Annotated in this window: 102 protein-coding genes, 1 tRNA gene and 2 pseudogenes (1 of these 105 running past the window's edge); 43 read left to right on the plus strand and 62 right to left on the minus strand. The window is 55.4% G+C overall.

The window, feature by feature from the left end:
- Both ACR0AW_RS11620 and ACR0AW_RS11625 read left to right on the plus strand, forming a co-directional pair.
- A partial coding sequence (locus ACR0AW_RS11620; RefSeq protein ID WP_211330766.1) for an EF-Tu C-terminal domain-related protein occupies positions 1–90 on the plus strand: 90 nt, incomplete at its 5' end.
- A 270-nt stretch (positions 91–360) separates the two neighbouring features.
- A complete protein-coding gene (locus tag ACR0AW_RS11625; protein ID WP_170420395.1) occupies positions 361–582 on the plus strand; it encodes a hypothetical protein in 222 nt (73 codons plus the stop codon).
- Between the two features lie 34 nt (positions 583–616).
- On the opposite strand, the gene ACR0AW_RS11630 is transcribed toward ACR0AW_RS11625, so the two are convergent.
- Positions 617–1321: a DUF374 domain-containing protein gene (locus tag ACR0AW_RS11630; protein WP_170402235.1), complete on the minus strand. Its 705-nt coding sequence runs from the start codon at positions 1319–1321 to the stop codon at positions 617–619.
- Positions 1322–1463: 142 nt separating this feature from the next.
- On the opposite strand from ACR0AW_RS11630, the gene ACR0AW_RS11635 reads away from it, so the two are divergent.
- The 8 genes from ACR0AW_RS11635 (at position 1464) to lptF (ending at position 14164) form a co-directional block, all read left to right on the plus strand.
- Positions 1464–1539, plus strand: a tRNA-Trp gene (locus ACR0AW_RS11635).
- A 228-nt stretch (positions 1540–1767) separates the two neighbouring features.
- Positions 1768–5073 (plus strand): adenylate/guanylate cyclase domain-containing protein, encoded by a 3306-nt coding sequence (locus ACR0AW_RS11640; RefSeq protein ID WP_170733098.1) that lies wholly within the window; start codon positions 1768–1770, stop codon positions 5071–5073.
- Positions 5074–5193: 120 nt separating this feature from the next.
- Positions 5194–6759 (plus strand): FAD-binding oxidoreductase, encoded by a 1566-nt coding sequence (locus ACR0AW_RS11645; RefSeq protein ID WP_170733097.1) that lies wholly within the window; start codon positions 5194–5196, stop codon positions 6757–6759.
- A gap of 39 nt (positions 6760–6798) precedes the next feature.
- Entirely contained in the window at positions 6799–8472 is a 1674-nt protein-coding gene (locus ACR0AW_RS11650) for a hypothetical protein (protein ID WP_170733096.1), read from the plus strand.
- Positions 8465–10225, plus strand: coding sequence for a ferritin-like domain-containing protein (locus tag ACR0AW_RS11655; protein WP_170733095.1), 1761 nt, complete (start codon positions 8465–8467; stop codon positions 10223–10225). Before ACR0AW_RS11650 ends, ACR0AW_RS11655 begins: the two co-directional genes overlap by 8 nt.
- On the plus strand, positions 10222–11532 hold the full coding sequence (locus tag ACR0AW_RS11660; protein ID WP_170733094.1) for a radical SAM/SPASM domain-containing protein: 1311 nt from the start codon (positions 10222–10224) through the stop codon (positions 11530–11532). The genes ACR0AW_RS11655 and ACR0AW_RS11660 overlap by 4 nt, the downstream gene beginning before the upstream one ends.
- A gap of 4 nt (positions 11533–11536) precedes the next feature.
- A complete protein-coding gene (gene qhpG, locus ACR0AW_RS11665; protein WP_170733093.1) occupies positions 11537–12952 on the plus strand; it encodes a flavin-dependent monooxygenase QhpG in 1416 nt (471 codons plus the stop codon).
- Between the two features lie 72 nt (positions 12953–13024).
- Positions 13025–14164 carry an LPS export ABC transporter permease LptF gene (gene lptF / locus ACR0AW_RS11670; protein WP_170392575.1) on the plus strand — a complete coding sequence of 380 codons (1140 nt, stop codon included), beginning with the start codon at positions 13025–13027 and terminating at the stop codon, positions 14162–14164.
- 2 nt (positions 14165–14166) lie between these two features.
- On the opposite strand, the gene ACR0AW_RS11675 is transcribed toward lptF, so the two are convergent.
- Positions 14167–15000 (minus strand): LysR family transcriptional regulator, encoded by an 834-nt coding sequence (locus ACR0AW_RS11675; RefSeq protein WP_170733092.1) that lies wholly within the window; start codon positions 14998–15000, stop codon positions 14167–14169.
- A 102-nt stretch (positions 15001–15102) separates the two neighbouring features.
- On the opposite strand from ACR0AW_RS11675, the gene ACR0AW_RS11680 reads away from it, so the two are divergent.
- Complete coding sequence (locus ACR0AW_RS11680; protein ID WP_170733091.1) at positions 15103–15693, plus strand: HD domain-containing protein; 591 nt, start codon at positions 15103–15105, stop codon at positions 15691–15693.
- Here ACR0AW_RS11680 and speB read toward each other — a convergent pair.
- From speB to ACR0AW_RS11730, 10 genes are all read right to left on the minus strand, one after another.
- A complete protein-coding gene (speB, locus tag ACR0AW_RS11685) occupies positions 15690–16532 on the minus strand; it encodes an agmatinase (protein WP_170733090.1) in 843 nt (280 codons plus the stop codon). The genes ACR0AW_RS11680 and speB overlap by 4 nt on opposite strands.
- Positions 16529–17698, minus strand: a complete 1170-nt coding sequence (gene nspC / locus ACR0AW_RS11690; RefSeq protein WP_170733108.1) for a carboxynorspermidine decarboxylase — start codon at positions 17696–17698, stop codon at positions 16529–16531. Before nspC ends, speB begins: the two co-directional genes overlap by 4 nt.
- A gap of 109 nt (positions 17699–17807) precedes the next feature.
- Positions 17808–19019: a saccharopine dehydrogenase family protein gene (locus tag ACR0AW_RS11695; protein WP_170392571.1), complete on the minus strand. Its 1212-nt coding sequence runs from the start codon at positions 19017–19019 to the stop codon at positions 17808–17810.
- A 22-nt stretch (positions 19020–19041) separates the two neighbouring features.
- On the minus strand, positions 19042–20931 hold the full coding sequence (gene speA, locus ACR0AW_RS11700) for a biosynthetic arginine decarboxylase (RefSeq protein WP_170733089.1): 1890 nt from the start codon (positions 20929–20931) through the stop codon (positions 19042–19044).
- A 102-nt stretch (positions 20932–21033) separates the two neighbouring features.
- The gene (locus tag ACR0AW_RS11705; RefSeq protein ID WP_170733088.1) at positions 21034–22119 is read right to left on the minus strand and encodes a DUF1513 domain-containing protein; all 1086 of its coding nucleotides are present in this window, start codon (positions 22117–22119) and stop codon (positions 21034–21036) included.
- A 3-nt stretch (positions 22120–22122) separates the two neighbouring features.
- Complete coding sequence (locus ACR0AW_RS11710; protein ID WP_170733087.1) at positions 22123–23133, minus strand: imelysin family protein; 1011 nt, start codon at positions 23131–23133, stop codon at positions 22123–22125.
- 3 nt (positions 23134–23136) lie between these two features.
- Positions 23137–24627: a di-heme oxidoreductase family protein gene (locus ACR0AW_RS11715; protein WP_480439091.1), complete on the minus strand. Its 1491-nt coding sequence runs from the start codon at positions 24625–24627 to the stop codon at positions 23137–23139.
- A 16-nt stretch (positions 24628–24643) separates the two neighbouring features.
- Positions 24644–25129, minus strand: coding sequence for a bacterioferritin (gene bfr / locus ACR0AW_RS11720; RefSeq protein WP_170733085.1), 486 nt, complete (start codon positions 25127–25129; stop codon positions 24644–24646).
- Positions 25077–25370, minus strand: a complete 294-nt coding sequence (locus tag ACR0AW_RS11725; RefSeq protein ID WP_170594320.1) for a (2Fe-2S)-binding protein — start codon at positions 25368–25370, stop codon at positions 25077–25079. The genes bfr and ACR0AW_RS11725 overlap by 53 nt, the downstream gene beginning before the upstream one ends.
- Positions 25371–25498: 128 nt before the next feature.
- The gene (locus ACR0AW_RS11730) at positions 25499–26767 is read right to left on the minus strand and encodes an imelysin family protein (protein WP_170733084.1); all 1269 of its coding nucleotides are present in this window, start codon (positions 26765–26767) and stop codon (positions 25499–25501) included.
- A 231-nt stretch (positions 26768–26998) separates the two neighbouring features.
- Here ACR0AW_RS11730 and ACR0AW_RS11735 point away from each other — a divergent pair, with 231 nt between their 5' ends.
- Positions 26999–27538 carry a ZrgA family zinc uptake protein gene (locus ACR0AW_RS11735; protein ID WP_170513516.1) on the plus strand — a complete coding sequence of 180 codons (540 nt, stop codon included), beginning with the start codon at positions 26999–27001 and terminating at the stop codon, positions 27536–27538.
- A 34-nt stretch (positions 27539–27572) separates the two neighbouring features.
- Here ACR0AW_RS11735 and ACR0AW_RS11740 read toward each other — a convergent pair whose 3' ends face one another.
- Positions 27573–28892, minus strand: a complete 1320-nt coding sequence (locus ACR0AW_RS11740) for a GH1 family beta-glucosidase (RefSeq protein ID WP_170733083.1) — start codon at positions 28890–28892, stop codon at positions 27573–27575.
- 1 nt (position 28893) lies between these two features.
- Positions 28894–29925, minus strand: coding sequence for a substrate-binding domain-containing protein (locus ACR0AW_RS11745; protein ID WP_170733082.1), 1032 nt, complete (start codon positions 29923–29925; stop codon positions 28894–28896).
- 214 nt (positions 29926–30139) lie between these two features.
- Between ACR0AW_RS11745 and ACR0AW_RS11750 the strand changes: the two genes are divergently transcribed.
- From ACR0AW_RS11750 to ACR0AW_RS11770, 5 genes are all read left to right on the plus strand, one after another.
- On the plus strand, positions 30140–31495 hold the full coding sequence (locus ACR0AW_RS11750) for an ABC transporter substrate-binding protein (RefSeq protein ID WP_170733081.1): 1356 nt from the start codon (positions 30140–30142) through the stop codon (positions 31493–31495).
- Positions 31496–31560: 65 nt separating this feature from the next.
- On the plus strand, positions 31561–32568 hold the full coding sequence (locus ACR0AW_RS11755) for a carbohydrate ABC transporter permease (RefSeq protein WP_170402173.1): 1008 nt from the start codon (positions 31561–31563) through the stop codon (positions 32566–32568).
- Positions 32569–32580: 12 nt separating this feature from the next.
- Positions 32581–33729 carry a carbohydrate ABC transporter permease gene (locus ACR0AW_RS11760; RefSeq protein ID WP_170392558.1) on the plus strand — a complete coding sequence of 383 codons (1149 nt, stop codon included), beginning with the start codon at positions 32581–32583 and terminating at the stop codon, positions 33727–33729.
- 9 nt (positions 33730–33738) lie between these two features.
- On the plus strand, positions 33739–35394 hold the full coding sequence (locus ACR0AW_RS11765; protein WP_170733080.1) for an alpha-amylase family glycosyl hydrolase: 1656 nt from the start codon (positions 33739–33741) through the stop codon (positions 35392–35394).
- Between the two features lie 3 nt (positions 35395–35397).
- A complete protein-coding gene (locus ACR0AW_RS11770; RefSeq protein WP_170733079.1) occupies positions 35398–36480 on the plus strand; it encodes a sn-glycerol-3-phosphate ABC transporter ATP-binding protein UgpC in 1083 nt (360 codons plus the stop codon).
- Here ACR0AW_RS11770 and ACR0AW_RS11775 read toward each other — a convergent pair.
- The 4 genes from ACR0AW_RS11775 to ACR0AW_RS11790 all read right to left on the minus strand — a co-directional run bounded on the left by ACR0AW_RS11775 (position 36477) and on the right by ACR0AW_RS11790 (position 40495).
- Entirely contained in the window at positions 36477–37598 is a 1122-nt protein-coding gene (locus ACR0AW_RS11775) for an aminotransferase (RefSeq protein ID WP_170733107.1), read from the minus strand. The two genes, ACR0AW_RS11770 and ACR0AW_RS11775, sit on opposite strands and share 4 nt — an antisense overlap.
- 107 nt (positions 37599–37705) lie before the next feature.
- Positions 37706–38812: an enolase C-terminal domain-like protein gene (locus ACR0AW_RS11780; protein ID WP_170733078.1), complete on the minus strand. Its 1107-nt coding sequence runs from the start codon at positions 38810–38812 to the stop codon at positions 37706–37708.
- Positions 38813–38837: 25 nt separating this feature from the next.
- Positions 38838–39416: a dimethylsulfonioproprionate lyase family protein gene (locus tag ACR0AW_RS11785; protein WP_170420447.1), complete on the minus strand. Its 579-nt coding sequence runs from the start codon at positions 39414–39416 to the stop codon at positions 38838–38840.
- Positions 39413–40495, minus strand: coding sequence for an alcohol dehydrogenase family protein (locus ACR0AW_RS11790; protein ID WP_480439095.1), 1083 nt, complete (start codon positions 40493–40495; stop codon positions 39413–39415). The genes ACR0AW_RS11785 and ACR0AW_RS11790 overlap by 4 nt, the downstream gene beginning before the upstream one ends.
- A gap of 130 nt (positions 40496–40625) precedes the next feature.
- Here ACR0AW_RS11790 and ACR0AW_RS11795 point away from each other — a divergent pair, with 130 nt between their 5' ends.
- Positions 40626–41513, plus strand: a complete 888-nt coding sequence (locus ACR0AW_RS11795; protein ID WP_170392553.1) for a MurR/RpiR family transcriptional regulator — start codon at positions 40626–40628, stop codon at positions 41511–41513.
- 28 nt (positions 41514–41541) lie between these two features.
- On the opposite strand, the gene ACR0AW_RS11800 is transcribed toward ACR0AW_RS11795, so the two are convergent.
- Together ACR0AW_RS11800 and ACR0AW_RS11805 are read right to left on the minus strand one after the other, a co-directional pair.
- Positions 41542–42282: an SDR family oxidoreductase gene (locus tag ACR0AW_RS11800; RefSeq protein ID WP_170776232.1), complete on the minus strand. Its 741-nt coding sequence runs from the start codon at positions 42280–42282 to the stop codon at positions 41542–41544.
- A gap of 37 nt (positions 42283–42319) precedes the next feature.
- Positions 42320–43315, minus strand: a complete 996-nt coding sequence (locus ACR0AW_RS11805; protein ID WP_170733076.1) for a zinc-binding dehydrogenase — start codon at positions 43313–43315, stop codon at positions 42320–42322.
- A gap of 91 nt (positions 43316–43406) precedes the next feature.
- On the opposite strand from ACR0AW_RS11805, the gene ACR0AW_RS11810 reads away from it, so the two are divergent.
- Positions 43407–44243, plus strand: coding sequence for a LysR family transcriptional regulator (locus ACR0AW_RS11810; protein ID WP_170733075.1), 837 nt, complete (start codon positions 43407–43409; stop codon positions 44241–44243).
- A 3-nt stretch (positions 44244–44246) separates the two neighbouring features.
- Here ACR0AW_RS11810 and ACR0AW_RS11815 read toward each other — a convergent pair whose 3' ends face one another.
- The 15 genes from ACR0AW_RS11815 to ACR0AW_RS11885 form a co-directional block, all read right to left on the minus strand.
- Positions 44247–44939 (minus strand): SDR family NAD(P)-dependent oxidoreductase, encoded by a 693-nt coding sequence (locus tag ACR0AW_RS11815; RefSeq protein ID WP_170392549.1) that lies wholly within the window; start codon positions 44937–44939, stop codon positions 44247–44249.
- Positions 44940–45050: 111 nt separating this feature from the next.
- Positions 45051–45557, minus strand: coding sequence for a nuclear transport factor 2 family protein (locus ACR0AW_RS11820; RefSeq protein WP_170392548.1), 507 nt, complete (start codon positions 45555–45557; stop codon positions 45051–45053).
- 53 nt (positions 45558–45610) lie between these two features.
- Positions 45611–46105 (minus strand): nuclear transport factor 2 family protein, encoded by a 495-nt coding sequence (locus ACR0AW_RS11825; RefSeq protein ID WP_480439098.1) that lies wholly within the window; start codon positions 46103–46105, stop codon positions 45611–45613.
- 58 nt (positions 46106–46163) lie between these two features.
- On the minus strand, positions 46164–47117 hold the full coding sequence (locus ACR0AW_RS11830; RefSeq protein ID WP_170733074.1) for an alpha/beta hydrolase: 954 nt from the start codon (positions 47115–47117) through the stop codon (positions 46164–46166).
- A gap of 113 nt (positions 47118–47230) precedes the next feature.
- Complete coding sequence (locus tag ACR0AW_RS11835; protein ID WP_170402136.1) at positions 47231–48118, minus strand: helix-turn-helix domain-containing protein; 888 nt, start codon at positions 48116–48118, stop codon at positions 47231–47233.
- 155 nt (positions 48119–48273) lie between these two features.
- A complete protein-coding gene (locus ACR0AW_RS11840) occupies positions 48274–48690 on the minus strand; it encodes a universal stress protein (RefSeq protein WP_170733073.1) in 417 nt (138 codons plus the stop codon).
- 209 nt (positions 48691–48899) lie between these two features.
- On the minus strand, positions 48900–50078 hold the full coding sequence (locus ACR0AW_RS11845; RefSeq protein ID WP_170392544.1) for a UxaA family hydrolase: 1179 nt from the start codon (positions 50076–50078) through the stop codon (positions 48900–48902).
- Between the two features lie 12 nt (positions 50079–50090).
- A complete protein-coding gene (locus ACR0AW_RS11850) occupies positions 50091–50396 on the minus strand; it encodes a UxaA family hydrolase (RefSeq protein ID WP_170392543.1) in 306 nt (101 codons plus the stop codon).
- Between the two features lie 18 nt (positions 50397–50414).
- Positions 50415–51377, minus strand: coding sequence for an alcohol dehydrogenase catalytic domain-containing protein (locus tag ACR0AW_RS11855; protein ID WP_170733072.1), 963 nt, complete (start codon positions 51375–51377; stop codon positions 50415–50417).
- A complete protein-coding gene (locus tag ACR0AW_RS11860) occupies positions 51374–52111 on the minus strand; it encodes an SDR family oxidoreductase (protein WP_170733071.1) in 738 nt (245 codons plus the stop codon). Before ACR0AW_RS11860 ends, ACR0AW_RS11855 begins: the two co-directional genes overlap by 4 nt.
- Positions 52112–52119: 8 nt before the next feature.
- The gene (gene hisD, locus ACR0AW_RS11865; protein ID WP_170636777.1) at positions 52120–53427 is read right to left on the minus strand and encodes a histidinol dehydrogenase; all 1308 of its coding nucleotides are present in this window, start codon (positions 53425–53427) and stop codon (positions 52120–52122) included.
- Positions 53428–53463: 36 nt separating this feature from the next.
- On the minus strand, positions 53464–54795 hold the full coding sequence (locus ACR0AW_RS11870; protein WP_170392539.1) for a TRAP transporter large permease: 1332 nt from the start codon (positions 54793–54795) through the stop codon (positions 53464–53466).
- A gap of 15 nt (positions 54796–54810) precedes the next feature.
- Positions 54811–55326 carry a TRAP transporter small permease gene (locus ACR0AW_RS11875; protein WP_170392538.1) on the minus strand — a complete coding sequence of 172 codons (516 nt, stop codon included), beginning with the start codon at positions 55324–55326 and terminating at the stop codon, positions 54811–54813.
- Positions 55327–55428: 102 nt separating this feature from the next.
- The gene (locus ACR0AW_RS11880; protein WP_170392537.1) at positions 55429–56574 is read right to left on the minus strand and encodes a TRAP transporter substrate-binding protein; all 1146 of its coding nucleotides are present in this window, start codon (positions 56572–56574) and stop codon (positions 55429–55431) included.
- Positions 56575–56605: 31 nt separating this feature from the next.
- Entirely contained in the window at positions 56606–56797 is a 192-nt protein-coding gene (locus ACR0AW_RS11885; protein ID WP_170686435.1) for a hypothetical protein, read from the minus strand.
- A 171-nt stretch (positions 56798–56968) separates the two neighbouring features.
- Here ACR0AW_RS11885 and ACR0AW_RS11890 point away from each other — a divergent pair, with 171 nt between their 5' ends.
- Complete coding sequence (locus ACR0AW_RS11890; protein WP_170733105.1) at positions 56969–58006, plus strand: LacI family DNA-binding transcriptional regulator; 1038 nt, start codon at positions 56969–56971, stop codon at positions 58004–58006.
- Between the two features lie 271 nt (positions 58007–58277).
- Here ACR0AW_RS11890 and ACR0AW_RS11895 read toward each other — a convergent pair whose 3' ends face one another.
- The 4 genes from ACR0AW_RS11895 to ACR0AW_RS11910 form a co-directional block, all read right to left on the minus strand.
- Complete coding sequence (locus ACR0AW_RS11895) at positions 58278–59057, minus strand: IclR family transcriptional regulator (protein ID WP_170733070.1); 780 nt, start codon at positions 59055–59057, stop codon at positions 58278–58280.
- Positions 59058–59068: 11 nt separating this feature from the next.
- A complete protein-coding gene (locus ACR0AW_RS11900; protein WP_170594355.1) occupies positions 59069–60427 on the minus strand; it encodes a TRAP transporter large permease in 1359 nt (452 codons plus the stop codon).
- Positions 60427–61092, minus strand: coding sequence for a TRAP transporter small permease (locus ACR0AW_RS11905; RefSeq protein WP_170392533.1), 666 nt, complete (start codon positions 61090–61092; stop codon positions 60427–60429). The genes ACR0AW_RS11900 and ACR0AW_RS11905 overlap by 1 nt, the downstream gene beginning before the upstream one ends.
- 66 nt (positions 61093–61158) lie before the next feature.
- Positions 61159–62397, minus strand: a complete 1239-nt coding sequence (locus tag ACR0AW_RS11910; protein WP_170402109.1) for a TRAP transporter substrate-binding protein — start codon at positions 62395–62397, stop codon at positions 61159–61161.
- A gap of 109 nt (positions 62398–62506) precedes the next feature.
- Between ACR0AW_RS11910 and ACR0AW_RS11915 the strand changes: the two genes are divergently transcribed.
- Complete coding sequence (locus ACR0AW_RS11915; RefSeq protein ID WP_170402106.1) at positions 62507–64102, plus strand: GMC family oxidoreductase N-terminal domain-containing protein; 1596 nt, start codon at positions 62507–62509, stop codon at positions 64100–64102.
- Positions 64103–64429: 327 nt separating this feature from the next.
- Here the strand turns inward: ACR0AW_RS11915 and ACR0AW_RS11920 are convergent, their stop codons facing one another.
- Positions 64430–65047, minus strand: a complete 618-nt coding sequence (locus ACR0AW_RS11920) for a TetR/AcrR family transcriptional regulator (RefSeq protein ID WP_170733069.1) — start codon at positions 65045–65047, stop codon at positions 64430–64432.
- Positions 65048–65148: 101 nt separating this feature from the next.
- Here ACR0AW_RS11920 and ACR0AW_RS11925 point away from each other — a divergent pair, with 101 nt between their 5' ends.
- From ACR0AW_RS11925 to ACR0AW_RS11940, 4 genes are read left to right on the plus strand one after another with little or no spacing between them, the layout of a single operon-like run.
- Positions 65149–66297: an efflux RND transporter periplasmic adaptor subunit gene (locus tag ACR0AW_RS11925; RefSeq protein ID WP_170636774.1), complete on the plus strand. Its 1149-nt coding sequence runs from the start codon at positions 65149–65151 to the stop codon at positions 66295–66297.
- 3 nt (positions 66298–66300) lie between these two features.
- Positions 66301–69429 (plus strand): efflux RND transporter permease subunit, encoded by a 3129-nt coding sequence (locus ACR0AW_RS11930; protein WP_170733068.1) that lies wholly within the window; start codon positions 66301–66303, stop codon positions 69427–69429.
- On the plus strand, positions 69426–69845 hold the full coding sequence (locus ACR0AW_RS11935; RefSeq protein WP_170646658.1) for a DUF2141 domain-containing protein: 420 nt from the start codon (positions 69426–69428) through the stop codon (positions 69843–69845). The genes ACR0AW_RS11930 and ACR0AW_RS11935 overlap by 4 nt, the downstream gene beginning before the upstream one ends.
- 6 nt (positions 69846–69851) lie before the next feature.
- Positions 69852–70700: an ABC transporter six-transmembrane domain-containing protein gene (locus ACR0AW_RS11940; RefSeq protein ID WP_170420481.1), complete on the plus strand. Its 849-nt coding sequence runs from the start codon at positions 69852–69854 to the stop codon at positions 70698–70700.
- Positions 70701–70827: 127 nt separating this feature from the next.
- Here ACR0AW_RS11940 and ACR0AW_RS11945 read toward each other — a convergent pair whose 3' ends face one another.
- Positions 70828–72105 carry a tetratricopeptide repeat protein gene (locus ACR0AW_RS11945; RefSeq protein ID WP_170733067.1) on the minus strand — a complete coding sequence of 426 codons (1278 nt, stop codon included), beginning with the start codon at positions 72103–72105 and terminating at the stop codon, positions 70828–70830.
- Positions 72106–72346: 241 nt separating this feature from the next.
- Between ACR0AW_RS11945 and ACR0AW_RS11950 the strand changes: the two genes are divergently transcribed.
- Entirely contained in the window at positions 72347–72691 is a 345-nt protein-coding gene (locus tag ACR0AW_RS11950; RefSeq protein WP_170733066.1) for an adenylate/guanylate cyclase domain-containing protein, read from the plus strand.
- 96 nt (positions 72692–72787) lie between these two features.
- On the opposite strand, the gene ACR0AW_RS11955 is transcribed toward ACR0AW_RS11950, so the two are convergent.
- Positions 72788–72967, minus strand: a complete 180-nt coding sequence (locus ACR0AW_RS11955; RefSeq protein WP_480592764.1) for a hypothetical protein — start codon at positions 72965–72967, stop codon at positions 72788–72790.
- Between the two features lie 9 nt (positions 72968–72976).
- Here ACR0AW_RS11955 and ACR0AW_RS11960 point away from each other — a divergent pair, with 9 nt between their 5' ends.
- The 9 genes from ACR0AW_RS11960 to ACR0AW_RS12000 all read left to right on the plus strand — a co-directional run bounded on the left by ACR0AW_RS11960 (position 72977) and on the right by ACR0AW_RS12000 (position 82026).
- A complete protein-coding gene (locus tag ACR0AW_RS11960) occupies positions 72977–74092 on the plus strand; it encodes an MHYT domain-containing protein (protein WP_170733065.1) in 1116 nt (371 codons plus the stop codon).
- A gap of 111 nt (positions 74093–74203) precedes the next feature.
- The gene (locus ACR0AW_RS11965; RefSeq protein WP_170733064.1) at positions 74204–75058 is read left to right on the plus strand and encodes an FAD binding domain-containing protein; all 855 of its coding nucleotides are present in this window, start codon (positions 74204–74206) and stop codon (positions 75056–75058) included.
- 12 nt (positions 75059–75070) lie between these two features.
- Positions 75071–75565: a (2Fe-2S)-binding protein gene (locus tag ACR0AW_RS11970; RefSeq protein ID WP_170392521.1), complete on the plus strand. Its 495-nt coding sequence runs from the start codon at positions 75071–75073 to the stop codon at positions 75563–75565.
- Positions 75562–77991 carry an aerobic carbon-monoxide dehydrogenase large subunit gene (locus ACR0AW_RS11975; RefSeq protein WP_170392520.1) on the plus strand — a complete coding sequence of 810 codons (2430 nt, stop codon included), beginning with the start codon at positions 75562–75564 and terminating at the stop codon, positions 77989–77991. The genes ACR0AW_RS11970 and ACR0AW_RS11975 overlap by 4 nt, the downstream gene beginning before the upstream one ends.
- A gap of 46 nt (positions 77992–78037) precedes the next feature.
- Entirely contained in the window at positions 78038–78913 is an 876-nt protein-coding gene (locus ACR0AW_RS11980) for an AAA family ATPase (protein ID WP_170594367.1), read from the plus strand.
- Positions 78910–80091: a VWA domain-containing protein gene (locus tag ACR0AW_RS11985; RefSeq protein ID WP_170733063.1), complete on the plus strand. Its 1182-nt coding sequence runs from the start codon at positions 78910–78912 to the stop codon at positions 80089–80091. Before ACR0AW_RS11980 ends, ACR0AW_RS11985 begins: the two co-directional genes overlap by 4 nt.
- Positions 80088–80870 (plus strand): XdhC family protein, encoded by a 783-nt coding sequence (locus ACR0AW_RS11990; protein WP_170564287.1) that lies wholly within the window; start codon positions 80088–80090, stop codon positions 80868–80870. Before ACR0AW_RS11985 ends, ACR0AW_RS11990 begins: the two co-directional genes overlap by 4 nt.
- On the plus strand, positions 80863–81471 hold the full coding sequence (locus tag ACR0AW_RS11995) for a nucleotidyltransferase family protein (RefSeq protein WP_170733062.1): 609 nt from the start codon (positions 80863–80865) through the stop codon (positions 81469–81471). Before ACR0AW_RS11990 ends, ACR0AW_RS11995 begins: the two co-directional genes overlap by 8 nt.
- Positions 81472–81573: 102 nt before the next feature.
- Positions 81574–82026: an SRPBCC family protein gene (locus ACR0AW_RS12000; RefSeq protein ID WP_170402067.1), complete on the plus strand. Its 453-nt coding sequence runs from the start codon at positions 81574–81576 to the stop codon at positions 82024–82026.
- A 1112-nt stretch (positions 82027–83138) separates the two neighbouring features.
- Here ACR0AW_RS12000 and ACR0AW_RS12005 read toward each other — a convergent pair.
- Entirely contained in the window at positions 83139–84764 is a 1626-nt protein-coding gene (locus tag ACR0AW_RS12005; RefSeq protein ID WP_170646647.1) for an FAD-binding oxidoreductase, read from the minus strand.
- 273 nt (positions 84765–85037) lie between these two features.
- Entirely contained in the window at positions 85038–85661 is a 624-nt protein-coding gene (locus ACR0AW_RS12010; RefSeq protein ID WP_170733061.1) for a glutathione S-transferase, read from the minus strand.
- A gap of 112 nt (positions 85662–85773) precedes the next feature.
- Here ACR0AW_RS12010 and ACR0AW_RS12015 point away from each other — a divergent pair, with 112 nt between their 5' ends.
- Both ACR0AW_RS12015 and ACR0AW_RS12020 read left to right on the plus strand, forming a co-directional pair.
- The gene (locus ACR0AW_RS12015) at positions 85774–86676 is read left to right on the plus strand and encodes a LysR substrate-binding domain-containing protein (protein WP_170733060.1); all 903 of its coding nucleotides are present in this window, start codon (positions 85774–85776) and stop codon (positions 86674–86676) included.
- Positions 86677–86947: 271 nt separating this feature from the next.
- Positions 86948–87470 (plus strand): annotated as a pseudogene (locus ACR0AW_RS12020) (transposase family protein); the annotation flags it as partial.
- Between the two features lie 155 nt (positions 87471–87625).
- On the opposite strand, the gene ACR0AW_RS12025 reads toward ACR0AW_RS12020, so the two are convergent.
- The 4 genes from ACR0AW_RS12025 to ACR0AW_RS12040 form a co-directional block, all read right to left on the minus strand.
- Positions 87626–89128 carry a glycosyltransferase family 4 protein gene (locus tag ACR0AW_RS12025; RefSeq protein WP_170733058.1) on the minus strand — a complete coding sequence of 501 codons (1503 nt, stop codon included), beginning with the start codon at positions 89126–89128 and terminating at the stop codon, positions 87626–87628.
- A gap of 296 nt (positions 89129–89424) precedes the next feature.
- Positions 89425–90819 (minus strand): acylating sulfoacetaldehyde dehydrogenase, encoded by a 1395-nt coding sequence (gene sauS, locus ACR0AW_RS12030; RefSeq protein WP_170733057.1) that lies wholly within the window; start codon positions 90817–90819, stop codon positions 89425–89427.
- Positions 90820–90939: 120 nt separating this feature from the next.
- Positions 90940–91878 carry a UDP-3-O-(3-hydroxymyristoyl)glucosamine N-acyltransferase gene (locus ACR0AW_RS12035; protein ID WP_170733056.1) on the minus strand — a complete coding sequence of 313 codons (939 nt, stop codon included), beginning with the start codon at positions 91876–91878 and terminating at the stop codon, positions 90940–90942.
- A gap of 3 nt (positions 91879–91881) precedes the next feature.
- The gene (locus ACR0AW_RS12040) at positions 91882–92526 is read right to left on the minus strand and encodes a PIG-L deacetylase family protein (protein WP_170733055.1); all 645 of its coding nucleotides are present in this window, start codon (positions 92524–92526) and stop codon (positions 91882–91884) included.
- Between the two features lie 539 nt (positions 92527–93065).
- Between ACR0AW_RS12040 and ACR0AW_RS12045 the strand changes: the two genes are divergently transcribed.
- Together ACR0AW_RS12045 and ACR0AW_RS12050 are read left to right on the plus strand one after the other, a co-directional pair.
- Entirely contained in the window at positions 93066–93848 is a 783-nt protein-coding gene (locus tag ACR0AW_RS12045) for a class I SAM-dependent methyltransferase (protein WP_170733054.1), read from the plus strand.
- A gap of 208 nt (positions 93849–94056) precedes the next feature.
- The gene (locus ACR0AW_RS12050) at positions 94057–95388 is read left to right on the plus strand and encodes a formyltransferase family protein (RefSeq protein WP_170733053.1); all 1332 of its coding nucleotides are present in this window, start codon (positions 94057–94059) and stop codon (positions 95386–95388) included.
- A gap of 7 nt (positions 95389–95395) precedes the next feature.
- Here the strand turns inward: ACR0AW_RS12050 and ACR0AW_RS12055 are convergent, their stop codons facing one another.
- The 6 genes from ACR0AW_RS12055 to ACR0AW_RS12080 are packed head-to-tail and all read right to left on the minus strand — an operon-like array spanning position 95396 to position 103263.
- Entirely contained in the window at positions 95396–96403 is a 1008-nt protein-coding gene (locus ACR0AW_RS12055; protein WP_170733052.1) for a GNAT family N-acetyltransferase, read from the minus strand.
- Positions 96400–97428, minus strand: a complete 1029-nt coding sequence (locus tag ACR0AW_RS12060; protein WP_480444213.1) for a lysylphosphatidylglycerol synthase transmembrane domain-containing protein — start codon at positions 97426–97428, stop codon at positions 96400–96402. The genes ACR0AW_RS12055 and ACR0AW_RS12060 overlap by 4 nt, the downstream gene beginning before the upstream one ends.
- On the minus strand, positions 97415–98260 hold the full coding sequence (locus ACR0AW_RS12065; RefSeq protein WP_170733050.1) for a class I SAM-dependent methyltransferase: 846 nt from the start codon (positions 98258–98260) through the stop codon (positions 97415–97417). The genes ACR0AW_RS12060 and ACR0AW_RS12065 overlap by 14 nt, the downstream gene beginning before the upstream one ends.
- A 50-nt stretch (positions 98261–98310) precedes the next feature.
- Entirely contained in the window at positions 98311–100221 is a 1911-nt protein-coding gene (gene asnB / locus ACR0AW_RS12070; protein ID WP_170733049.1) for an asparagine synthase (glutamine-hydrolyzing), read from the minus strand.
- 6 nt (positions 100222–100227) lie between these two features.
- On the minus strand, positions 100228–101313 hold the full coding sequence (locus tag ACR0AW_RS12075) for a glycosyltransferase (protein WP_170733048.1): 1086 nt from the start codon (positions 101311–101313) through the stop codon (positions 100228–100230).
- A gap of 24 nt (positions 101314–101337) precedes the next feature.
- Entirely contained in the window at positions 101338–103263 is a 1926-nt protein-coding gene (locus ACR0AW_RS12080) for a hypothetical protein (protein WP_170733047.1), read from the minus strand.
- A 206-nt stretch (positions 103264–103469) separates the two neighbouring features.
- On the opposite strand from ACR0AW_RS12080, the gene ACR0AW_RS12085 reads away from it, so the two are divergent.
- The 4 genes and pseudogenes from ACR0AW_RS12085 to ACR0AW_RS12100 form a co-directional block, all read left to right on the plus strand.
- A complete protein-coding gene (locus tag ACR0AW_RS12085) occupies positions 103470–104774 on the plus strand; it encodes a polysaccharide deacetylase family protein (protein ID WP_170733046.1) in 1305 nt (434 codons plus the stop codon).
- 101 nt (positions 104775–104875) lie between these two features.
- Positions 104876–106330, plus strand: a complete 1455-nt coding sequence (locus ACR0AW_RS12090; protein ID WP_170733045.1) for a hypothetical protein — start codon at positions 104876–104878, stop codon at positions 106328–106330.
- Positions 106327–107568 carry a DegT/DnrJ/EryC1/StrS family aminotransferase gene (locus tag ACR0AW_RS12095; RefSeq protein ID WP_170733044.1) on the plus strand — a complete coding sequence of 414 codons (1242 nt, stop codon included), beginning with the start codon at positions 106327–106329 and terminating at the stop codon, positions 107566–107568. The genes ACR0AW_RS12090 and ACR0AW_RS12095 overlap by 4 nt, the downstream gene beginning before the upstream one ends.
- A gap of 24 nt (positions 107569–107592) precedes the next feature.
- Positions 107593–107726, plus strand: a pseudogene (locus tag ACR0AW_RS12100) (recombinase family protein); the annotation flags it as partial.
- 673 nt (positions 107727–108399) lie between these two features.
- Here the strand turns inward: ACR0AW_RS12100 and ACR0AW_RS12105 are convergent.
- The 8 genes from ACR0AW_RS12105 to ACR0AW_RS12140 form a co-directional block, all read right to left on the minus strand.
- The gene (locus ACR0AW_RS12105) at positions 108400–109497 is read right to left on the minus strand and encodes a M56 family metallopeptidase (RefSeq protein WP_170401969.1); all 1098 of its coding nucleotides are present in this window, start codon (positions 109495–109497) and stop codon (positions 108400–108402) included.
- A complete protein-coding gene (locus ACR0AW_RS12110) occupies positions 109484–109879 on the minus strand; it encodes a BlaI/MecI/CopY family transcriptional regulator (protein WP_008759241.1) in 396 nt (131 codons plus the stop codon). Before ACR0AW_RS12110 ends, ACR0AW_RS12105 begins: the two co-directional genes overlap by 14 nt.
- 66 nt (positions 109880–109945) lie before the next feature.
- Positions 109946–110347, minus strand: coding sequence for a DUF2160 domain-containing protein (locus ACR0AW_RS12115; RefSeq protein ID WP_170401966.1), 402 nt, complete (start codon positions 110345–110347; stop codon positions 109946–109948).
- A gap of 8 nt (positions 110348–110355) precedes the next feature.
- Entirely contained in the window at positions 110356–111153 is a 798-nt protein-coding gene (locus ACR0AW_RS12120) for a carbohydrate ABC transporter permease (RefSeq protein ID WP_058280831.1), read from the minus strand.
- Positions 111150–112013, minus strand: a complete 864-nt coding sequence (locus ACR0AW_RS12125) for a carbohydrate ABC transporter permease (RefSeq protein WP_170392846.1) — start codon at positions 112011–112013, stop codon at positions 111150–111152. The genes ACR0AW_RS12120 and ACR0AW_RS12125 overlap by 4 nt, the downstream gene beginning before the upstream one ends.
- Positions 112010–113086, minus strand: coding sequence for an ABC transporter ATP-binding protein (locus ACR0AW_RS12130; RefSeq protein ID WP_170733043.1), 1077 nt, complete (start codon positions 113084–113086; stop codon positions 112010–112012). The genes ACR0AW_RS12125 and ACR0AW_RS12130 overlap by 4 nt, the downstream gene beginning before the upstream one ends.
- Position 113087: 1 nt before the next feature.
- Positions 113088–114137 carry an ABC transporter ATP-binding protein gene (locus tag ACR0AW_RS12135; RefSeq protein WP_170733042.1) on the minus strand — a complete coding sequence of 350 codons (1050 nt, stop codon included), beginning with the start codon at positions 114135–114137 and terminating at the stop codon, positions 113088–113090.
- Positions 114138–114218: 81 nt separating this feature from the next.
- Positions 114219–115343 carry the 3' portion of an ABC transporter substrate-binding protein gene (locus ACR0AW_RS12140; RefSeq protein WP_170733041.1) on the minus strand. It continues 615 nt past the right edge of the window, so only the last 1125 of its 1740 coding nucleotides appear in the window; its start codon lies off the right edge, out of view; the stop codon is at positions 114219–114221.

Here is a 115343-nt window from a genome sequence, read left to right on the forward strand (position 1 = left end):
CCGATCGCGATGGAAGACGGCCTGCGCTTTGCGATCCGCGAAGGCGGCCGCACCGTCGGCGCCGGCGTCGTCTCGAAAATCATCGAGTAATCACGGTAGTCGGGCTTTGGCCCGACAAATCGGTGAACTAAAGAAGGCCGCTCCACATGGGGCGGCCTTTTCTCATCCAATCTTCTCGGCGCATTGAGATTATTCGTCGAATGATCTCGGGCAAGCTGAGTTCATTGAACAAAACAGCTGTCGATCTCGCATTCTTAATCTACCGTCCACTCCAAACGAAGACTGAACTCCCAGCTCTCTATTGCAACAGCAAGGGTGACGCGCAAATCAAGTGCGTCCCGGCGATCAGGGGAGACTAAGATGTTTGGTTTTGAATTTCTGAACTATGGAACGCAAATCCTTCACAGCAAGGATTTGGATGATATGCGAGCCGCTGTTCTCGGTGACGACGAACAGGAAGTTGAGTGCAAAATCAGCGACTTTTGCCGAGAGCGCAAGCGATTTGATATCAAGCTTGCTGAAATGTCGGACAGCATGGCGAGAGGAGCGACCTCGGTCAAAACCAGCGCAGACGCGGCCTAACGGCGCAATAGTCGTTTCACGCCGGGTTCTGGGTTCACATGCTCTTTGCCCATGGCTCACGTCCGACCATCCGGTCGGCCTCGGCGGTGATGTCGTTCATATGCTGCTCAAGGCTCAGACGAAGGGCCTCAATCTGCTCTTCGCTGGCCTTGCGTGGAACTGGATCGGTCCATTCGCGGCACAGAAATACGCCGTCGTTGCGCCAGGGGCGAGGCATCAGCAGACGATCCCAAGTTCCGGCTTCGCGCCCGTGCCGCGCGGAATAGGTGATGCCGAAAACTCGTTTACCTGATGTGCGAGCCCAGACCAGCGGTACGGTCGAGGATACCCGCTCGGGTCCGCGAGGGCCGTCGGCGGCAATGCCAATCGAGATACCCTGTTTCATCTTTCCCAGCACTTCGCGCGACAAAGCGACGTGGCGCTTGCGGCTGGACATTGCAATTGTATCCATCCCGAACAGCTTCTGCACTCGCCCCACCATGCTACCCGCGCGCGCTGCCGAAGTGATCGAGCAGATGCGGCCCTTGTCCAGAGGGAAGAAATATGGCGATTGTGCCAGTCTCTGGTGCCACAGCACCACGATGACCGGTTCGCCCTGTTCGGCCAGTTGATCCAGCTCTTCGTAACCGATGCGCTGCCAGCGTGTGTTGCGATGCACCAACCGGATATAGCTTGCGATCCGTCGCGCGACCCAGTTCAGCACGGCTTCGCTGTCTGCGATTTTCTTGCGGATGCTCAAGGCTGCGGTCCTCCTGCTGGCCGAGCCTTGTCTTAAAGAACTGCGCGCCGGGCGCAACTTTTTTGTCAGCGGTAAAGTGTTCGGAAAACTCAAAAAGCCTCTTGAGTCCGCTGCGCCTCTGTCATATCTGATGGCCCAGCCTAGGGGTATAGCTCAGTTGGTAGAGCGACGGTCTCCAAAACCGTAGGTCGCGGGTTCGAACCCTGCTGCCCCTGCCATTTCCCACCGGACAAGCGAAATTCCTGCAACAGAGGCGCGGGCTTGGTGCATACGTGTGGCGCAATTCACTTGACGTGTGCGGCAATAAAGAAAAAGCTTGATCAAGGCTGAAGGAAAAGCCATCAGGACTGTCCAGCTAATGTGCTAAAGTCGTTCGGCTTTTGTGTCACAATATGCAAGCCTGACCGGGTAGGGGAACCCGGAGACGATCGGGGACAACGGGGATAATGACAGAGATCGACGCATTCCTTGAAGAACACGGGCTGTCGAAATATGCGCCGGTATTCGCGTCGAACGAAGTTACATTGGCCGATCTCGCACATCTCTCCGAACATGATTTGATCGACCTTGGGCTGCCACTTGGACCAAGGCGCCGATTGATGGCCGCATTGGGGCAGGCGCGGGATGCCAATCCGACCCCGGTGCAAGGCAGCGGGAAGATTGTCGCCGAGCGGAGGCAACTGACAGTTATGTTTGTTGATCTGGTTGGCTCGACTGCCATGTCCGAGCGGCTTGATCCCGAAGACTTGGGGGAGCTGCTTCGGCGGTTCAAGGAAATTTGCTCGACCTCGGTTGCTCGCTTTGGTGGACATATCGCCGATTTCATGGGTGACGGGGCGATGATCTATTTCGGGTATCCTCACGCGGTGGAAGATGCGGCCTCGCGCGCCGTTCATGCGGGTCTGGATATTCTTGAAGGATTGAATCGCATGGAAGGCCAGGAGCGTCTGACTGCGCGGATCGGTGTTTCGACCGGTCTTGTCGTTGTGGGCGAGATCCATGGCGAAGGGTTGAAGGAACATGACGTGGTCATGGGGCGTACACCCAATCTGGCAGCACGTTTGCAGAGTTTGGCCGAGCCCAATACACTGATCATCAGCCCGTCCACTCGCAGATTGGTGGGCAATGCATTTGAACTGCAGGATCGCGGGTCTTTCGCACTGAAAGGGTTTTCGGAACCGATACAAGCCTGGAGCGTCACAGGGCAGGCGCGGATCGAGCGCAGATTTGACATAATGCCTGATGCCGGTTCTGGTCGGCTCATTGGGCGCCAGGCAGAATTCCGCAAGCTGACCGACAAATGGAATGAGGCAAGTCAGGGCGCTGGACAATCGGTTCTTGTCACTGGCGAGGCAGGGATCGGCAAATCACGCCTGATTGAGGGGCTTAGCCAAGAAGTGCTGGATCAAGGTGCGCTTCGCCTGAACTTCCAGTGTTCGCCCTTTCATGCCAACTCGGCACTTTATCCGATCATTCAGCATCTGGAACGCGCCGCAGGATTTGCGCCGACAGACAACGATGAGGATAAACTGGGAAAACTCTCATACCTCTTGCGCCATCACCCGCCTGAGCATGTGCGCCTGATCGCCGATTTGTTGAGCGTTGATGCTGATGCTACGCTGGGGCCTCTCGACCTGCCGCCGCAAGTGAAGCTTGAGAAGACGTTGGAGGCAGTGACAGAACAGCTTGCAACGTTAGCGCGAGAACGACCGGTGTTGCTATTGTTCGAAGATGCGCATTGGGTTGATCCGACCACCTTGTCTCTTACAGATCGGGTGATCGAACATATTCGGGACCTACCGGTGCTGATCGTCGTAACAGCACGTACCGGTTTCGATCCGGGTTGGGGTCACCACAACAATACCCTGCGTATACCTCTCAAGCGTTTGACCAATCGGGATGTGGCTGAGATCGTAGCTGAGGTGGCGGGGGGACACCCAGTACCACCCGAGGTTTGCGACCTTATTGCGGCCAAGACGGATGGCATTCCGCTTTATGTTCAGGAAGTGACCCGCGGTCTTTTGGAATCGGGGCAATTGCGCTTGAGCGACAAGGGGTATGTTGTACGCGGCCCCCTGCCATCGCTTTCAGTTCCCAGCACGTTGCAGGATTCGCTGATGGAGCGTTTGGACCGTTTGGGCAAGGCCAAAGAAGTGGCGCAAACCGGCGCCGTGTTCGGGCGGCAGTTCTCGATCGCGTTGCTGGCCTCTGTTTCGTTTCTGTCTCCGACGGTTCTGCAGGCCGGACTGGAACAGCTCTCATCGGCCGGGATCATTCTTCAAGCCCCGGATGCGGCAGAGGATGAGTTCATCTTCCGCCACGCATTGATTCGCGACATGGCTTATGACAGCCTGCTGCGCACGGAACGGCAGTCGCTGCATGACCGCGCGGCGGGTGCGTTGCTAGAGAACCAGCCGCAACTGGCCCAGACTCAGCCCGAGGTTCTGGCACAGCATTATACGTTGGCCCAACGCGCGGATGAGGCCGTGATGCACTGGCAAAGCGCGGGGCGTCGAGCGATCGAACGCTCGGCCCAGGCCGAGGCGTTGACCCATCTGTCGAAAGCTCTGGATCAGCTTGCCGATCTGCCAAAGAGCCGTGCACGGGATTTGCAAGAGATCGACATCCAGATTCTACGTGCTGGTGTCCTGCGCTCAACAAGCGGTATTTCAGGGGATGCGACGGGTGAGGCCTATGGGCGTCTGCGCGAACTATGTCACCGAGCTGACGAGACCGAGCGGCTGTTTCCTGTGCTCAACGGGCTATATGCATTCCATCTTGTGCGTGCTGAATATCAATTGGCGAAAGGCGTGGCTGCGCAGATCCTCGATCTGGCGGCGACAAGCGGCAAGACCGAACACCGCATGGTCGGTCATCGCGCCATGGGGGCGGTGCAATTGCATCTGGGCAACCTGTCAGATGCAAAGCGCCATCTTGAGCAAGCTTGGGCGCTTTATGATTTTGATCAGCACAGCCAGCTAGCCTATGTCTATGGAACGGATCATGCCGCGATTACATCAGCATTTCTGGGCACATGTTATTGCCTTATGGGTCGGCATCAAGATGCCCTGCAGGTGCAGAATACAGCGCTGGAATGGTCCAAGAACCTCAAACACGCGCATAGTGTGGCGCAGATCTTGGTTTACATGTGCAAGGTTCACCTGCTGGCGCGCGACATTCCTGCATTGCAAAGGGATGTTAAGGCGCTGTCCGAAGTCGCCGAGGAGCATTCGCTACCCTTTATGGCGACCATTGCGCGGCTATGGGAAAGCTGGGCAAAGGCGACCACGACCTCTGAAGTCGAACATATCGAGGACCTGCGTCAGGCGTCGGAAGACTGGTGGTCGGTTGGGGCCGGAAATTACAAGACTTTCTTCCCTTCGCTGATTGCCGAGATTCAGACAAACGCCGGCCATCACGACGCTGCGCATCAGACTTTGACGCACGCCAGAAAAGTCCTGAGTAAAACCGAAGAGAAATGGGCCGAGGCCGATCAACTGCGTATTGAGGCCGCCCTTGTAGCCAAGACCGGGGGCGATCCTGAACCACTGCTGTTGCGTGCTATCGAAACAGCGCAAAGGCAAGGCGCGCGGCTTTACGAGCTTCGTGCGGCGGTTGCGTTGGCGGAGTGGCGGCAACACCGAGGCGAACCGGTTGGTGAGGCGTTGAATTCGGTCATGTCGCATTTCCATCAAGATGCCCAACTGCCGGACCTCAAAGACGCACGAGCGTTGATGGAAACGATTACTTGACCCGAAGGCCAACTTGCTGCCAGCTTGGGCGCGGGCAGAGTTGGGATGATACCTGAATTTCGACTTTTTAGCGCTGGGTCACCAGTCCGGCGCCCCGCTCTTGTGGTATGAGGAGACCTAATGCGTAAGATCAGCAAAACACTTCTGGCCAAGGATGTCTTGGCGCAAAGCCGTACCGATCTGGCGCTGCAGCAGTACCATTCGATCACGCCCGATGAGATACGTGAATTTGAGAAGAAACTGATCGGAACGGTCACTCTGCCGACCGACGCGGATTACAACAATGACCGGCAGGTTTGGAATCCGGCTTTCCAGGACTACCCAGAGATCATCGTCTTTTGCGAGACCATTCAGGATGTACGCGCCAGCCTTGCTTTCGCGCGTGAGCATGACCTGTGGGTTGTTGCGCGGTCAGGGCGTCACAGCACGGCGGGGTATTCGGTCAATAACCAGATGGTGCTGGATACCAGCCGAATGCGTTACGTGACCGTCGATCCAAAGGTGCCGATGGCCTATGTCGGTCCGGGCACACCGTTCAAGATGCTGAATTCGGAGTTGAACTCCTATCACCTGCACGTGCCGGGCGGGGCCTGTCAGGATGTCTGCGTTGCGGGTTTCATGATGGGCGGCGGCTATGGCTTTACCTCACGCCGGCTTGGGATGGCTTGCGACAGCGTTCTGGGTGTCACGGTCATGCTGTGGGACGGCAGTATCGTGATCGCGGACAAAGAAACGAACTCCGACCTCTTCTGGGCCATACGAGGCGGGACCGGCAATAACTTTGGCGTGTTGCTGGAAATCCGCTACCAGCTGCACCAGCTGTATAAAGTCTGGGGTTGCCACATCACATGGCCGTTGGACAAAGCCGCCAAGGCACTGGAGTACCTGCAGGCCAACTACATGCGCACCTGCGAAGATGACCGTTTCGGGGCCTATATCTTTCTGGCCTATCAGGGAGATCGAAAGGTGCTGCTGGTGTCGGCGCTCTATGATGGCACGTCCGAAGAGGGGAACGCGTTTGTTCAGCCCCTGCTGAGCGATGAAATCGGCGGCGAGATGGGTGAGGACGACCAGAACTATGGCACCTATCAAGAAATCAACTCATGGCTGTATGACGACAAATATGACATCCCCGTCGTCCCCGATCAGGCGCGTGAAGATAAGCAGGCCGGATATATTGAACGCCAGCTCAACGAAGCCGAATGGCAGCGCGTCGTAGACTACCTCGACAGCACGCCCAACGCTTATGGCGCTGTGGCCATCGAACCCTATGGGGGGGCGATCAATCGGATGCCGTTGGGCAAACAAGGCAATGCCTTCATTCACCGTGATGTGTCGCTGAACTTCTACGTCGATGTGTTCTGGGTGTCGGAAGAAGAAAAAGAGATCGTGGTGCCGTGGCTCGACGGATTCATGAAACTGATGACCGAAGAAGGCTATTTCATTGATCGCGTCTATCAGAACTATCCACGGCGGACCCAGAAGAACTATCGCTGGCAATACTGGGGCGAGTATTTCAACTCTTTGCTGTTCGTGAAGCAGAAATTCGACCCGCATAATTTCTTCCATTATCAGCAGAGCATTTCACCGGTGCCGGATGACGCTCCGCCAGACATCATCCGAGATACGTCCAAGTCGATCTTCGACGACCCAACGATCACATACGAGAGCTATTCGAACCCCTGAAAGCAGGGGCTGCCAAGGCCAAACGGGGGAGGGCCCAGTATGGACACGATCCGAGAGATTTTCTTTCTGCCACCCATGGCGGTTGCTCGCCTGGGACCGGGCGAGACACCGCTGGAAAGCTATGAGTGGCAGCAGGACATGGATGCCCATGGCAACAACAAAACGGTCATCCGCTCGAACATAACCCTGCGCGAGATCGAAGATGGCAGTGTCACCGCCTATCTTCCCGATCCCGACACGATCCGCTTTCGCGACGAAGGCGGCGCGTTGCGCCCGGTTGCCCCGTTCTTTGAGCTGTGGGCGCGGATGCATGATGCCGAAACGGGCGAGGAATATGAGACACCGGTGACGCTCGATCTGCTCGACGATCAGGGCCTGTCGCTGCAAAACGTGCGCTATTCGGTCACCGTCGGGAACACCAAGGCCGAGCGCCGGACTGGCGACGCGGCTTGCGGGTTTCGTGCACGGGTCGAGATTGCGGGTCAGGATTTCACCCCGAAACCCCTGCTGGCCTTCAGCCCGTATACGTCCGAACAACAGCCGATGGTCTATGAGCATAACCCGATCCCGCTAGGCTCAATCCGTGTGATGCATCCTGTGCAGGGTCATGATGAACCGGTCGAAGGGGAGTTCATCGACCGCAGTATCCTGCGCCTGCGCTTTATGCCTCCGAAAGGAGAGGTTTATGGCCCGCCTGATGCTGCATACGGTCCGGCGACGCTGGCCGTACCGGGCTATCAGAACGACCCGCCGAAATCGGAATATGGTCGCATCCACGAAATCGTGCCCGAACAGAACCGCATCCTGAACGCCGACACCCCTTGGTCGAAATGGATCATGATGTCCGGCACCTCGGACGACCCTGAGCCGCACGATAGTTACGACGGTGCCCGTGTGGGCAATGACCAATCCTGGGGAGTGGCCGATGACACCAGCGATGGCGTGATCGAGGCGACGCTGGCAGTACGTGGCGAACGCCTGACCGCGCGCGCCACGATCATGACCGGACCACCCGATTTTGCACCTGATGCGCGGCCGTTCTACAGCCTTGAGGATGATCTGGCCGATCGTGATCTGTCGCTAATCTCGGTAACTGAAGAAAACTACACCCAGGCCAAAGACGAGGTGGTCGATATCTTCCGCCGCGCCTTCGAGACCAACAGCCTGATCAACCTCGACGATATCCGCGCGCAAGGTTTGAAGGACAATGCCAAATTACAGGCGAAAACCGGGATTTCCCCGACGCCGGGCCTGCCGTCAACCGATGCGAAATCCATGACGGAGGAGGATGCAAGGCCGCCGGACAAGATCGACGAACTGATCCGCCCGCAACCGATCTCGGTCTTTTCGAACTCCGTGCCCAATGATCGGCTGCCCTATACAGTTGCGACGAAGTTCGTGCATGAGCAACTGATCGACGAGGCCAACCTGCTGGATTTCCTGCGCCGTCGCCCGGATTTCGTTAAAACGCTGCTGCGTCCACCATATGGTATCTTGACCGAGCTTGAAACCGACCCGAACCCTGATCAAAACCCGAACCCGGATTTTCGCGATCCTCGGATTATCCGCGACTCGATGCACGACGCGCGGATGCCGCCTTATATGCGCGATTCCAACTATTACCCGCTGTCGCTGTCGCGCAGGCAGTACCATCTGGTGATCTCGTTCATCGACTATCTGGTTGCACAGGAAACGGAGGCTCAGAATGTCTGATCAGCCCGGCCAAATCCGCGTTAAACCCCGCAACCTGACCGCCCGCGCGGCCTATAAGGTACCGGGCAACCCCGACAACACGCGACTGGACGGATCGGTGGGGAATTGCTTTCCCGGTCTGGAAATGGATGTGCGCAACCTGGACCGCCGCTTTTTCCCCGGTCTGGTGTTCAACGCCGCGCGGGTGCCGCTGAACCCCGTGCCCGAGGCGCCGAAGAATTCACAGGGCTTCCATCTGGTTTTTGTGGACTATTTCTATGATCCGATGCTGCCTGACAACAGCCCCGAGGAGTGGGTGCAGACGCTGTTGGAGGCCTACAGCGGTGACATCGGCGCAAAGCTCAGCCAAGGTCGCTGGTTCCTGTCATGGGTCGAGCAGAGCGGTAAGCGCATCACTTTCAAGGAGGAAGACGGCACACCCTATGACGGGCTGATGATTTGGCGGTTCATCCGCAGTCTGGAACATGGTGATGACAAACCGGTCAGCATTGCTCTGGAACGGCGCAATCATGATGGCATCGTGGATACCGAGCAGGTCGTCCTGCACGGATTCCGCCGCCAGTACCGGACCGAGGCGGGTGTCTTCAGCGAAGCCTATGATCCCGGAGAATTGACGCAAAGCCTGTGCAATCCGTGGTCCCATGACTTCCGCGACTGCGGCTGCCACTACTGGCCTTCGAACCACCCCGACGTAGTGATGGCTGAGGTGGCGCATGACGATCAGCTGCCCTCGGGTCAGTCAAAGAACCCGATCGAGGCCGAGACCTATCTGGATTGGCTGCGCTCGGACAAGTCTCCGTCCGGTAAAGTCGCGGCGCTGAATACGGTCGAACAAAACCGCCCCTACCAGATTGACCATTATCAGGTAAATCAGATGTGGAGCGAATTGCCTATCGTCGTTGAAGGCCGCGAAACGGGCGAGGTTTATGAAGTTGATCCCGAAATGCCAGGCGTGGAGCCCTATGACACGCCGCAGGCGATGATCGAGGACCTCAAGACGCGTCTGGCCGCGATGGAGATGACGCTGAGCCTGCAATATCTTTATGCCTTTTTCTCGCTGGCGGATCCCGAAACGGCGGATACCCAAAAATGGCCGACGCTGAAAGACGATCTGATATTTGCCCGGCGTTCGGTGCTGGAGGTCGCGATTGGCGAGATGACCCATATGCGCTGGGCGAACCAGTTGCTTTGGGAGCTTGAGCCCGAGGGGTATGAACCCATCTTGACCCCGTCCGAAACTCTGCCGGCGGGCAAGGGTAAGACGCAGCCGCGCGCACTGAGGCCACTGACGGCCGAAGCGCTTGCGGATTTCATCGAGATCGAGCGCCCCGGAGGCTTTATCGACCGCGCTTATGCGCAATGTGTGGCGACTTTGGAGCAGGAGGATTTGTTCCCGGAGCGCCGCCTTTATGCGCTGGCGGTACGGATCGACACTGACGGGGACGAGCACTTCCTGCGCTTCAGTCAAATGAAGGACGTTTTGGCCAAATACGATACGGGAGAAGGCACGCCTGCCTATTTGCGTCAGATTGAGGTTGGCACTGAAGAGGAGGCCAGGACGGCGCTGGAACTCTACGCTAAGGTCAAGGATGGGTTAGCCAACGCCTATACGCTTGAAGCGGATGGCAAATTTGAAGACTCCCAGGCCTACATCCAGCAGGTGCGCGATGATATGAAGCTGTTCCGCGTCGAGGGCGAAGCACTGGCCGCCAAGGGGATTGGCATCCCGTTCTGGACGGAGGGTAAGGCGTGATCCCACCCGCCGCGCAGGTGCATTTCTTTGACACAGGGCATGGAGATCACATGCTGGCCGTTGATGGATCGCGCGTGTTTGATGTGCCTGAGGGGACGGCGGACCAATTCGCAACGATGGACAAGAGAAGTCAGAGCGCTTTCCTCAGGTCCATGGGATTGGATGGAACATCTTTCATCGATGACACGCCGCCTCAGAGTATGCCCGTGAGGTCGCTGTCACTGGCAGTGGCGCAGAAATGCAATCTGGCTTGCACTTATTGCTATGCTGAAGGGGGAGAATTTGGCGGACCCGCGCGGAATATGGAATGGGAAGTCGCCAAGGCTTCGGTTGATCGGCTGGTGGCCGAAGCCGCACCCGGTGTGCGGATCAACCTTGCCTATTTGGGTGGAGAACCTCTGATCAACCGTGATCTGGTGCAACGCACTACGGAATATGCCGTCGATCAGGCGCAGGCCAACGGGTTGAGCGTCGGGTTCTCGATCACAACCAACGGGACCCTGCTACGCCCCGAGGATGCGGCGTTTTTCGAAGCGCATGGATTTGCTGTCACCATCAGTCTGGATGGCGTGGGCGAGGTCCATGACAAGCTGCGCCCAAATCGTGGCGGTCGGGGTAGTTTTGATACGATCCTGAAACGGGTCGAGCCTTTGCTGGCAGCTCAACACCGTATGCAGGTTGGTGCCCGGGTAACGGTTACGCCGCAGAATATGAACCTGCCAGAGACGCTGGATCGGTTTGTGGGAATGGGATTTCATTCGATTGGATTCTCGCCAATGCTCGCCTCGCCCAACGGTCAGCATGAACTGAACCGGAGTGATTTGGACGAGATACTATCGCAGATGATCCGTTGCGGCGAAGTTTTCGAGGCGGCGGTAATCGAAGGGCGGCGCTACCCATTCTCGAACATGGCAGTGGCGATGCAGGAGATCCACCGAGGCACCCATCGGCCCTATGCCTGCGGGGCAGGGGGCGGGTATTTCGGCGTGTCCGCTGATGGCGGCCTGTTCGCCTGCCATCGCTTTGTTGAAGACGAAGCCGGAGCCATGGGCGATGTCTATAATGGCCCTGATCTTCGGCGAGAAAATTGGTTGACGAACCGTCACGTGCACACCCAGTCCCCGTGCGGCACTTGCTGGGCGCGGTATCTGTGCGGCGGCGGCTGTCATCACGAGGTCATCCATCGCGGACGCCCCGCTTGCGACTACATTCGAGGTTGGCTGCACTATTGCCTTCAAGCCTATGTCCGCTTGTCCGAAGCACGTCCGGATTATTTTGGCGTGTCCGCTAAGGTGGCCTCTGCCTGAACGGATGGAGATTGAGACCGAAATCTGCGTGATCGGAGGCGGCCCGGCAGGTAGTTCTGCTGCGCTGAGGTTGGCTCAGCTAGGTCGGCGTGTCTGCCTGATCGAGCGGCAAACGTTCCCGCGCCAGCATGTCGGCGAGTCATTGCCGCCATCAATCTGGCCGATCCTGAAACTGTTGGGGGTCGACGAAACCGTTTCCCAAACCGGTTTTCTGCGTGCAAGCGGATCGCTTTTGCATTGGGCCGGAGCGTTCGAACGTCGCGGCGTCGACGGTGATCACCCCGGACTTTTGGTTGACCGGGGCCAGTTTGATGCGGTGCTGTTACGTGCAGCACAAGCGGCAGGGGCGCAGGTCGTCCAACCTGCGCGCGCATACCGCCCGGTGCGCCAGCATTCTGGTTGGGAGATTCCCGTTCGGACCGACACGGGCGCCTTTCGGATCCAGGCACAAATCCTGCTGGACGCAGCGGGACGGCAAGCCGGGCTGGGCCGCAGGTTTCTCCCTGCATCCCAACCTTTGTTGGCGCTTTATGCTTATTGGCACGTGCCGCCGGGCTTTGGCCCGCAAGCCCGGGTCGAGGCGGGACAAGGACATTGGTATTGGGGCGCGTTGTTACCGGGAGGAGTGGTCAACGCAATGGTTTTTGTCGATCCCGACGCCTGCATCGGGCTGCCACCCGCAGATCGACGCGATCTCTATCTGAATCTTCTGGCCCGTTCGACACTACTAGCGCCCTGTCTGGAACAGCGCCGTATCGGGCCTGTGCGGCGGGCGGATGCGACCAGCCAGGCCGAGACAACACCACCAACGCGCGACCTTCTGCGGGTCGGAGAGGCCAGCTTCGCGGTCGACGCGTTGTCGTCGCAGGGGGTGCAATTGGCGATGGGGCAGGCGGTGCAGGCCGCAGCTGTGGTGAACACGCTTCTGACAACCCCCGATCATAGTGATCTGGCCTTGTCTTTTTATGCGGATCGGCAATTCGAGCGTGTGCAGACCCATGCAGCGCTCGCAGCCGATTTCTATGCACGGCAGCATGCTGTCGATCCTTCGCACTTCTGGGCTGAGCGCGCAAAGCCGTTGGATTGGGTAAAGTCTCCAGCGTTCGATCCAAACACGGAGGCGTTGCGTGATGATCAGCCCCTCATCCTGTCACCTCAGGCCAAGCTCATCACTTCCGGCGTGCAAACCGCTTCGCATATCGAACCCGGCCTTGTCATAGGGCACCCGAATCTTCCAAGGCCAGTTGCAAATCTGGAGGGCGCAATGCTGGGACCGTTGCTAGAGCGGCTGGGCGCCCCGACAACCACTTTGAACATCATCAAGAGCTGGTCAGAGGTTTTGGCCACACACACGGCGTCGCGCATTCTGCGCTGGCTTTGGTATCATCGCATCGTGATCCCCGCCGCTGATCAGGCTTAATCGAGGTTTCCTCGGCGCGTTGAATCACCTAAAGTCCGCCGCAACGCCAATCGCCAAGAAACAAGAGGTCGCATGTCGCGTTTTGATGGGTATTTCCTGCGGCAATTGCTGGTGCTGTTTGGCTTTTTCACCCTTGTGCTTGTCGGGGTGTTCTGGATCACGCGTTCAGTCAGCCTTTTTGATCGGGTCATCAGCGGCGGCCAATCGGCGATGGTATTCCTGGAGTTCACGGCGTTGACCTTGCCGACGCTGATCCGGACGGTCATGCCCATGGCTGTGTTTGCGGCCGCTGTTTACGCAACCAACCGTTTGAGCCGCGAAAGCGAGATGACGGTGATGCTGGCAACAGGCTCCAGCCCGTGGCGACTTGCGCGAGCGGTCTTGGTGTTCGGGCTCAGTGCGGGACTGATGATGGCTGTCATCAGCGTCTTTCTGCGACCTGCATCGGTTGATCAACTGGAATTAAGACAGGATGAAGTTGCCGGAGATGTCACCGCACAGCTGTTGAATGAGGGCGAGTTCTTGCATCCAGCAGAAGGTGTAACCGTCTATATCGGCGATATCGATTTGGACGGAACGCTGCGCGAAGTCTTCGTCTCGGACCGTCGCGATGGGATTAACCCGGTCAGTTATTCCAGTGCTACGGCCTATCTGGTCAATCAGGCTTCGGGCATTCATCTGGTTATGCTGGATGGGATTGCGCTGCGGTATGATCAGGCTGGTAACACGCTGTCATCCACGTTGTTCGAAGACGCCTCTTACGACATTTCCGAACTGACCCAGAATTCGAGTATGGGCCATCGCAGCCTTGAAGCCATCCCGACGGTCGAGTTGATCTGGGATCGCGAAGCGGTCTCAGTGAAAGATGATCACAGCATCGGCCATCTGGTGGATGAGCTGCACCAGAGGTTCTCGTGGATTGCAATATGTATTGCGGTCGCATTGGTCGGATATTCGACCCTGATGCTGGGTAGTTTTTCGCGCTTTGGGCTTTGGCCTCAGATCCTGGGTGCCTTTACCATTCTGGTCCTGCTTGAGGGGGTTCGGGGATTCGTATCCCCGTTCGTCATCAATGATCCCAGACTTTGGGGCTTGCTGTATCTTCCCGCCGTTATGGGCGTGCTTGTGTCGGTTCTGTTTTTACTGGCCGCGGGGCGACCCTTGCTGCGAAAAAGGGTTCGAAACGGAGCACCAAAGCCGTCACCGGTCTGAAGTCAGCGGCGAAGTTCCTCCAGACACTGCAGGATGTTTTCAACTTCTTGACTGTCCGAACGGACCACCAAATACAGCGGTAGCATTAAGTCGCGCGCATCTTTCTCGCGCAACAGCTCGCCTGAGTTCAGATGCTGAGTGATGACATAGTCCGGGAAATACCCATACCCGCCACGCTGTAGGAGATAGCGTAAAGCCATCAAGCAATTACCCAGAAAGATAGTTTGCCCTGTCGCGAGACGCGCTGTGGAACGGACATGATCCCGGTAGGTCTCGCCCAGTTCTATGTTGACAAATACCCGTTCAGCGTCGGTGTTCGCATCCTTCCTGCTTTGAACCAAAGACAGCCGTTCGGGCGCAAGTTCGTGGAATACCACGCGCCGGTCCGCAGGTTTTTCATGGGTCAGCGCGGCGTCAAGTACGTGGGTCGCAACGGCGTCGACCATATCCAAATCATGGTCGTAATTCAGGGTTAACAGCAATTGTCCAAACCGTTGTTCAAAGCGAACAGCAAGGTCCACCAGTAACGGATCCCACACGCTCAACTGGGCACCCAGACGCAGTGCCAACCGATTTTGAATCTGTTCAGGCAGGTCGTTGGCTGCGAACGACCACAGCGACAGCATCTGTTCCGCATAGGGTTTGAATTGGCGGCCGTACTCGGTCAATACCGTTCCGCCTACCCCGCGCGAGAACAGTGGTTTGCCTGTTGCGTCTTCCAGGGCCCTGATCCGGGCGCTGACTGCGGTTTGGGTTACATTCAACTTACGGGCCGCTGAGTGAAACCCACCGGTTTCGGCTACGCACAAAAAAGTTTCCAGAGATTTGGTTTGCATACCGAAAGTATTTTTTGATCGTATTGATAAAATCAATTCATTTTTTTGCCTGCAACTGCCGCCTTAAGGTGATTGGATGAATGCAGCCAAAGGATTCGCACCATGCTGGACAAGAGCCACAAACCCACCTGGACCAGTTTTGAAGAGGCGACCAAGGCCGACTGGGATGCGGTCATGGAGTATGAAGAGAGCTACAACGCTGCTTTGCCGGATCGCATACTGGACGCCATTCGTTCACTGGATGAAGAATGGACGCCGTATCCGGTGAATCGCTATCAGCACAGCCTACAGGCCGCGACACGAGCGTATGAGGACGGCGCTGATGAAGAGTTGGTTGTGGCTGCCCTGATCCATGACACCGGCGATATCTTGTCGCCTTATAATCACGGGGAACTGTCCGCCGCTATGATGAAGCCTTATGTCAGTGAGAAGACACACTGGATTCTCAAGCACCACTGCGTGTTTCAGGGCTACTACTACAATCATCATCTAGGTGGTGATCGGAATGCCCGCGACAAATATCGCGACAGCCCGTATTGGGAGGACTGCCGCTATTTTTGTCATGAATATGATCAGAAGGCGTTCGACCCGGATTATCCGACCAAACCGCTGGAGTTCTTCGAACCCATGCTACGCCGCGTTCTGAACAAGGGCGAAGGGCACATGGAACTGAATGAGACCGCCGAGGCTTAACAGGCGGCCATCAGGCGATAGACGATCTGGGCGGCGGTAAAATCCCAGGCGGCATTGCCGTTCGGGGCCAGTTCGACGACGTCGAAACCCACACATTTTCGGCCCTTCAGGGCGTGTTCCACCAGGCGCAGGGCTTGATAATATCCCAGCCCGCCTGGGACGGGTGTTCCAGTGGCGGGCATGATTGCCGGGTCCAGCCCATCAACGTCAAAGCTGGCGTACACCAGTTCGGGAAAATCCTTGGGCAGATCAACCGAGTGGATGTTGCCGGTAACCAGTTCTTCGGCGTCTACATGAAACACGTGATTTTTCAGGCGGCTTTGGGCTTCTTCGGTCGAAAAGGCGCGAACGCCGAATTGCGCCAGACGGATACCTTCTTCGGCAAGAAGATGCATGACTGAGGCGTGAGAATGTTTCTCGCCCTGATAAGCGTTGCGCAGATCAGCATGGGCGTCGATTTGCACGATACCAATCGGTTGGTTTAGAGCGCGGGCAACACCCAACACTGCGCCGTAGCTAAGTGAATGCTCGCCACCTAGCGTCACCGGGATTTTGCCGGCGCGAACGGCCGCTTCCGTGCGTTGGGCTAGGCGTTCCATTATCTCTGGCAACGCTGCATCGCAGTCAACGGGTTCTTCGGTGAAGATCCCCTCGACGCAGGGCTCGGCGTGGCCAGTGATGCGTTCCAGTTCATTACTGGCTTCGATAATTGCGTCCGGGCCTTTGGCGGTGCCCGCGCCGTAAGATACAGTGCGTTCCAGCGGCACCGGGATCACACGGAACCGCGCGTCCTCGGTGCGCTCGGATGCGGACAGTTCACTGTCGAGGAAAATACTCATGAGAGGCGGCCTTTAAAGTCGTCATAGTCGAACTGTTTGATGATTTTCAGTTCGTCCGTTTCGCTGTTCCACAGCGCTATAGTCGGCAGCGGAACTCCGTTGAAGGTGTTGGTTTTGACCATCGAATAATGCGCCTGATCGAGGAAGGCAAAGCGCTGGCCGATTTCCAGTGGTTTGTCCCATGTGTAGTCACCGATCACGTCGCCCGCCAGACAGGACGGGCCGCCCAGGCGATAGGTATGGCCTGCCTCGGCCTCATCCATGAGGGCGGGGCGATAGGGGGCTTCGATGACGTCCGGCATATGGCAGGTGGCCGAGATATCGGTGATCGCAAGGGTCATCCCGTTGGTCGGCAAGTCGAGGATTTCGCCAACCAGAATGCCCGCATCCAGGGCCACCGCCTCACCGGGTTCCAGATAGACGTCGATACCGTGTATCTCACGGATGGATTTGATGAAGGCGACCAGCCCGTCGCGGTCATAGTCATCACGGGTGATATGATGCCCGCCGCCGAAGTTCAGCCATTTGAGTTGGCCAAGGTACGGTTTGAGCTTTGGCTCAACCGCGTCCCATGTCCGGTGCAACGGCGCGAACCCCTGTTCGCAGAGCGTGTGCATGTGCAGCCCGTCCACGCCACTCATAGTCTCGGCGGTCAATTGGCTGACCGGCGTGCCCAGACGCGAGCAGGGCGCGCAAGGGTCGTATTTGGGGATTTCGCCTTCGGAATGTTCTGGATTGATGCGCAAACCGACCTGTACGCCGGCGGCTTGGGCTTTTGCCAGAAAGCGGTCCTTTTGCGCGGGTGAGTTGAAGATGATGTGGTCAGACAATGACAGGATTTCGTCGATGTCGCTTTCTTTGTATCCGGCGCAGAAAGTGGCGACCTCGCCGCCATATTCATCGCGGCCCAGCCGGGCCTCGTAGATGCCGCTAGCGCAGGTGCCGCCAAGGTATTGGCGTACAAGCGGGGCCAGCGAGAACATCGAAAACGCCTTGAGGGCTCCGAGAATGTGAGCGCCGGAGCGGGTGCCGATATCGGCAAGGATGTTCAGATTTCGTTCGACAGCTTTTTCATCGACCACGAAGCAGGGGGTAGGTATGCGGTTTAGATCAAACCTGCGGAAAGCTCCTGCATCTCCGGCTTGTGTAGTCATCATGTCGGACAAGAGGTTATCTCCGGACAGTGCGGAAGGCAGTGCCTGACCGCGGGTGGGTGCGAAGCGCCCGCCCATGGGGACGGTCGGGCGCTGCCCGGCGTTGCCGCCGGGCGAGGATTTAGAAGTTAACCGGGCCGTCGAGTTCGTGGACCTGCCATGGCAAACCATGTTCGTTCAGCATGTCCATGAAGTTGTCAGGGTCGAGTTGCTCCATGTTCCACACGCCCGGTTCGCGCCAATTGCCTTTCAGCACCTGCGCCGCACCGATCATGGCGGGGACGCCGGTGGTGTAGCTGACGGCTTGGCTGCCGACCTCACGGTAGCATTCCTCGTGATCGCAGATGTTGTAGATATAATAGGTCTTTTCGCCCGAGCCGTCCTTGGCCTGACCTGTGGCGATGTCACCGATGCAGGCTTTGCCCTTGGTCTCCGCGCCCAGATCGCCGGGATCGGGCAGCAGGGTTTTCAGGAACTGAATCGGGATGATTTCCTTGCCGTCATGCATCACCGGGTCAATGCGAGTCATACCGACGTTTTCCAGCACCTTGGCGTGGGTGATGTAGGCGTCGCCGAAGGTCATCCAGAAGCGGGCGCGCTCAATCTCGGGGAAATGGGTGCTGAGCGACTCCAGTTCCTCGTGATACATCAGGTACATGTTCTTGGGGCCGATGGCGGGGAAGTCGAACTCGACCTTGTGGGTCATCGCCGGGCTGTGCTGCCATGCGCCGTTTTCCCAATGGCGCACCTCGGCCAGCACTTCGCGCAGGTTGATTTCCGGGTTGAAGTTGGTGGCGAATTCTTGATCGTTGCTGCCGCCATTCGCGTCCAGCACATCGATCTGACGGATCGTATCCAACTTGTGCTTCTTCAGCCATTTGGCGAAGACGGATGTAACACCCGGATCGAAGCCCGAGCCGAGGATGGCAGTCAAACCAGCCTCTTTGAACCGCTCTTGATAGGCCCATTGCCAGTGGTATTCGAACTTGGCCTCGTCCTCGGGCTCATAGTTCGCGGTGTCGAGATAGTGGATGCCGGCCTCAAGACACGCGTCCATCAGAACCAGATCCTGATACGGCAGGGCCAGGTTTACGAGGATTTCTGCACCCGTTTCTTTGATCAGTTTGACTGTATCTTCAACCTTGTAGGCGTCCAACTCGGCAGTCGCGATGTCCACACCGACGCGGTCCTTAACGGCCGCTGCGATGGCGTCGCATTTCGATTTCGTGCGGCTGGCCAGCGTGATCTCGGTAAAGATGTCCGAATTCATCGCCATTTTGTGCACGGCTGCGTGGGACACGCCGCCCGCGCCGACAACCAGTGTTTTGCCCATGGGATAGTCTCCTCTCAAGGGGTTATTCGTAATAGGTGTAGCCGTTGATCGAGTCGCGATAGGCGCTCATCAGGGTTTTTCGGTCCTTGGCTTGCAGAGTACCGGTCGAAATCGCCTCGTCCACCATTTTGCGGAACGCGGCGACACAGTCTTGCGGGTCGAATTCCACATAAGACAAGACTTGAGAAATTGTGTCGCCCTCTTGTTCATGCAGCAAGTCGAAGCCACCGTCGGTGCGCAGGTCGATGGTGACAACATTGGTGTCGCCGAACAGATTGTGTAGGTCGCCAAGTGTTTCCTGATAGGCGCCAACGAAGAAGACGCCCATGAAATACTCGCCTTCTTCGGGCAGCGAATGCACCGGCAGGCTGGGGGACACGCCGTCGGTCAAAATGAACCGGTCAATCTTACCGTCGCTGTCGCAGGTAATGTCGGACAGGACCGCGCGGCGGTCTGGTGTTTCATTCAAGCTTTGCAGCGGCACGATTGGGTGCAATTGGTCGATGGCCCAGACATCGGGGAGGGATTGGAACAGCGAGAAGTTGCAATGGTAGATGTCTGCGACCTTCTCAAGCTGGTCATCCACTTCCGTGTCCAGATCATCACTTGCCGCCAAGGCCTTGAGACGGGCCATAAGGGACAGGTAGATGCGCTCGGCCCGGGCCATCTGGCGCAGGTCGACATACCCGCGTCTGAAAAGCGCGCGCAATTCATTGCGATAGAAGGTTGCGTCGTTCCAGCATTCCTGCAGCCGATCCTTGCTGAGATAGCCGTGTACTGCGGCGAGGTCCGAAACCATGTGGTGGTCATCGGGCTCGGCCATTGGTCCGTCCGGGGCGTCGTAGAGTGTGCTTTCCAACACGTTGAAGACCAGCATGGACGACGTCGCAACCACCGCACGACCGCTTTCGGTGATCAATGTGGGGTGGTCGATTTCAGCCTCGTCCATGGCGTAAGCCACGGTTTCGACTACGTTGGCGCAATATTCCTCGACCGTGTAGTTGATCGAGTTTTCCGCGGCCTTTTTTTCGCCCGTGTAATCCACCCCCATGCCGCCGCCGAGATCCAAGTAGCTGAGTGGTACACCTTCACGCGAGAGTTCGGTGTAATACCGGCATGCCTCGCCAACAGCGCGGCGCACATCGTTAACGTCTTGCACCTGTGAACCCAGATGCGAATGTTGCAGCTTGAGGCAGTGCAGCAATCCCGCCGCTTTCAGCTTGTCCACGGTGGCAACAAGCTGGTCGGTGTTCATTCCAAAGGCGGAACGGTCGCCCGAACTTTCTTCCCATTTGCCGCTGATCTGATTGGTCAATTTGACCCGAACGCCTATTAGGGGCTCGATCCCCAGTTGGTTATAGACCTCGATGACGGTATTGGCCTCTTTTGGGCTTTCCAGCACGATGACGGTGTTGAACCCGATCTTGCGAGACAGGATCGCCAATTGGATGAATTCAGCATCCTTGACGCCATTGCAGACGATCAGCGCTTCGGGGGCCAGGCGATGGGCCAGGGCCAGCACCAGTTCAGGTTTTGATCCTGCTTCAAGGCCATAATTGTATTTCTTGCCGAACTCGACGATCCGGTCGACCACCTGCGCCTGTTGGTTCACCTTGATCGGAAAAACACCGCGATAGTGGCCCTTATAGTTTACGCGCGCGATTGCCTCGGCAAAGCTCTCGTTCAGGTGCGCGATTTCATGCTCTAGATAAGACGCAACACGCAAGACCATCGGGGCTTTGATCCCCCGGTCGTCCAGATCGCTGAGGATACCCGGCAGGCTGATTGGCTCGGCTTCGGGGGCCATCGGATTGCGCAGAGCTATCTCGCCCCATTCTGTCACCTCAATGAGGCCATGGCCCCATTTCTCAACCCCGTAGATGGAATGCGGTGCGTCGGGCGTCTGTTTCAATCAGATCAGTCCTTAACTTGGGTGTGCTGGTTTAGCGCCTGCCAATACGGCAGCGGTTTGATTCGTCCAAGTGTAAACTGTGAGAGGGTTCGCTGCCGAATTCTAGCCGTATGTACGGATCGGGATCAGGTGGTTGTCCCACTGGCAATCCGACCGCGCGTTGATTTCGGCGCCGGTGGTCGTCAGAGTGCCAAATGCACCGGTTCCGGTGGTAAACGCCAACCCAGCCTTGCCGGCGCCTAAACCGCAAACATCTTCGAACACTAAAGCTTCGATGAATGCTCCGCTATTTACGTCGAAACGGTGCAATGCATCGCCTCGCGGACAGGTGATCGCAACCGATTGGCCATCGGTGGAAAAGGCAATGCTGCCAGCATACCATTGCAACTCTCTTTGCTGCGTTTCGGGCGCTGACAAAAGGCGAGGCTTTTCGCCCCTTCGGTGAAGCCCCAGAAGGGCAGGGTACTTGGTCTGGCTGCCTTGCCATTGCATTGCAAAACCCACTAGACCATCGTCACGCACCGCAAGATGGCGGATCGAGTTTTTGTGCAGCGCGCGGGGTAGCTCTACTTGCTCCAATATCGAACCCGAAATGTCGAGATAGCTCAGGTTGGGCTGCATCGTTGGCAGATTTAGCTTGGTCCGACCGCTGTCGGGGTGTGTCTCGATGCCGCCATTGGCGATGACCAGTATGTCGCCACCGGGCAGCAAGCGCATGTCGTGGGGGCCTATCCCACCTGACGAGAACTCTCCCAGCCGTGCGAAGCTGATCGCGTCCCAGACGCCAACCACACCTTCTGCGGCCTCATAGTCGTTTTCGGTTGTGAAAAACTGTGTTCCATCAGCCGAGAATGCACCATGCCCGTAGAAGTGGCGGCCATTGGGTGCCTCCAGCCGCTTTAGGACAGAACCATCTGTACAATCAATTACAATTGCAAAGGTCCCGGGGCGGCGGGCAAAGGCGACCGCTTGGGCTTTGAACGGATGGGCCGCGGCCGCGTGCCCGCGCGCGGGTAGCGGTATAGCGAACAAAACTGCGCCCGAGTTATCCAGGCCGGACAGGCGGTAGCTACCATCTGGGAATAAGGCAGCGGCCAGATAGCGGGGCGCGCCGACGGACGCCCAGCCCGGCACCGAAGCAAGACTGGCGGCACCAAGGCCTGCAAGAAATTCGCGGCGGTTCGTCAATGGTCAATCCCCATCCAGTGAGTTGAATCCGGCGCTGATGCCGAGCGTCGGGCCAAGCTCGGTCGCGGCGATCTCGCGAATGTCGTTGATCGATTGCTGCAGCGCTTCGATGCGGACGCGACCTTGCGGTGTCGCAACACCGGCGAGGGCGGGGTCGTCCAGTGATTGAGCCCGGTCGATGGCCCGCGCGAAACCGGCATCCAGATCTGCAGCAATCTCAGGGTGGTCAAAGGACAGACGGGCGGCCAAGTCACGCAGGGCGATCAGAGACAGCGTGACATGATGCAACGACCGCTTGGACCGCCGCGCTTCAGCACGGTTCGGGCGCGGACGTTCGAATGTTCCTAAAGGGCGTCCAATGCGTGTGTCGGCTGTGAACTCTAACCCCGTTGTAAGCGCCTTGAACAGCTCCTGCATCGCCTCATCGCCCGTGCGATAGGGGCTGTTGTCCCCCGGCTGCGTCAGCCGTGGTGCGTAGCTTTGCCAGTCCGCGTTGATCGCGACGGCATTTCGGTTGATATCAGTGGTGATGGCGCGGATAAGCGCGCAACGATAGTCGGCGCTTCCTTGTTCTGTCATCGCTGGATCAAAGAGCATTCGTTCCAATGCAAAAAAGCCGCGCCCGGCGATTGAGGTTTCGGCAAAGGCATCAGGGTCGTCGACGGCAGTGTCTTCACTGGCGATGTGTCGGGACAGGGTTTTGGGCGTGAATCCTTTGGTATCTGGCCAGAAAGCCAGTGCAAAAGCGCGATCGTCAGCCTCGGACGGCCCAAAACGTAAATGGCTGGCCGAAATCCAGCTATCGAATGCCGTGGCGTAGTCAGCGCGCAGGTCGTCTGACTCCGATTCGCAATCTGTTTGGGCTGTGGTCGACAAAGCACCGGTTGCGTCAGCCAGCTCTGCAAAGCGCGGTAGAATATGCGTTTCGGTCACATCCATCAAAATCGGAGCACGATCCTGAGCAAAGGCGCCCAAGGGCACCAGCAGGGCGGCGGCGAAAGTAAGGCTACGCATGGGTCAGAGGCTCCCAAGAAAGCGGATCAGGGCGTCGCGGTCGGCTTTTGGCATTGAAACAACCGTGTCGCGGGCGGCCTGCGCCTCGCCACCATGCCAAAGGATGGCTTCAAGCAGGGATCGCGCGCGACCATCGTGCAGGAATTGGGTGTGGCCCGAGACGCGCTGGGTCAGGCCGATGCCCCACAAAGGCGGCGTGCGCCATTCGCGGCCCGTTGCGCGGGCCTCGGGGCGGTTATCGGCCAGACCCTCGCCCATATCGTGCAACAGCAGGTCGGTATAGGGCCAGATAAGCTGGAAGCTCTGTTCGGGCCTATCGGGCATCCTGTGGGTGACATATGCAGGCGTGTGGCAGGATGCGCAGCCCGAGGCAAGAAACACTTCTTTCCCGCGCAGCACTTCAGGGTCATCGGTGTCTCGGCGCGCCGGAACACCGAGATTGCGGCTGTAGAAGGCGACGAGGTCCATGCCAATCGCGTCAATCTCGAATCCCCGCGCATCGTTGTCTCCGTGCGGTGCATCGATGCAGTTGGCCTGTAATTCGGTGCAATCGCCGTACGGCGCGGGGTAAAGCGGACTTGATATGCCGATATCACCTGCGAAGGCCGCCGCCGATTGCTCCATCACCGTGGGCATCCCGGCCTTGTGACCAAAGCGGCCCATCATTGGTTCGCCAAATTCCGTCGACCATACGATGTTCGGACGGCCCGAGATGCCATCGCCGTCTTCGTCATCAGGATCGGCTTTGGCCAGCAAGTCCTCAACCGGAATTGATTCCAGCAACCCCAGTCCGATCATCTGCGGCGCAACTCGAGGGCTAAGCATCGCGTCCGGGTGCAGCGGGCCATAGCCCAAATCGGCGGCCTTATAGCTGGGGCGGCGGAGCGAGGCCGTTTCGCCGTCGGACAGCGCGACGGGGACTTCCTCATACGTGATGTCCAGCCGATATTCTGCGGGATGGCCTGCCAGAGCGAAATCCTGCAGTTGAGTGCCATAACTCGGATCAGGCAGGGTGGCGATATAGTCTTCGATCTCGGCAGGCGCGCCCTCTGGCTTGCCGGGAACCGAAACTCTCAGGAACATCGAGACGGCATTGTCATCCGGGCCGTTAGGCGTATGACCGCGACCGTCCTTGATGTGACAGCGCTGACACGAGCGGGCGTTGTATAGCGGACCCAAACCGTCCGAAGCCAGAGTGGACGACGGAGACGAGACCCAGATCTTTTTGAAAAACCCGTTGCCGACTTTGAAGTCCAGCTCCTGTTCGAAGCTTAAATTGGCGGAGGGCTGAGAAAACGCGTCCGCATCAGTGCGCGCCCGCACGGTCGCAGCACCAGCGGACAGTTCTTCGAACCGTTGCGGCACACTGAAGTCGTCCGGCGTTGCTGTGACAGCGTCGATCCGGGCGCGTTCTTCGGCTGATCTTGGAAGGAAATTTAGATGAGGGTCCCGCAGCTCGGTGGCTTGGGAAGAGGTGGCCGTGAGTGCGGCCACCGATGCAAGGGCAAGCTTACTCGCCTTCGTCCATCTTGGATGCGTTAAGTTGCGCATAATTGGCTTCGCCAATCCTTTCATAAAGGTCGAGCTGCGTTTCGAGGAAGTCGATATGTCCTTCTTCGTCGCCGATTAATTCTTCGAACAGGCCCATGGACACATAGTCGCCGGCCTCGCGGCAGTATTCCCGCGCTTCGACATAAAGCGCCCGCGCGTCTTGTTCAGCGGCTAGATCGCATTCCAGTGTTTCTTTCGGGGTCTGCCCGATGCGGAGTGGGTCAAGTTTCTGCAGGTTGGGGTGGCCCTCCAGAAAGATGATCCGCTCGATCAGCTTGTCTGCATGGCCCATTTCCTCGATGGATTCCTCACGGCTTTTCTTGGCCATATGGCCAAGCCCCCAATCCTCTTGCAGGCGGTAATGTAGCCAGTACTGGCTGACCGCCGTCAGTTCATGCCGCAGTGATTTGTTGAGGTATTCTATGACCTTGGGATCGCCCTTCATGTGCTTTCTCCTGTGATACTTCGGATCGCAATGACCGAAGCTGCATGGGGACTTTAAGATTATCGTCTGCGCGCATTGTGTCTAGGAAAAGCGGCATACATCCGCCGCAATCCGCTGACTTGCCAAGGGCATGATAGATCTTGCCGGGAGTGATGATGGTCTGTGGGTCTGCCGCGCGCATCCAATCGATCGCCGCTCGGATGTCGTGGTCAGAGATGTTGGTGCATTGGCAAACGATCATGGCGACTCAGTCGGGGTATGCTATTTCCTAGTGAAATAGTAGGTTATTGTGGGCGCGTCCAGTGCCAAGACGCCACACTCGATGTTGAGAAAGGCCGAGAGCACTAAAAATGCGCCCGGCCATGATACCTATTGGAATACCGCGTCAGGGTTATCCAGGCTGTCCGAGCCTTCAAAATCGATCTGGTCAAGCTCCAGCACGGTCACGATGCGTTCGATGGTCTTGGTCTGATCGACCAGTCCATTGACGCCACCCATAATCAGCGCTTCGCCACCTTCATTGCCGCGTTCCAGCATCTGGTCATACGCAAAACCCGCTTCGGCGGTTGATTTGATACGGCCTAGCGCCAGCATGGTGTTGGCCAGCTTGGCTTTCATCTCTGTATCAAGCGTCGGATCGGCTGCGGTCACCAGATCCGATAGGGATGCACCCGAAACAGGCGTGCCATCGATGCGGGTATAGCTGCCCAAATACACATTCTGGATGCCCAGGCCGTCATAGTAATGGCTGTTATGGGTGTTGTCCGAGAAGCAGTCCTGCTCTTCCTCGGGGTCGTTCAACATCAGGCCGAGGCGCATACGCTCACCCGCCTGCTCGCCGTAGGACAGCGAACCCATGCCGGTTAGGATCGCACTAACGCCAGCAGTTTCATTTGCGGCAAGAGCGGCACGTGCGTCACCATCTTCGGCCCACTGGGCAGTCATCCATTCCAGATCACTGATCAGCAGATCGGTTGCCGCTTTCAGATACTGGGTGCGGCGATCGCAGTTGCCACCTGTACAGCCGTCACCAACTAGATAATCGGTATAAGGACGACTTCCTGCGCCCGTGCCGTGGCCGTTCAGGTCCTGACCCCACAGCAGGAATTCGATGGCGTGATAGCCGGTGGCGACGTTCGCCTCGATCCCGTCAGCCTCGTGCAGCGTATCCGACAGCAGGGCAGGGGTGATTTCGCTAGCGTCGATGGTCTCGCCAGACAGATCAAAGCTGGGGTTGGCGATGACGTTCAGCGCCGCAAACTCGTTCTCATCGCTGGGGCCTCCGTAGGAGGAATCCACATAATCTATCATGCCCTCGTCCAGAGGCCATGCGTTCACCTTGCCTTCCCAATCGTCGACGATGGCGTTGCCAAAGCGATAAACCTCGGTCTGCTGATACGGCACGCGCGCGGCGATCCATGCGGCACGGGCTGTGTTCAGAGTGGCATCGGACGGGTCAGCAATGAGGGCGTTGACGGCAGCTTGCAGTTTCTTTGCTGCAATCAGACTGTCGTCATATTTGGCTTCGGCGATATTGGAATATGTGGTCAGAACATCGGCTTTGGACGGGGCCTCGGCGACAGCTGTACTTGCGATACACAAGGTCAGGGCACTGGCCGCGTTGAACAATCTGGTCATTTGGAACACTTTTCTTTCTTAGCGGGATTCGGACCCCGGCAGACGCAGCGGGGCTGGATGCGGCAATTTCTTAGTGAAATAGTCAATAATGTCAACCTGAGTTTTATTGTCAGGTATTATTCCCATTTCTGACTAACCATATCTGGGGAGCCCGATGCACCCGGCGAACATTGCGCTGAGGCGCAATTGTATTAAAATGCCCTACGGTTTGTTTGGTTAATGGTGAACAGAATGAAACGCGCGGCCGTTGTTCTTGCGCTAATACCAGCCGCGCTGATGGCGCAGGCAGAGACCGCCATCGAAGCGCATACTCATGGCGCGGGTCATATGGCAATTTCATTTGTTGAAACCGGATTTAGCCTGACGCTTGAAGTGCCAGGCGTAGATATTGTTGGGTTCGAGCACACTGCCGAGAACGAAGATGAGAGGGCGGATGTTGCCGTCGCAATCTCGGACCTTTCTAAACCGCTTGAGATCTTTGAGGTGCCGCCTGAAGCGGGGTGTGTGACTGCAACGGCCAATGTCGCGCTTGTTGGTGATGTCTTCGTTCAGGATGAGGGGCAAGTCAGCGATAATGCCGCGCATCACACCGAATTTCAGGCCGATTATCTGGTGCAGTGTCAGGAGCCGTCGTTAGTGACTTCAATCCAGTTCACCTATTTCGAACGGTTTGCGCGCGCCGAGCGCTTGTTTGTTGAGCTGACATCATCCTCGGCCACACAGAACCTTACGGTGGAACGCCAAACGCCACATTTGAAGGTGCCAAACTGAACCGGCGTGTGCCCGCAGTAGCAAAGCTTGACGGTCAACCAGACTGATCCCGGACCAATGCGGCCTGCAACGCGCGGTAGGAGTCCTTTGGCCTTCTTTCCAGCGTCTCGAAATCTACATCGACCAGCCCGAACCGTTTTTCATATCCCAGCGCCCACTCGTAATTGTCGAGAAGGGACCAGATGAAATATCCCTTGATCGGAACGCCGTGGTCCAGGGCATTACACACTTCGGCAAGATGCTGGTTCAAGTAGTCAATTCTGTCAGCGTCGTTTTGACGTTCTGCGCTCGCCATGCCATTTTCGGTCACGTAGATAGGCAGGTCCCCAGTATACTCTTGCGCGGTCCGGATCAGGAAACGGGACAGGGCTGCCGGATCAATTTCCCACCCCATTTGCGTTTTTGGCAAGGGGCCAGGGACGTCGGTGAAGGAAGGCCAAGACGTATCTGCGCGCGTTATCAACTTGCGCGTATAGTAATTGAGCCCACACCAATCGACAGGTGCAGCTATCGTGTCGAAATCATCCTGCCACTTGTCCGGCAGATGCGGCTCCAATCCTTCCAGAACATTCTGAGGGTAGGATTTCTTAAATGCGCCGCCCAGGAAAAAGCGGTTGTAAATCCCGTCGTAAAGCGCCGCCGCAGTCTGTGCCTCATCGCTGTCGTCAGCAGGTTCCGCCCATTCAACGTTGAACACTGCGCCAAGGTTCGACATGCCCAATCCACGCATGGCTTCGATTGCGCGACCATGGGCCAGCAGCACGTGGTGCATCGCGCGCGCGGTCGCCCGGATGTCGCGCAAGCCGGGGGCATGTTGGCCTTCGAAATGGCTCAGCCAGCTTACGCACCAAGGCTCGTTGACAGGTGCGACGCTGAACATCCGATCGCCTATGCGGCCCATGATGATCTCGGTGAAGTCTGCAAACCAATTCGCGATATCCCCGTTTCGCCAACCGCCCAGATCGGCGAGTGGTGACGGGAGTTCCCAGTGATACAGCGTTGCGCAGGGTTTGATGCCGCGTTCAAGCAGCGCATCGGTCAGGCGATCATAGAAATCCAAGCCTTGCTGATTGATCGGTCCGCGCCCTTCGGGCAGCACGCGCGCCCAACTGGTTGAAAACCGGTAACAGTCGAAGCCGGCGCCCCGGATCAGATCCAGATCCTGTTCGAACCGGTTATAGTGATCGCAGGCCAAATCTCCGTTTTCCGCATTGGCGACGTTACCTGGAGTTGCGGCGAAACTGTCCCAATGGGTCTTGCCTGCGCCCCCATTGGCGTGTCCCTCGATCTGATAGGCCGACGTCGCCACGCCAAACTGAAAATATGGCGGGAAATCTGCGCGTTTGTACTTCATCTCACATCCTTTGTGGGGCTGGCCCCGTCGAGCTGCCGACGACAAGTTCAGCCTCCAGCAAGCGCGTTTTGGGTGGGTCATCCGGAGCGTTGATCCGCTCGATCAGCATTTCGGCAGCCACCTCGCCCGCGTGTCTGACCGACGAGCGCGTTGCGGTGAAAATTGGAACATCCATACCATTGCGCATGTAGGACAACTCGTCATCATGAGCGATCACCGAGATATCGCGCCCCATTTTCAGGCCGCTTTCTTCCAGTGCGCGCCGGACTCCAACCGCAGAGATAATCGAAGAGGCCAAAATTGCTGTTGGCGGGTCGTCGAGCTTCAGCATGTCGCAGGCTGTCTGATGCCCATAAATCTCGGTCATCTCAGCGCTGCGCAGCAGGTTTGGATCAGGCGAGATCCCGGTTTCTTTGAGCGCCGTCAGATAGCCGTTCCTCCGCCGACGCGCGAAATCCATTTCCTCGAGCCCGTTGATCAAGGCGATGCGCCGATGGCCCAGATCGATCAAAAACCGAGTAGCGCGTTCGAATGAACGCTGGTTGTTCACATCGATCCAATCATAGGGCTCTTTGGCGTAGGTCGACCGGCCATGAACAATGAAGGGCACGCCGAGGCGCGATAATACCGAGATGCGCGGCTCTCGTACCTTGGGGCCTTGCAGGACCACGCCGTCTACGACGCCCCGATTGAACAGGCTGCGATAGGATTCTTCAATTGATGTGTCCGGCGCGTGCGTGAACATCATGTCATAATTGTTCGCCGCATAGGTTTTGGCTGCGCCTGCCACAAAATCTCCGAAAATCGGATTGACCATTTCGTGCCGGGACGAGGTGGGAATCACATGGCCGATGACCATAGACCGCCCTGTCGCCAGCCCCTTTGCGCGGCTGTTGGGGCGGTAACCATGCTTGTTCGCAGCAGCCTGAACCCGGATGCGCGTCCCTTCGCTGACCTCCGGGTAACCGTTCAGCGCGCGGCTGACGGTTGTTTGTGAAAGGCCGAGGATCTCAGAGAGTTGCTTTAGGTTCATTTTACTCAAAGCGCCTTCAAATTGATGCCCATTTGTTTTGTTGTGAAAACCTGGCTCAGTCAACATGTTTCGAGAGAATGCCTAAGAATAGCAATTTTTTAGGTGTCAGTAGGCGAGATATTGACAGGGTCTGAATGTTAGCGGATAAAGTATCGCATCCAAAGCGCTTTGAAAACGAATCTCGTTTGCGCCGAAAATATTGGGAGGAGAACTCATGAGACACGCACTTTATTCGGGTGCGGCGGCGATCGCTCTGCTGGCCGGGTCGGTACAAGCACAAGATTTGGTCTTCGCGCCGGGCGAGGGGCCGTTCAACTGGGACAGCTATAATGCCTGGGCCGAAAGCGCCCCGGATCTGAGCGGTCAGACGGTCACGATTTTTGGTCCGTGGCTGACCCCGGAAGACGGTTACTTCAACAACATGATTGCCTATTTCGAAGAGGCGACTGGCGCAGATGTGATCTATACCGGTTCCGACAGTTTCGAGCAGCAGATCGTTATCGATGCCGAGGCAGGATCAGCCCCCAATATCGCGGTCTTCCCGCAGCCAGGACTGGCGGCGATCATGGCATCCAAAGGGCAGCTGACGCCGCTGGGTGAAGATATGGCGGCCTGGGTTGGTGGCAATTATGCGGCTGGCGATTCCTGGGTTGATCTTGGCACTTACAAAGACGCTGACGGCAATGACCAGATGTATGGCTTCTTCTACAATGTGAACGTCAAGTCTCTGGTCTGGTATAACCCGGAAAACTTCGAGGATGCCGGATACGAAGTGCCGACGAGCATGGAAGAACTGAAGGCCCTGACCGAGCAGATCGTCGCCGATGGCGAAACCCCGTGGTGCATTGGCCTGGGATCGGGTGCCGCCACCGGTTGGCCGGCGACCGACTGGGTTGAAGACATGATGCTGCGGACTCAGCCGCCCGAGGTTTACGACCAGTGGGTGACAAACGAGATCCCGTTTGACGATCCGCGCGTTATCGCCGCAATCGAAGAGTTTGGCTGGTTCGCGCGTGATGACGCCAAGGTCTCGGGTGGGTCAGATGCTGTCGCCTCGACTGACTTCCGCGACAGCCCCAAAGGCATGTTCTCATCGCCGCCGCAGTGCTACATGCACCGTCAGGCATCCTTCGTTCCGGCTTTCTTCCCCGAAGATGTCGAGTTCGGCCTGGATGCAGATTTCTTTTACATGCCGTCTTTCGCAGACAAGGACTTGGGTAACCCGGTTCTGGGTGGCGGTACTCTGATGGCGGTAAGCAATCCATCGGATGCGACCAGCGCGTTCATGGAGTTCCTCAAGCAGCCGATTGCACATGAAGTCATGATGGCACAAACCGGATTCCTGACCCCGCATAAGGGCGTGAACACCGAAGCCTATAAGGATGATACTCTGCGCGGTCTGGGTGACATTCTACTGGGCGCGACCACCTTCCGCTTCGACGGCTCGGACCTAATGCCGGGCGCCGTGGGTGCGGGTACGTTCTGGACCGGCATGGTTGACTATACTGGCGGGAAATCCGCCGAAGAAGTCACCGGCGAAATCCAGTCATCTTGGGACGCAATCAAGTAATCCGCTGAACCTTCGGGCAACCTTTCAATCAGGTTGCCCGAAACCCTAGCAAGGGAGAGGACGCCATGAATCCGGCAATTCAGGGCCTGCTAACAATCGTAATCGGTGTGTCGGGATGCGTGGGCTATTTCTACCTGTCCAACCAATTTCTGGATAAAGTCCTGTTCCCTGCGCGTGGACCGAACGCGGGTCGCAATATCAACCGCGCGAATATGATCCGGCCCTGGCTGTTTCTGCTTCCCGCGATCCTCGCCCTTGGGGTCTATCTTGCCTATCCGGTGTTTGAGACGCTGCGCCTGTCGCTGACTGACCGGGTCGCCGGTGGTGGATATGAATGGGCGGGTTTTGACAACTATACCCAGATGGTAGCCGAGCCGAAATTCTGGGAGGCGATGCGCAACAACATGCTTTGGCTGATTGTTGTACCTGCCATGTCCACCGCATTTGGCCTGCTCGTGGCGCAGCTAACGGATCGCATCCGCTGGGGTAACGTCGCCAAGTCGCTGATCTTCATGCCGATGGCGATTTCTTTCGTTGGCGCCTCGGTAATCTGGAAATTGGTCTATGATGCGCGTCCGGCCGATCAGGATCAGATCGGCGTCCTGAACGCGATCTACATCTTCTTTGGTGGAACCGAAACACACACCTGGCTGACCCTGCCTTTCTGGAACAATTTCTTCCTGATGATCGTGCTGGTCTGGATACAAACCGGCTTTGCCATGGTCATTCTGTCCGCCGCGCTGCGCGGCATCCCGGAAGAAACCATCGAGGCCGCCATTCTGGACGGGGCCAATCCGTTCCAGATTTTCTTCAAGATCAAAGTGCCGCAGATCAAAACCACGATCATGGTGGTCTGGACCACCATCACCATCGTGGTCCTCAAGGTCTTTGACATCGTATTTGCGATGACCAACGGCCAGTGGGAGACGCAGGTTCTGGCCAATTACATGTACGACAAGATGTTCCGCGCCAATGACTGGGGCGTGGGATCGGCATCGGCCATGGTGATCATGTTGCTGGTGACGCCGATCCTGATCTGGAACGTGCGAAATGCGCGCAAAGAAATGCAGTAGGAGGACGGGGTTATGAGCGATATTGCAGGAACCCGCCCAGCCCTAAGATGGGTCGTTCACGCCTCGGTCGTGCTGCTTGTGGTGCTTTGGGTTTTCCCAACACTCGGTTTGTTGATCTCGTCATTCAGAACAGCGGACCAGATTTCCAGCAGCGGCTGGTGGCGGGCGCTCTTCCCGTCGGAACAAAACCTGACTCTGCGCGCGGCGGCACCTGAAACGCAAGTTTTGCAGGATGGTCTCTATGTGATCGAAGGCAATATCTTCGATGGTGATCGGGCCTCGGACATTTCGCGATGGGGTGTGAATTCCCGTGCGATTGATGCCTTTGCTCCGGGCGAAACGGCTGAGCTTCGTCGTGGCGGGACGATCACGGTTCAGGCCAACGGTGACTATCGGATGGAAAACGCAGAAGAGTTTTCGGGCAAGCGCGGCCCTCGCGTGTTTGTGACGACTACTCTGCCGCCTGAATTCACCTTGGAAAACTATGCCCATGTTCTGTTCAACGAAAGCAGTTCCGACAGTATGGGCAAGGCGTTCTTCAATACCCTGACGGTGACGATCCCGGCGACGATTATCCCGATTCTTGTCGCAGCATTTGCGGCTTACGCGCTGGCATGGATGGATTTCCCGGGGCGTGCCCTGCTGATCGCTGCGGTGGTTGGCCTATTGGTGGTGCCATTGCAGCTGGCGCTGATCCCGTTGCTGAAACTGCATCTCAATATCGGGATCGGCAAAGGATACCTGGGGGTCTGGATGGCCCATACCGGGTTCGGGATGCCATTGGCGATCTACCTATTGCGTAACTACATGGCCGGGCTGCCTCGTGACCTGATTGAGAACGCCCGGGTAGATGGCGCAACCGAGTTTCAGATTTTTACCAAGTTGATCCTGCCGCTTAGCTTTCCGGCACTGGCATCCTTTGCGATCTTCCAGTTCCTTTGGACATGGAACGACCTTCTGGTTGCCAAAGTCTTCCTGATCGATGCCAGCGGTCAGACAACGGTAATGACCAACCGTATCGTCGAGCTGCTGGGTACGCGGGGCGGTAACTGGGAAATCTTGGCCACGGCGGCGTTTGTCTCAATCGCGGTGCCGTTGGCAGTCTTCTTTGCAATGCAGAAATATCTGGTTCGCGGCTTGCTGGCCGGTTCCGTAAAATAAGGGCGTGTGATGAACGTGCAGACCAACGCGACAGCATTCGAAAAAACCAAGTCGGCGTCAGATTGGTGGCGGGGCGGGGTGATCTATCAGATCTATCCGCGCAGCTTTCAGGACAGCAACGGTGACGGGATCGGAGACTTAAAGGGTATCACCCAGCGGCTAGGCTACATCGCCTCGCTGGGGGTTGATGCAATCTGGATTTCGCCGTTCTTCAAATCTCCGATGAAGGATTTCGGCTATGACGTCAGCGACTACCGCGATGTCGATCCGATGTTCGGTTCTATGGCGGACTTCAAAGAGTTGCTAGATGAGGCCCATGCACACGGGCTGAAGGTGATGATCGATCTTGTGCTATCCCACACCTCAGATCAGAACCCGTGGTTTGGTGAAAGCCGCACCAGCCGAGATAATCCGAAATCCGATTGGTATGTCTGGGCCGATCCCAAGCCTGACGGGACACCTCCGAATAACTGGTTATCGATTTTTGGCGGTTCGGCTTGGCAGTGGGATGCGCGGCGTTTGCAGTATTATCTGCACAACTTCCTGACTTCGCAGCCAGATTTGAACTTCCATTGCAAGGATGTCCAGGATGCCCTGTTGGATGTGGCGCGCTTCTGGCTGGAAATGGGGGTCGACGGCTTCCGTCTGGACACCATCAATTTCTATTTCCACGACGCCCAGCTACGTGACAATCCTGGTCTGCCGATGGATCAAAGGAACTCTTCAATTGCGCCGATGGTGAACCCGTATAACCATCAGGATCACCTCTATTCCAAAAGTCAGCCCGAGAATATCGCCTTCTTAGAACGTCTGCGCGCCCTGACCGATGAATACGAGGGCCGCGCATGTCTGGGTGAGGTCGGCGACGCGCAGCGCGGGCTTGAGATTATGGGCGAATACACCAGCGGCGATAAACGGATGCACATGTGTTATGCTTTCGAGTTCCTCGAAAAGCGGGCTTTGACGGCAGCTTACGCAAAGCAGGTTTTTGACCAGCTTGAGGACAAGGCGGGTGATGCATGGCCATGCTGGGCCTTCTCAAACCACGACGTGCAACGCCATGCTTCGCGTTGGGGGTTGGACGATGCAGCTGTCCGGCAGCACGCCGTTCTCATGATGTGCCTGCGTGGCTCAGCCTGTCTTTATCAGGGTGAGGAACTGGGCCTGCCCGAGGCAGATGTTGCGTTCGAAGATTTGCAAGACCCCTATGGCATTGAATTCTGGCCTGAATTCAAAGGTCGCGATGGCTGCCGTACTCCGATGGTCTGGGCCGCACAGGACGAACAATCCGGGTTCAGCACGAGCCGTCCCTGGTTGCCAGTCAGCGCTGCGCAGGCCGAGCGGGCGGTGGATCGGTTGGAAAAAGATCCAGCGTCGATGCTGCACCACTACCGCCATGCGATTGCATTGCGTCATGCGCACTCAGCGCTGATGTCCGGCGCGCAGACAGGGATGTCACAAATCGGTTCGGTATTGACCTTCACCCGAGAGGATGAAGCCGAGCAGGTCTTCTGCGCCTTCAATCTGGGTGACTGTTCGGTTGGCGTGACCCTGCCAGAAGGTGACTGGCAAGTGATCGGGGAGGAGTTGGGCGGCGTTCGCGGGGAAAGCAACGTGACGCTGGATGCCGCTCAATTCTGTCTATTGGCTCGGGAAAAGAGGTAAACCATGTCGGAACTCAAGCTTACGGATGTGGCCAAATCCTATGGTCCTGTCGATGTTCTGAAACATATCGATCTCGAGATCGAGCAAGGCGAACTGATTGTCTTTGTCGGTCCGTCAGGTTGCGGAAAATCCACTTTGCTGAGGATGATCGCGGGCCTTGAAAAGATCACTGGCGGTACGCTTGAGATCGAAGGGCAGGTGGTGAACGATGTGCCACCTGCGCAACGCGGCATCGCGATGGTGTTCCAGTCCTATGCGCTTTACCCGCATATGACGGTGCGCGAAAACATGGCCTTCGCGCTCAAGATCGCGAAGATGCCGAGCGCTGAGGTTGATGCCGCCGTGGAGCGCGCGGCCCAGATTCTACAGCTTGAACCCCTGCTGGATCGCCTGCCCAAGGCATTGTCTGGTGGACAACGCCAGCGCGTTGCCATCGGTCGTGCCATCGTGCGCGACCCCAAAGTATATTTGTTCGACGAGCCGCTTTCGAACCTCGACGCTGCCCTGCGCGTGGCGACGCGGATCGAGATTGCACGCCTGAAAGAGGCGATGCCCGACAGCACGATGATTTACGTCACCCACGATCAGGTCGAGGCGATGACACTCGCCAGCCGTATTGTGGTTTTGGCCAATAAGGGAATTGCGCAGGTCGGCACGCCGCTGGAACTCTATGAGACGCCAGATAACGAGTTTGTCGCGCAGTTCATCGGCTCTCCAGCAATGAACCTGCTGCCCGGGACTATTACCGCGACAGGAGAGACAACAACCGTCACGCTGGATGATGGCGGCGTGGCAATCTCATCGATCCCGACGGATGCCGCTGACGAAGGCAAAAAGGTCAATATCGGTGTCCGGCCTGAGGACTTAAACATCACTGATGGAACACCAATTTATTCCGGCTTGGTGGATTTCACCGAAGCTTTGGGTGAGGTCACGCTGCTTTACTTTGCAGTCCCGGATGGACGGGAAGCCATGATTGCAAAACTACCTGGTGTTCAGCGCAATCTGCGAGGAAAAACCGTCTCGGTCACGGCGGCACCCGAAAAGGTGCATCTGTTCCACAACGGCCAGTCGATGAGGCGCTAGTCGAGCTTCGCAAGGAAGGTAGAAACTTTTTCCAGCCCTTCGCGAATGATCGACGGAGTATTGGCGTAACCGATCCGAACACAGCCTTCGAGACCCAAGACAGAGCCCGGCGCGAACATTACGCCGGTTTCCCGCAGCAGTTTCACACAGAACTCGCGCGAGGGCATGTCGACATCGTAATGCAAAAGTGCAGTTGTTCCTGCTTTGGGTTTGACCCAGCTGATTTTGGGCTCGCTTTCGACCCATTCTTCCAGCATGGCGAGGTTGCCGCGCGTAATGGCGTGGCTGCGCGCCAGAACCTTGTCGTGGTTTTCCAGCGCAAGCGCCGCGAAATGGTCGTCGATCATGCCGACCGAGATCGTGTCATAGTCCCGATGGATCGAAACCGCTTCGATCAGTTCTGGGTTGGCCGCAATCCAACCCAGTCGCAGCCCTGCCAGCGAAAACGCCTTGGACATGCCCGCGGTTGAAATGCCTTTCTCATAAAGATCTGCAACCGCATCCGTCATGCCCGAACCTTCTTGCCCGGTACCGCGATAGACTTCATCACACAGCAACCATGCTTCAGCGGAGCGTGCGATTTCGACGATCTCAAGCAGGAACGCGCGATCCATCACCGCACCGGTTGGGTTGTTGGGGTTGTTGATGGCAATCAGTTTGGTGCCCGGAGTTACGGCGGCGCGCAGCTCCTCAAGATCGGGCAAATAAGCGTTCTCGGCCCGTAAATGGATCTGCGTCACCTCCGCGCCGATGCTGGCCGGGATGGAATAGTGTTGCTGATAGGTGGGCACGACGGCCACCACCTTGTCGCCGCGCTCGACCAGCGTTTTGTGGACCAGCATGTTGGCACCGATGGTGCCATGGGTGACGATGACATTCTCACGCTTTTGCTGGTCATATAGGCTACAAATCGCATCGCGCAGCCGGTCCGAGCCCCGGATCGCGCCATAGGTCATTTTCATCCCCAACAATTCAGACAGATCATCCGAGTTTTTGCCGGAAAGCTTCAAAAGCTCGGCGATACTCAGGCTCTCGACGCAAGTCTCTGCAAGGTTATAGGCGCAGCGGGTTTCCCATTCATCCATCCAGATTTCGACGCCAAAGGGTTCGATCTTCATCGCGCTATCCTGTTCGACTAAGCCATCGCGCATCGTTCCCATGGCGAAGCGGCAAGGTCAACCTCGGCAGATGACCGTCATCGAACTTGCACAAGAGGCGCGTATCGTTACCGGTAGATCGCCACAGGATCACCCAACGCATCTTCATCTGGGTGAACGCCAAGGCCGGGTGTTTCGGGTAGATGCAGGTGGCCATCCACGTTTCTCGGCCCACGCCCACCGGCGATATCGACGGTGATCATGTCCTGACAGGCCCATACAGCATGGCAATTCGCATCCGGAATTGTCGCCGCCAGATGCAGCGCTTCGGTATCCGCCAGCACAGAACCACCGGTTGCCATTACAAACATGTCGATCCCATGCGCCAGCGCGACGTCGCGCATTCGGACCGCTTTGGTCAGCCCGCCGACCCGGTTGAGCTTGATGCCAAGTATTTCGGCAATGCCATCGCGGGCTATGCGCGTCGCGTCCTGAAGGGTCACAAGGCTTTCATCAACGGAAACAGGCGAAGCATGTTTGCCTGAGATCGCGGCAATGTCATCCAGTGTTTCGCAAGGCTGTTCGATCATTACATTGAGGTCTTCGACCGCACTCATCACGCGTAATGCTTGCTGCCGCGACCAGCCGCGATTGACGTCATAGAGGATGATGTCTTCGGGATTGCGCAGGCTTTCCATGTCACGGATTCGGGCGATATCACGGGCCACATCGCCGCCGATTTTGACGGAATGGGCGATATAGCCGCGCTGCCGGTATCGTTCGATGACGGCGCGGGTTTCTTCGATTGTCTTGGCTCCTACGGAGGATGCGATTGGGCGCGGCGTACGCGACCCTCCCCCCATCAAATCAGCAATCGGAAGACCAGCAACCTGACCGGCTATGTCCCAGCACGCCATGTCAATCGGGCTTTTGGCGTAGAGATGTCCGGGTAGGGCCTGATCCATCGCGCGTTCAACATCCAGAACTCGCCGCGGGTCGAGGCCAAGAACAAACGGTGCCATCGTCTCGATCCCGGCCCGTATGCCGGGGCCGTGGGCGGGTACATAGGTATGCCCCCAGGGCGTGCCTTCGCCCCAACCAACAAGCCCTTTGTCGGTTTCAATCTTGACCAGCGTCGCATCCAGCTTCTCAAACTTCAATCGCCCGCCTGACAGCCAGTATGAATGCTCCAATGGCAGGTCGATTTGAAAGACAGAAATCCCGGTAATTTTCATTTTGGTTTCACCTCGACGCAGTATGTCATGCGGCATCCATCCGAGGCAGATCATCCATTCCATCGCCCCGCCACAAGACAAAGGTCAGGATTGAATGATCGCTTGTCGTCATGGCGTGGCTTTGCCAACTTTCATGCTGGCGGGTCTGGCCCGGCCCGACAAGCTGTGCATTCCCTTCAACCTTAAAACAGGCTTTTCCAGCGAGCGTCAGGTATAGCTCTTCAGCCTGATGGCTGTGCCAGTCATACTGCAGACCTGCGCCCCAATAGGCGACATAACCGCGTAGTTGGGTCGAATGGAAATGCCCGCTGGGTCCGAACAATTCGTAATACCCGTATCGGGACAAGAAATCCGCACCGACCTCGGATTCGGAATAGGTCAGTTTCCAGTGCGCCTGCTCAGCAGTTGCTGCAATGGCCGTAACCAATGCCTGTGTTTCGGGCGTACCGCTCAGACCAAATTTGCTGACAAGCCGGGTTGCCGGAATTTGTGCGGGTTGTAAGTCCGTTCTGAATAAATCTGTTGGCCAACCCCCAAAACCCGCCAAATCCGGGTGGTTCTGATGCAATCGCCTGGCAGCCAATAAAACATCATCCAACGTCATGGGATCACCACGATGTTTCCGGTGTGTTTCTTCGCGATGAAGGCGGTTTGTGCCTCATGCAATTGGCTTAGAGGGTAGGTTGCGGCCAGGGCCGGTTTTACTTCGCCCGCTTCGATATAACGTACAAGATTTTGCGTTACTTCGGGGTCGATGACGGTCGAGCCTGTAAAGGTCAGATCGCGCAAGTAGAACGTCCGCAAATCGAACTCGACCATAGGGCCCGCGATGGCGCCCGAGCAGGTATAGCGTCCGCCGCGTTCAAGAATGCTGATAAGCTGCGGCCAGTATGACCCGCCCACCACGTCGGCAACGACCGTGATCTTTTCGTCTCCCAACGATTTGCGCAAATCATCGGGGGCGCGGGACAGGATGACATCTGGACCCAAGAGGGCCACGTCGTCGTGCTTAACCTCCGACGCCATCGCGATGACCCGCGCATTTCGGCGCTTGGCCAGTTGAACCAGAGCGCCACCGACGCCGCCAGATGCACCCGGAACAAGAACAGTGTCAGCCGCGGTGACCTTGGCGCGGGTCAGCATGCCTTCGGCGGTTGAGTAGGAACAGGAGAAGGTTGCCAGCTCAGCATCCGAAAGTGTTGATTGGATGGCTATCGCATTGACCGCCGGGATCGTTGTGTATTCGGCAAAGCCGCCATCTCGCTCTGATCCGAAGTAGCCGGTTTTGTCCTTGTTCATCGGATCGGTCGGATCGCGCAACCAGCAATCGGTTATCACACGCTCGCCCAAGCGGTTTGGATCCACGTCGTCCCCGACTCCAACGATCTGCCCACAGACATCCGCCCCTTGAATGCGCGGAAAGGCCAGTGGCGCTCCGCCCCAGGTTGGGTCATCAGTGCCGACCTCTTCAAACGCGCCACCGGTTGTCGCATCGCTGACTGTTTTAGAATACCAGCCGGACCTAGTGTTTACGTCGGTATTATTCAGGCCACAGGCACCGACCTTGATCAGAACTTCGCCCGGTTTGGGAGTGGGACAGGGCCAGTTTTCGTGCCAGACCATCTGATCAAGATCACCGTGCCCCATGGTGACCATCGCCTTCATTGTCTCGGATTGGGCCATGCGGCAAACTCCGTCGATGCATTTACGGTGACCTCAATCAAGCGCGGGAGTGAGCTGAAAGACATCGGTCCGGCCCCCTGAGTCGATTTGGTCTCGACACCGTATGCAAACAAAAATACCATCGTCAATCATGAATGGGACAGATGTATCAAATTTAGTTTTGGAACGGCTGGCGGAAGAACTGTCTCAGTTGACACCCGAGGCACGCAAGGCTGCGACCTATGTGCTTGAGAACCCGCGCGACGTGGGCGTATCGACTGTACGCGAAATTGCTGAAGCCGCCAATGTGAAACCCAATACCATTGTCCGAATGGCGCGGCAGGTGGGGTTCGAAGGCTACGAAGATTTCCGGGTTCCCTTCCGCGAGGCGATCCGGCGCGGGCAGGCCGATTTCCCGGAGCGCGCGCGTTGGCTGCAGGATATTCGTAAGTCCGGCAATATGGGCGGGCTTTATGCGGATATGGTTCAGGACGCTCTGCGCAACGTCGAGGAGACGTTTGCCAATATCTCGTCCGAACAGCTGAAAGCCGCCGCTGAAGATATCTGGAATTCGCGTAACGTGTTCGTACTGGGCGTTGGCGTGAACAATTCGAATGCGCGAAACTTTGTTTATCTGGCCTCGACGGGCATGGTGCAGTTTCATGCTATCCCGCGCGCCGGATCAAATCCGATTGACGATCTGGCATGGGCGGACAAACGCGATGTACTAATTGCGATGACCTGCAAACCTTATCGGAATGAAGTGGTCGAGGCGGTGCAAGTTGCCCGAGAGCAGGGCATGACGGTCGTCGGTCTTTCTGATAGCCCAGCCAGCCCTGTTCTGCGTAATGCACAACACGGGTTCGTCATCTCGGCGGATACGCCGCAATTCTTCCCGTCATCAGTAAGTACTATAGCATTGCTCGAAACGCTTTTGTCCTTCGTCATTGCAGTGGCCAGCGACGAGATCGTCGAAAGAGTGGCGACCTTTCACAAGCGTCGCCATCAGCTAGGCCTATATCACGCGGAAGAGCCCTGATTGGATCAGGCCAATCCGCATTGGCCTTTCAGCCACGCACTAGGTGACCACCATCCACATCCAGCACAGCGCCCGTGAGATAGCCATTTGTCATTGCCATTATCACGGCTTGGGCGATGTCCTCGGCCTCACCAATACGTCCGACGGGCAGGCTGTTACCAACCTGAGCGAACATGGCCTCGCGAGCCTCATTGGACATTGCCCCGTAAGCCTCGGTCGCAACCATTCCAGGGCTGATGCAGTTCACGCGCGCACGGCCTGATAACTCTAGTGCCAACCCCTTGGACAGGGCTTCGACCGCCGCGTTCACGGCCCCAAGACCCGTTGCACCGGCAGAGGGTCGGCGGCTGAGGACGCCAGAAAAGAAGGTGATGGAGCCGCCTTCAGTCAAGACAGGCAAGACTTCACGCGCCGCCACATAGGGCCCGATAAATTTAGCCTCGAACATCGCGCGCAGGTCAGTGGTTGGCAATTCGGCGAAGGCCCCACGCGCTGCGCTTGAGGCAGAGATGACCAGATGATCTACTTTTTCAAGGCCGCTGGCCCAGGACTTCATGCCAGTTTCGTTGGTGGTATCGACCGGTGCGATCTGAACTCCGCCTCCGATGTCTGCCGCTGCTGCCTCCAGCTTGGCGAGACTCCGGCTGGCGATGGTAACTTTCGCACCGAGCGCCACCGCCAGCTTTGCGGTGGCCTTACCCATGCCGCTGCTGCCGCCAATGACAACAACGTGTTTGCCGATGAGGGCCGTTTCGAAAACCGAGTTCATTGCTTTGGTTCCTTGCATGTCGTGTCTGTTAAATGAGTCAATCGATGCTGAGCACCAACTTGCCGGTGGTTTCGCCCGCCTCTAGGCGGCGATGCGCTTCCGTAGCCTTGGCGATTGGGTATGTGGTGATCTGAGGACGCAGAATGCCAGTTTCCAACAGCTTGAATACCTTGGTCATGTCCGCGCCGAATGCAGTTGGTCGGTTGGAAAAATACGTGTAAATATCGCTGACCCGAACTGAGACAGATTTCTGGAAGTGTTTCGCCAGATCCTCGGCAAAACCGCCAGCTGGCGGCCCGGCAAGGAATCCGAAGAGCACAGCCGTTCCAAGGGGAGCCAGCGCATCAAGGTCTGATTTCAAGGAGTCACCGGAAACCGGATTCAACGTCAGATCAACACCGCGCCCACTTGTGATCTCTGACACCAGCGTGGCCACGTCCTGAGTACGATAGTCGATGACAAAATCTGCTCCTTGCGCCTGGGCGTATCCGACCTTTTCAGTGCTGACCGAAGCGATCACAGTCATGCCCAGATGCTTGGCGATGTGGAGGGCCATCGTGCCCACTCCGCCTGCAGCCGCATGCACCAGTACGGATCTTCCGCCCGCCGCACCGCCCAGATTGACCAGCATGTGATAGGCCGTCATTGCGTTGACAGGGATTGCTGCTGCGGTTTCAAAGGCGATGGTATCGGCAATTTTGGTTACATAAGGTGCACTTATTACAGAATGCGTACCATAGCCGCCCGCACCAATCGGCCCCATCCATGCGACGCGATCACCCACTGCGAAACCAACGGCATCTTTGCCCGTCGCTTCGACGATTCCGGCACCTTCAACGCCGGGTACATGGGGCAGGTCTGGCATCATGCCCTCTGGCATTTCGCCACGGCGAATAATCGTATCGATAAAATTCACCGCCCCGGCATGATTACGGATCAGGATTTCTCTGGCACCGGGCTGTGCGACAGCTTGGCCAACACTTCGCAGAACTTCGGGCCCGCCAGTTTGGGTGATTTCTATCGCATACGGCATCATGCATCTCCTATTGTTTCGCAGAAGATAGCGGCGGCGCCATTTCGTGATAATAGTTGAATCTAGAAAGTATTATCTCATAAATAGAATTATGATCTACAACGACCTTGGCCTGTTTACTGTTGTCGCCCACCACCTCAGCTTTTCCAAAGCTGCAGATCGTCTTGGTATTCCGCTTAGCAGGATTAGCCGCAGGATTGCCAAGTTAGAGGATCATCTGGGCGCTAAGCTATTCGAGCGCACGACAAGGCAGGTGCGCCTGACCGAAGAGGGGCGCCGTCTTCTGGATCGTTGCCAGGATCCGATTGAAGCGCTTCAGCGTGTTGCGGGTTTTACCGATGACACGCGGCACCACACGATCCGCATTACGGCCCCACCCTTGGCAGCTCGTACAACGATAGGGCCAAAGCTGGTGGATTTCGCGGAACAAAATCCTCAGGTCCAGCTTGAACTGACGACGACTAACATCATGCTGGATTTTTTCGCGGACAATATCGACCTCGCCTTTCGGGTCGGTCCGCTTGCGGACTCCGGTCTTGTTGCCAAGCGGTTATGGTCAGTTCCATATTGTTTTTGCGCAGGGCAGGGCTTCATTCGAGAGCACGGGCTTTCGGGTCCTTTAACGCGACCGAAGTTCCAGACTCTTCCTGCGCTGATGGCGGGTCAACCTTGGGTACTGGAAACGGGAGAGACGGTGAATCCAGCCCACATAGCCCATAATATTGGCGACCTTGATGTCATAGCACAGGCAGCTCGTCGTAATCTTGGGATAGCGATGTTGCCGAAGGATATGGTGGAGGGCGATCTGCGACGACTGGAAGTTGAGAATACTGTCCCGCTGACACGAGACATGTACGCGGTTTATCCCAGCCGTCGTCTGTTGCCCGAGCGTGTCAGGAAACTGATCGATTTCATGGCACTGGGATAAATCCTACCAATCAATTTGCACCCCATCCCGAAAGAAACCACCTGTTGGACCGTTCACGGGCAGTGTTGCAGCCCACACGACGCCCTTAGCCCCTTCGGGAACCGGGCGACCACCCCCGCCCATGTCAGTGGCGACCCAGCCGGGGCACACTGCGTTGACAAGGATGCCTTCGGGTTTCAAATCAGCTGCAGTCTTGATGGTCAGCGCATTGAGCGCTGTTTTCGAGATGCCATATCCAGGAGTGCTGGATGACATGCCTGTCAGCGCTCCTGAGCCGGAAGACACGTTTACAATCCGGGCATCATGACCATTTTGAAGTAAAGGAACGGCCGAAATGGTTGTTGCCCAGGCTCCGAAGAAGTTGGTCTCGAAAGCACGGCGCACGCGCACCAGGTCGGCGCTGAGCGCGTGCTGATCCGTGTCGTAGTCAACGCCTGCATTGTTTACCAGTATGTCGAGATATCCGTATTCGGAGTTGATCTTATCAAAGGCAGCGTTGACCGAGCTCTGATCGGACACGTCCAGTTGCAAGGCCTTAGCTCCATGCCCAATCTCTTCGGCCGTGGCTTGTCCCTTTTGCGGGTCGCGCGATGCTACCAAAACAAATAATCCATGATCGCGGGCCAGTTGTAGGGCGACTTCTTTGCCGATGCCTCGATTGGCTCCGGTCACAAGTGCGATACGTTGTTCGGTCATGAGGTTTCCTTTGAATTTTCGTCAGTTAACCGAAAGCAAAACCTAATAGTGAGATTGCCAACATCGCTCTGGCAAGGCAACCGGCGCGCAACGATGCGGCGTTAACTGATGTCAGTTGGCCCCGGCCCCGCGTTCACCGGCGAGGGCGACGAGACCACGGTCGCCGGTTTCCCAAAGAGCGGTCATTGTCATCGCTGTTACAACCCAGCGGTCACCTGTTTTTTCCAGCACATAGTCATAACGGCCGCCCAATACCCATAGGCCATCGTCAAGCCGGTGGGTAGCGGTGAAATCAGCCTGCGCCGTCGCGGCGGTTTCTGAAACTGAGGTGATTGCGTGGTTGGTCACCATGTGATGCGTGCTGTCGAACCCGGGCAGGAAGGCGGCCCAGCCCGCAACAAGTTCGTCAGCGGGTTGGGTTGCCGGGTCTCCACCCCAAAGGCTGGTGTAGTCAATGGTGACGTGATCGGCGAAGGCATCCCTTACACGGGTCCAATCATGCCGGTCTGCGCCTGCAGCGATATCCGTTAGGGTGCGGGTGATGTCGGTTTGATCGGCCAATGCAGGGCCTCCAATCATTGTTATGGCGGTGAGCATGGCGATGAGGGATCGTTTCATATCCGGGTCCTTTGTCAGAGTTGGACAAACCAACGTACGTTGCTGCGCCTGCTTCATTCATTAGCCAAGCGTTCAGGCACGGGCGCTAAGGTGTATTGCGACCAAAAAAACGTATTCGCCGCATCCTGATCGGCACTGAGATTGGTGGCCTCGACGATCTTGCCGTTCTCGATCCGGTAAACCAGAGCCCAGATGGTATCGACATTCGGCTTACCTTCGGCGTTGGACCAGCCTCGGTGAATATCTACAACATGGGTTTCATCCGCGCCAAAGTAGATCGGGTCAGCCTGAAACCCAGCTGCGCCCAACTGGGCGAAGAAGGCCAAAACTTCATCCCGACCGTTTTTGGTGCCGCTCAGCGGATGGCGGCCGGGAATGTGCCATTGTACGTCCTCGTCCATGACAGCGGCGATTCCATCAAGGTCGTTCGAGCCGTAAGCCGCAAAAAAATTCTGAACCACTTTCATATTGTCTTCGGGGGTATCGGCCATTGCGTTGCCTCCCATAACGGTCGCGACCGCGAGTGCTAGTTGAAGTTTTCGGGTCATTAGGGTCTCCAAGGGAATGAGGCGTCGGATAGCGAGGCCCAACGCCTGATCAGCAGGATCAATTATCCAATCCGGCGCGGAAGTGGTCGGCAACGGCGTCGGCCGCCCGGGTCACGTCCTCGGGGTTGTCGTAGAAATCGAACTGCGTGACATCCTCGAGCCACTGCGCAGTCGCGTCACCGGCAAATCCGGCAAGGAAGGTCTGCACGCCCTGCGGGATCGCTGCGCTTTCAGAGTGAACAATGGTCAGCGGTTTATCCAGACGCTGTGGGTTGTCGGCGGGATGGTAGGTCAGCCAGCCTTCCCAGCCTGCATTGTTCCATTTGTCATCATATTCCGGGATCGCCCCACGGTCCGCCTCATAGTAGTAGCCACCGATCGGCATCAGCACGCCTTCGGCACCTTCTGGACCCGCGGCAGGAATGATCTGGCCCCCGGCGGCTTCGGCAGCCCGAGAGACTTGAAGCAAGCCGGCAACACCTTCTGCGCCGCCGTAGACGGCCTCAACAATTTCGGCGTTCTGCAGCCAGGGAGCAACCAAACCAAGTCGCTGAACCAGCGGGTTGCCCGAGACGGCATCGACCATATAACCCGCTGAGGCGCAGATACCCAGCCCATTGATGTGCTCGGAGTCCACTTCTGGCAGGGTCGCTATGAATTCGATCGCTGCCTTGATGTCCGAGGTCTTGGCTTCGGGGCTTTCGACAAAGCGCGCTTGGTTCGGCAGATCGCCGGATTTGCCCCAGCCCCGGAAATCGAAGGTGAAGGCGGCAAATCCGCGTTCGGCCATTTCCCGGGCATAGTTCGCCGGCATCTGTTCTTGTACTGAGGTCCAGGCCCCTGTGACCACGACCGTTGGCAATGGTGCATCGCCGCGTTCTTCGGGTAGGTACAGTGTGCCGGATAGGGTGGCACCTTCATTCTCAAAGGTGACAATGCGGGTTTCGACCTGTGCGACGGCAGCTGTCGAGGCCATTAAAGCCGCAGCGGTATTCAGAGCGAGGGTTTTCATCGCGATATCTCCCAAAGTCTGTCTGGATGGGCGCAAGCCCGATGACGAAAGAGATACGTTGCCGGAGGTTCACTTGATTGCACCGGACTGCTGTGTTTTTGAATGATCCTGCATCAAGCCATGTTGGCCGCGCGATAAGCCTTGGGGGTTTGTCCCACCACCTGTTTAAAGCTGCGCGTGAAATGAGCCTGATCGGAAAAGCCACATTCCAAAGCGATATCACCCAGAGGACGCTGCTGGTCCTGCATCATCTTCATCGCCTGTTCAATTCGGTAGGCCATGACATATTGCATCGGGGTCGTGCCCAACGTCTCTTTGAACATGCGTGCGAAGTGCGAAGGGCTCATTCCCGCCTCGGTCGCGAGCTGCTCAACGGTTATGGTCTGATCCAGCCGGTTCTGTACAAAGGCCAAAACGCGCTGGTAATGCCGGGATGTGAAGCGGGATGACAGCTGAACATCTTCGATCCGGCGTTTTCCATATTTCTGGAGCAGTTTCACTAGGAATACGCGGCTCATGGCTTCGAACATCACGACCGAAGACATGTCGGTCGATTCCAATGCGTCACGCAGTATAACGCCAGCCGTGCACAGATCAGGGTCCGAGAACTGCGGCAAATCCCGAAATTGCTGCGGGTCAAGCAGCATGCCCAGCTCGGACTGAGCAAAGCGTTCAACCTTAGCCGGGTCCAGTGTGATAACGATGACATCAGACGTCGCGTACCACCGCCAACCCGATCGCATACCAGCCGGAGTGACGATGATTTCATCCTTGTGAAACATGAAATCCCGCAACTCACCATCCCTCCAGTTCTGAACTCTGTGCGGAATGGTCTGGAGATTGAGAAGCACGTGATGCTCTTTGAAAACATCCTCGGGCATCTGATCCGGCTCAGCCCGGAAATACCGAACGGACATCAACCCTGCAGCCGAAGGCCGCTCGATCGCATCGCTGTTTAGTAAAGGTTCCGAGGGGTAAATGTCCGCATATCTCGAAGGCAATCGTCGGCTCCCATAGTGTACCTGGGCAATTCTCGCTGGCGTCGATCGTACACGGTTGAAAACATCCAACAGGGGTGCGAACCCATGGAGTGGTGCCGTGGCCACCTGCTTCTCGCAGCGCAGCTGTAGCGTTCGGGTCGACGCTTAGAGAATTTTCAAGATTGCGGTCGCTGAATCAAGACGGAACACGATGCCCGACGAGAAACACGTGCTGCCGTTGATCCGAGAAAATAGTCCATTGCCGATGGGTGATGCGCTCCGACAACAATCAAATCAGCGCCGATTTCCCGTGCGAACTCGGTAATGCGCAGCCCTGGCTTTCCCGTTTCTACCTTGCAGTTTATATCGGTCGCTTCTCCGGCGATCGACTTTAGGGTTCCCATGATTTTGTTGGTCAGATGGTTCTCGGATTTCACTGTCACGAATTCCGCCGTAAAACCCGGGATCTGTTCCAGAACTGTAAGTAGTGTGATCTTTCCGTCAGCTGCCAAAAGCTTGCGGGCAGTGGTGATTTTCTCAGCAACCAACTCTTCATGATCAATGGCAACGGGGATCAATATGGATTTATACATGTAAAGCACTCCCAGTGAGTTTCGGCGATGTCAACGAGCAGGGCTTGGTGCATCATAACTTGATAAGTACTTTCAGAATTAAAAGGTTCTGATCTGTTGCCCAGGACCCCGCCCTGCCTTAGTGGCCAAACACCTCGAGCCGCGCCCATTCTGGACCTCGGTTCAAGAGAAAGACGGCCACCGCATATGCGATGGCCGCCTTGAGGTTACTATGCGCTGCGATACAGTTTTGTCATCGAGAATTCCCGATGTCCCAGCGCCTCTGCCGCGGTGTTACGGCCGTTTGCTGTCCTGCGGATCATATCGATCAGAGCATCACCAGCCTGATCGATGGTTTGTTCGCGCCGCAAGATGCCTGAAACATCAACATCCACATGCTCGCCCATGGTGCGCACTGTACGCGGGTTCGCGGTGATCTTGATGACCGGAACGATCGGGTTGCCCACCACGTTGCCCTGACCTGTCGGGAAGGTATGGATCACAGCACCGCCCGCCGCCATCAGCGTCACACATTCCGCCGCAGCTGATGAACTGTCCATGAAGTAAAGGCCTTTGCCCGAGTTAGGTTGCTCGGCAGGTTCCAGAATGTCGATATATTGCGAAGTCCGGCCGATCTTTTCGAGGTTGCCAAGCGCCTTTTCCTCAATGGTGGTCAGGCCACCTTCGATGTTGCCCTTGGTTGGCTGACTGTCGCTGAGGTCATCGGTCTGATGGGCAAAGATTACATCGTCCTGATAGGCTTTCCACATCTTGTACCAGCGTTCGCCCACCTCTTCATTGATGGCCCGCTTCTGACAGATGTGTTCCGCCCCGGTGATTTCCGAGGTTTCACCGAAGAATCCGGTGATCCCTTCGGGTAGTAACTTATCGTACATGTTGCCAACGGTTGGGCAGGACCCCAGACCCGTTGTCGTGTCGCTTTCACCGCATTTGGTCGAAATCCAAAGCTCGTTGATCGAGCATTCCTCGCGCTGGACCTCGGTGGCCTTGTGGACAAAATCCTTGGCGGCCCATGAAGCGCGCCGGATGGTCTCGAAGTCACCGTTCTGTTCGATTGAGAACTCTGCCACGTCCTTGCCGGTCTCGCGGATGCCGTCGGCAATGCGTTTGGTCCAACCCGGCTCGATGCCGATCACCACCACCGAGTGGACATTCGGGTTGGCCCCTGTGCCAATCATGGTGCGGAAATGCAGCTCGAGGTCCTCGCCGAACTGAAGGCGGCCATAAGCATGTGGGATTGCCAGCGTGCCCTTGACGTTGTTGGCGACCGCCTCGCAGGCGGCGTTGGAAATGTCATCGACGGGCAGGATCAGCACGTGGTTGCGCACACCAACCCGGCCGTTTTCGCGCCGGTAGCCCATGACAGTCATGTTTGAATATTTGCTCATGGTATTAACCCCTTACCAGCGCTTGGTCTTGCAGTTTTGCGTGTGGACATGCCCGCCGCGTGGGATGTCAGCGATGATCTTGCCGATATCCTCACCATACTTGATCGCCGTATCGCCGTTCTTGAGGTCCGTGAGCGCGATCTTGTGGCCAATCGGAACATCCGCGCCTGCGGTCAGGCGAAAGGTCGAGTTGTCATGTGTAATACAGCACAGCATGTCGGTGCCTGCAGTCAGGCCTTCGACGACCACGACACCGACATTGTCTTCCTCTTCATGCACCAAAAGGTGCGGTATTTCATTTGGGGCTGGATTTGACATGAAGGTCTCCGGTTTTTGCTATGGTTTAAGGATGGTTTTCGGCGCAAGCGTCTTGCCAGCGCGAATGTCTGTAAAGGCCGCGGCCCCGTCGGACAGGTCGCGGGTTTCAACCCAGTCAAGCGTCCCGAGGCAGCCGTTGAACATGGCATTGCATGTGTCGCGGAAGTCCTGTGCGGTATAGGTGTAGGTGCCGATCAGCGTGATTTCCTGCAGCGTGATGCGTCGGATATCCAATCCACCTTCGGAACTGCCTAGGCCGATGTGCAAAATCACCCCGCCCGGGCTGACGAGCGCCGAGGCAACCGCGCGGGTAGACGCAAACCCCACTGCGTCGATCACCAATGGAATGTCCTGTTCCGGTGTGTCCACAACGGCGATTCCACAGGTGTCGCGAAGATAGGTCGCACGGGCTGCGTTGGGTTCGGATAAGGTCACCTGCTCGACCCCCTTCGCAGTGAGCGCAAGAGCTGCCGCTAGCCCGATTGCCCCGCCGCCAATCACATGGGCACGCCGTTCGTCTGCCGGGTGCAGGGCCGCAAGCCCCAGCCGCACCGCATGCCAGCTGACCGCAATCGGTTCGGCGAGTGCGGCCTGCTCCAGCGTGATATGCGAGGGCACTTCAATCAAATTGCGCTCTGGGATAGCGACGTATTCCGCAAAAGCGCCTTCGCGCGGGGGCATTGAGATGATCTGCCGCGAGGGGCAAAGGTTCTCACGTCCGGACCGGCTGGCCGCGCTGTTGGGGTCGTTGACCAGCGGATTGATGGTTACGCGAAGGCCATCAGCCGTCACACCGGCCCCCTCATGGCCAAGGATCAGCGGTGCCGGGCGGCGGTCATCATGGCCCAGATAGGCGTGCATGTCGGACCCGCAAATACCGACGCTATCGATGCGGACGAGAACCTCATCGGGGCCTGGTTCCGGGTTCGCGAAATTGCGGTATTCCAGTGTTTCGACATCGGTGTAAACCAAAGCTTTCATTTCGCTGTAAACCCTCCATCGACCATCAAAACTTGCCCGGTCACGTAGGCACAGGCATCAGAGCAAAAGAACAGCAACGGGCCGTCTAGGTCTTTGGGTTCACCGTTGCGACCGATACAGGTCTGCGCAGCATTACGGTTCGCGCGTTCAGGATCATTGAACACTGCAGCCGTCAGCTCGGTTCGAAAGAACCCAGGGCCAATCGCGTTTACGCATATTCCGCTTGATGACCAGGCCTCGGCCATTGCTCGGGTCAGCTGTGCCACGCCGCCCTTAGACGCCCCATAGCTAAGCCCACCTGGAAAAGCTCGGCTGGACTGGAGCGATGCGAAATTTACGATCCGTCCCCAGCCTTTGGCCTTCATATCGGGCACTAGGTGCTGCGACAGAAAGAAGGGAATGGCAAGGTTCAACCCGATTGTTATGTCCCATCCTTCTGGTGACACCAAATCCGCAGGCTCGCGCGTGTTGATCCCGGCGGCATGCACCAGAATATCCGGTGCCCCAAACGGCTGCGACGCGGCAACGGCCAGCTCTGCCAACCGATCGCGATCCGAAAGATCCCATGGCAGCGCATGAACCTGATCCAGCTCGGCCAACGCTTCTGCACGTCGCGCCACGCCCACGACCTTAGCGCCAGCATGCGACAGTACCTCTGCCGCTCTGCGACCAAGGCCGGAGCTGGCCCCGGTCACAAGAGCGGTATGTCCAGTGAGATCAGGATGATAGGTCACGGGTTGGGTCAGTCTTCGGCTGTCAGGTCAAAGTTTTCATCGGGGAAGAACTTGGCCAGTCGAATATCCGCGGTACGCGCGTGCCCCTCCATACCTTCAAGGCGTGAGATACGGGCCGTCGCCTGCGCAATCGGCTTCATCGCATCAGCGGTCGAGCGCTGCCAGGTCACGATCTTCATGTATTTATGGACGCTGAGGCCACCGGTGTAAGTGGCCGCCCTGCTCGTGGGCAGCACGTGATTGGTGCCTGAGGCTTTGTCGCCAAAGGCAACCGTGGTCTCTTCGCCCAAGAAAAGCGACCCATAGCACGTCAGCCGATCCAGCCACCAATCAAGATCATCGGCCATGACTGTCAGGTGTTCTGGAGCGTATTGATCCGATGTCGCCGCCATTTCTTCGCGATCCGCGCACAGGATGACCTCGGCATAATCGCGCCACGCAGCCGTAGCGTTTTCGCGGTTCACTTCGGGCAGGTCCTCGATCAGCACTGGCACCAAGCGCATAACCTCTTCGGCGAGGTCGCGATTGTCTGTCACCAGCCAAACCGGTGAGTTGTATCCGTGCTCTGCCTGCCCAACGAGGTCAGTTGCAACAACCATCGGATCAGCAGTGACATCCGCAAGGACCAGACTGTCCGTCGGGCCCGCGATCATGTCGATGCCGACACGCCCGAACAGGATACGCTTTGCTTCGGCCACAAACTGATTGCCGGGGCCCACAAGGATGTTAGCCTTGGGAAGCCCGAACAACCCGAAGGTCATCGCCGCAACCCCCTGCACGCCGCCCATGGCCATGATCTTGTCGGCGCCACAGATATGCGCGGCGTAGACGATCGCAGGCGCAATGCCGACATCGGGGCGCGGCGGTGAGCACGCGACGATATGTTTACATCCCGCCACCTTCGCCGTCGTCACGGTCATGATCGCGCTGGCGATATGGCTGTAGCGCCCGCCTGGGACGTAGCAACCGGCTGCATCCACCGGGATCATCTTCTGGCCAGCGGTCAGGCCGGGCACAACCTCGACTGCGATGTCGGTCATGGACGCTTTCTGTGCCTCGGCAAAGCGTTTGACGTTGCTGTGGCTGAACTCGATGTCGCGCTTCAGCTTTTCTGGCACGGCATCCATCGCGGCCTGTATTTCGGCATCGCTGAGAATGACGTTGCCTTCGTAGTTGTCGAATTTGGCGGCGTATTCCAACGCCTTGGCATCGCCGCCTGCTTCAATATCAGTCAGGATTCCCTGCACAATTTCACTGACGTCTGACGCTCCGCTGCGCGCGGTCAGCGTGGCTTTCTTCAGGTATTCACGGGTCATGTATCGAGTCCTTTTCTTACCGCGTCTTTCGGCGGCTTATCGATAGACATCAGGCAACAGTGAGGTAGAGAACGCCGGGATATAGGCGATCATCAACGTCACGATCAGCATGAAGAAAACAAACGGGATGGCGCGGTAGGCGATCTTGAGGATCGACTCGCCCGTAATCCCCGACACCACGAACAAGTTCAGCCCCAAGGGTGGAGTAATAAACCCGACCCCCAGCGCGGTGATCATCATGATGCAGAACTGAATCTGGTTCATCTCGATCTCTTGCGCCAGCGGGTAGAGGATCGGTGCCAGGATCACGATGTTGGGCGTCGTTTCCATAACGCAGCCCGCAATGATCAGGATAAGGACCATCATGGCGATCAGTACGAATTCGTTACTGCTGACTGAGGTCAAAGCTCCGACAAATCCTTGCGGCACTCCAATGATCGCCAGAGCTTCGGCCAGAGGGATCGAGAAGGCGATGATCGGAAGGATCACACCGTTGACCTTGGCCGAACTGACCAGCATGGCCGGGAAGTCGGACAATTTCAGTGTGCCCAGGATAAACCCGATGAATATGGTCACGACGACCGCCACAGCGCCTGCCTCCGTCGGGGTCAGTTTCCCCGAGAAGATGCCGTAGAAAATGATGCCGGGGACAAGGAAAGCGTACCAGCCGGACTTGACCGTCTTCCACAGGTTCGCGCGCCATTCAGCTGCGGTCATCATGCCGCCACCTTCCCAAAGGTTCAGCCGGTTCATCACGACGTTGGTGATCAGGATGGCCGTCAGGATCAAAAGGCCGGGGATCAGCGCAGCAAGGAACAAGGTCGAGACCGCTATGCCCAGCACAAGGCCGATGATGATATAAGCGATAGAGGGCGGGATGAGGATTCCGGTACAGGCTCCTGCTGCGACCAAAGCACAGGCGTAGGGGCGGGGATAACCGCTCTCGACCAGCCGGTCGATAGTCATGCGCCCTACCGCTGCCGCACCTGCTGCGTCCGACCCGGAAATCGCTGCGAACATGCCACAGACCAAAACGGTGGCCGAACCGAAGCCACCCTTGGCCCAGCAGGTCAGGGCTTCGGCGACGTCCAGAAACTTTCGACTGAGCCCGGTTCGGACAAGCACGTCTCCGGTCAGGATAAACAGCGGCACAGCTGTCAGCGCGAAGGCATCGATGCCCGAGAACAGCTTTTCGCCGACAAGGCTCAGCGGCAATGCGCCGGACATGATCAGCATTGTGATCGATGCTGCGCCTATTGCGGCCCAAACCGGAACGGCGAGCGCGACAAGAGCGACGAAGAGAATGACGGAGGCGTAGAAATCCCACCCAAGTTCAAGAGTTTGACCGCCGAGTTGTTGCCACATCATGGCTCAGGCCCTCCCTTAATCAAACAGCTTGTCGCCTTCGTAGACGGGACGGCCCGTTCGAAGGTCGGCAATATCGCGGAGGAAGGACTGCACCAGCCGAAAGATGACCAGCGCGAAGCCAAACGGCACCGCCATCAGGAAAAAGACCTGGCTGATCCGCAGGCCGTGTGTGACAGACCCGAATTTCCAGGACACGTGGACTGTCTCCCACGACCAATAGATCGCGACGAGTGCCACGATGAACATCACGATGTCGCCGAAGATGTAGAGCAGCGTTTTGACCGTGCGCGGGACGTAGTGCATCAGAACATCAATGCGGATATGCCCGCGTTCCTTGACCGCAGCGGCGGCACCGATCCATGCGAGATAGATGAACGCATACCGGACGATTTCTTCGCCCCAGATGGACGAGTAGGCAAAGACCTCGCGCCGGACCACTTCGATAAACATCGTGCCGACGAGCATGACGTAGAAGACTAAAAGCAGCCAACGTTCGGCATTTTTATCAATCGCTCGAAAGAGCTGAGACATAGCATCCTCACTACCGTCACGCGGCGGCGACGTGTTCTAGTGGGTTTTTACTGGGCAAACATCGGATGAGCCGACGCTGGACGCGCCGGCCCGAAGACGCGATCAGGCGTCGTGCACGTAGTATTTCGCACGCGTGTCTGCGGCTTCTTCCAGCTTGGCGAACGCATCCATCGATCCGGCCAGCTCGGTCTTGAAGCTGTCCCATTCGCTGCGCTGATAGCCACCGGCCTCTTTCCATTCGCCCAACTGATCTTCGCTGAGCGAGTGGAACTCGACGCCGTTCGCGATCAATTGAGACATGGCGTAGGCCCGTGCCGAAGGCACTTTGGACAGGTTCTGCTGCTGGGTGACTTCGCCCGCAAATTCGATACCTTCCTTGACGTCCATCGGCAGGCTGTCGAACCATTCAAGGTTGATCGAATAGACCTGACTGTCCGGCACCGCCTGAGTGAAGGTCACATGGCTGAGGATCTCACCAAAGCCAAAGACATGCAGCGCACCCACCGAGGGATCAAGCGCATCTGCGACGCCTTGCCGGATCGCTGACGGAGTCTCACCCCACGCAACAGGCGTCGGGTTCGCACCCACCATGCCATAATACTGCTGCAGCATTTTTGATCCGGGTACGCGGAATTTGACACCGGACATATCGCCGGGGGTAATAATTGCGTTGCCTCCCTGGCGAACAGCGACGACGCGCGGATCGATCACGATATACATCAGCGCTTTAAAGCCGGATGCCGCGATCTTGGGGTCTACTTCCGCCTTCCAAGCTTCGGAGGAAGTCAGGTTCGTGAACCGCTGGTTGGACCCACAGAAATATGGAAGGTTGATCAGATCAACCACGCTCGCAAAGGGCGCGAAATTCGACAGCGAGTGTTGCGCGGCTTGAATGGTCCCCCCCTGAACCGCCTGCGCCAGTGCACCACCAGCGCCAAGCTGACCACCGGGCGCCAGTTTCACATAGACCTTGCCATTCGTCATGTTCTGGATGTTTTCTTTCAGGTCCAGCTGCATGATCGGATAGCTGCGAGACGCGCCCAGTACATAAGCCGTCGCCAGCGTCATCTTGAATTCAGCCGCGTTTTCGCGATCGCGTTCCTCGGCGGCGGTCTGTGCTGCCGCTTCGCTGGACCACAATGTCCCAGCCGCACCGGCGACCATAGCTGCCGTGAACGAGCCGGTGCCCGCGAGTTTCAAAAAATTTCGACGCTCGGCCGAAGCTAGCTCCTGTTTAGTCTTGTCCATGTGTTCTCCTCCCGTTTGGACTTTTTCGGATTTATTCCTTTGGTTTTTCCTCCGAAATTTCTTGTGCTTCGCTGCGAAGTATGCCGACCGAAAAGGCGATGGCCGCCGCAAACAAAATCAGCATTTCCCAGACATTATTGACCAGAGGCGCCTTCGTGACCGCTCCGATCACCACATTCGCAACAAACGCGAGCAGTAATATCGCTGCTATCAAGTATGGCATGCGTCCTCCCCAACCCATCCAATGTCTCGCACTGAGTCGCCTGCAATGTAAGCGCTTACATTTTGTTATGCAAGCGCTTACATTGCATATGTGCTGTAGGTTCCCGACAAATCGTGCTTTTGATAGAATTCGTCTTGAGCTAGTTGCCCATCCAGAATGACAAGAAAAACCATGCCTCAAAGCGGTCACGAAAACACAGTCCCAACCCTTGCAGATGTTGCCCGACATGCGAACGTGTCCACCGCAACCGTCTCGCGGTGCCTGAACTCGCCAGAGCGGGTAGGGCAAAGCACAAGGGAACGAGTTCTGGCAGCTGTACGAGAACTTGGGTACGCGCCAAATTTCGGAGCCCAAGCCCTTGCAGCAAGGCAGACAAATACGATTGCTGCCGTGATACCGACTATGGAGAACGCTGTTTTTGCACGCGGACTACAGGCGTTTCAGGAAGAACTGGTGCGGCATGGTAAAACGCTTCTGGTTGCTTCGTCCGCCTATGATTCAGAGCTGGAAGAACAACAGGTGCGTGCGTTGGTAGCGCGGGGTGCAGATGGGTTGCTGCTGATTGGGTACGATCGCGAACCGGAGATCTATGCGTTTCTGGAAAAGCAGCGTGTACCAACTCTGATCGCCTGGTCATTTGATCCTGACCAATCCCCGCCGGCCATCGGCTTTGACAATCGGGCTGCGATGTTTGCCCTTGCCCGGCAGGTCATTGGATATGGGCATCGGCATATCGCGTGTATCTCTGCTCCAACCGCTTCGAATGATCGGGCAAGGGAACGCGTTCAAGGCATTCGGGATGCCAAACAAGAGGCCGGTCAAGACCCGAATACTATGCTTCTTGTCGAGACCGCTTACGGCGTTGAAACTGGTGAAGTTGCTTTGCGCGAGGTCATGACAGCCGCACCAGAAACGACTGCCGTGATGTGCGTCAATGATGTTTTGGCGGTCGGAGCCTTACGCGCGGCTCGGGAAATGGGGTTTGAGGTGCCTAAGGATCTCTCAATTACCGGTTTTGACGATATCGAAATTGCAATGCTCGCCGAACCAGCTCTTACGACGGTCCATGTCCCACATCGCGAGATGGGGCGTCGCGCTGCTGGGATGCTGATCCAGATACTCCGTGATGCGCACAGCGGTCAAAGTGTTGAGTTGCCGACAGAAATAAGACTACGTCAATCACTCGGTCCTGCCCGCACTACTGAGTGATCCCGACCTTGAGGGCTATGTCTGGAAATCTACTCGCTCGAATCTACCAACGATGTACGACCCGGATTCGGCATGCACGGCCAATCCAACTTGAACTACTGGTGTGAGTATTTCTTAGATTCAGAGTTTATGGCTAGCAGACTAAGAAAGCTGTGAGGAAGGCCTTTGTGCGCGGCTCATCCGTTGCGATGCAGAATGCCCCGAACCGGACGATGCCTGCCGTGGCAATCGGGCAAAAATTATTATGTCGCGGCTGTCTTTCAGGTTCTGGTCACGTGGTTAACAGGGCCGAAAGTTCATTTGCTCCCTTTTTCAGGATACCCAGAAACGACATCAGGCTGTTGACGTTGTGACGTTGTGTCGGTGCATGAACCGAAAGTGTGCCCACCAATCGGCCTTGCCCATCTTGAACGGGTACTGCTAGGGCTGCCATTCCACTCATGAACTCTTCATCATCAGTGGAATAACCGTTCTGAGCGATATGTTGGATTTCCGTGCGCAATGACTGCGGATCGGTCAGGGAACTTTCAGTCTGTGGCTGTAGATTTCCTGCTGAAAGAAATCCATCCAGCGTTTTCTGCCGGAGCGTGGACAAGTACATCTTGCCGCTGGCGGTGCAATGAAAGGGAACCTGTGTCCCGACCGGTAATTGAATGCGCAAAGGCCACTTCGTCTCGACCCGGTCAAGATAAATCATGCCCTCTCGGTCAGGGATGGCGAGATTGCAGGTCTCACCAACTTGTTCGGCGACACTGCGTAAGATCGCCAAACGCGCTGTGCGCAGATGCTCGGACGACATGGTGTTGACTGAAAGCAACCTTAGTCGGTGCCCGGGACCGTATGAGCGGCCATCCAGATCGCGCTGCAGGAAACCTTCGGCCTCTGCTGTTTGCAACAAACGGTGGATTGTTGGTTTCGCCAGACCGAGTGACTCGATCAGGTCCGATGGTTTGACGGCAACCCCGCGTCTCGCCACCTCCTCAAGGATGAGGAGAAGGCGCAAGTTAGTTGGGATCTGGGTTTCTTTGTCTTGTGTTTCCGTTTCGGCCATCCCGCAACAGTCTAGTTATTTGGCAGCAGGATCAAGGCCAGATCGGGTACAAGCGAGATCAAAATCCACACTGATATCAGCGCTGCTAGATAGGGCACAGTGTACCGAAGCAGACGGAAGTAGGGAACGCCAGTCACCCCTGATGCCACGTAGAGATTGAGACCGTAGGGGGGTGTGATGAAGCCAATCGAAGCCCCCACGAGGAAGATTACCGAGAAATGGATCGGATCAATCCCGACCGAAGCCGCAATCGGTGCCAGAATCGGGGCCAGGATGATCGTGACAGGCAGGCTTTCGAGTACCATGCCCGAGAAGAAAACGATCACCATCGAAGTAAACAGAACCGCATAGTAGCCACCCATCGAGGTTACGAAATCCCCAATGGTTTGCTGAGCGCCAAGCAATGAAAGGATCTGCTGCATCACCACAGAAATCGCGATCAGCGGTGCGAGGATACCTGTGATCTGGGCCGAGCGGATCACGATTGAGGGGATCTCGGGGATCGTGAAGCCTTCGACGACAAACATCTCGGCATAGCTTTTTTCGGTGGGTGAGATGTCGTTCCGCGCGCCCATGATCCGATTGATCGGATAGCTGACCAACCCTGCAATAACGCAGAAGCCGACCGTCACTCCGGCTGCCTCAGTTGGTGAGAATTTGCCTGTGTATATACCCCACAGCACCAGCCCGATGGCGAAGAATCCAAGCCAGGCACCGAATGCAGTTTTCAACACCCGGTTCAGTTGCAGTGGGATCAGATGACCCCAGCCGTTCATGCGGCAAATGATCCAGCAGGCGAACTGCATGCCAAAGACCATCAGCGCGCCCGGAAGGATACCCGCCACGAATAGCTCGGAAATCGGCAGGTTCATCAGGAAGCCGTAGACGATGAAGATAATCGAGGGAGGAATGATGATCCCCACAGTTCCACCAGCCGCAGCGGTGGCTGCGCTGAAACGTTCGTCATAACCCCCTTTGACCATCTCGGGGTGCAGCATCGAACCGATCGTGGCGGTTGTGGCCGAGTTTGAGCCTGAGATTGCTGCGAACAATCCGCAAGCCCCAAGGGATGCCATCGCCAGCCCGCCGCGTATCCAGCCCAGACAGGCATAAGCAAAATCGCTGAGCCGCCGCGCGATGCCCGATTTATTGATCAGGTCTCCGGTCAGGATGAACAGCGGCATCGCCAGCAAGGCGAAACCCTTGTTGAACACGTTCAGAAGTTCAGCACCCATGTTGTCCAGCGTCAGGCCAAGAACAAACGAACAGCCGATGACCCAATAGCCGATTACCAGCAAAACCGGCACGCCCAGCATGAACAGAAAGGTGACCGCAAGAGAGATCAGTGTGACCATAGTTCCGTCTGTCATCAGTCTGCTCCGATCACGGCCTGCTTGATCAGCGGCTCGCCTGTTTTCCAGTTGTTCAGATCATCGGCAAGGTTCTGGAACACGCGCCCGACCATCAGAAAGAACGACAGCGGTGCGGCCAAAAGGAACCACCACTGCATGATATTGTCTGTGCCCAGAACGATCTGAAAGTTTGATGCCGACAATGCCACCAGCCGTGTTGTGGTCACGATGACGATCACCGCAAAGATGAACCACAATATCGCGTCGAGTATCAGGCAAGCCAATTGCCCAGCCCTCGGCATTGCAGTGCGGAATTCGCTGAAGCTCAAATGTGTGCGCAGGCGGACGTTATACGACGCCCCAAACCACGCCATGACCATGAACAGCAGCGGGGGGATGGTGGTCGACCAGGGTTCCTGATCGTTGAACACAAACCGGTCGATCACGCCCCAGAAGATGATTAATGCGATCGCAAGGTAGGAATACACCATCACCGACCGTTCCAGATGACGTTCAACAAAGGGCACCGCCCGATAGATCAACATGATCACGATTCCGCCAATCGCCGAGACAATCGCGCCCAACACCCAGGCGGCGTCGGATTCCAGTGCGGATTGAATCTCGAACGAATCCTGGCTGAGAAAGGCGCTGAAAATCGCGCCGATGTCTGCCCAAAACGACATGAACCCCGTCCTCCCAGTCGGTATAAAGTTGAACCGGCCCGCTCAGGGCCGGTTCGTAACAGTCTATCAGGCTTCGCCTTTCCACCAACGGCGCGGTTCGACATTTTCCGGCAGGGTGTCGGCCGGAATCTCGCGCGCGATGTCGTAGATTTCCTGATAGGTATCAATGCCGCCTGCCCATTTATTCAGACGTTCGCGCCACTGGGCCCAAGGCTCTGGGTTGTAGTTCGGAGCGCACATCTCTTCGGCCAGCTTGATCTGATCGTCAGCCAGGAATGCCGGGCGCACGCCATTTTCGGCGAAGATAGTGTCCGGCAATTGCGGCTCCGAGAAGCCTACCGTATTCAGCAATGCGGCTTCATTCGCACCCTGGATCAACGCTTGAGTGAAGTAGGAAGACTCCATAACTGCGTCCTGCAATTCTCCACTCAGACCGTCAAAGACCTCGGCCGACATGGACGTATGTTCAGTGCCGCAGAAAAATTTCAGATTGACCGACTGCGAAACCACCGGCGCCATGTTGGCGTAAGCCACGGCCGAGGCCCAGGTTTCCGCCCCATCGATCAGACCTGTCTTAAGCGCATCCAGTGTCTCTTCCCAAGCCACCGGGACTGGGTTCAGATTCAGCAATTGCATTGCAATCCGGCCCAACTGCGTACCCGTCACGCGGTTCTTGGTACCAAACAACTCTTCCAGTTTGGTGACGGTCGGCTTGTCGGCAAAGGTCGAACCCATTTGCAGGCCGCGTAGCTCACAATGGGTAAACAGGAACTTCAACCCGTGCCGTTTTTCCAGCGGATCACGCAGGATGCGCTGGCTCGCCGGGCTATAGAAGAAGTGATACTGCGCCGCGCGGCTGGGGAACATATAGGCATAGTCCAGCACGTTCAGATAAGGTGCGCCTCCGGCCGAGTTTTGAGTTGAGGCGGCATAAATATCGACGATCCCCTGTTGGGTCTTTTCGACACAGCTCAGCTGGCCGCAGATCTGGTTGTCGCCGATGAATTCGATGCGAATCTCGCCGTCCGTGCGTTCTTCCAGGTCGCGCGCGAACTCGATTGCGCCGGCGCGCTCAATCAACAGGTTGCGGGTGTTGAAACCCGACGCGCCGAATTTCAGCGTGTGCTTCGGCTCTTTCGAAAAGCGCTTCTCATAGGTGGATTCGGCGGCCTGCGCCAGATTCGCCAGACTCATCGCGCCGCCGAACCCGCCTGCCGCCAGCAGTGTCGAACTCATGCCGTAACGCCCGGCCACGCGGAAGAAATCTCGCCGTGAAATACCACTTAGTTTCCGTCCGATCTCCATTGCTTACCTCCCTGATCGCAATTATTGAGACGTTTTGTATCAAAAAAGGCTAGTATAATTCTTGCATCTTGCATAGAGTTTTTTTCAGCGAGTTTGGAAGGAGGCGGTCATGGAGGTGGATTATGCAGTTGTTGGCGCAGGATCGTCGGGCTGTGTCATTGCCAATCGGTTGAGCGCAGACCCCAACACAACTGTTGCGCTGCTCGAAGCAGGTGGCCGCGATACCAACCCGTGGATTCACATCCCCGTCGGCTATTTCAAAACGATGCATAACCCCTCGGTTGACTGGTGCTATCGCACTGAGCCCGACCCCGGCCTTAACGGTCGATCCATCGACTGGCCACGGGGCAAGGTACTGGGTGGCTCATCTTCGCTGAACGGGTTGCTCTATGTGCGTGGCCAGAAGGAAGATTACGACCGCTGGCGGCAAATGGGCAACGAGGGTTGGGGCTGGGACGATGTGCTACCCCTGTTCAAACGCTGTGAGGATCAAGAACGCGGCGAGGATGAATATCATGGCGTCGATGGCCCCTTGTCAGTGTCCAACATGCGCATTCAGCGCCCGATCTGCGATGCCTGGGTCGCAGCAGCACAGGCCGCCGGTTACCCGTTCAACCCAGATTATAACGGGGCCGAGCAAGAAGGCGTGGGTTACTTCCAACTGACCACGCGCAATGGGCGCCGCTGTAGCGCCGCCGTCGCCTATCTCAAGCCCATTCGCGGTCGTCAGAACCTCAACATCATCACCAAAGCGCTTGTGTCGCGTGTGGTTCTGGATGGGAAAAAAGTAACCGGGCTGGTCTACCGGGATCGTTCTGGTAACGAGCAGACACTGACTGTTCGGCGCGAGGTCATCCTGTCCGGCGGGGCGATCAACTCTCCCCAAATCCTGATGTTGTCAGGGATCGGAGAGCCGGATCATCTAAAGGAAAATGGTATCAAACCGCTGCACGCCCTGCCGGGTGTTGGCAAAGGTCTTCAGGATCACTTGCAGGCGCGGCTGGTGTTCAAATGCAATGAGCCCACACTGAATGACGAAGTTCGCAGCCTGTTCAATCAGGCGCGAATCGCGCTGAAATACGCACTATTTCGTGCAGGTCCGATGACAATGGCCGCCAGCCTTGCAACTGGTTTCATGAAAACCCGGCCCGATGTTGAGACGCCCGACATTCAGTTCCACGTGCAACCCTGGTCCGCCGACAGCCCAGGCGAAGGTGTGCATCCGTTTTCGGCCTTCACGATGTCGGTCTGCCAACTGCGTCCGGAAAGTCGGGGAGAGCTGCGCCTGAACGGACCGGACCCATCCGAACATGTCAAGATCATCCCGAACTATCTGTCCACTGAAACGGACTGCCGAACCATTGTCGACGGCGTGAACATCGCGCGCGGGATTGCCAAACAAAACCCTCTGGCCTCGAAGATTTCAGAAGAGTTTCGACCAACTGCAGAGCTGAGCTGCGAAGATTATGAAGGCACTCTGGATTGGGCCAGATCTAACAGCGTGTCGATCTACCACCCAACCGGCACCTGCGCGATGGGGAACGCCGAGACGTCTGTTGTCGACGCAAGACTAAAGGTACACGGTATTTCGAACCTGCGGGTGGCTGATTGTTCGATCATGCCGGAAATCGTCAGCGGCAACACCAACGCACCAGCGATCATGATTGGCGAAAAGGCAAGCGACCTGATAAAGGCGGATGCTTGAGAAATCTGCCATCGTATCTGATCGCCTGATCCCTACAGTATCAATAGATCAGAGCGTCAATCGCATCAAAAACGATCTGGCGCTGTGCCGGTGGTTGGAATCTGCATTCGCTTTGCGACCGCTTCGTCTTGTGACTAAACGAAGTCTGGTAACAGAACCTCGGATGATATTGCGTTAGCCAATAGTCCTAACCGCAACTCCAACTTTCCTTTGACCTCCCCCGCGTTTCGGCCGGCTCAAAGTCGATCTTTGCTGCCTACATTAATGTCTCAGGCAGCTCCCTTTGGCTGACATTCACGAATTCCAAAACGACACGCCACCTACGTACTAATGACGTGCCAGCAGGGAACTCATAATAAAGTCTTCAGCGCACACAATGATCCCGGTCATGGGCATTTCTGACAGCACACTACGATATGCACTGCCTTCCAGAACTTCGATCACCAGTTGTGACGCCTGAAGGGGATCCGGAACGGTGCGCAATTCACCGCCAGTAATTCCTCGCTTCACTACGGCTTCCAGGGCCTCAGTCAAACTCGATCGGTTCTCGACGAACAGCTGCGCGATGTCCGGTTGACGAACTGCTTCGCTCGAAATTTCCAACGTGAGAATAACGTTTTCCGGCGCAGCAAGGTATTTTGCGTAGGCCTTGATGAACTTTCTTATGACTTTGGGCGCGGGCGCATCTGAGTTCAGGATTTTCAGAAACGGCTCCATCTCGCGGCGTTCAAGTATTGCGATTTCTACAAGCACATCATGTTTGCCGCGAAAATGATTATAGAGATTTCCAAGGCTGACGCCCGCCCGCGCCGCGATATCGCGGACACCGGTCTGATGATAGCCGCGCTCAAGGAAACACATAACTGCGGCCTCCAAAATCTGGTTGCGACGCTTGGCTGTTGCCTTTTCCCGGATTGATTCCGGCTTCTTGATGTCATCGGACATTTTTTCAACTTAATATTGAACGAACGATCGTTCATAGTATATGACACTCTATCGAACGCCACAAGGTGCAATGGATTCGGCGGCACAGGAAAGACTGGTCTATGACAGAAAAAACTTTGGAAACTCGGCAAAGACCGACCCGGCGATGGCTTTGGATTGGACTATCGTTGGCACTGTTTGTAGCGATCGTCGTCCTCCTGTTTGATACAGAAGATACAATTGATGTTCAGGCAACAACGACCTCACCTCCGCCACCGACCGTCTCGGTCGTCACAGTAGTTTCGGCAACCGTACAAGCGCGGGTTTCGGCGTTTGCCGAAGTTCGGCCTCGGTGGGATGCCAAGCTGCGATCTGCTGTGTCCGGGCGCATCATTGCAGTACACAACGCCGCTTTGGCAGGGACTAAGGTGGAACGGGGTGCCCCTTTGTTTTCAATCGAAAATGCACCTTATCAAAGCGCCGTTGCAGCCGCTGAGATGGAGCTTGAGCAAGCGGAACTGGCGTTATTGCGTGCGCAGAACAAAGTGACAGTCGCGCAACGACAGTTTGACCGGGATGAAACAGAACCGCCAAACGAACTGGCTGTGAATCTACCGCAATTGCGCATTGCCGAGAAATCCGTTGCAGCTGCGCAGGCACGGCTGAATGCGGCGCGAAATGAACTGAAGGATGCGGAGGTTGTCGCCCCTTTTTCGGGATTTGTAACCCATCGCTTTGCCAGCCTGGGCCAGACGGTCAACCCAGGCGATGCCCTGATACACCTTTCGGACGACCAGCAATTCGAACTGGTCGCCGAGTTTAGTCAGGCGGACTGGGCGTTGTTGGATCATCCGATCTCTGGCGCCACTGCTGATCTGACACAGCGCTCGGGCGGAGCGTTGGGGCGGGCTCAAGTCCGGCGTGGAGGAGGGTTTCTGGATCAAGACACACGGCAGGTGCGGGTCTTTTTGGATGTCACAAAGCCCGATGAACGCATACTCGCCGGAGACTTCCTGCAGGTTCACATACCCGGACGCAGGATCTCGGACACATTAACCCTACCCGAAAGCGTCCTGACCCGTGCGGGATACATTTGGCTTGTAGACGATAAGGACCAATTGCAGAGGCTTAGCCCGAACATCCTGTTCCGCAGCGAAAGTACAGTGACGGTATCGGCTCCCGAAGGGACCGGCCCGTGGCGCGTGGCCAAAACACCTTTGGCCTCGTTTCTACCGGGTCAGCGGGTGACGCCGCAATCAGATGGGGGCTGAGCCATGCACGCTCTGACTTCCTGGTTTATTCGAAATCCGGTCGCTGCCAATTTGATGATGGCGCTGATCCTATTTCTTGGGGTGCAAACGCTGCTGAACATTCGGATCGAAGGCTTCCCCCGCATTCCGCCGGAAAGTGTTACAATCGCGATCGAGTTTCCGGACGCCACAGCCGAACAGGTTGATGAATTGGTGACCCAGAAAGTTGAGCAGGCCCTCGAAGGTTTGGAGGGCGTGCGTAGTGTGACCTCACAATCCCAAAATGACCTAAGTGTCGTGACTGTCCGTCGCGCAGGTGGCCAGAAACTACAAGCCGTCCTGGATCGTGTACGTATTCGGATCGACGGTTTGACTGATCTGCCTGATACTGCGCGCCGACCCGTGATCGAAGCCTCGGGTTTCGATTTCCCGGCGCTGTATCTGAACTTGTTCGGAGAAACAGACCCCGCCACATTGCAGAGCTTGGCGCAACGCCTGAAAGAAGAGTTGCTGGCGCAACCGGAATTGTCGCGGCTGCAAATCTGGGGCCTGATACCGCGGGAATTGCGCATCGAAATCGACCCGGCGTTGCTGCGCCACTATGGGTTGACGGTTTCGGATGTGACCCGTGCGATCGAAGGGAATTCGCTGGCCTTTCAGGCAGGTCGTCTGAGGACCGATGGCGGTACGATTTATCTGCGGGCCGATGACAGGGCGAAATACGTGCCGGAATACGCAGCTCTGCCGATCATCGAACGTGACGACGGGTCCTATGTGCCTTTGGGCGATATTGCCAAAATCGAAGACGGGTTTCAGGACGGCGAGTATTTGTTTCGCCTGAACGGCAAACCAACCGTAGGGATGGAGGTTCTGGTCGGGCAGAAGGAAAACCTGCTGGAGATCAGTGATGTCGTGCGCAGCACGATTGACGAGTTCAGCCGACAGCTGCCGTCGCAGGTTCAGGTCGAGGTTTGGGGTGATAGCGCTGGCTACATCTCGGACCGTCTGGCGCTGTTGCGCTCAAACGGGGTGCAGGGTTTGATCCTTGTGACCCTGATGCTGTCGATTTTCCTGAACGTGCGTTTGGCCTTCTGGGTTGCCATGGGCATTCCCGTTTCGGTCATGGGGGCGCTTGCTGTCTCGGGCTCGAAATGGGTGGACTATTCGCTGAACGATGTCACGACTTTTGGTCTGATCATTGCCTTGGGAATTCTGGTCGATGATGCCGTTGTAGTCGGCGAAAGCGTTTTTGAAGAACGCCGCAAGGGGAAGGACCCGATTAGGGACACGGAACGCGGCGTGCATCGCGTGGCTCTTGCGACCGTCTTTGGCGTGCTGACCACAATCGCAGCCTTTTTCCCGATGCTGTTGATCGACAATCCGCTGGGCAAGGTACTTGCCGGGTTCGCGGGCATCGTGATCCTGACGCTGATCTTTTCGCTTATCGAAAGCAAATTCATCCTGCCCGCCCATCTGGCGCAGGTTTCGATGCGGCAAGAGCGTCGATACTTGCTGACCCGCTTGTGGGGGCGGGTACAGGATTCTGCGCAGGGCGGGTTGTACTGGGTGCGGGATCGCATCTACCAGCCTTTGCTCGTCGCGGCGGTGCGTCAGCGCTACGCTGTACTGATCTTGTTCATTGCCGCTGCAACGCTGGGGCTTGGCCTGATGTACAAGGGCAAGGTCAGGACGGTGTTCTTTCCCGAGGTGCCCGGTCAGGTCATCACGATGAACCTGGAAATGGATGCCCGCGCCCCCTTTGCACTGACCCGCACGAACGTGAATCGGATCGAAGCCGTGTTGAACGAGCTGAACGTCGAGCTTGCAGAAGAGGCGAGTATGTCTGCTCCACCCGTTCAGACAGTATTCACCATCATCAACAGCGCTGGAAATGCGCAAGTATTCGCTGAAATGATCCCGGTAGCTGAGCGTCCGAATGTCCCGATCCTTTCCGTGGTCCGCGAATGGCGCGACCGGGTCGGTGCGGTCGAGGGCGCCACCGAGTTGGAGTTCACCGGATCGGAAACGCTTGCCGGAGGGTTCCGAATCCGGTTGGCGTCAAAAGACGAAGGCCTTCTGCAGCAAGCCAGCGCCGAAATGAAAGGTTTCTTGTCGAACATCGAGGGCGTGGCAAATGTAAGGGATGGGTTGGTGGGCGGCCAACCTGAACTGAAACTCCGCCTGCGCCCGGACGCGCGGCACCTTGGTTTTAACGCCGAGGCTCTGGCCAGACAGATTGGCTATGGGTTCGGCGGGGCCGAGGTGACCAAGGTCAGACGCGATGGGTCCGAAGTCCGCGTAGTCGTACAGAACGCGCGTGAAAACCGCGATACGTTGGCGGATCTGGTGCAGACCCGGTTGCGCAGCGCATCCGGCGCCTGGGTGCCGCTTGAGACCGTCGCCGAAATCGAGGGCACCTATGCCTCTGGCACTATCGATCGCCGTGACGGCAAGCGCATGAACATCGTAGCCGCGTCCATCGACCGCGACCTTGTTGCTCCCGAAGAGGTGGGGCAGGCGGTGTTCGAGCAACTGGTCCCGAAACTCCGTGCCAAATATCCCAGCGTAACCGTCCTGCCGGCCGGTGAACTGGAAGAAATGGCCGATATAAGCGATGGCCTGAAGCGCGCGCTGTTGCTGGCAGCCGTTCTGATCTATGTGCTGATGGCCGTGCCGTTGAAAAGCTATTGGCAGCCTTTTGTCATTCTGGCCATCGTGCCATTCGGCTTTATCGCAGCCGCCGTCGGGCACCTGATCATGGATGTCTCGCTGTCGCTGTTTTCGTTCTTCGGCATGCTCGCTCTGACCGGTGTGATTGTGAACGACAGTCTGGTCATGATCACCCGCTACAATCAGGCGCGAGAGGAAGGTCAGCCCGTGAATCTGGCGCTGAGAAGCGCAGGCATTGGACGTTTCAAGGCGATCTTTCTGACCACCGCAACTACAGTGATTGGTCTGCTGCCTTTGCTGACCGAAACCTCTGAGCAAGCACAGTATCTGATCCCTGCGGCAATCTCTTTAGCTTTTGGAGAACTCTTCGGCACAGCCCTCATGCTGCTGCTGGTGCCGGTACTGATCGCCATCACCGAGGATGTCATTGCCATTTTCAAGTCACCCCTTCCGCAGCCTTCTGAAGAAAGGACAAAGCCATGATACGGAACCTTCTAGCCCCTGCGTTCGCCGTGGTAACGCTTGCGACACCGGCCGCCGCCGAGGGTCTGAATGTGACTGTGGACGGCATCCGCAACGCCAACGGCAACATCGTGATCCTTGTATTCGATAACGCGCGCGCCTTTGACAGTTTGGATGTCTGGAGCGCCATTGACTACGCCCAGATTCCGTCACGTAAAGGCAGCGTCAGCCATGAGTTTTCTGACCTGAACACGGGCCCATACGCTGTGCTGTTGTTTCATGACGAAAACAAGGACGATGACCTGAACATGACTGAGACAAAACTGTTGGAGGGGCTGGGTTCAACAGGTGCCTCAGACCCTCAGGACGAGCCGGATTTCAAGGCTGCCTCGGTCTGGCCGGGCGATGTGCGTGTTCGCATTCACTATGATCAGTAATTCGACATGCTGACAGATCGAAAACTGACAATCGGCACGCTTCTGAGTGTGTTCCGCTGGCGCGTAGGGCTTACGTGGTTCCTGATCCTGGTTGAAACTGCCCTGACAGTTTTGATTCCGCTGTTCGTCGGCTTCGCCATAGATGGATTGCTGAGCGAAGATTTTCAGCCCTTTGTGCAGTTAGGTGCGCTCATGGTTGCCCTTACTATGATCAGCGTGATCCGGCGGATTTACGATACACGTGTCTACGGTATGATCCGTGTCGAATTGGGCAAGGCGCTTGCCGCGCGGTTTTCAAATCTTCCAATTTCGTCGCTGAACGCCCGGATCGGGATGGGGCGCGAACTGGCCGACTTTCTTGAAGAGATCCTGCCTTCGGCAATCGCGGGGGTGGTGCAGTTCGTCGTATCAGCAATTTTGCTGTTTTACTTCTCGCCAGTTCTGGCCCTGTCTGCCTGTGGGGTTCTTGTCGGAATGATATCTGTGTACGCTCTGTTTCATTCGACGTTTTGGCAATGGAACCGTGCGCTGAATGAGCAAATGGAGCATCAGGTCAGTGTTCTGGAACAACGACGTGACCGTCCGGTTTTCGTCCACCTGAGTAAACTGCGCCGGTTCGAAGTAAAGCTCTCGGATACCGAAGCCGTTCTGTATGGCGTAATCTTCATTCTGTTAATAGGTCTGCTCCTATTCAACCTGTGGTTCGCGACCCAAAACCTGGATGCGACACCGGGCATGATATTTTCGATTATCAGCTATTCGTGGGAGTTTGCGGAAGCCGCACTTGCTTTGCCCGTCACCTTACAATCCTGGTCTCGCCTGTCAGAGATTACGACCAGGTTGCAGAGCGATTGATCAGGCTTGCATACCATAATTGGCGTGATACGGGATTTGTAATCAGGAAGTAATCAGTCCATTCCGGTCGTGCGCAGCCTAGCTAAAGGAGGGGTAAAAAGAGCTGATAAACTAGAGCTTTGTGAATTCAGACAATGCCTGCAACGGGCGCAGTATGACTGAAGATCGGGCGTCGCGCTGTAATCGTTCGATGAGCTTCTTGAATATGGCCCGATTTCAATAGCAGATTCAGGTAAGTCAGCTCCAAAAGGTCACGCTGTGCGCGGCTGCCGCCCAGACGAGCGTGATCTGCCATAACCGGTGTCAGCTGTTGCAGCGCATCCGTCCAATCTTGTTGCGCAATCGCGCCCCACGCACGGGCCACCGGGCGAACAAGATCTGCCGCAAAACCCAAGCTTGTTTCGGTCAGAACCGCAAGGCGCTCTCCTTCCCCTGCCATTGCATGAGCCAGCGCGCCATGTATGTCCGCAAAACTCATGCCTGGGTTTGGAAAAAACCGTGATGCGTATTCGCTCAGGTCGCGCCAAAGTTTGGGCGCAACTGTTAGACCCGCAATTTCAGTGCGGTGCAAAAGTGCAGCAGCATCGGTTAGAACATTTATCGGCAACGAATAGGACGCTGCGGGTGCGATAGCTCCCTCGTAAATCGTCCATAGCTCAGCCTCATCCCCTTGCTCCAAGGCCCACAGAGCGCGATGCCAACTTAAGTGGCCGTGCAATACCGAGCGCACATCATAATCCGCGATCCAGTCGGCAAGGTATGCGCGACCGGCCTCTCCATAACCTTGCTCGTAGAGCGTGTGCGCTTTGAAGTGTGACGCGTTTGCATTGGCGTTGTTCAAAGCGAGCGAGCCGTCCATCATGGACATGGCCTCATCAAGCCGCCCAACTTCGCATAGCGCCTGACCGTGTACGCTCATAACCCACCAGTCTTCGCCCAAGGCATCAAATAATTTGGTCGTGTAGGCAAGTTGCGTGCTTTCCCGACCAGGCTCACCCGATGTCCCAATCAAACCAAAAATGTTGGTACAGATCTGCGCGACAAGGACATCGCGGGGGTGATGAGCAGCGTGCTTCAGAACTGCGCTTCGTGCCTGTAAGACACGTCCCTGAAGCAAGAGATCGAATACCGCAAGATGACCCTCCTCGCGCTCAGTCAACCCAGATGCGCAGGCGCGGGCCGACGCCATTGCCTCTTGAGCGCCAGACATATCGTTTTCATACATTCGAGCTCGAGCAAGCCCAACGTGACCGAGGGCGAAGCCGGGATCGGCCGTGATGGCGGCGAAAAAAGCTTCGCTTGCACCAAACGTTACTGCAAGGATGTGATCAAGCCCCGCGACATAGGCGTCCCGCGCCTCTGGCAGGCCGGTCGTCAGCGTCAGTCCATACCGGTCAACCAGCATCTCCATACTCCCACTTTCGTCAGCATACTCAAACGTGCGTGCTCGCGACTGCCCAACGCTAGCACAAAAAGCGAAACCATAAGCACTATTGTGGATAATCGATTGCTATAAGGATCGAACCATCGGTTAACGGGCTGGCCTTCTGGCCTTCACTGCTGATTGAAAAGATATTGATTGAACCAAGCGTGCCTCATAGCCTTTCTTTGCCAATAGGGTTGTCCGAAGGAGGCACAGCGATGAGGTGCACATTGCCTACCAAGTATATGGCGATGGCTTTCTCGCTACGTTTGACGGACCCGGCCAGGCGATCCATCGTGGCAAGGCGATTGGCGATGCCATTTCCAAGCTGAATCTGGAAGTTCGCATAGGGTTTCACACAGGCGAGGTCGAAGTTTCTTTGCATTATGTGCGCGGAATTTCCGTTAACACTGCAGCGCGTATCTCAGAATTGGGCGGAGGCGGCGACATCGTCGTTTCCAGAACAGTAAAAGATCTGGTGGCTGGGTCCGGTCTGGACTTCGAAAGTCTTGTAACAAAAGAACTGAAGGGCTTATCCGAAGACTGGCAAGTTTATAAAGCGGTCTAAAGGCATCTCTAGCCATTCCACCCAGCAGCTTTCGGAAGTCACAAATTAAACATCAAATGATGACGGCGGGAGGGGTCGAGCAGATCTTCATTAGCCTTAAATTGTGGTTTTCACCCAATCAATATGAACGGCGGATTTGGCCTCAAAGCCGCCGAATAGCAGCGTGCTAGCCACCTCGGCACGAATGCTTCGGAGCTGGGCATCGCCTAATGTGTAACCGCTCTTTGAACGTCCGACATCGTTGATCCATTTGCCAAACGCATACTTTTTAGCCAATTTGCGACAATGGAGTTTCTCGACGTCAGCCACAACAGTTTCCTCGTCGCCATGTCCTGCATTGTTGCCTTCGTGGCAGGGTTTACAGGATTGTCGATGACGCGAGATCTTTCGACGAAGCCGGTCTTTGAAAAGAAGGCCTCGGTGGCTCTTGCGGCTGTTTCGCTTGGCGGTGGAATCTGGGCCATGCACTTCGTGGCCATGCTCGGGCTTCAGATGCCGATCCTGTTCTATTACGACGCTGCAATCACACTTGTGTCTGCCCTTGTCGCGATCCTGCTCGTCGGAGCTGCGCTTATTCTGTTGCATTTCACCGAACGCAACCGCGCCACGATTGCGATGGCAGGAGGCGTTGTTGGGTTGGGCATCTTGGCGATGCACTATATTGGCATGGCTGGCTTGGAGCTTTGCCGGGCAGTGTATACGCCCAGTGGCGTCATCTTGTCCTCGATTGCTGCAATAGCGCTTTGTATGCTGGCTTTCGCGATTGCCTACGGGCAGCGAACAAACAGAAACATTTTGCTGGGCACTTTGTGTTTTGCAGCGGCGGTTTGCACCGTTCATTTTCTTGCTCTGGCGAGCACCCGTTTCGTCGCGGTGCCAAGTGGGGTTGAGTTTGGCCCGTTGATGAGCAATGAGACGCTGGCCATTGGCGTAATCCTGTTCAGTTTCATCATATTTGGTGCTTGCTTGTGGGTCAGCGTGACCTATTTGCCTGGACCTTCGAGGAAAGACCCGGAGCCAACAGAAGCGGCCGTGGATGTAGAACCATTGCTGCAAATTCCTTGCGAACGGGATGGTGGAAAGGTCTTCATCTCTGCCGAAGATGTTTTGTTTTTGCGCGCGGATGGGCACTACACCCAAGTTTACACCGAAACGGATCGGTTGTTTTGTGTCTGGCCAGTGACCGAGGCCGCCAAGCGATTGGTGCCCACCGGATTTCTCCAGACCCACCGCAGCTACCTTGTCAATCCTCAGCGCGTGGCGCGGTTTGAGCGGACCAAGGATAAGGGCCGATGCCTGTTCGACGGGGATGGTTTACCACCCGCGCCGGTCAGTCGATCCAAACTCAAGACGGTTCAGGATGCGCTTGCATCGCAGGTGGGCGCAATTCGTGCGACCTAGGGCGCATTTCGTGCAAAATACCTGTTTTTTGTTGATTTCCTGAAGCGTCGCCATCCAAGCGCATGCAGTGATCCGTTCAGCCAGAACATTTGCTTGAAGGGAGGAGAGCCGATGATTCCAGCGGCATTCGAATACTACAGACCCAAGGACATGGCCGGTGTGCTGTCGATCCTGGAAGAGCATGGCGATGATGCCCGCGTCATGGCCGGTGGGCACAGCCTGATTCCGATGATGAAGTTGCGGATGGCGGATGTGCCGCATCTGATCGATCTTCAGGATGTTGGCGGCATGTCTGATATCGAGATCGGAGGTGACAGTATCCGCATCGGTGCGATGGTCACCCAGCACGCGATTATTGATCACGACGCACTGGCTGAGGCCGCTCCGATTCTGCGCGAAGCTGCCCTTCAGATCGCAGACCCGCAAGTCCGATACATGGGGACAGTTGGTGGCAACGTGGCCAATGGCGACCCCGGCAATGACATGCCCGGCCTGATGCAGTGCCTGAATGCGCGCTTTACTGTCGAGGGTCCTGACGGGGAACGCGACATCGCTGCCCGCGAGTTTTACGAAGCCGCCTACATGACTGCTCGGGAAGACGAAGAAGTGTTGACGGCAGTCACCATCCCAACGCTGCATGGCGGTTACGCCTATGAAAAACAAAAGCGCAAGATTGGCGATTATGCTACCGCTGCTGCTGCAGTCCAGATCGTGAAAGATGGTGGCACCTGTGCCTCCGCCTCGATTGCAATGACCAATCTGAGCGACACACCGGTCTTTTCCGAGGCGGCTGGGGCCGCTCTGGTTGGCACCGGCGTCGATGCAAATGCCATTAAGACCGCTGTGGCCGCCATGCTCGGTGATATTGACCCCACCGAGGACAACCGCGGCCCCGTCGCTTTCAAGAAACACGTTGCAGGTATCATTCTGACCCGCGCCATTGAGCGCGCCTGGTCGCGTGCGTGAGGAGATCGTCCGATGTCAAAGAAACAACACTATAAGATCACGGTGAACGGCAAGGAAGAGGAATTCCTTGCCGAGCCACGCGAACTTCTCATCTACACGCTGCGCGAGCGGCTCAACATCACCGGCCCGCATATTGGTTGCGAGACTTCCCATTGTGGCGCTTGCACCGTCACCATTGATGGCAAATCAGTCAAGTCCTGCACCATGTTCGTGGCGCAGGCCGATGGCAAGGATATCACAACCATCGAAGGCATCGGTGGGCCTGACGCGCTGCACCCGCTGCAAGAGGCGTTTAAGGAACATCACGGGCTGCAATGCGGCTACTGCACTCCGGGCATGATCACACGTGCGGCAAAGTTGCTCGAAGAGAACCCGAACCCGTCCGAGGAAGAGATCCGTTTTGGCATGGCAGGTAATATCTGCCGCTGTACCGGGTATCAGAACATCGTGAAGTCCATCAAAGCCGCAGCGGCCGAGATGAATGCAGCCAAGGAGGCGGCCCAATGAATGACATGACACCAGATCGTGAGGAACGCACCGCGAACCTCAAGGGCATGGGCTGTTCGCGCAAAAGGGTGGAAGATGCCCGCTTTACTCAAGGCAAGGGCAACTACGTCGATGACGTGAAGCTTGACGGGATGCTCTTTGGAGATTTCGTCCGCTCTCCCTACGCTCACGCACGGATCACCAACATCGATACGGCGGCAGCGCTTGAAGTGCCCGGCGTTCTCGCTGTGCTGACCGCCAAGGACCTTGAACCGCTCGGCCTCCATTGGATGCCGACGCTGGCCGGCGACAAGCAAATGGTTCTGGCCGATGGCAAGGTTCTGTTTCAAGGCCAGGAAGTGGCGTTTGTGGTGGCCGAAGACCGCTATGCGGCGGCAGATGGAATCGAGGCCGTCGAAGTCGAATACGAAGAGCTTGAGGTTCTGGTTGATCCGTTCAAGGCGATGGAATCACAGATAGTTCTGCGTGAAGACACCGTGGGCGAGGATGGCAAACCAATCGATGGAGCACATGGTCCTCGAAAGCATCACAACCATATCTTCACGTGGGAAGCGGGCGACAAGGATCCAACATTCGAGACAATCGACAATGCCGAGGTCGTTGCCGAAGAGACTATGTATTACCACCGTACGCACCCATGCCCACTGGAAACCTGCGGCTGTGTCGCCTCAATGGACAAGGTCAATGGCAAGCTGACTCTTTGGGGCACGTTCCAGGCGCCCCATGCTATCCGCACTGTGGTCAGCCTGATTTCCGGGATCGAGGAACACAATATCCGTGTGATCTCTCCCGATATTGGCGGCGGGTTTGGAAATAAGGTTGGGGCCTATCCGGGCTATGTGTGTTCGGTCGTCGCCTCCATCGTCACCGGCAAGCCGGTAAAGTGGATCGAAGACCGGATGGACAATCTGATGACCACCGCCTTTGCCCGCGACTATTGGATGAAGGGCCGCATTTCTGCCACCAAGGACGGCAAGATCACCGGGTTGCATTGCCATGTGACAGCGGACCATGGTGGATTTGACGCCTGCGCCGACCCAACCAAATTCCCGGCGGGTTTCATGAATATCTGCACCGGATCTTACGACATCCCGACTGCATTCCTTGAGGTTGATGGCGTCTACACCAACAAAGCGCCGGGCGGGGTCAGCTACCGTTGTTCCTTCCGCGTGACAGAGGCGGTTTATTTCATCGAACGGATGATCGAGGTGCTGGCGATCGAGTTGAACATGGACGCGGCAGATTTGCGCCGGATCAACTTCATCAAGAAAGAGCAATTCCCCTATCAGGCTGCGCTTGGCTGGGAATATGACTCTGGCGATTATCACACTGCATGGGACAAAGCGCTCAGCACCGTCGACTACGAGGGATTGCGCAAGGAACAGGCCGAGCGTGTAGAGGCGTTCAAACGGGGCGAAACGCGCAAGCTTATGGGAATCGGTCTCAGTTTCTTCACTGAGATCGTGGGTGCTGGCCCAGTGAAGAATTGCGATATTCTGGGTCTGGGTATGTTCGATAGCTGCGAAATTCGCATTCATCCCACGGGCTCTGCAATTGCACGGCTTGGAACGATTTCGCAGGGGCAAGGCCACGCGACGACATTCGCACAGATACTGGCCTCCGAGATCGGATTACCTGCCGATAGCATCACCATCGAAGAGGGCGACACCGATACCGCGCCCTATGGTCTGGGCACCTACGGCTCGCGCTCGACCCCGGTTGCCGGGGCGGCTACGGCCATGGCTGGCCGCAAGATCCGCGCCAAGGCGCAAATGATCGCGGCCTATCTGTTGGAAGTGCATGACGATGACGTCGAGTTCGACGTCGACCGTTTCGTGGTCAAAGGAGCGCCCGAGCGGTTCAAGACCATGAAAGAAATCGCATTCGCCGCCTACAATCAGGCCATTCCAGGGATTGAGCCAGGGCTTGAAGCGGTCAGCTACTATGACCCGCCAAACATGACTTATCCGTTCGGTGCCTATGTCTGCGTGATGGATATTGATGTGGATACAGGCGTGCCAGACATCCGCCGCTTCTACGCGCTGGACGATTGCGGTACCCGGATCAACCCGATGATCATCGAAGGACAGGTGCATGGCGGCCTGACCGAAGCACTCGCAGTCGCTTTGGGCCAGGAAATCGCCTATGACGATCAGGGCAACGTGAAGACGGGCACGCTGATGGATTTCTTCCTGCCGACTGCATGGGAGGTTCCGAATTACGAGACCGACTACACCGTCACGCCGTCGCCACATCATCCCATCGGTGCGAAGGGCGTGGGCGAAAGTCCGCATGTGGGCGGGGTGCCATGCTTCTCCAACGCGGTGCAGGATGCGTTCCGGGCCTTTGGTCTGCGGCATACCAACATGCCACATGATCACTGGCGGATCTGGAAGACCGCCAATGAGCTTGGCCTGCACGGCTAAAGGCGAAAGGCAGGGCGGAGACGTTCCGCTCTGCCCGGAGACACACATGACCTGGACCGATTTACAATCCGCTCTTGAAGGGCAGGGCTATGTCGCATCCGACGACCTAGCAGTTGCTCTCCATCTGGCGCTGACGTTGGAGCGGCCTCTTCTTCTGGAGGGCGCCGCGGGCGTAGGTAAGACAGAGGTTGCGCGCACCCTGAGCGATGCGCGCGACACCAAGTTGCTCCGACTGCAATGCTATGAGGGGCTTGACGCCGCTCAGGCCATCTACGAATGGAACTACCAGCGGCAATTGCTGACGATCCGCGCCGCCGCCGAAGATGGTGAGACGGGCAAAAGCGTTGAGGAGCGTATTTTTTCCCGTGATTTCCTGTTGGAACGCCCTCTATTGGCCGCCATTACCCAGGACACGCCGCCTGTTTTGTTGATTGACGAAATTGACCGCGCTGATGTGGAATTCGAAGCCTACTTGCTGGAAGTTCTGGCCGACTATCAAGTGACTGTCCCAGAACTCGGCACCATCACGGCCTCTAGCAAGCCGATCGTGATCCTGACCTCAAACGGCACACGCGATCTATCCGATGCACTGCGTCGTCGCTGCCTTTACACCTATGTCGATTATCCGGACCGACAGACAGAACTTGCAATCCTCAAAGCGCGCTGCCCTGCGATTGAGGCACGTCTCGGCGCGCAAGTCGTAGGCTTTGTACAAAAGCTTCGCGAGGAGGAACTGGAAAAGACACCCGGCATCGCTGAGATGCTCGATTTTGCTGCCGCCTTGATGGGACTTGGGATTGCGGATCTGACCGACGATCCAACCGTGTTGCACTCCACCTTAACCACGCTGCTGAAAACTCAAAGCGATCAGGCACAGATCACCGCCGAAGTCGCGGCCCGTATCGCGGGGAAGGCCGCATGAGCCGGGTTTCCAAATTTGCGGCGCGTGATCCGGGGCCAGCGGCCCGTGTTGCCGGGTTCATTGCGCATTTGCGCCAGAACGGCCTTCGCCTAGGTGTGGCAGAGGCAGAGCTTGCCTTGCGTGCCCTCGGCGAGGTCAATGCCGCTGTCCCGAATGAAAGCCGTCGCGCGTTGCGGGCCATCTGCACAGGATGCAAGGATGAGGCCGAACGGTTCGACGGCCTCTTCGATAGTTTTTGGATGGATTCCGGTCGGGTGAAGCAAAGGGCCGTGCCCAAAGCGCAGTCTGCGCTCAGCGATAACGTGCATTCCTCTCGTCAAGCCAAGGGTCAGGATATGGGCGCATCGGGCAGCGCCATCGCTCCTGATTCCGGTGACGGCGAAGCCGACAGCGATGGCACCGGTAAACTTATCGCAACTCAGCAACGCAATCTCAGCCGCCGCGATCTGCGTGATCTGGTCCGCGCGGATGATATCGCAGAGGCCGAAGCAGTTGCGCGTCGCATCGGTGCCGCTTTGCGCGATCGACGTTCGCGCCGTCGGATCGCCGCCCGCAAAGGCGACCGCCTGCATTTTCGCAAGACCATTCGCCTGAGCCTTGCGACAGGAGGGGAACCTCTGCAGCTCTTGCGCAAGTCTCGCCCTGATCGCAGCCGCAAAATCGTAGCGCTTTGCGATGTATCGGGATCGATGAGCGTCTATGCGCAAGTTTTTCTTGCTTTTCTCGCTGGGCTGATGCGCGCTGACAAAGATGCCGACGCTTATCTTTTTCACACACGGCTGGTACGCATCACTGAAGCATTGCGCGACAAAGACGCACTGCGTGCAATTGGTCGGATGTCGCTGATGGCAGATGGCTTCGGCGGTGGATCAAAGATCGGGCCATCGTTGCAACGCTTTGCCGATACCTATGCGCGGCGCTTTGTAGATGGCCGGTCTGTCGTAGTGATCTTGTCGGACGGCTATGATACCGAGCCACCCGCAATCCTGGCAGCAGCGCTTGAGAAGCTGAGAAAACGCGGCTGTAAGATCATCTGGCTCAATCCACTGAAGGGTTGGAGCGACTACGCGCCCGTAGCTGGCGGAATGGCTGCGGCCTTGCCTTATCTCGACCTTTTTCAACCGGCCAACACCCTTGCCGATCTTGCCGCCCTGGAACCAAAATTGGTGACACTATGAGTCCGGCAGAGATCTTAGACACGGACCTTGCCGATGCGGCACAAGACCTGCGTGACCGGCAAGAACCTTTCGCCTTCGCGACAATCGTGCGCACTGCGGGGGCGACGGCGGCCAAGCCGGGTGCTAAAGCGCTGCTCAGCGCGGACGGGACAATCCTGCATGGATGGCTTGGTGGCGGATGCACGCGTGGCGCGGTCAAACGCGCTGCGGTAGAGGCTTTGCGCGCCGGTCAGCCGCAACTGGTTTCTGTCGCGCCCGAGGAACTCCTGGAAGAAATGGGCGTGATAGCGGGGGATGAGATCGACGGGACGCGCTTTGCGCGCAATGGTTGCCCGTCAAAAGGCACCGTCGACATTTTTATCGAGCCCTGTTTGCCAATGCCCGAACTTGTCGTGCTTGGCGCATCCCCTGTGGCCCAAGCGCTTAGTTCCCTGGCACCGCAATTCCACTGGTCGGTTTCTGGCACCACGTCGGCTGATACGACGTGCAATCGACGACGCTTCGTTGTCATTGCGACGCAAGGCCAAGGAGATCTGGACGCGCTCAAATCCGTACTGACAGATTTGCCCGACTATGTTGCCTTCGTCGGAAGCGCTCGGAAATTCGCGACACTGGCTGAAAAACTAAAGACCGCCGGCATAACTCCCGAGGCCATCAACACCGTCCACGCCCCGGCGGGTCTGGACCTGGGGGCGGTCACGCCCGAGGAAATAGCGCTGTCGATCCTTGCGCAGTTAGTCCGTGTCAGACGGCAGACTGTGGGGCTTGCCGATGGCTGATGTTGCCGCGATCCTTCTAGCCGCCGGTCTTTCCCGTCGCATGGGGGCGCAAAACAAGCTGCTATTACCAATAGACGGCCTGCCGATGATCCGCCGTGTAGCCATGGCTTACTTAGGCGCCATTGATACTGACCTGACGGTGGTAACAGGACATGAGGCGAGCGCCGTGCGCCGGGCATTATCAGGGCTAGCTGTTTCTTTGGTTCACAATGCAAACTTCACCAGCGGCCAGCAGAGCTCGGTTGCCACGGGATTGCATTGTGCACCTGACGCCCATCTGCTTCTGATCGGCTTGGGTGATCAGTCGCTATTGACCACTCAGGATCTGCAAGATCTGATTGCGGCTCACGTTGCAGGTGATGCGACTAAAGTGACGATACCTGTCCATAACGGCGCACGAGGCAATCCAATTACTATCTCGCAGCTATTGCGCCGGCGATTGCTGGAAAACCCCGCACGCCCCGGCTGCTTGGGCTTCACGCGCGATCATCCCGAACATGTACAAGCCGCTACGCTGTCATCGCCCGGGTTCTACACCGATGTCGATACCCCGGATGACTATGCGACCCATTTGGAAACCGCGAAGGAGCCGATCTCATGAGCCGACTTCTGATCTGGATGCGCAGGCGTCTTAAATCGCTCGAAATGACCACTGAACAAGCAGACAACATAAGATTTCCCTGTTGCTAAGAAGGACAAGACTATGGAACTGAAGGACGAAATCATCATCAACGCCCCGAAAGATCGCGTCTATGCGGCACTGAATGATCCCGAGGTGTTGAAACAATGCATCCCGGGTTGTGAAGAACTAATCAAGCATTCTGATACTGAACTGGAGGCCAAGGTCTTGCTTAAAGTAGGGCCCGTCAAGGCGCGGTTCGGAGGCAATGTCACCCTGGACCAGACCGGCGCCCCTGATGCATTCTCGCTGTCTGGTCAGGGCAATGGTGGTACCGCTGGTCATGCAAAGGGTGGCGCAGATGTGACGCTGAGTGCAGACGGCGACACAACGATCCTGCGCTATGAAGCAAAGGCCGAGATTGGCGGAAAACTGGCTCAGCTCGGCAGTCGTTTGATCCAGAGCACAGCCAAGAAGCTCGCAGGAAAATTCTTCAAGTCCTTCGCTGATGTAGTGAATGAAGGCGCGATGATCTGAACTTAATGGGTGGAGATGAAGCGGTTCTTTGAGCTTGCTCCACCCGCTAACGATCCGAATGGAAATTTGCACCGTTCCAGCAACAACAAATGTGCCGAATATGCGAGCGGAAGCTGCAGGAGCAAGGATCAAGTATTAAGATTCTGGTAAGTCCACTCATCCATCATTAGCTACTTGGTTCTAAACGCTTGATCTGAACATTTGCCGTCGGTTGCCATAGATTCACAGTTTTTCTTTTGCGCTCATCTGCCTATTGCAACTCGGACATGAACGTCTGGTTTTCGCTCTAGTGCCCCGATCTTACCGGCGTGGCCTGTAGAAGATTTTTCTATCTATAACCCGCGTACTGCTCATAATTCTGGAATAAGTATAGAAAAATTCTCACCACTTTTTGCCCAGGCACCTAGCGTAAGTGCGCCAGAAACTAACGGTCAACGTAGTATAGCTTACCTAAATGCACTCTGGTTAGTATTTCTGTCCTCGAAAAAAGCGACGCTTGGAATCTTTCTCCTTGAGGGAGAACTGGGGGGCAATTTCGACCGAGATACGGAATGTGATAATTCAACCAATCGATATTGACTTAATATTCAGATATTTAAGTGAAATATGGCTGGGATGGAAGAATGCCAAACTAAGTCATTGACATGTTATTTATACACGTAAAATGGAGGGGCAGGGGGCAAGTTAAAGTTCTTGTTGCCTGGTTTGTATCCGCAACAGAATAATCGCCTTGGTAACTTGACCAACGTTGTAAAAAGGGGAGTGTTTGACGGTTTTTCTTGACTAAAAGATGGGCCGATCCCGATTTAGCTCAGGCCGACTTCTTGCCCAACACTCCGGGCCACGATCGGATTGGGTCGCCTCCGGATGCTTGGCTCATGCGCCGCAAGCGACGACTTACTTGTCGTCGCCACGGCTTAGAAACTTGGAAAAGTAACCAAGTTCTTTCCTACACGGAAGCAAACACGTGTAGCCTGAGCGGGTACTCACGCTTGGTTCGGCACGTCTCTTTCTGCGACAGTAAAGCGTTGATTTTTGAAACACGCCCTAGGGTAACATCCGGGATAATCCAAGAATGCTTCGGCCTTAGCACCGATTACCGACATTCTTAACTATGCTCCAAAAGTCTCATATTTGATCTGATCGCTCATGACGCCTGCAGCCTCCAATCCAGTTTTCAAACCGGTCATAAACTCCAGAGGGCCGCAGATCATATAGTGCGCGTCCGGCCCCGCCCTGATCGCCAACAAGTCCTTAGCAGTGATCCGGCCATGGACGTCAAACGTTTCGCCTAGAAGATCGGTCCTTTCCGGTGAACTGAAGAATATCAATCGGGTGGCATTCGGGTTTCCCGCAATCAGCTGATCAACCTCACGGCCAAACGCATGGGCGCGCCCACTTCGAGCTCCATGGACATACCACACTGGCCGATGGTTTTCTTCTGCTGAGGCTTCGTAAAGCATTGCAAGCATCGGAGTCAGGCCGACACCAGCGCTGATGAGAACTAATGGATTGTCATCTTTGGGGAGTACAAAGTTACCAGCGGGCGGCTTTGCCTCGATCACATCGCCCACGTGCACCTCGTCATGTAGGAATTGCGACCCGATACCGCCTGCCTCGCGTTTTACGCTTATCCTGTAGTTCTGAATCGCGACCGAGCCAGATAGTGTGTATGTCCGACGTACCTTCGCCCCATGACCTGGGATGTCCAAGGCAATCGGCAAATGCTGTCCTGCAAGAAAAGGTGTCACCGCCTCGCCGTTCGTGGGTGCCAGATGGAAAGAGGTGATGTGCTCGGCTTCTAAGACCTTGTCGATCACGGTCAGTTTTGTCATCGTCGCAGGGTCTGCAGACCACCTCAGAGAAAGCGCGGCTGGTCTGTCGATGACAGATTCTATCTCTACATCAATCACACGAAGGATGCTTGGATCGCGCGCTTCCTCCGGGTCCCACTCGACCGAAGCCCGACCCGTCAAATGCAAAAGCCCGCCAGTTGAGAAGTCGACAAAGAGCAACCCAACACGCGGATCTTCGAGCAGGTTCCCGATCGTGTTGAAGAAGTTATTGCCGGTATAGTCGGGGATGCGCAGGCGCTTCGGCCCAACTACCCGGACGAATCCAGGGTCACCGCCACGATGGGAAGCGTCATAGCCGTCGGAGTGCGCTTCGTTAGAGCTTTGTCGCCCCGATCCGATGAATAGAGTGTCAGCGGCGCCTATGTGTTTGATTTGTTCGGAGCTGAGTTGAGTAGACGTCGTCGCTTCAATCGTCATCGCCCTATCGGCTCGCCACCAATTCCGCTCGTTGATATACTTCGGACAATTCCCAAAGGTCTGATGGATATCGACTGCAAAGCCATCCTTGGTTGGACGCGACTTACCGCTGAAGCGGTTGCGGCGGCGCGTAGCGAGTTCGATGCCAACCACGCCGATATCGGTGCCAGCCATAATCGATTCGCTCAGCGGATCTTGTGGATCAATCCGTGTTGCAAGCGTCAGCGTCTGAGAGTCTGGTGACCCAATAAATCCTTCCTCGCCTTCGATGATCGTCGCCCACACTCGTCCCTGGTTATCGCTGGAGGCAGCAACCAGAAACGGTTGTGCTTGATAAAAAGCGCGGTGTTGATCTGGCATGTGATTTCGGATGAAGGGCGACACGCGTTTGGAAAGCCCCCTAACACCCGCGCGTTCTTGTGCAGCCAGTTCGCCCGGATGAAATGGGGTTTCTTCGTCCAACATCGTTTTGTCCTTCTTTCTCAATCTTGTCATCAAAGTCGCTGTACGCTCAGGTCCGGGTTATCGTCCGCAAGCAACCCCATGACCCAACAGTCCAATCGACTTTCGGGGTGCTCTGCACGGTTGCGTCAGTTGCCGCCTCGCGTTTATGCGGGCGCGACCTTAGCTACGTTGCGTCCGTTCATGCCGACTTAGTCAAGGCGCGCGTTTTCAATCACGGTTTCCCGAGTCGATGATGAGACGGCGCTTCGTTCGCCTTCGCAAATGTCCATTGAACTACTCGGCAGCAAGACCAACGGCGGTGGCTGGCATCGCTTGAAAACCGGTCAGCGCTTCGAACCTTGCAATCCAGGCACGGACATTCGGGTACGGCGCGAGCGAAATATTCCCTTCTGGCGCATGGGCTGTGTAGGAATAGGCCGCAACATCAGCGATGGTCGGTTGATCACCAACAAGCCAGTCGCGACCGTCCAGCCCAAATTCCAGTTTTTGCATTGCTTTCGCGGCGGTTGCAGCTGCAAAGTCCACGTCCAGAGGTGCGCCAAACACCGTAATCAACCTTGCTGCACATGAGCCAAATGCAATTTCACCTGCAGCGAGTGTCAGCCATTGCTGAACGTTCGCTTCTCCTACGGCATCACTTGGTATCCAGTCGGATGCGTATTTGCGGGCTAAGTAAACTAATATTGCGTTTGAGTCAGAAATGACGGCGTCGCCATCTTCCAGCACGGGCACCTGTCCATTCGGGTTCATGGCAAGGAAGTCAGGCGTTTTGTGCTCACCAGCGGCGAGATCTACAAAGACAGCTTCATGGGCGATCCCTGCGAGCTTAGCAAAAACCAAAGCGCGATGCGCGTGACCTGATTTGGGGAAGTGATGAATACGAACCGGGTTTGACATTTAAGGGCTCCTGCTGGGGTTGGTCATTTACCAAAACAGATACGACTTGCACAATTGCGCGATAATCGCCAATTTCGGAGAAAGTTTAGGCCCTGAGAGGGCGGAATAAGCTATGGATAAGATTGACCGCATGCGAGCCTTTGCGCTTGTCGCAAAGAACGCCTCTTTCACACTTGCCGCACAGCGTATGGGACGATCCGCGCGGCAGGTCAGCAAATACGTCGCGGATCTGGAAGAAGCGCTAGGCGTTCAGCTTCTGAACAGAACCACACGCAGTGTATCCCTGACGGATGTCGGCGCCACGTATCTGGCGATGTGTGAACCACTTCTTGACGGGTTCGACGAGTTGGAAGAAACCGTCAGGAACCAACAAACGGCTTTACGCGGTGTCATCCATATCTCAGCTCCGACGGGATTTGGATCGGTGCGGCTCGCGCCTTCTCTTGCGGTATTCGCCGCACAGCATCCGGAAGTTGAAATCGACCTTCGTCTCTCGGATCGAAGGGTGTCAATTATTGACGAAGGTCTGGATCTCGCGATCCGCATCGGACCGATGAGAGACAGTTCACTTAAAGTACGCCAGCTTGGCCCAATGCCTTTGCTAGTCTGTGCATCTCCAGACTATTTGAAGCGCGCAGGTATGCCGGCGCATCCACGTGCACTGGAGACGTATGAGTGCATTTTAGACGGCAACATGACGGATCCTACGATCTGGCGCTTCGATTTAGAAGGTCGGGAATTTGCGGTCCATGTTAACGGTCGGCTTCGCGCCAATGCACCGGCAGCATCAGCACGGCTGGCAGCCACGGGAATAGGGGTTGCCCGTTGTCCGGCCTACACTGTTTCAGAAGCTCTAAAGACAGGAGAATTGGTCGAGCTCTTCGCCGAGAATCGCGTTACACCCTATGTGGTCGCCGCACTTTTTCCGCAGAATCGCCGACTAACGACCCGCGTGCGCGCCCTTATTGATCATCTTGCAAGCGACACGTCGCTTTGCTCTGACTTAAAGGGGTGATGAAGCAAAACCGGTAAACAAAAGCCGTTACGATGTGCAGCTTCCTTTGAAGCTCCTGCTTCTCAATATAACTTAATGAGCTCCGCCTGGACTGAGACCCGCCAATTGCAGCTTAAAGCTGCGTTCAGGATCACCGCGGAGAATGACTGCAGTGAACCCAAAACAGCCGATGCTACACTTCGATGAGAGTGAGGTTTGGGTCGTGCTCTTATCATTGAGCCTGCTTAACTGAACTGGTCCACCATTATGTTTAGTGAACGGATGCCCAAGAATGGCCAATAAGCGACCAAAGCCGGAAGAGATTGTCTTGAAGCTACGACAGTTTGAGCTGCTGATGGGACAGGGGATATTCCGTCTTGATGCAATCAGACAAATCGGTGTTGTTGAACAGACCTACTGCCACTGGCGCAGGCAAGGAGCCGTTGAAGGCGCCATTGGTTCGAGCCCAACGGCGAATGCGGAATGGGTGTAGATCAATTGAAGGAACTGAAGCGGCTCCAGAAGGAGAACGAGCATCTAAGACTTGCCGTATCTGATCTGACACTGGGCAGGCTGACCCTTAAGGAGGAGGCAAAGGAAAACTACAAAACTCGCTCGTCTTCGCGCCTGCATTGAACATGTGCGTAGCGAATTCAAAGTGTCTGAGCACAGAACCTGCCGAGTACTGGGGCAACATCGTTCGACCCAAAAGGATGTCCCGATGGCGCGTGCGATGAGAACCGGTTGATTGCCATCATGATCGAACGGCCAGACAATTTAGTCGCGGCTGCTATCGTCGGATTACAGTTTTGCTCGAACCAGTCTTCCATTTGAACGCGCTCGGATTGTACCTCGCATCCAGCCTGAACCGGATCGTTGGTCAATGGGTAACGGCACCTAGCGTCATTTTCCTGGGATTGCGCCGCGAAGCACCAACCTGAGCCGAGCGTTCAGATGCGTCAACCCGCTTTTAGTTCAGGTTGGCATTTGTGCCAAAATCCCTATCGACGGAAAGCGTTTCGTACAGCTCCAACAACCGTTTCGCCTGCGCGTTCCAGCTATACTCTTTGTTAAGTATCTCGAGGGAGGTATCCGTGAGTTTATAGGCTTCGCGGTTCTCAGCAACTTTCTTTATGGCTACGGCGATAGCAAGTGGGTCGGTTTGATCCATAGCGACGCCATGACCCAATACTCTGACAAATTCCCTTTGATCAGGGCGATCTGGAACGCAAACCGGCAGCCTAGCAAATGTGGCCTCAAACAGTTTGTTCGGCATCGAATGTAGATAACTTAACCCGATGTTTTGTGAAGCGCTCGCTGCAAGCGTAGCATCTGACACAACGTAGGGTACTTCTTCGGCAGGAACGGGCGCCAGCAAGTGAATTCGGTCAGCAACGCCCAGTTCCTCGGCGATACCCATAATCCAAGCGTCGTTGGGTTCCTTGCGTGGCCCAAGGTTTGCAATATGAAAACCAGGTAAGTGGACTAATGCTGCAGCGAGTTTGTCCACGCCACGGTTTTCTCGTTGGATCCCACCAATGTAAGCGATCAATGGAACGTCTTCTGGCAGATCTAGCAGATCACGAAGCCGGTTTCCGCCTCGGTCAGTTTCACTTCGAGCAATGTCGGGTGAGTTATAGATTAAAGTAGGCTTACTCTTTGTGAAGCGCTCAGAGTAGAGTTCAGCAATTCCCTTAGAAACTGTGATCACATGATCTGTTTGCTTCAGGCAATCGTCTTCCAGTTTCTTCGTTAGTTCCTGCACATCTGTATGGAGTCCGGCACGTTCGGCTTCATACTCATGAGCGTCATAAATAAGTTTACCATTGCCTCGCTTTGCGAGCGCCACACCTGCAGGCAAAGTTAGCAAATCGTGGGCATGAACTATGTCGAAAGTACTGTCGTCCAGCACGGGTAACAGGTTTTGCATGAATACCAGCCCCCGAATTGCGCCGAGGCTCTCCCAACTTGCGGCAAGTTCTTTTTTTTCGCGGTCAAGTTGGGCGATAAGTTCAAATTGCCTTGCAACACCGGGCGCGCCGATGCCTATTTTGTTTAAGCTTCTTATAACCTTGTGATGCAGTTTGCGCCGCATTCGAGCGGTACCACGCGCAGATTTATAATAGTATTTGTTTAACGGAGATTGTGCGCAGCAAAACTGAAGGCGTTCTAGCTGACGCTTCTTCTCAAGATAGTCGTCAAACCGTTTTGTTACTTCTGCTCCCGAGTACTCTAAAAATGGAAGTTTGTTGACAATTTCTCTGTCCAGAGTGGAGCGTTCGAAACAGCGGAAACGCTTAATCTTGATGTTCGAGATCGTTTCGTTTTTCTCTCGGTTTCCAAGCTGGTTGCAAAAGACATGAACATTATGCCCTGCATCAGCAAGAACGCGAGCTTGTTTAAAAACACGCGCATCTTGCGTTACTTCGCTGTAATTCAAGATTGCGATGCGCTTCCGATTGACAATATTCATCGCTGTTTTTGCTCGCTTTAATGTGGTGAGGTCAATTGCTGAATTTTGGATTTGTTTGTCTGATTGGCCAATCTTTTTACTGTCGTCAAACTATCTGAAGTTATGATTTGGATCTAGAGATCACCCTAATATGGTCAGAAAAACTTCTCTTCGTCCTAATCCGAATAGACCCATTGGTGTGCACACCGCAGCCTAGCAGAATCGGTAACATCCCAGCCATGTTACTTCTCATTTCCGATGGGCGAATGCATAAGATGGAATATCTTGGGAAGAGAAAAATATTATCCCCATCCTAATCAAACGGGGTCAAACTGCGGATCATAGACGGTTCCGAACGCTTCGTCAGGGCTCGGCATTTCCTTTTCGTAAGTCTCTACTAGCACAGTTTTGTTAACAAAATGCTTGATCGAAAGATTCTCTGATATGGAATTTTTTCCCCAAGTCCCACACCCCATGGTAAGCGTGAATGGTAGTGCATTATTCATCCCGCCGCCATTACCGAATGTGTGAGCCTGGTTCACGAGAACACGCGCAACGTCGACTTTCTCAGCGAGCGCTACCGAGCGTTCTTTTCTAGTGGTATGAATGCCTACGGAATGTCCGGCACCCTCGTAGTCAAGAATATCGTTGCAAATATCGATGGCGCCGGCAAAGTCTTTCGCTTTGTACACCGAAAGTACAAGTGCAAGCTTTTCTCCGGAAAGAGGAGCTTCTTTTCCGATTTGAGACTGAGGAACCAATATGAAGCGCTTTGAATTCGGGAGCTTCATTTCAAACAGTTTCTGAAGGGTAGAGATGTCTTTCCCTACGGCTTGACGGTTTACGGCACCATTTGTAAACAACTTTTCCTCAATCCTGCCTACTTCTGTAGGAGTCGCGAGGTAACCCCCAGCAGTCTCTAACTCTGAAATCATTGTTTCGTAAACACTTTCGAGCAAAATGACCGAGTTTTCCGAACTGCAGGATGTGGCGTTGTCGAAAGTCTTTGACGCCACAATTTTCGCGGCCGCGTCTTTAATATCCGCGGTCTCATCGACAATTACAGGAACATTGCCTTTGCCGACGCCTATACAGGGTGTGCCACTGCTGTAACCTCTCCGAACGTTTGTCTGGTCACCAGTGACCAGGAGGAGGTCGACATTTCGTGCAAGATAGTCAGCCTTGTCGAATGATATAGGTGCATGTAGCACTTGGAACAATTCAGTCGGGGCGCCGATAGCTCGCAATGCGTCATCGAAATATGATTTCAGTTTTTGAGCAGTGCGCAAACCGGCAGGGGAAGGGCTGATTATGATTGAGTTTCCACCCTTGACCGCCATGAGTGCCTGATTTGCCGGAGTTGCTGCAGGGTTAGTCGAGGGCGTTAGGCTACCGATGACGCCAACAGGCTTTACCCATTCCGTTATGCCGCGCTCTGGATCTTCAAAGATCTTTCCAACTGTTGGAGTCGCGAGTAAGTCGCAAAGTGTTCCAAATGTTTTCCGACGGTTCTTTAGTATTTTATCCTCAATGTTTCCAAGGCCAGTATCGGCAACTGCCATTTCCGCCAGGGTGCGCGCATGGTCCTGTCGATAGATCGCCCAAGCTAGTGCTCGCACAACGTTGTCGATCTGGTTCTGACTATATTTTGCAATTTCCTGCTGCGCGTCATGAGCTGCGGCCAGCTGTTTATCTATCTCTGAAAATGCCAAACGATTTGTCCTGAGTTTGTCGGGTTACTTCTTATTGAGGGGAGTTCAACATTGACACTATATCGTCAAATTTACGAGGCTGTTAGAGCTATCCTAATCTTAAGCACCGCTATCCATAAATTATTTCGAGTCACGAAGGCCTGCGTATATTTCGAGATTTCTTTGATGAGAGATTGCAAAGTTCCCCGATACCACTGTGTTATCAGGGAGATGCGAAATGACGATGCTGCCGATCTTGATATTGCAATTGCGTCCAATCCGCCGATTGTTCGATATCGTCGATCCAGCCCAGATTTCAGTTCCGCTACCGATCTTCGTGCCACCGGCGACCTGGCACCTAGTTCCTATCAAGCAGTCTTCGTCAATTTCGACATTATGTGCGATCTGAGTAAGGTTTCCGATGCGAACCCCATTGCCAATCATTGTGGGCGACAGGCCTCCACTATCAACACAGGTGTTTGACCCAATAGAGACATCGTTCCCGATTACGACACCACCGAGGTGTGGAAACGGCTTAAGGGCACCATTTGGCTGACGTACATGTCCGAAGCCAGGCGCCCCGATGACGCAACCAGAACAAATCTCAACGTTGTCGCCTATGCTTACGCCTGGGTAGACAGTCACATTCGGATGAATAATCACATCTGCACCAATTGCTGCTTCTTTTGAGACAGATGCAGAATGAGCAATCCAGGTATTCTCGGACGTTTGAGCAAACATAGTTTCGTCGTGGAGGCCCTTTGAGAAAGCTATTTCATCGCTGTAGAGCCCAACCAGGATCATTCTAAAGGTGTCACGTGGATTATCCACCAAAATTAGTGTTTTATCGCTCTGAGCTGCTATGTCTTTTGCTTTAGCGTCGGGTAAAATCAAAATACTTGCCGGAACAGAGATTACGTCGGCGGATACCTCGCGCGACCATGTAAGATTTATTGATTCACTTTTTCCAATCGGAGCAGGGCCTATAAAGTCGCGATGGTCTCCAACGATCCTATGGGCTACCCGCATTTTTGTAAGAAACGAGCAAAGAGCTTCGGAGTTTATTGATTGGAACAGCACGGATCAAACCTTTAGAGTAATTAATTCAAACGCTTCTGAGTATTTGACACCCTGCTGGATGCCACGAACTGCAGCAAGCCCCCGAATAAATTCAGATTCAAAATAGTTGCGGTTCTTCAGAATCTGAGACTCATACGACTGTAGTGCTCTTTGCTTCGCCGCTAGATGCTCTTCAGTAACCCGGACAAAAACCCGGCTCTCAAAGCGGAAGTTGTTCCAAGGTAGCTCGTAGCCCAGCATAGTGGTCGTTTTGAATGCGCGCAGTGACTCATTGTGAACAACTTGATGATCCTGATGAACGTCACCACCGGAAGGCGTAAAAATTATGTTTGGTTTGATTTTGCTTCTTAGTTGCACCAGATCTTCGAGAACATCTTGGCGCGAATAATTCAAGCGCCTTACTTGATAATCAAATACGTGCAGCCGCTCTTTGGGAATATCATAAGTTTCCATAGCAGCAAAAAACTCACGTTTTAGGTGGTCCTTGTCGAGGCCACTAGGCAGGGATTGCGCGGCCGTGGAAAACACTGCGACATCAACGGTTTCGCACTCCTCCATGCATCGAGCAAGCGTTGCTCCACACCCAAGCTCTACGTCGTCAGTATGTGGGGCGAGAAACAATACTCTCGCACCGCTGAAAAGACTCATGTTGCCCTCCGGTACAACGCTCTGGTTTCGATCAAAAAAGTGTTATCGGCGTTCTGGCTAGAAATCATAGGGCATTAAATATGTCTAGCAGAAAACCTCTGACTTTGTTGGAGAGATGCCAGCAACCATTTCCGATCAATAAGGTTGGGTCGTTGAGAGTCGCGCGCAAACAGTTCATCAAGGGCTACGAACCTGAATTTGCGCGAACAGTTGACAGCGCTCTTCAGGTTGCCTTCGGCAATTGGTGAGTCAGTTGAATGTTGTGGTAAGGCTTGTTTCGAATGCCGCTTAGCCTTGCGCTGGAAAAGCCCATTGGCCTGCCAACCAAAGGTCGCTTAGGCAAGAAATCAGAACGGCAACAATTCGTGACAGGTCCACAATTGCCAGATAGATGACAAGTAACGAGCCAAATCATTGCGATGGTTTTACTAGGTTGCATGCCACGCTGAGATTAACGTAAATGCGATTGCATCTGAATTTCTAGGCAGGAAACCATCTAATCTGGTTTGGACGAAGATGCGATTTTTAAGGGCTTGTCAATGAAAAGAACTATCGCTGTCGGTCACCGTCTCCCTTTCGTCAAGATTCCCCTCTTCGGTGATCGCGACCGCTTCGGTTTGATTTCGGACCGTAAAGATCCAATGTGGGACGAATGGGAGAAAGCGTGCGCGGATTTTTATCGGGCCAACCAGCGATCAGGGCTCGGAAAGTCTATCAACGACGCGGGTTACCGTGTTCTAAGTACATTTGATTTCACCGGAAAAACTGTGATCGAGATCGGGCCCGGTTATGCGCCACATTTGCCGTTCTTTAAGACGAAACCTTCGCATTACATTCTGATTGATATACGCGAAGAGTTTCTACTGAACGCCGCTGAACAATTGAGCAAGATGGGAATTTCCTACGAAACTCATCTGATCGATCCACAAAATCCGCATAAGCTACCTCTAGAGGCTGGTGTGGCAGATGTTCTGCTGACATTCTATTCTCTCGAGCACCTCTATCCATTGCAGAGTTTCGTTGAGGAATACCGACGTGTTTTGCGGCCCGACGGCCATGTTGTTGGTGCGATTCCAGCTGAAGGCGGGCTTGCCTGGGGCCTTGGAAGATACTTTACTTCGCGTCGTTGGTTGAAACGCAATACTACGATCGATCCCGACAAGCTGATCTGCTGGGAACACCCAAACTTCGCTGACCATATTCTCGATGTTCTTGGCGGGTCGTTCCACTTCAAAAAATTGACATATTGGCCGCTTGGTATTCCATTGATCGATACAAATTTGATAGTTTCCTTCGTCGCAAAAACTCGACATGACGAATGATTGCAAGGCAGCATCCGCTATGAGTAGGTCGGTTCTCGTCATCACGGGGAACGGATCGCCGGCCCGAGCAGCTGCAAATATCTATGCAAAAGCTTTCTCTGAGGCAGGCTACACTATTCATTTCATTGAGAATACGATAGGTCCAAGGCGCATCGCGAGTTTCTTCTGGAAACGGTTCAGACGTTATGGATTACGCGATGTATCAAGCATGTTCTGGCTACGTCTAACTGGTCCGGGGCCTGCGTCGGTCGAAAAAACCTATACACTGCATAAGACCGTTAGTGACCTGGATCACATCGACACCGATTATCTGGAGAGTATCGCTCCGTCTGTGGTCATTACCAATGCCTGCGCCCTTCTGAGTGGTGCTTTGATTGATCGTCTTCATTCGTTTGGATGTGAGATTATCAATGTACACAATGGCATAAATCCCCGTTACCGAGGAACCGGAAACATCTGGGCTGCATACGAGCGCAACTTCAAGATGACCGGCGTGACGCTTCATCATATTGATGCGGGTATAGATACAGGCGAGACCATTGCTACCCGCTATATTGATTTCATCGCACAGGAGACGTGTTTCAGGCAGATTGATGTTGTCGCCTTTGAGGAAGGCGCAAGAATGGCTGTCGAGTATGTTTTGGAGGGATCCGTAACCGGAACGAAAGGAGTTGCTGCACGCAGCCGCGCTTACACCTTTCCACGGCAGGGCCAGTATATCGCTGCGAAGGCACGATATAGTGCGGCACTGAGCGCCGATGCAGTTTGTCAGACATCTGAAATCTGGCAGAAATCGTTTAAGGATTTGGCATCCGAAGAAGACAAGGATGTTTATCAGCGTCAGCACTGGGGGGACTCTGGTACTATCGCTTCGCGGGATCAGCTTGTACGACAGATCGTTGATGAATGCGGACCAGGCCCCAAAATCCTGGACATCGGTTGTGGTGACGGGCGGTATCGTAGCTTTTGGACCGGTAGCGATTATTGGGGCTGCGATTTTTCATTGGAAACAATGAGCTTAGGTGGCAAGCTGGTGCCTTCAACTACCCACTTACAGTGCCCAGTCCGACCAGGTGCAGAAGTTCTTAGCGATGGTGACGGAAATCATTTTGTAGAGGCGGCCGTCGATGCGATGCCTATCGGGGACGCTCAGATGTCTACTGTACTTTGCGTGGGTTTGTTCCAACATCTTGATAACACGGGCGAGGCGGCGGATGAAATTTTGAGGGTGCTGGCGCCGGGTGGCCAGTTAATTGTCAACACATTGAGACAACCATCGTGGTTTGAGCTCTTTCCGCTGCGACTGCTTGGCTTGATGAAGAGGGATCTTGGTGCCCTTGTGTCGGCGATTAGCCGACAAGACTACTTTTGCGATATCGAAATTGCTGGCACAAAACTCGCACGCCGCTATTCAGTCGCCGAGTTGTCTTTGCTTTTCGCTCCGCAAGCTGTGGTGAAAGCCGTCCATTATGGTGGACTCGGGAGAACTCGCTTTTTGTCGCGTGAAATCACGATTGTATTTGAGAAAAAGCACCGCTAGGCGTATTTTATGTTAAATGAGGCACTAGGACAGGCGGTGCGGCTTTCAAAAGCCATATTGGGCTATGCGCAATTACTTGGCGGGCCAGAGAAAAGCTAGAATTCAAGTCTATCGGCTTAGGCGTATGTTGCCAATAATAGGCATAGGCGGGGCTTTCGATACAGCCCCAACGTTGTTTGAAAAACAGAAGTGGTGCATCACTAGGTGCTGAGGAACCAAAGCCGAATGTTTGCGCTTCAGCTTCAATGGCCAGAGAAATCGCATGATCCAGTATGAGTGATGCTAAATCACGCTGGTCAAAGTCTGCCCGCATTGCTCCCCAGCAATAATCCCATCGCTGGCTGTCATGTAGCAAGAACACCCCGCCGACCACTCGCGAATTTTCTCGCGCCAATAACAGTGTACTATGACTCTCAATCTCAAGAAGACGCTGATACAGCGAAAGAGGCTGGCAAATCATCCGGTGCTTATTCCGGTATAACTGTAACATCAAATCGTACCATTCGTTCAGATCATTCGGATCTCGACTGGTACCGATCTCTAACTCGGCTAGTTCTCTCCGAGCTTTGTTCACCTTCGTACGATGACGTTTTTTGTAGCTTTGCCGCTGTTTTTCAATCGTGGAAGACAGCGGCACTTCGCTGACAATTGAAAAGATGGTTTCCGCTAGCTCATGCTGATTAACTACATCTCCATCCAACCGATCTAGCGTCTTGTATTCAGCATAACAGCGCGGGCCTTTGGTTTTGGCCAAAGAAATCAAGTGTTTCACTGCGGCCTGTTGTGAACCTTCCCCTGTGAGCGGTGGATAGAAATTGAAAGGTGCACTTGTAATTTTATGACCGGAAAAAAACGAATGGCTTGCAAAGGCCGGAACCCCGGTAATACCGGTTTCGCTCATTACCGATTGATGGAGCGGTTTGATTTTATAAACGTGCTCCAGCACCGACACAAATTCGCGGGCATTCATATAGGAGCCGGCTTGTGCTTCTGTGAAGAATTCAACCAGACTCATTGGGTGTCTTCCGTTTTATGCCGTTTGCCGTGAATCTGCCAAATTCTCTGATAGAGATCCCGGAAGTTGAACCCATCAAATACCAGAATGTACAGAAGCAATAAGATATTTGGCACTAGCACGATCAATCTCAGCATCAAGCCGTGCACCAAACCCTCGACGACGGGGATTCCGTATGTGCTCAAGGCGAGAGCAATAGCAAACTCATAAGTTCCAATTCCACCAGGAGTCACCGTTACAAATAGACCCAGCGCTCCGGCTATGAAAACCAACAGTACCGCCAATGCGCCGATCTGAGCAGTTGTTCCTTCAGTGTTCAAATGCACGAGGTAAACATAGAAAATAAGGTAGGAATTGGCCCAGACGATGACAGATAAAACGCCCGCCTTCGTAAGAACAGGGGTAGAGTTGGTCAAAGCGTACAGGAACTGAATGGTCATCCGTTTCAATCCGTCAAAGGGCAAATTTTGAACGGCGCGAACCAATGCGTTTGGCGCAAATATCAGTAGTGAAAACACAAGCACAAGGGTCACGGCCAGCGCGGAAAGCAAGGTGGTGCTCCCGATCAGTGCCTCGTCTCGGGCGGCTCCTTGAGCAAAGATCAGTATAGCCAGCATTCCGAGAAGGACAAAAACGTCGAGAGCGCGCTCATAAAATAGGATAGAGAATCCCTTGGATAGCTCAAGAGAGGCACGCTCAAGCAGATACACGGGCTTGACGAGGTCTGATAATCTGCTTGGAAAGACAATTAAAAGTGAGGCAACAAGCGCTATGGATTTGCTCCCGGTGGCAAGGCTTACGCGCCCTTCGCTAAGCACTTGCATTCGCCACGCAGCGCTTATCAGCGACACCCCGCTGACGAGGACCGACAAGATAAAACCTCTGATCGGAACAATGGTGTAGTCTTCCTGCCAGAGTGCCCGAGTTGCCCAGATGATCAACAAACCAAGCAGCAATAGTGCGATGCTAATGCGAAGGACTGGCCGGTTTTTGGGTGCTTTCGTTACGAATCTATTGTGAGGCATCGCGCTTTGTCAGACGAGCGTAAATCATGAAGCCTGCGTGCTTATCGAGAAACTTGTGTAAGCCAAGAGGTATCGGGAAAGGTAGCGCCCGAGCCGGAAAGAAGTGATAGAAGATCTGGTCAATTTCAAAATATGGAGACAGCAAATCGACAAATTGCTGTTTCGAATAGGATTTTCCTATGGGGTTCTCGGCGCCGTCATAAAGCCGGACAATTTCGTCAACATCAGAGTTGTTCATTATGTCTTCGCGCCCACGTCCTTTGAGACCACCGCCCAGCTTACTGACGATCCATCCGCCATATCGCAAAATCGGCCACATCCGGATAAACAGATTTCGGTAGTAGACCGAGATCATCGCGGTGCCGCCAGGTTCAAGGACACGAGCGATCTCTCGCACGCAAGATTCTGTATCGGGCGTGTGATGGATTACTCCCTGACAATTCACATGGGTAAAACTCGCGTCGGGGTATGTAAGCTTTTCCGCGTTTTGCTGGCTCGCCTCGACTGTCAAACCATAAATTTCAGCGCGTTTTTTTACCAATTGTACCGCCTGTTCGGTCAAATCCGCCGAACTGACGTGTTTGGCACCCCTATTTTGCAGTTCTACAGACCACATGCCGGGACCACAGCCTAGGTCCAGAACGTGCTCATTCGTCTGCGGGCTTGGGAATAAATGATCGGGCAAAGCACCGGCAAAGCAATCATCAATCACGACCTGACGATGGTGATCAAAAAAAGCCTTCGTCGCAGGCTCATGTTCGGATTCACCGGTGAACAAGGGATTTGCTTCCCAAAAATCGCGGACGTCATCGATGGTTTTATTCTGACTCATTTCCATGATGCCTCCAATTGAACCATTGAATATTGGTTTTGGTTCCGGACTTACTTGATATCAAGGCGCATATGCCACGTCTCTTCCACCTGGCGCAACCATGCTTCAAGGCTAAGTAGCATCCAAATTCGGTGGCTGGGCAACTCGTCCAGCGGGCGAAATTTCCGCTTCAGACTTCTTTGGTAATCATGAACCACAGCCTCAAGGTACTCTGGCCTGAATAGCCGTTGCAGAGGGCTGTCTTTTGCAGTTAGGCGCTTGGTCATCCAAGATTGCATCGGCCCTCGCAGCCAATTGCGCAATGGTGTTGGGAATCCACGCTTGGGCAATTGGTATAGCTCACTGGGTAAAAGGTCGCGGGCACCACCTTTGATGATTGCCTTCAATTCTCCGCCTGTCAATTTGACGTCGGATGGAATCGAAAGCGAAAGAGCAATCATCTTATTGTCGAGCATTGGAGTTCGAGACTCGAGCGCATGCGCCATCGAAATCTTATCTTCCACCACCAATAAACCCGGCAGGTATATCTTGAAATAGGTGTAAATTAGCTGTTCGTACAAACTGTGTGCTTTGGCGTTGACCTCCTTCAACTTGGACGCCGGGTCATGGGGCTCCAAGGCGTTCCAGGCATTGGGCTGCAAAACGCGAGCCTGATGTTTGCGTGAAAACAAAACCGGAAGCAAATAGCGCCCTTCTCCTCCGCGCAGCATCGAAAGCGTAAAGTAGCCAATGTGTGGGAGCTCGGACATACGGATCGAGCGCAGCGCAAACCAAGTCTTCCTTAAGCTGCGGCGGAAACCGGATAGCACCGCGGCAAACTTGAAGACAGGGTAGCCGGAAAAGAGTTCGTCACCTCCATGTCCGGTAAGGATCACCTTGCATTTTTGCGCAGCAGCTTGTGCAACCAAATACTGCGGAAGTGCACCCATACCCATTTGGGGAGCGTCAAGTGCATAAGCCAGATTATCCATCTCTGCCATCGCACAATCTGGAGTGATATCCACACCTTGATGCGGGGCGTTAATACTGTCAGCAACAAGCGCGGCCCCTGACATCTCATCGTACCATCCACCTTCGGGGAAACGCCCGGTAAAAGTCAGTGGTGGGGTCGGCAATAGCGCGGCTGCGGAACTGGCTACTGCCGAACTGTCAAACCCTGCACTGAGATAACTGGCAACCCCCACGTCGCTCATCAGGTGTCGCTGTACACTTCCCTTTAAGGTATTTTGAAAGCCCATGGAAGCTTGCACGAAGTCAATTTCGTTGTTTGGAGTAACGCAGAGCTCCCAATAGTGTGTCTGCGTTACGTGATCTTCAGAGACTTCGAGAAAACAGCCAGGCTCAAGAAGCTTGACATCCTGAAAAAGCGTCGTTGAACCGAACTGGTTCTGGTAGGTCAGGTATTGAGAAAGTCCTGTTGGATCAATTGGCCATTCTCGGGCATCGATAGCGCCAAAGAGGGCCTTGATTTCAGATGCGAACAGAAACTCGCCCAACCGGGTGCTGTAATAGTATACCGGTTTGATACCCATCCGGTCACGAGCAAGGATGAGACGTTTTCGGGCAGGCTCCCAGATGGCGATCGCGAACATTCCGTTTAACTTAGAGAAGGCATCCGTTCCATACTGTTTGAATAGGGGCAGAATAACTTCGCTATCGCAATCGGAGTGAAACACATGACCAAGCGCTTGCAATTCGCGACGTAATTCAGGGTAGTTGTAAATCTCTCCATTGACGACACTGCTCAAGGTGCCGTCGGTGCTGTGCATTGGTTGGCTTCCCGCATCGGTCAGATCGACAATCGCAAGGCGCGTATGTCCGAGAGTAATATCGTTATCCGACCACATTGCCTGTCCATCGGGTCCACGATGCCGCAGGCGTGCCATCATTCCATCAACCCGAGTTTCACGGTTCTCGGGTGTCCCACGAGCAAAATCTAGAATACCACAAATCCCGCACATATCCTGTTACTTATCTTCCAGGTCTTTGAGACGAGCGCTGATCCGGGATAGCAGGACATAGTTCTCTTCAAAATTCTTCCGATTTTGTTGAGAAATGAAATAAAACACCATGAAGATAAAAAGTATCACCGATGAAATGAATACTAAGAACAAGGTAAGGTACCCGTTGATCAACGTTTCGCGGAGCGATTCGTAGAAGGAAAATGCCTCAACTCCCATTCCGCCCCAGATGTAGATAGTTAGAAAGTTCTTGAGAAGGATCACCAAGCCAACAAAGATGACGCTTGAAAGGAGCACCGTGGGTACAAACAAAATCAGTCCCGGTCGCAGCAGCCAGTTATAGACCAAGTGTGACGCCATCGTGCTGGACATCGAAACAAAAGGTAACGATGCAATAAAGCCTTTTTTAGCGGCTTTTCCACGATCCCGATCGCGCCATTTCAGCAAGGCGGGAACCTCGACAATCTTCAGGTTGCCTAATCGCGCTTTTTGTAGGATCTCTAGGTGTAAGTCTTTGCCATCATTAATTAACTCCATAGCATTGATGGCCTCGCGCGTATAGCCGCGTACGACGCAGGTCACGGTTGCAAATTGCCCATTGAGGCTGGCCGACAGAATTTTGTTTCCCCATTTTGACATCAATGCGCGCGAAGTTGGCACATTCTCGACACCACCACCGGGCGCATACGCCGAGGCCAAAGAGATATCTGCAGTGCCATTCTGCAATGGCTCAAGTAATGCAGGAATGTGTGACGGGGCGTAAGAAAGGTCGGCATCAAGACAGATCACAACCTTCCCTAAAGATTCATCAAAACCGGTCCGAATAGCTTTTCCGCGCCCCATGTTGCGTTTGTGATGTGTGACCCGAACTCGAGCGTGCTCTTGTGCATAGCTATCAACAAGATCACCCATGCCATCAGTTGACCCGTCGTCGACGACCAGAATCTCGTAGTCGAGATCTGGCATATTCTTCTTAAGCCAGTCCCGAAGTTCTGTTAGATTTCGAAGGATGATCTCGCTCTCGTTAAATGCGGGGACAAGAAGTGACAACTCAGGAGTAGCAAAGTCCTGCGGCATATCTGCGTATGTCATATGGGGTCTTTCAGCAAGTCGGAATTAGGATGCATTTAGGCTGGCCACGTCGAGAACGAAAAAGGTATCATTCTCGAATACTGGTGTATAGCGCGGACCATCCACGGCGTGTTCTTTTAGGTATACAAAATAATCGATTTCATAGTCACGGACCATGTTGGTCATCCAGTCTAGGTCCTGCGCGTAGTATATCCTGCGTGCAATACTACAGACATTTCGAAAGTTCCGTCGGATACTTGATGGATCCTCCTGCAACATTTTGCGACTATCGATACCGATCCTTTTAGCACGCGCCAACCCTTCGTCGAAATTGTTCAAATTCCCTGAGTAGAGCCATCCATTCTTGAGGAATTCTTGAATGCTACCCCAAGAGCTGCGCTGCGAGAAATCACGCCAACCATATGAAATACAGGGATCGGTCATGAATAGATCGGTTGGGTCAGAGTTGCTCTGCGCCCATAGTTGTACTTCTTTGTATTCCGATGCCGTGGTGCGACGGTTTTCTGTTAGCGTGTAGCGTTCAGTGATCCATAGATAAGACAGAATCATGCTGATTAGCAGAATGCTGAGCGCGGTCAGCCGCGCCAGCCAATTCGGCAAATGCCACAGCTTAATTGAGGTAGCTGATTGAATGAGGATTAATGCAACCCCAACTAAGGATAAAGCAAAGAGCCATGGCGTACCGAAATATCTAGCAAACGACAATTGATATCCCGCATGAAAGTGAAGGGCCAGCAGTAAGGCTGGGGGTAAGGCAAACAGGACAACCGCCGTTTCGTAGGACCACAACTTAGGTCGGTGCACAATGGCACCGATGACCGGACTGGCATAGAGAAGCGCAAGCACGATTGAATATGGATATTTCTGAAACAGCGCTGTCGCGAGAAAAGCAATGCCAATCAAAACATACCCATAATTGCCGCCCAGCAAATCGCGAAACAGACGATGAACTATGATCGGTAGTAAAAGCAGCGCACCAAATGCACTTAGTCGCTGAGGTGATATCTTTAGTAGTTTTACACTCCACTTATGTTCGGCTGCCAGCAAGCCAAACAAACTAACGATACAAATTACGGAAATCATCACCAGGATCTGCTTGCGGCGCAGATCACCCAGTTCGGGCGTGCGCCTCAATGCCTCGACACCTACCAAAACAAGCCCCATGAAGGGCAGAAGCACCCTGTCCGGGTTTGGTAGAATCATGCCCAAATCGGACAGATACCAATGAAAGTTGAAGAGGCGACTAAACTCGATATACTCAAATTCAGGTATTTCTGGCCCCGTCAGTGATTGTGACGCGATGAATTCAAAAAACCAGATCGCAGAAAATGTGACGGATACAACAGCCGCGATCCACGGTGTCGGCCGTTTCAACTCGGACTTGTCAATCAGGAAAGCAAAAAACAGAACCGGAAGGGTCAGCGCTGTCATGGACGGATGGATGGTAAAGCCGGCCGTCAGAAGGACCGCCATCAACACATATCTATGGGTCAAAAGCGCGCAAAGCGCCGCTAGTCGCAGCATGTCGGCAAAAACGTAGAATTGCCCGACCAAGAATGGTGTGCCAAATCTTGCAAGATCAATCTGGCGGGCGCTACTTGCTAAAAAAAGGATGGCAAGCAGAACAAAACTGTACGGAAGCGTTTGCGGTAAAAGTGTTCTCAGGATCAAAACAGCGCCAGCGATCAATAGCACGACTTCGCAAGCGATCATCATGTACATAGCGACGATAGGCTGAATGCCTAGATAGCTAGCGACAAAGGGATAAATCCAAACAAGCAGTGAATTGCCGATAAAGGCGGCACCACCAGGGTAGTCCTTAGAGAAGTTCTCAGGGTAAAGTACCGAATTCGCGAAATCCACGGCCGAGAACCCACCCCAAGCTACAACGAGGTCTAGTTCAAGGAAATAGGTGTGCCCAAGGTAAGCGAATACCGCCAGAGCGGTCATACACAGCCATATAACCGCGAACTCATGACGTTGCATTAGGATTTGCCAAATTTCATAGAGACCCGCAAAGGGTTGCCAGCGCAGGTTTTTTCATGGAGGTCTTTCACGGTGTCGGAACTGCGATCAGCAAGGGTGTGCTTCCGTTCTATATCTGCTAACTGGGTGCTGTTCTAGTCCTTTTTGTGAGACCCCTCATGTCTAATAATGTGGTTGTCCAGTTCGTCTTGCAAAGTGCTGAGCGCTATTGTGCCGAGGCGACGAAGGATGCCCTGATTGACCTTCCAATACCGACTACTTCAAAGCCATTCGATTGGCCGCTTGTCCGCATTTGCCTGCCGGACTGGGCCGCGGATATTGGTGTCGGCCAGCCCTCGCATCTGATGGCGCCAGCCTTTTGTGTAACAGGTGAAGGTGCGGACTGGGAGTGCTGCGATTGGTGGCGTGCTTGTTTTTCATTTCTGACTTGCGAAGCTGAACGCCATTACGAACAGAGAATGGGCCCCTGTCATTCCTATGCCTATCGGCTACCTAAGACACTTACATCACTCTGGGACCATGCTTGGGTAAACCGTATTCTACTTTTTCTGCGGCGCTGGGCTGCCTGGAAGGCAGGGCGAAACGAAGCTGATATGTTTGGTGCGTTACGTGGGGCGGAAATTTTGCTCACGCATGATGTTGATGCATTACAAAAAACCTTGCCAATAAGGATCAAAGCGCTGGCCTTTGACGGGTTCAACGCCCTTAAGCTTGCACGGCAAGGTGCGCTTCGTGACGCTGTAAAGCGATTGGTCAAAGGGACTGGTTTTTTCTTGCGTCCGGCCGATTATAATTACTTGGCGCATATTGCTGCCCTTGAGCAAAGTTTCGGACAGGTCAGCACATTCAACTTCCACGGTGGGAAATCGCGACGGATACGCGGGCCAAAACGCTATCTGATGGATCCCGGCTATGATGTGACATCTCCGTCAATTGCACATGAGTTGCGCAAATTGGCCGCGAACGGCTTTACGATCGGAGTCCATCCATCCTTCGACGTTTTTGCCGATGCAGGACAATTGCGCGCCGAAATGGATCGCATACGCTCAGCAACAGGTTTGTCGGTCGTAGAAATCCGCCAGCATTGGCTGCGCTTCAGTTGGGCAGACACCTGGCGGGCGCAAGAAAAGGCGGGGCTATTGCGTGATACCACATTAGGTTTCAATGATCGCCCAGGATTTCGCAATGGTGCAGCAATGTGCATACCGGCGTGGATAGCACCAGAAAAGCGCGCCTCAGAGCACTTGCGTAGTATACCCATGATCCTTATGGATTCACATTTGTTCGATTATCATGTTTCAGACGAGCAAACGCGACGTGCCACAATCGATCGGTGGTTGGACGAGGTGAAAGCCGTGCACGGGATCGCCACGGTGGTCTGGCATCAGAGAGTGTTTCACCCTAAGGACTACGGCTGGGGGGACGACTACACCTATCTCCTGTCTCGCCTGCCTGGCTCCAAGGAAGATCTTTAATGATAGACAAGGTCCATTGCCCATATCTTCAACAGGTGCACAGGGCGTTGCCACGACTTCTGGCACTCTTTGACACAGATCCGCTTTCGCCAACGCTTGGTATGGGTGATCGAACTTATTGGGCTTGGAAACTCAAGGACTTTCCCAATGCCACACAACAAGGTGCGGTTAACGGGCTCGCGCGGCTTGTCTGCGCGGATCTCCTGCCGGATGGGATTAGCGCGAGATCGGTGATCGAACGGATCATACAGATCATCCACGGAGCGAATGAAGCTACCGATCGTAACGGATCACTATCTGAAGCGCTTCCAAATGAAGGGTCATTTTGCGTCACCGCTCTTGTTGCTGCGGACGTCCTGACTGCGCTGGATCTGCTCGGCGACCGACTGACTGCACAAGAGCAGCAAGCGGTCGAAGCCGTCGTCGCGCCGTGGATTGCATTTCTGCATCGCCAAGACGAGTTTCACGGGATCATATCAAACCATCTCGCCGTTGCGGTCCTTGCGCTGGTAATGTGGGAAGACCGCACAGGCGAAGACCAAAGCGTACGTGCGAAGGAGTTTATGAACCGAATTCTGCAGCATCGTTCGACCGAAGGCTGGTTCCGTGAGTATAATGGGGCTGATCCGGGCTATCAAAGTTGGCTTATGAGTGCGCTTGCCGAGGTGCATAAGCGGCGCCCTGATTGGGCACTTGGTGATGCGTTGGAACAAGGATGTACTTTTTTGATGCATTTTGCACATCCCGACGGGTCATACGGCGGAGTTTATGGCAGTCGTATGACCCGGTTCTGCTTTCCTGCCGGATTTGAGGCGCTTGCCCACGAAATGCCGTCAGCACACAGCATGGCGATTTTTGTTCGCAACTCGATCTCTCGTCATGCACTGGTTACGCTGGATACTATGGATGCCCATAATTTGGTTCCGCTATTCAATGATTACGTCTGGGCAGCTGTTGAGCGGCGCGCCAACAGCTGCCGCCCAACCCCCTTGGGCCTTCCCGCCACGCAAGCCGGCCTTCGGGTTCATTTTGAAGATGCTGGATTGTTGATCGACGTAGGGGAGACACACTACACCGTCATCGCCACAAAGAAAGGTGGCGCCTTGCTTCATTTCCAAAACGGCATAGCTGTCCGCGAAGACGAGGGCACAGTTTGTACCAAACGTGGGTCTGCGCCTTTGACTTCGCAATACCTGGATCAGAATTCCGAACTTCAAGTTCTGGATGCTACGGTGCAGATTTCATCTGATCTACGGCCAGCACGTGCACAGTTACCAACTCCTTTCCGCTTTATCATTCTTCGAATACTGTCACTTACCTTTTTCCGCACTGTCGCATTGGGAAATACGATCAAAAAAGCGCTCGCTGCCTTCCTTGTCACCAAAGTGCCTAAGGCGAAGGGTAGAGTTACACGGTTGATAACCCTTGGTCACGATCTGAACCTGCAAGATACGGTTCAAGCACCTGCCGGTTACAAGCAAACCAAAGCCTCTAAATTCAGGGCGATACACATGGCCAGCCAAGGATATTGGCAAAGATCGGACGATACCCGATGATTCCGCGTTTCAAGGCGGATTTTGGTGCCGCGGAGCTTCGTGCTGCATTCAGCCCATTACTTGGGCGTGAAAAGGAAATCGCAAAGTTCGAATTAGATTTTGCTGGGCTCTTTGACCAGCGGTATGCCATTGCAATGCCTTATGGGCGCACTGGCCTGATCATGCTGCTGAAAGCGTTTGGTTTTGAAGGAGACGAAGTGCTGTGCCCATCTTACACCTGCCTTGTCGTTCCCGAAGCGATCGAAAAAAGTGGCAACCAAACTGTATTCGTCGATTGCTCGGCTGCCGACTACAACGTGGATTTTGATCTGCTGGAAGAAGCAGTCGGCCCACGTACAAGCGCCTTTGTCGCAACCTCGATTTTTGGACATCCCATAAATGCTAAGAAACTAGCGTCATTTCGTGCGCGTCATCCGCAGATCAAAGTAATCCAGGACTGCGCCCACAGCTTTGCAGCCGAGTGGGACGGGGAATCGGTGGTGGCAATGGGTGATGCGGCCTTCTTCGGACTCAACATATCCAAGACGATGTCCTCGATCTTTGGTGGCATGGTTACAACAAACGACGTGGCGCTTGCCGAACGCCTGCGAGTGCTTTGTGCCGAGCAGATACGCGCCCCGGGAGTAAAGAAAAACCTTGCACGCAGAGCTTATGTGCTGGCGGCTTGGACCGCATTCACCCGTCCGGTATATGGTGCAGTAAACTGGCTTGAGCGTATTGGCGCCTTAAGTAAGTTCACAACCTACTATTCTGAAGAAACCGTTATGATGCCTTCAGACTATCTCGACGGGATGACAGCTATAGAAGCGCGGGTCGGGCAACTGCAATGCGGCAAGTACAAAGACATTGTCGCGCATCGGCGTGCGGTCGCGAAGATATATTTTGACGCATTGTCTTCGACTGAAGCAGAGGATTTTATCCTGCCACCCAACCTTGCTGGCGCCAGTTACTCGCATTTTGCCGTTCGGACCAAATTCGCACCCGCCCTCATTGAGGACTTGCGTAAGAATGGTGTCCAATTGGGGCATCTCATCGAATATCATTGCCCTGATCACCAAGCATTTAATGCAAGGCGCTGCATCGGCCCACGTCATGCTGCAGAATGGCCAGGAACCATGATTAATTTGCCATTGCAGCGTGATCTCAAGCCAGCTGAGGCGTTAGAAATCGCAGAATTGATCACGGGTAGTTTGCTGAGATTACGTGCAGAAGCCCCGAGAACCTGCGTGTTAAAGTAAGTTCGATCCAGAAGTTCTTGAAGATTCAATAAAGCAACCAGCATGGGACGATTGACGCTGAGCGTCTTGCTCGCTTTGCGCAGTTTGTACGAGAGGTGACCGCAGAGCGCATTCGAGACAAGATTGCTGCTTCCAAACGAAATGAGTTGTGGATGGGTTGAGATGCAGCCTGCGGATACCTCGCAGATGGAAGATCGCTGCTAAAGATGGATGAAAAAGAGGCAGAAAGGCACTTCTGATGATGGCATTCCATCCGTGATTTGTGCAGTCAGGGCTGATAGAAGGCGAACTTCAATGGAACAGCGCTGAGAAGTTCGCGGGTTTCTGAGTAGAAGCTGCTTCGCATCCCAAGGGTTCAGCCCCGACAGGCAAATCAAATCATCGAATGTTTCCGGCGCAACTGCGGGCGCGGTTGTCCACGATCAATTGGGACAACAAAGGTTTACAACACACTCACTATGCTGAATGACCGAGTACGCTGGCAGATCGTCTTCGGGGCGTTTCAATGGCTCGCATAGCGGATAAGAAGGCGTTGTAAGGGCTCTCTGCCAAACTTGGAACGTTCACAGCACCGAAGTATAACCAGACCTTGATTTAGAAATGGCGATGCTGCGTTGTAGCAGGTTGGAATGGCATAAATTGCTATCGAATCGTTCTCGGTCGATCAATATCGAGCAACGCGGACGCCAGCGTTAAAGCCGCTGACAGCGATACCTCAAAACCAGACTTATTGAAAATCAGCAGCACTTTAGCGCAGAATCTGTGACTAACTTGCTAGCAGTAACCGCAAGTGTAACCCCCCAGCCCTCATTGGACATACACTACGGCCAGTTAATTCCCCTGATTACGAGCTTCCAGCCGTTCAAGGTTTACAACCGTCGAAAGCATAAGACGATCATGGCTCCAATCCTGAGTTTGACGAACCGAGGCCGAACCAATTGCAAGCACAACAACAAGGGAAAGCGCCGACCCAACGAAAATAGCCGACAATTGGGTCGTCGTCACTGGTGCATCGGTCAGGGCGATCACACGCTGTCGCAGAACATGCTTTGCTTTCGGCCCGTTAACCAAGGCCACATGAAGAATGCGAGGGCTTTTTAGCTTAACCGATCGTGTGCAGTAGTCCAGTAAACAGGCGGTATAGTCGGTCGCGTCAATCCCTTTACGCGAGACGACAGACTGATCGCAGGCCAATTCGCGAAGCCGGTCAAACTGATGCTTCATAGCCAGATAGGCCGGGTTCCAGAACAGCAACGGGCGTAAAAGCTCGAAACCCAGTTCCCATTCCACGTCCAATGCGCGGATGTGCTGAAACTCGTGCGCCAGAGCAAAGCGCAGATCGCGTGGCGAGTTCAGTAGATGGCTGGGCAAAACAACGTGGCGGCGACGAAGGCCGCGTACTGCAAAGGGTACGGTCACGCGATCCGAAAGACGAATGTCCACTTTGGCCGATTGTCGCCATAGAAAGCTGGAGCTTACAGCGTTGCGAATTGCAAGCGCGTTGAGGGCAACCCGAATTGCCAGAACAGCCGCCACCAAAACCAGTGTAATCAACGCACAAGTCACAAAAACAGAGCCGCCTGACATGACATGATCAACCCAGCGTTCGCGCGTGTTCAGAAGGGTTTCGAACTGCGCAGCCGGCATTGCGATTTCGCCGCGCAAATAGGCTGCCACTGCGATATCCCCCAGCGCAACAACCCGTCCGGGCCATACCTGAGCAACAAAACCCGAAACACCCATCGCCAGAACCGGGCTGAGCATAACGCCGATGCAGAGTATCTTGAGCGAACGAAGCTGAGCAACAAAGCCGTACCGCATGGGCGTCAGCGCAAGGCCTCCGCGCACGGCCAGCCAGATCAGCGCCGACAATCCAAGCACTATGTTGAACTCGAGAAACGCATCGAGAACCGGTTTAACCGCTGTCATTTTGCAGTCTCCTCTCTACCAGTGCTCGAATCTCCTCTAGATCATCTTCTGTCAGCCCCTCATCATCGACCAGCCTTGCCACCAGAGTTGCGGGCGTGTCGTCAAACAGGGTCCGGGACAAATTCTGCAACGACCGCGACTGATACCTGTCCTTCTCCAGAAGGGGTCTGTAGATCAGCGACTTGCCGTTCTTCTCGCTTTCGACAAAGCCCTTTTCATCAAGAATACGCAAAATTGTGGCTCCGGAAGTGTAGGCCAGATTGCGATCAGGTGGCAGGCGATCAAGGACTTCACGGACCGAGCCCTGACCAAGCGCCCAGAGTTCGTTCATGAACTCAAGTTCCACGTCGGTCAGAAGATTTGTTGTCTTTTTCTTTCGCATCGATCTCGGTGTCGCCATTATTTAGTATGCCTGACAGACAAGCATCCTTTCGCTGTTTCTCAAAGCTTAAACTTTCCAGAAGACGAAGACGCCCCAACCGATGGACAGGAAAAGAGGCGTCCATACAGGTTGGCCTACCAGCCCAAGCCAGGCCAGGAAGATATAGGTCGAGCCGAGCAGTGTTATGAACAACCGATCGCCCAATGTGGTTGTCAGACCAAGTACACCGCGACGTTCAAGGCCGTCGCGGAACTTGAACCCTTCCAATAGTCCAATTAATGCGATGGCCGCGAAGATACCCACGAATACCGCCAACGTCGCCGGGGTCCAGGCCATCCAGAAATCAGGCCAAAGAGGGGCGGTCCACGAGAATCCCTTTTCCTCTTGCTGGCCAACATTGCCCCATCCGGCTTGCTGGGCGAATGCCATCGAAGGCAGGAAGGGGAGGGTGAGAAGAAGTCTACGCATATCGAACCTCACACACGGCCCATCGCGAAACCGCGCGCGATGTAGTTGCGGACAAACCAGATGACAATGGCACCAGGGATAATGGTCAGTGTTCCGGCTGCTGCCAGCAGACCCAACTCATACCCCGCGCTGGAGGCGGTGCGGGTCATCACGGCGGCGATGGGCTTGGCCTCGACCGCGGTGAGGGTCTTGGCCAGCAGCATCTCGACCCATGAAAACATGAAGCAGAAGAAGGCCGCGACGCCGACACCCGCTTTGATGTTGGGCAGGAAGATCGTCACGAAGAAGCGTGGGAAAGAATAGCCGTCGACATAGGCTGTCTCATCCAATTCTTTCGGGATGCCGCGCATGAAGCCTTCGAGAATCCAGACCGCCAGCGGCACGTTGAACAGCGTGTGCGCGAGCGCCACGGCCAGATAAGTGTCGAACAGGTGGATTGACGAATAGAGCTGGAAGAAGGGCAGCGCGAACACCGCCGCTGGCGCCATCCGGTTGGTCAGCAGCCAGAAGAATAACTGCTTGTCGCCCAGAAACCGATAGCGCGAGAACGCATAGGCCGCTGGCAGCGCTACACAGACCGACAGCACCGTGTTGATCGTCACGTAGATTATCGAGTTGATATAGCCCCAATACCACGTCGGATCGGTGAAGATGGTAATGTAGTTCTCCAGCGTGAAGGTCTGGGGGAACAGGGAAAAGCCCGACAGGATCTCGTTCGTGGTCTTGAAGGACATCGCCACCAGCCAATAGATTGGCAGCATCAGGAACGCGATATAGAGGATCGGGATAAGGGACCGCTTCTTCATTGCGCGTCATCCTTTGTCATCAGAGTGTAGAAGACCCAGCTGACCAGCAGCGTGATGGCGAAGTAGATCAGGCTCATCGCGGCCGCAGGGCCAAGGTCGAACTGTCCCAGCGCGATCTTCACAAGGTCGATCGACAGTAAAGTGGTTGAGTTGCCGGGGCCACCGCCGGTCAGAACGAAAGGCTCGGTATAGATGTTGAAACTGTCCATAAACCGCAGCAGAACGGCGATGGTCAGGACGGTTTTCATCTTGGGCAGCTGAATATAACGGAATACTGACCAGGGGCTCGCGCCGTCGATCTTAGCAGCCTGATAATAGGCATCCGGGATCGACACGAGGCCGGCATAGCACAGCAGCACGACCAATGAGGTCCAGTGCCAGACATCCATCACGATGACCGTGATCCAGGCCGACAAAGGTTGCTGCGTCATGTCATAGTTGATGCCCAGGACGTCATTCAGGAAGTACCCCAGCAAGCCGATCTTGGGCAGAGTGAAGATATTCCACATCGAGCCGACCACATTCCACGGGATCAGCATCGGCAGGGCCATCAGGACCAGACAGACCGGCACCCAGAACCCTTTGCGTGGCATGGAAAGCGCCACGATGATACCAAGCGGCACCTCGATCAGCAGGATCAGAAAGGTGAACAGGAACTGCCGTCCCAGAGCCGCCTGAAACCGGTCGGAACGCAGGATCTGTTCGAACCAGCCCAGTCCTTCCCAGAAGAACTGGTTGTTACCGAAGGTCTCCTGCACCGAATAGTTGACCACCGTCATCATCGGCACCAGCGCATTAAACGCGACCAGCGCCAGCACCGGCAGGACAAAGAACCATGCTTTTTGGTTTTCCGTTCTCATTGCGTCCGCTCCTCGGTTGCGATCCAGCCGTCGCGGTAGACGCGAGATTGTTCGGGTTTGAATTGCAGGTACACATGTTGGCCAGGGTTGGGCGCATTGTGTTCTGCTACGGCTTTCACCGGCGTATCACCGACCATGGCACTGACCACATAGTGTCGCCCGATATCTGCGACCTTGGTGACATGGGCAGGGATGCCGGTTTCGCCAAAGCTTATATATTCAGGCCGGATACCCAGATCGGTGCGGCCTCCGTCACCGTGGGTCTGGCCTTCCAGCATCACTTCATGGCCTTCGAATAGGGCCCGATCGCCCTTCGCTTCGCATGGGAGCACATTCATGCCGGGTGAGCCGATGAAATGGCCGACAAATGTGTGCTGAGGGCGCTCGAACAGTTCCACAGGGGTGCCGATCTGCACGACTTCGCCCTCCTGCATCACGACAACTTCGTCCGCGAAGGTCAGCGCCTCGGTCTGGTCGTGCGTGACGTAGATCATCGTGGCTTTGACGCGCTGGTGCAGCTCTTTCAGCTTGGACCGCAGTTTCCATTTCAGATGTGGGTCGATAACAGTCAGCGGCTCATCGAACATCACCGCGTTCACGTCGTCGCGCACCAACCCACGACCCATCGAGATTTTCTGTTTGTTGTCCGGGCTCAGACCTGAGGCCCGGGTATTCAACATATCCGTAACGTCCAGCATTTCTGCAATCTCATCGACGCGACGTTTGATCGTTGCCGGGTCAACCCCCCGGTTCTTCAACGGGAAGGCCAGATTTTCGCCCACAGTCATCGTGTCGTAGATCACCGGGAACTGGAACACCTGCGCAATGTTGCGTTGATCTGGGGGCAAGGCAGTAACGTTCTGACCATCGAACAGAATCTGTCCCTCGGAAGGCGTCAGCAACCCCGAGATGATGTTCAGCAGCGTTGACTTGCCGCATCCTGATGGTCCCAGCAGCGCATAGGCCCCGCCGTCGCGCCAGGTGACGTCGATTTCCTTCAGGGCGTAATCCTGTGGCCCCTTGGGATTGGGGAAATAGCTGTGTCGCAGGTTTGCAAGCTTGATCTGTGCCATGTCAGGCTATCCTTTTGCCGTCTTGGCCGAAATACCGGCAATGGGCCGGGTTCATGTAGAAGCTGTGGTCTTCACCCACCTGATAGGGATGGACACCCGAGGCCAGGGATACCCACGCCTCATCCCCATGTTGGAAGTGCGCGCTGGAATCCGAGCCCGAAAGCTCGGTCACGATGACACGCCCGGTCAGCTCCACGTCGGCGTCGGAAGAGCGGAACGGGGTCACCCGGTGCGGACGCACGGCGACCAAGTAGTCACCATCGGCTATGTCGGTGACTTTCCAGCCACCACCGCCGACCAATTGCGCCTGCGCATCAGACACAGTGATGCGCGCCACATTGATGGGCGGGTCAGAGAACACACGAGCTGCAGAGATGTTCTCGGGGTTGCGATAGATATCTGAGGTGGGGCCAAATTGGGTGACGCGTCCGTCCTCCATCAAAGCGGTGTAGCCGCCAAGCATCAACGCCTCTTCCGGTTCCGAGGTGGCATAGACCACCACGGCCCCGCGCCCGGCGAACAGGTCGGGCAGTTGTTCACGCAGTTCTTCACGCAGCTTGTAATCGAGGTTGGCCAGTGGTTCGTCAAGAAACACTGCGCGGCTTTCCTTTGCAATCGCGCGGGCCAGCGCGGTACGCTGCTGCTGGCCACCTGACAACTCATGCGGACGGCGCTGTAGCATTGGGCGCAACTGCAGCAAGTTGGCGGCCTCTTCGACGCGGCCTTCGATTTCGGATTTTGCCATCCCCGCCACGCGTAAGGGCGAGGCGATGTTGTCGAAAACGGTCATATGCGGGTAGTTCACGAAGAACTGGTGTACCAAACTGATCTGCCGCTTTTGCGTGTTCAGCTTGGTGACGTCCTGCCCGTCCATCAGAACTTTGCCCGAGGCGATCGGGTCCAGCCCTGCCATCATCTTGATCAGCGAGGTTTTGCCCGACCCCGTAGCGCCCAACAGCACATTGAAATGGCCAGTCTTGAGCGTCAGGTTCGTAGGCTTGATATGGATGACATTGCCAACCCGTTTGGTGGCGTCTTTAAGTTCGATCATGTCCGTGGGTTCCGGTCCTTCAGTGCGTCGCACTGGCCTTGGGGTGGGGATGCCGCACACGGCACCCCCGGTTTCGTTTGCTTACTGAGACTGCCAGCGCTGAACCAGTTCGTCATAGTTGACGGTCTGGCCCTGCGGCTTTTCGTTCTCAAGCTTGGCCTTGGGCGAGCCCGGCTTTTCCAACCAGAAGGCGGCATCCTGCGGCTCGTTCAGACGCGGGCCACAGCCACCGTAGACACCGGCGCTTTCGTCAGCGGCCTGCATCCGGGCCATAGTGATGTCCATCTCTTCTGCCAGACGGTCCATCGCCTCTTGCGGGGTGAAGGCGCCCGAGTTCACGTCACCGATCTGCTGCCACCAGATCTGGGCCAGCTTCGGATAGTCCGGCACGTTGATGCCGGTCGGTGACCATGCCACACGGTCGGGTGAGCGGTAGAACTCGACCAGACCACCCAGCTTGGGTGCGCGCTCGGTGAACGACTCGTGTTTGACCGAGCTGTCGCGGATGAAGGTTAGGCCCACATGGGATTTCTTCACGTCGACAGTCTTGGACGTCACGAATTGGGCATAGAGCCAAGCCGCCTGAGCACGATCCGCAGGCGTCGACTTCAGGAAGGTCCACGACCCCACGTCCTGATAACCAACCTTCTGGCCTTCTTCCCAATAGGGGCCGTGCGGGCTGGGCGCCATCCGCCACAGCGGCGTGCCTTCGTCATCCACGGTGTTGTTGCCTTCGGATTTCGGCTTCACCATGTCTGCGGTGAAGGCGGTGTACCAGAAGATCTGCTGAGCCACGTTGCCTTGGCTAAGCGCTGGCAACGACTGGTAGAAGTCATAAGACGCCGCACCCGGAGGCGCATAAGCCCGCAGCCATTCATCCCACTTGCGGATCGCATAGACCGCAGCCGGGCCGTTCGCAGCACCACCACGCGAAACGGATGCGCCAACAGGGTTACAAGTGCCCGCTTCCATGCGGATGCCCCATTCGTCGACGGGAACGCCGTTCGGTTCACCCACGTCACCGGCGCCGGCCATCGACAGCCAGGCGTCAGTCATGCGCCAGCCGAGGTCAGGCGCGCGCTTACCATAATCCATGTGGCCATAGATCGTGGTGCCATCGACTTCTTTCACGTCATTGGTGAAGAACTCGGCGATGTCTTCGTAGGCCGACCAATTGACCGGAACGCCTAGATCATAGCCAAATTT

The organism is Ruegeria sp. C5 (assembly GCF_056537605.1).

Excerpts from the sequence above, each read along its gene's own strand:
- ACR0AW_RS11625 (WP_170420395.1), top strand. The coding sequence starts at position 361 with ATGTTTGGTTTTGAATTTCTGAACTATGGAACGCAAATCCTTCACAGC.
- ACR0AW_RS11640 (WP_170733098.1), top strand. The coding sequence starts at position 1,768 with ATGACAGAGATCGACGCATTCCTTGAAGAACACGGGCTGTCGAAATAT.
- ACR0AW_RS11645 (WP_170733097.1), top strand. The coding sequence starts at position 5,194 with ATGCGTAAGATCAGCAAAACACTTCTGGCCAAGGATGTCTTGGCGCAA.
- ACR0AW_RS11650 (WP_170733096.1), top strand. The coding sequence starts at position 6,799 with ATGGACACGATCCGAGAGATTTTCTTTCTGCCACCCATGGCGGTTGCT.
- ACR0AW_RS11655 (WP_170733095.1), top strand. The coding sequence starts at position 8,465 with ATGTCTGATCAGCCCGGCCAAATCCGCGTTAAACCCCGCAACCTGACC.
- qhpG (WP_170733093.1), top strand. The coding sequence starts at position 11,537 with ATGGAGATTGAGACCGAAATCTGCGTGATCGGAGGCGGCCCGGCAGGT.
- lptF (WP_170392575.1), top strand. The coding sequence starts at position 13,025 with ATGTCGCGTTTTGATGGGTATTTCCTGCGGCAATTGCTGGTGCTGTTT.
- ACR0AW_RS11675 (WP_170733092.1), bottom strand. The coding sequence starts at position 15,000 with ATGCAAACCAAATCTCTGGAAACTTTTTTGTGCGTAGCCGAAACCGGT.
- ACR0AW_RS11680 (WP_170733091.1), top strand. The coding sequence starts at position 15,103 with ATGCTGGACAAGAGCCACAAACCCACCTGGACCAGTTTTGAAGAGGCG.
- speB (WP_170733090.1), bottom strand. The coding sequence starts at position 16,532 with ATGAGTATTTTCCTCGACAGTGAACTGTCCGCATCCGAGCGCACCGAG.
- ACR0AW_RS11695 (WP_170392571.1), bottom strand. The coding sequence starts at position 19,019 with ATGGGCAAAACACTGGTTGTCGGCGCGGGCGGCGTGTCCCACGCAGCC.
- ACR0AW_RS11710 (WP_170733087.1), bottom strand. The coding sequence starts at position 23,133 with ATGCGTAGCCTTACTTTCGCCGCCGCCCTGCTGGTGCCCTTGGGCGCC.
- bfr (WP_170733085.1), bottom strand. The coding sequence starts at position 25,129 with ATGAAGGGCGATCCCAAGGTCATAGAATACCTCAACAAATCACTGCGG.
- ACR0AW_RS11725 (WP_170594320.1), bottom strand. The coding sequence starts at position 25,370 with ATGATCGTTTGCCAATGCACCAACATCTCTGACCACGACATCCGAGCG.
- ACR0AW_RS11730 (WP_170733084.1), bottom strand. The coding sequence starts at position 26,767 with ATGACCAGATTGTTCAACGCGGCCAGTGCCCTGACCTTGTGTATCGCA.
- ACR0AW_RS11735 (WP_170513516.1), top strand. The coding sequence starts at position 26,999 with ATGAAACGCGCGGCCGTTGTTCTTGCGCTAATACCAGCCGCGCTGATG.
- ACR0AW_RS11740 (WP_170733083.1), bottom strand. The coding sequence starts at position 28,892 with ATGAAGTACAAACGCGCAGATTTCCCGCCATATTTTCAGTTTGGCGTG.
- ACR0AW_RS11745 (WP_170733082.1), bottom strand. The coding sequence starts at position 29,925 with ATGAACCTAAAGCAACTCTCTGAGATCCTCGGCCTTTCACAAACAACC.
- ACR0AW_RS11750 (WP_170733081.1), top strand. The coding sequence starts at position 30,140 with ATGAGACACGCACTTTATTCGGGTGCGGCGGCGATCGCTCTGCTGGCC.
- ACR0AW_RS11755 (WP_170402173.1), top strand. The coding sequence starts at position 31,561 with ATGAATCCGGCAATTCAGGGCCTGCTAACAATCGTAATCGGTGTGTCG.
- ACR0AW_RS11760 (WP_170392558.1), top strand. The coding sequence starts at position 32,581 with ATGAGCGATATTGCAGGAACCCGCCCAGCCCTAAGATGGGTCGTTCAC.
- ACR0AW_RS11765 (WP_170733080.1), top strand. The coding sequence starts at position 33,739 with ATGAACGTGCAGACCAACGCGACAGCATTCGAAAAAACCAAGTCGGCG.
- ACR0AW_RS11770 (WP_170733079.1), top strand. The coding sequence starts at position 35,398 with ATGTCGGAACTCAAGCTTACGGATGTGGCCAAATCCTATGGTCCTGTC.
- ACR0AW_RS11775 (WP_170733107.1), bottom strand. The coding sequence starts at position 37,598 with ATGAAGATCGAACCCTTTGGCGTCGAAATCTGGATGGATGAATGGGAA.
- ACR0AW_RS11780 (WP_170733078.1), bottom strand. The coding sequence starts at position 38,812 with ATGAAAATTACCGGGATTTCTGTCTTTCAAATCGACCTGCCATTGGAG.
- ACR0AW_RS11785 (WP_170420447.1), bottom strand. The coding sequence starts at position 39,416 with ATGACGTTGGATGATGTTTTATTGGCTGCCAGGCGATTGCATCAGAAC.
- ACR0AW_RS11790 (WP_480439095.1), bottom strand. The coding sequence starts at position 40,495 with ATGGCCCAATCCGAGACAATGAAGGCGATGGTCACCATGGGGCACGGT.
- ACR0AW_RS11795 (WP_170392553.1), top strand. The coding sequence starts at position 40,626 with ATGAATGGGACAGATGTATCAAATTTAGTTTTGGAACGGCTGGCGGAA.
- ACR0AW_RS11800 (WP_170776232.1), bottom strand. The coding sequence starts at position 42,282 with ATGAACTCGGTTTTCGAAACGGCCCTCATCGGCAAACACGTTGTTGTC.
- ACR0AW_RS11805 (WP_170733076.1), bottom strand. The coding sequence starts at position 43,315 with ATGCCGTATGCGATAGAAATCACCCAAACTGGCGGGCCCGAAGTTCTG.
- ACR0AW_RS11810 (WP_170733075.1), top strand. The coding sequence starts at position 43,407 with ATGATCTACAACGACCTTGGCCTGTTTACTGTTGTCGCCCACCACCTC.
- ACR0AW_RS11815 (WP_170392549.1), bottom strand. The coding sequence starts at position 44,939 with ATGACCGAACAACGTATCGCACTTGTGACCGGAGCCAATCGAGGCATC.
- ACR0AW_RS11820 (WP_170392548.1), bottom strand. The coding sequence starts at position 45,557 with ATGAAACGATCCCTCATCGCCATGCTCACCGCCATAACAATGATTGGA.
- ACR0AW_RS11825 (WP_480439098.1), bottom strand. The coding sequence starts at position 46,105 with ATGACCCGAAAACTTCAACTAGCACTCGCGGTCGCGACCGTTATGGGA.
- ACR0AW_RS11830 (WP_170733074.1), bottom strand. The coding sequence starts at position 47,117 with ATGAAAACCCTCGCTCTGAATACCGCTGCGGCTTTAATGGCCTCGACA.
- ACR0AW_RS11840 (WP_170733073.1), bottom strand. The coding sequence starts at position 48,690 with ATGTATAAATCCATATTGATCCCCGTTGCCATTGATCATGAAGAGTTG.
- ACR0AW_RS11845 (WP_170392544.1), bottom strand. The coding sequence starts at position 50,078 with ATGAGCAAATATTCAAACATGACTGTCATGGGCTACCGGCGCGAAAAC.
- ACR0AW_RS11850 (WP_170392543.1), bottom strand. The coding sequence starts at position 50,396 with ATGTCAAATCCAGCCCCAAATGAAATACCGCACCTTTTGGTGCATGAA.
- ACR0AW_RS11855 (WP_170733072.1), bottom strand. The coding sequence starts at position 51,377 with ATGAAAGCTTTGGTTTACACCGATGTCGAAACACTGGAATACCGCAAT.
- hisD (WP_170636777.1), bottom strand. The coding sequence starts at position 53,427 with ATGACCCGTGAATACCTGAAGAAAGCCACGCTGACCGCGCGCAGCGGA.
- ACR0AW_RS11870 (WP_170392539.1), bottom strand. The coding sequence starts at position 54,795 with ATGATGTGGCAACAACTCGGCGGTCAAACTCTTGAACTTGGGTGGGAT.
- ACR0AW_RS11875 (WP_170392538.1), bottom strand. The coding sequence starts at position 55,326 with ATGTCTCAGCTCTTTCGAGCGATTGATAAAAATGCCGAACGTTGGCTG.
- ACR0AW_RS11880 (WP_170392537.1), bottom strand. The coding sequence starts at position 56,574 with ATGGACAAGACTAAACAGGAGCTAGCTTCGGCCGAGCGTCGAAATTTT.
- ACR0AW_RS11885 (WP_170686435.1), bottom strand. The coding sequence starts at position 56,797 with ATGCCATACTTGATAGCAGCGATATTACTGCTCGCGTTTGTTGCGAAT.
- ACR0AW_RS11890 (WP_170733105.1), top strand. The coding sequence starts at position 56,969 with ATGCCTCAAAGCGGTCACGAAAACACAGTCCCAACCCTTGCAGATGTT.
- ACR0AW_RS11895 (WP_170733070.1), bottom strand. The coding sequence starts at position 59,057 with ATGGCCGAAACGGAAACACAAGACAAAGAAACCCAGATCCCAACTAAC.
- ACR0AW_RS11900 (WP_170594355.1), bottom strand. The coding sequence starts at position 60,427 with ATGACAGACGGAACTATGGTCACACTGATCTCTCTTGCGGTCACCTTT.
- ACR0AW_RS11905 (WP_170392533.1), bottom strand. The coding sequence starts at position 61,092 with ATGTCGTTTTGGGCAGACATCGGCGCGATTTTCAGCGCCTTTCTCAGC.
- ACR0AW_RS11910 (WP_170402109.1), bottom strand. The coding sequence starts at position 62,397 with ATGGAGATCGGACGGAAACTAAGTGGTATTTCACGGCGAGATTTCTTC.
- ACR0AW_RS11915 (WP_170402106.1), top strand. The coding sequence starts at position 62,507 with ATGGAGGTGGATTATGCAGTTGTTGGCGCAGGATCGTCGGGCTGTGTC.
- ACR0AW_RS11920 (WP_170733069.1), bottom strand. The coding sequence starts at position 65,047 with ATGTCCGATGACATCAAGAAGCCGGAATCAATCCGGGAAAAGGCAACA.
- ACR0AW_RS11925 (WP_170636774.1), top strand. The coding sequence starts at position 65,149 with ATGACAGAAAAAACTTTGGAAACTCGGCAAAGACCGACCCGGCGATGG.
- ACR0AW_RS11930 (WP_170733068.1), top strand. The coding sequence starts at position 66,301 with ATGCACGCTCTGACTTCCTGGTTTATTCGAAATCCGGTCGCTGCCAAT.
- ACR0AW_RS11935 (WP_170646658.1), top strand. The coding sequence starts at position 69,426 with ATGATACGGAACCTTCTAGCCCCTGCGTTCGCCGTGGTAACGCTTGCG.
- ACR0AW_RS11940 (WP_170420481.1), top strand. The coding sequence starts at position 69,852 with ATGCTGACAGATCGAAAACTGACAATCGGCACGCTTCTGAGTGTGTTC.
- ACR0AW_RS11945 (WP_170733067.1), bottom strand. The coding sequence starts at position 72,105 with ATGCTGGTTGACCGGTATGGACTGACGCTGACGACCGGCCTGCCAGAG.
- ACR0AW_RS11960 (WP_170733065.1), top strand. The coding sequence starts at position 72,977 with ATGGAGTTTCTCGACGTCAGCCACAACAGTTTCCTCGTCGCCATGTCC.
- ACR0AW_RS11965 (WP_170733064.1), top strand. The coding sequence starts at position 74,204 with ATGATTCCAGCGGCATTCGAATACTACAGACCCAAGGACATGGCCGGT.
- ACR0AW_RS11970 (WP_170392521.1), top strand. The coding sequence starts at position 75,071 with ATGTCAAAGAAACAACACTATAAGATCACGGTGAACGGCAAGGAAGAG.
- ACR0AW_RS11975 (WP_170392520.1), top strand. The coding sequence starts at position 75,562 with ATGAATGACATGACACCAGATCGTGAGGAACGCACCGCGAACCTCAAG.
- ACR0AW_RS11980 (WP_170594367.1), top strand. The coding sequence starts at position 78,038 with ATGACCTGGACCGATTTACAATCCGCTCTTGAAGGGCAGGGCTATGTC.
- ACR0AW_RS11985 (WP_170733063.1), top strand. The coding sequence starts at position 78,910 with ATGAGCCGGGTTTCCAAATTTGCGGCGCGTGATCCGGGGCCAGCGGCC.
- ACR0AW_RS11990 (WP_170564287.1), top strand. The coding sequence starts at position 80,088 with ATGAGTCCGGCAGAGATCTTAGACACGGACCTTGCCGATGCGGCACAA.
- ACR0AW_RS11995 (WP_170733062.1), top strand. The coding sequence starts at position 80,863 with ATGGCTGATGTTGCCGCGATCCTTCTAGCCGCCGGTCTTTCCCGTCGC.
- ACR0AW_RS12000 (WP_170402067.1), top strand. The coding sequence starts at position 81,574 with ATGGAACTGAAGGACGAAATCATCATCAACGCCCCGAAAGATCGCGTC.
- ACR0AW_RS12005 (WP_170646647.1), bottom strand. The coding sequence starts at position 84,764 with ATGTTGGACGAAGAAACCCCATTTCATCCGGGCGAACTGGCTGCACAA.
- ACR0AW_RS12010 (WP_170733061.1), bottom strand. The coding sequence starts at position 85,661 with ATGTCAAACCCGGTTCGTATTCATCACTTCCCCAAATCAGGTCACGCG.
- ACR0AW_RS12015 (WP_170733060.1), top strand. The coding sequence starts at position 85,774 with ATGGATAAGATTGACCGCATGCGAGCCTTTGCGCTTGTCGCAAAGAAC.
- ACR0AW_RS12025 (WP_170733058.1), bottom strand. The coding sequence starts at position 89,128 with ATGAATATTGTCAATCGGAAGCGCATCGCAATCTTGAATTACAGCGAA.
- ACR0AW_RS12040 (WP_170733055.1), bottom strand. The coding sequence starts at position 92,526 with ATGAGTCTTTTCAGCGGTGCGAGAGTATTGTTTCTCGCCCCACATACT.
- ACR0AW_RS12045 (WP_170733054.1), top strand. The coding sequence starts at position 93,066 with ATGAAAAGAACTATCGCTGTCGGTCACCGTCTCCCTTTCGTCAAGATT.
- ACR0AW_RS12050 (WP_170733053.1), top strand. The coding sequence starts at position 94,057 with ATGTTCTGGCTACGTCTAACTGGTCCGGGGCCTGCGTCGGTCGAAAAA.
- ACR0AW_RS12055 (WP_170733052.1), bottom strand. The coding sequence starts at position 96,403 with ATGAGTCTGGTTGAATTCTTCACAGAAGCACAAGCCGGCTCCTATATG.
- ACR0AW_RS12060 (WP_480444213.1), bottom strand. The coding sequence starts at position 97,428 with ATGCCTCACAATAGATTCGTAACGAAAGCACCCAAAAACCGGCCAGTC.
- ACR0AW_RS12065 (WP_170733050.1), bottom strand. The coding sequence starts at position 98,260 with ATGAGTCAGAATAAAACCATCGATGACGTCCGCGATTTTTGGGAAGCA.
- asnB (WP_170733049.1), bottom strand. The coding sequence starts at position 100,221 with ATGTGCGGGATTTGTGGTATTCTAGATTTTGCTCGTGGGACACCCGAG.
- ACR0AW_RS12075 (WP_170733048.1), bottom strand. The coding sequence starts at position 101,313 with ATGACATACGCAGATATGCCGCAGGACTTTGCTACTCCTGAGTTGTCA.
- ACR0AW_RS12080 (WP_170733047.1), bottom strand. The coding sequence starts at position 103,263 with ATGACCGCTCTGGCGGTATTCGCTTACCTTGGGCACACCTATTTCCTT.
- ACR0AW_RS12090 (WP_170733045.1), top strand. The coding sequence starts at position 104,876 with ATGGGTGATCGAACTTATTGGGCTTGGAAACTCAAGGACTTTCCCAAT.
- ACR0AW_RS12095 (WP_170733044.1), top strand. The coding sequence starts at position 106,327 with ATGATTCCGCGTTTCAAGGCGGATTTTGGTGCCGCGGAGCTTCGTGCT.
- ACR0AW_RS12105 (WP_170401969.1), bottom strand. The coding sequence starts at position 109,497 with ATGACAGCGGTTAAACCGGTTCTCGATGCGTTTCTCGAGTTCAACATA.
- ACR0AW_RS12110 (WP_008759241.1), bottom strand. The coding sequence starts at position 109,879 with ATGCGAAAGAAAAAGACAACAAATCTTCTGACCGACGTGGAACTTGAG.
- ACR0AW_RS12115 (WP_170401966.1), bottom strand. The coding sequence starts at position 110,347 with ATGCGTAGACTTCTTCTCACCCTCCCCTTCCTGCCTTCGATGGCATTC.
- ACR0AW_RS12120 (WP_058280831.1), bottom strand. The coding sequence starts at position 111,153 with ATGAAGAAGCGGTCCCTTATCCCGATCCTCTATATCGCGTTCCTGATG.
- ACR0AW_RS12125 (WP_170392846.1), bottom strand. The coding sequence starts at position 112,013 with ATGAGAACGGAAAACCAAAAAGCATGGTTCTTTGTCCTGCCGGTGCTG.
- ACR0AW_RS12130 (WP_170733043.1), bottom strand. The coding sequence starts at position 113,086 with ATGGCACAGATCAAGCTTGCAAACCTGCGACACAGCTATTTCCCCAAT.
- ACR0AW_RS12135 (WP_170733042.1), bottom strand. The coding sequence starts at position 114,137 with ATGATCGAACTTAAAGACGCCACCAAACGGGTTGGCAATGTCATCCAT.